This is a genomic window from Paenirhizobium selenitireducens ATCC BAA-1503 (genome assembly GCF_000518785.1).
Classification (GTDB): domain Bacteria; phylum Pseudomonadota; class Alphaproteobacteria; order Rhizobiales; family Rhizobiaceae; genus Allorhizobium; species Allorhizobium selenitireducens.
In genome coordinates this window covers 446237-558262 of the sequence record NZ_JAEG01000002.1, presented here as the reverse complement: position 1 = coordinate 558262, position 112026 = coordinate 446237, and the positions used below count along the sequence as shown (strand labels likewise).

Below are 112026 nucleotides of genomic sequence, written 5' to 3'. Positions count from 1 at the left end.
CATTCCGGCGAGCCGGCCGAGCGCATGGCATGGCCGAGCCCGTCGACCAGGACGGCGCCGACGCTGAGGTCGAAGAAGTCGATGAAGGCGGAGCCGACATTGATGGTCCACATGAACATCAGATACATGACGGCGAGGAAGATCGGGATGCCCAGCACCCGGTGCAGCACGACCCGGTCGATGCGGTCGGTCAGCGACTGCGAGGCTTCGCGCGGGCGCTCGACCGAAGCGGCGACCGCCCTGCCGGCAAAGGCATAGCGGCGGTCGGCGATCAGGATATCGAGATCCTCGCCGCATTCGTCTTCCAGCTCGGCCATGGCCGCGTCGATCTCCTCTGCCAGTTGTGCGGGAATGGCGGCAAGACGGCTGCGGTCGCCGTCGAAGATCTGCATCAACTGCCAGCGCCGGTCGGCGGAAGCCTCCGGCAATTGCGCGGCGAAGCGCTCGACGGCTCTCTCGATCGGGGCATCGTAGCGGCAGAAGCCTTCAGGCACGGCCTTCGCGGCGGCAACCTCGGCAATGGCGCGCTTCATGGTTTCAAGCCCGGTGCCCCTGGCGGCGATGACCGGAACCACCGGGCAGCCGAGCTGCGCGGCGAGCGCCTCGATGTCGATCTTGACGCCGTTCTGGTGGGCCACGTCCATCATGTTGAGGACGACCAGCATCGGCACGCGCATTTCGAGGAGCTGGGTCGTCAGGTAGAGATGGCGCTCGAGATTGGAGGCGTCGACGATATTGACCAGCACGTCGGCCGCGCCGGAGACGGCATAGTCAAGGGCAATGCGCTCGTCGAGCGAGGTTTCAAGCGAGCCGAGCGAATAGGTGCCGGGCAGATCGACCAGCGTCGCCGGCACGCCGTCGAGCAGCATGGTGCCGGTCTTCTTCTCGACCGTCACGCCCGGCCAGTTGCCGACCTTCTGGCGCGAACCGGTGAGCGCATTGAAGAGGGTGGTCTTGCCGCAATTGGGATTGCCGACGACCGCGACGGTGATCTGTTTCATCGAAGGTTTCCGCAGTTTGGGGGCGGGCGGCCCCAGGGAGCTAGGCCGGGAGGCTGTCAGCGAGCGGCTCGACGGTGACGATCCGTGCCTCTTCGCGGCGCAGGCAAAGGGCCGTGCCCCGGAGCGCCAGTTCGACGGGATCGCCGAGCGGCGCTCGCCGCGTGACGGTGACGACGGCGCCTGGCGTAAGACCCATCGACAGCAGGCGACGCCGGCCCGGATCGTTGCGGTCGCTATAGCCGGTGACGCGGGCCGTCGCGCCAACCGGAAGTTCGTTGAGCAGGGGCATGATCTTCACTCGTCCATCGGCTCGACGGTCATCTTCTGCGCCATGCCCATGCCGAGCCCGACCCGGCTTTCATGCACGGCGACGATCATCGGCCCGGTCATCTGGTTCTGCACGACGCGGATGGCGCATCCGACGGCAAGGCCGAGATCGCTCAGGCGCCGGTCGAGGTTTCGTCCGCCCCCGAGCCCGACGATCCTGACTCTCTCGCCGGTGCGCGCCATCGCCAGCGGATAGGAAAGGGTTACTGTCGTCATTGTGTTCTCCCAGGCATCTCGTCACCGCGGAGGTCTCCGCGCCAGATGACAATGCTAATGCGTATCATTCCCAACAAGCTAAGGCATGTCGCCGTGGTCGCTGTCGGATACGCGCCCGCACTCTTTCATACAGACCTATCGAAAGATGAGTTTGTTCTTCAACAAACAAATTGACGCAGGGCCGGGCGGGCAGCAGCCGGACTGCGAGCATGGCCTTTGCCGGCCATAAGGCCTAGCTTCCCAAGAGACGGCAAGATTCGCTAAGAACGATCTTGCGAAAGGCGCACGGGGAGGCTGGCAATGGACGAGACGACGACGAAAAGGCTGGCCGAGATAGCGGACGGGGTGATCCGCCCGCTCAACCAGACGGAACAGAAGTCGGTCGTCTCGTTGCTCAAGGATGCCGCCAAGCAGCAGCCGGCGCTTGCCGATCTGCTGGCAACCGAAGGGCCGCTCAAAGCCTTCGTCACCGCGGCGCTTTCCCTGTCGCCCTATCTGCGCGACATGGTCATGCTCGATCCGGCGACGCTGGCACTGGCGCTGGAAGAGCCGATCGAACCGCTGCTGGAAAGCCTCGTTGCGGATGCCCGCAATGCCTGGCGCGGCGAGGAGGACGGACCGGCGGCCACCGAAGCGCAGGTGATGACACGACTGAGGACCGCCAAGCGCAAGCTTTCCTTCATCACGGCGCTCGCCGATCTCGCCCGCATCTTCGACGCGCGCGACACCACCCGCTGGCTGTCGGCCATGGCCGACTCCTGCGTCGCCGCCGCCATCGACCATCTGCTGATTGCCGGCGAGGACGCCGGCAAGCTCAAGCTCGCCGACCGGCAGGCGCCGTCGCTGGGCAGCGGCCTGATTGTGCTCGGCATGGGCAAGCTCGGCGCCTGCGAGCTCAACTATTCTTCCGACATCGACCTCGTCGTCTTCTTCGAGACGGAAGCCGGCATCCTCGTTTCGCCCGAGGATGCGACCGAGACCTATGGACGTATGATGCGCCGTCTCGTGCGCATCCTGCAGGACCGCACCGGCGACGGCTATGTCTTCCGCACCGACCTGAGGCTCCGTCCCGATCCGGGCTCCACGCCGCTCGCCGTGCCGGTCGAGGCGGCGCTGCTCTACTACGAGGGCAGGGGGCAGAACTGGGAGCGCGCCGCCTATATCAAGGCGCGGCCGGTCGGCGGCGACCTGAAGGCCGGGCAGAACTTCCTGCGCGAACTGGTGCCCTTCGTCTTCCGCAAATATCTCGACTATGCGGCGATCGCCGACATCCATTCGATCAAGCGGCAGATCCACGTGCACAAGGGGCATGGCGCGATCGCGGTGAAGGGCCACAATGTCAAGCTCGGCCGCGGCGGCATCCGCGAGATCGAATTCTTCGCCCAGACCCAGCAGCTGATCGCCGGCGGGCGCATGCCGGAACTGCGGCTCAGGCCGACCGAAGCCGCGCTGCACGCCCTGACCGCCGCACGATGGATCGACGCTTCGACCCGCGACGAGCTGATCGAGGCCTACTGGTTCCTGCGCGATGTCGAGCACCGCATCCAGATGGTGCATGACGAGCAGACCCATCTCTTGCCCGAAACCGAGACCGAGCTTCGCCGCATCGCCTACATGGCGGGCTTCGGCGACACGACGGGCTTTTCCACCCGGCTGGAAAGCGTGCTGAAGACCGTCGAGCGCCGCTATGCGCGGCTGTTCGAGCAGGAGGAGGTCCTGTCTTCCGCCTCGGGCAATCTCGTCTTCACCGGCCAGAAGGACGACCCCGACACGCTGAAGACGCTGAAGGGGCTCGGCTTCGAGCGGCCGGAGGATATTTCCCGCGTCATCCGCACCTGGCACTATGGCCGGTACCGCGCCACGCAGTCGGTCGAGGCGCGCGAACGGCTGACGGAACTGACGCCGCAGCTTTTGAAGACTTTTGGCGAGAGCCGGCGGGCCGACGAGGCACTGCTGCGCTTCGACAGCTTCATCTCCGGCCTGCCGGCCGGCATCCAGCTGTTTTCCCTGTTGACCAGCAATCCGGCCCTGCTCGACCTGATCGTCAACATCATGTCGTCCGCGCCCCGTCTGGCCGAGATCATCGCCCGGCGGCCGCATGTGTTCGACGGCATGCTCGATCCGGGCCTGATGGTCGAACTGCCGACGCGCGATTATCTGGCCAAGCGGCTGGCCTCGTTCCTGCAGGGCAGCCGCCATTACGAGGAGATCCTCGACCGGTTGCGCATCTTTGCCGCCGAACAGCGTTTCCTCATCGGTATCCGGCTCTTGACCGGCACGATCGGCGGCGCGCAGGCCGGCCATGCCTTCGCCGACCTCGCGGGCCTGATTATCGCCGAGGCGCTGAAGGCCGTGGTGGCCGAGATGGAGCAGGTCCATGGGCGAATCGCCGGCGGCAAGGTGGCGCTGGCCGGCATGGGCAAGCTCGGCTCCTTCGAGCTGACCGCAGGCTCCGACGTCGACCTGATCCTGCTTTACGAGCACGATGACGAGGCAGGCGAATCCGACGGGGCAAAGCCGCTCGATCCGGTGCGCTACTATACGCGGCTCACCCAGCGGCTGATCGCGGCGCTCTCGGCGCCGACGGCGGAGGGCGTGCTCTACGAGGTCGACATGCGGCTTCGTCCTTCCGGCAACAAGGGGCCGGTGGCGACGCGGCTGCGCGCCTTCGAGAAATACCAGTTCGAGGAGGCCTGGACCTGGGAGCACATGGCGCTGACCCGTGCGCGTCTGATCGCCGGTGACAGCGAACTCATGGACGCGACCCGGGCGGTGATCTCGGCCGTGCTCGCCAAGCCGCGCGAGGAGGCGAAGACCGCCGCCGATGTCGCCGAAATGCGGGCGATGATCGACAAGGAGAAGCCGCCGAAGGACAACTGGGACCTGAAGCTCATTCCCGGAGGTCTGATCGACATCGAGTTCATCGCCCAGCACCTCGCTCTCATCGCCCGCGGGCGGGGCGTCGCGGCCGAGGTCGACGGGCTTTCGACGGCGGATGCGCTGAAGCGGCTCGGCGCGCAGTTGATGGATCCGAACGACCTCGACCTGTGTCTGGCCGCGCTGAAGCTCGACACCGAGCTGTCGCAGGTCATCCGCCTTTGCGTCGACGGCGGGTTCGACCCGGCAACCGTTCCGGCCGGCCTTGTCGACCTTGTCTGCCGCGCCGGCGACAGTCCGGATCTGAAGACTCTCGAGGCGGAGGTGAAGAGACTGTCGAAGGCGGTGAGGAAGGTGTTCCAGACCGTGGTGAAGGGATGAACGGTGCGGGCCGGCGTCGGGTGCGGTTTTTTTGGCGGGATTCTCTCTAATTTAACGCACCCTGAAGTAGAAAGGCGAAATGGAGTAGTCGGGAAGGGCTGCGGCGGTTGAAGAGACGCCGGACATCGGGACAATGATGCACAAGATCAGATGGATCCTGGAGACCCTGAGGGTCCCCAATGACAACCCCGAACTCACGCTTTCGCAGTTCGAAGCCTTCTCGAAACAGGTTCCGCTGCTCTATTTCATCCTGACGACCAACATGCTTTCGCTGGCCTGGACCCACCGGGACATCGCACCGGCCTATCTGGTGATCTACCTGCCGGCGGTTCTTTCCTTCGTCTTCATCCTGCGGGGTGTCGGCTGGCTGGTTGCGCGCCGCCGCAAGGTCGATGCCGCCCAAGCCTATCACCGGCTGCGGGCCACGAATCGGCTGGCCGCACCCATCGCCATCTTCTGCACGGCATGGTCGCTCGCGCTCTTGCCGTATGGCAATGGCTATGAACAGGCCCATGTGGCCTTCTTCATGGCGATCACCGTGATCGGCTGCATCTTCTGCCTGATGCATCTGCGCTCGGCGGCGATGGTCGTCACCGTCCTCGTCAACATTCCCTTCTTCATCGCCATGGTCCTGAGCGGCGAGCCGACCTTCGTCGCCACGGGCGTCAACGTCATTCTCGTCAGCATGGCGATGATCACCATCCTGCTCACCCACTATCGCGATTTCCGCCAGCTTGCCGAACAACGCCATGTGCTGCAGGCGCAGAACCGGACGATGCAGGTCCTGTCGGACGAGAACCTGCGTCTCGCCAATCTCGACAGCCTGACGTTGATCGCCAATCGCCGCAGCTTCTTCCACACCCTCGAACGCCGCCACGCGCAGGCGGAGGCCGAAGGGGGCATCCTGGCCGTCGGCGTCATCGACCTCGACGGCTTCAAGCCGATCAACGACATGTATGGCCATTCGGCCGGGGACCGGGTGCTGGTCGAGATCGCCGAGCGGCTCAAGCGCTTCGAGAGCGAGACGATCTCCGTCTACCGGCTGGGCGGCGACGAATTCGCGCTGATCCTGACAGCCTTCGACGAGGCGAACGCCATGGCGCTCGGCACCCGCATCTGCGACGCCATCGCCCAGCGCATCAACCTCGGCAGCGGTGTCGTCCAGGTGACCGCATCGCTCGGCATCGCCCTTTACCCCGACGTCGGCGAGAATGGCCACGATCTCTACGAGCGTGCCGATTATGCGCTCTACACGGCCAAGCGCCATCACCGCGCCGGCGTCGTGGTGTTCAACGCGGTGCAGGCGCGCGAGCTGTCGCGCCAGAAGATCGTCGAGGAAACGCTTCAGGTCGCCGACCTGGAAAAGGAGCTATCGCTCGTCTATCAGCCGATCATGGATGTCGCCTCGCGGCGTTGCGTCGGATTCGAGGCGCTGGCGCGCTGGAACTGCCCGACCATCGGGCAGGTGTCGCCGGCCGAATTCATCCCGATTGCCGAATACAACGGCCGCATCGGCCTGATCACCCGGCTGTTGCTGGAGCGTGCGCTGGCGGCCGCGGCCACCTGGCCGGACGATGTCTTCCTGTCGTTCAATCTCTCGCCGCACGACCTCGTCACGATAGAGGGCGTCATGCGCCTGATCGGCATCGTCGAGGACAGCGGTTTCGATGCCAGGCGCATCACCTTCGAGATCACCGAGACGGCGGTGATGAGCGATTTCGAACAGGCCAGCACGGCAATCCACCTGCTGCGCCAGCTCGGCTGCGGCATCGCGCTCGACGACTTCGGCACGGGTTATGCCAGCCTCAGCTACGTGCACCGCCTGCCGCTGTCGAAGATCAAGGTCGATGGCAGTTTCGTCAGCGATATCCATCGAAGGGGTACAAGCTTCAAGATCGTCAAGTCGGTGCTGGCGCTGTGCTCGGAAATGGGGCTGGAGGCGATCGTCGAGGGCGTCGAGACCGAGGAGGAACGGGTGATCCTCGAGGAACTGGGCGTGCGCTCCGTGCAGGGGTTCCACTTCGCCCGCCCGATGGCGGAGGAGGACACCCATGCCCTCTTCGACCAGGCGAAAAACCCGGACGCGATCAAACTCCGCAGCCATTCCTGAGCCGGGCAGATCAGGCCCGCTTGCGCAGGGTCTCGATGACCAGCACGTCGGGGATGCGGACCGAAACGACCGTGCCCTTGCCTTCGCGGGAGCGGATACTGAGGCTGCCGCCGTGCATGTTGACCAGCGAGCGGGAGATGGCGAGGCCAAGGCCCGAACCGCCATTGCTCTTGGCATACTGGCTCTGCACCTGCTCGAAGGGCTGGCCGATCTTGCCCAGTGCCGCCTTGGGAATGCCGATGCCGGTGTCGGCGATGGTGATGGTGACGTCGTCGCCGATCTTGCGGGCACGAAGCGCGATCCGCCCGCCCGATTCCGTGAACTTGACGGCATTCGACAGGATGTTGAGCAGGATCTGCTTCATCGAGCGGCGATCGGCCGTCATGGTCAGGCCGGACGAAACACGCTGTTCGATGTGAACATTCTTCTCTTCCGCCGGGATCGAGGTGAGGCGCAGGCTCTCTTCGATCAGCGCATCGAGATCGATCGTCTCGCAGCGGATCTTCATCTGACCGGCCTCGATCTTCGACATGTCGAGAATGTCGTTGATGACGTGCAGCAGATGCTTGCCGCTCTCGTGGATGTCGCGGGCATATTCCGAATATTTCGGCGAGCCGATCGGGCCGAACATGCCGGCGAGAAGGATTTCCGAGAAGCCGAGAATGGCGTTGAGTGGGGTTCTGAGCTCGTGGCTCATATTGGCGAGGAATTCCGACTTCGCCTTGTTGGCGGCCTCGGCGCGTTCCTTCTCGGCCTGGTAATTGGCATTGGCAACCGACAGTTCGGCCTTCTGCCGCTCCAGCTTGCGCTGCGAGGACGAAAGGTCTCCGATGGTCGCCATCAGCCGGCGCTCCTGGTCGCGCAGACGTTCCTGATGGCGTTTCAGAAGCGTGATGTCGGTGCCGACCGACACGAGACCGCCGTCGCGCGTGCGCCGCTCGTTGATCTGCAGCCAGCGCTCGTCGGCGAGCTGCACCTCGGTGGTGCGCGACGATCCGCTCTGGTCGGGATCGGCGACGCGGCGCTGGATGATCGGCCGCTGGGCTGCCGCCTGCACCACGGCGCGCTCGGTGCCGGGAACGAGGATGCTGTCCGGCAGGCCGTAGACGTGCTGGAAATGGCCGTTGCACATGACCAGCCGGTCGTTCTTGTCCCACAGGACGAAGGCTTCCGAGGTGCACTCGATGGCGTCGGCGAGGCGCTGGTCGGCTTCGGCGTAGCGCTGGGCGAGGCGGTGCTGTTCGGTGACGTCCATGGCGATGCCGATGACGTGCATGCAGCCGGTGTTGGAGCAGATCACCTGGGCGCGGGCCCGCATCCACACATAGTGGCCCTGGGCATGGCGCATGCGGAAGATCTGGTCGATCTGCTTGGACTTGCCGCGGCCAACCGCGCGGGCGAGCGCAAAGAGATTGCCGTCGTCGGGATGCATCAACCGCGCCGCGTCGGCAAAGGCCATCACGTCGCTCGACGGCGGCAGCCCCAGCATTTCGTACATCGAGCGCGACCAGAACAGCTTGCGGTTGGCGAGGTCGAAGTCCCACAGGCCGCAGCGGCCGCGCGACAGGGCCGCCTCGACCCGCATGTTGCTCTCAAGGAAGATGTCGTCGGCCTCACGGGCGCGCTTCACCTGCTGGAAATAGGCGTAGAGGATGACGCTGAGGATCAGCGAAATACCGGCGAACAGCGTGACGTTGAGCGCGACCTCGCTGCGCCAGAAGGCCATGCTCTGCTGCAGCGAATGGGCGGTCAGGACCAGAGCGCCATCGGTGCCGATCGGGGTCAGCACGGCGAAATGACGTTCGCCGCCGATATCCGTCTCGATGCCGCCGCCCTGGTCGGCGAAGCGGCGGATGGCGGCGACCTGCGGCAGCAGATTGGCAAGCGGCAGGCCGACATAGCCGGCACCGGCGGAAGACGAGGCAAAGATCCGGCCCGACGGTTCGACCATCAGCACGAAAGAGCCGTCGGAGAGACGCTCGGCCGGCAGCAGGGTGGAGAGCGCGGCCTCCGCTGCGGCACGGTCGGCGGCGATGAACAGCGCTTCGCGCCCGGCAAGGGCGGCATTGGCGGTGGTGGCGACGAGCACGGTGGTCTGGCGCACGCCGCTTTCCATGCGGGCATGCTCTCCCAGTATGCCGGCGACACGCGCGATGGCCACGACCGACAGGAAGGCGAGGATGAGGATGGGGATGGACCGACGCAACGCGGTCTCGATCCATCGGGACGGCCCGTTGTCGGGATTGTTCATGCCCGCGATGCGATCACGCAAGCGATTGAAAAATGCCACCAATCCTGAAAATTGGAGTCGCAACCGCTCATCGGCTGCGGTTGCCCGCCGCACGTTCGACATTGTCCCTGCCTCGATCCCTCGTGTGATCCGAAGCGCCGCTCGCCCGAATCTGACTCAATGAATCACCCGCGATTCGGCTTGTCCAGACGGGTCGGGTAAACAAAATCTTAAGCCCTTCATCGGAATCGGCTTTTTTTGTGCAACGGCGGCCAAAGGCTTGAATCTGATTGAAAACAGGGGGCTGTGTCGCCTATCGATGGGACGTTCACATCCATTCCGGCAGAGCCGAAAGGAACTTCTTCCATGCGTTCGAGATCGTCTCGCCGGTCGTCATTCTGGGCAGCGCCGGCGGCTGCCGCACTGGCCTCCCTCATGGCCACGGCTCCGGCCCGGGCTGTCGAGCCCACACCGCCCAAGCTCTATGACGAACTGACGGAGGAGCAAGCCACCGAGGCCGATCAGTTCGCACTCAACAATGCCATCGCCACGGTGTTTCACGAGGCCGGCCACATGCTGGTCTCGGAGTTTTCGCTGCCCGTGCTGGGCAAGGAGGAGGACGCGGTCGACGGGCTCGCCGTGCTGCTCCTGCTCGAAGCCGAGGACGAAGACTTCAACAGCGCCGTCGAGGACTGGGCCAATATCTGGTTCCTGTCCGCCGGTGCGAAAGAGGACGAAGAGGACGACACTGCGTTCTGGGACAGCCACGGGCTGGACGAGCAGCGCGCCTATGCGACCGTCTGCCTGATGGTCGGCAAGGACAAGAGCCGTTTCCAGGATTTCGCCGAATCCATCGACTATCCCGAATACCGGGCGGAGGAATGCCTCGGCGAATATCAGAGCCAGCTGCAAAGCTGGGAGAAGGTGTTGAAGCCGCACGAGGCAAGCAAGAGCGACAAGACGGCGTTCAATATCACCTATGCGCCGACCAAGGACCCGCAGCTCGCCTATCTCCGCGAGATGATCAAGACGGCGGGCGTGATGGAAATGGTCGCGGCCGCCTTCTCCGGCAGCTACAAGCTCAAGGACGGGATCAAGCTGACAGCGACCGAGTGCGGGGTCGCCAACGCCTTCTGGAGCGCCGACGATCGTGAGATGACGCTGTGCTACGAAGACCTGCTCAACAGCGCCGAGCTCGACGCGCAGTGGTATATCGACAACCCGGACGGCGAAGAGCAGCAGGTCGAGGACGAGGATGCCGTCGAGGAGGAGGATACGGACGAGGCCAGCCCGCCGCGGCAGCGCCAACCGATATCGCCGCAGGCCGGGGGGCCTCGTTCGGGCTGAGGCCCGTTGCGATCCGCAATTCCGCGCCTGGCGTTTCAACTTTCAGCCAAGGCGCTTGCCTCCCGAAGCCGGTGATCACCGCTTCCGGGAGGCAAGGCTTCAAGATCAGCCCTTCAGCATGCGCTCGACGATGTCGGCGACATCGGACGACAGCGGCGACGCCCGCTCGATGGTCATCAGCGCCTCGCGGGCCTGGTCGGCGCGCAGGGGTTCCAGCAGGCGCCAGGAGCGCAGCGCCGTCAGCAGGCGGGCGGCGAGCTGGGGATTGCGCTTGTCGATCGACAGGATCTCTTCCGCGAAGAAGTGATAGGCCTTGCCGTCCGGACGGTTGAAACCGGTCGGGTTGGCAAAGGCGAAGGTGCCGATCAGTGCCCGCACCCGGTTCGGGTTCGAAGCGGTGAAATGCGGGTTCTGCATCAGGCGCATGACGCGCTCCAGCGCGCCGTCTCCCGGAATGGTCGCCTGAATCGAGAACCACTTGTCGAGCACCAGCGCATTGGCGGCGAAACGGCTTTCGAAGGCGGCGAGCGCCGCATGGGTCTCGGTCGCATCCGGGAAGCGGTGCGCGAGCACGGTGAGGGCCTGCGACAGGTCCGTCATGTTGTCGGCCTTGGCAAAGGCCTCCGCCGCACCGGCCGGGCTGTTTTCGCTGAGCGCCAGGAAACCGAGAGCGGCATTGCGCAGCGCCCGGCGACCGGCACCGGCGGCATCCGGGCTGAACGGCGTCGAGGCGGCAAGCCCGTCATAGAGGCTGCGGAAAGTGGCGGCCCCTGCCTTGGCGATGGCGGTCAGGACCGCCTGGCGGCCCTGGTGGATCGCGTCGGGATCGTTGTTGGCGCCGAGTTCGCGGGCGATGTCGGATTCGCTCGGCAGGGCGAGGGCCTGGGCGCGGAAGGCCGGCTCGAGGCCGTCGTCGTCGGCGATTGCCAGAAGCGCATCGCAAAGCGCGGCGTCGCATTCGACCGGCTGGCCGGCGCCGGCTGCCTTGGCGGCGGCCGTCAGGTTCGGCAGCGCCAGGTCGGTGATGGCCTGCCAGCGCGCGAAGAGGTCGCTGTCGTGGCGGGCGATGTGGGCGAGGTCTTCCTTGGTCTGGGCGAAATGCAGGTTCACAGGGGCGGAGAATCCGCGGTTGAGCGAAATCACCGGCCGCGCGCCGATTCCGCTGAACACGAAGGTCTGGCTGCGCTCGGTCAGGTGCAGGACGTCGCCGGTCACCTCGCCGCCGCTCACCGTGGTCGGCTGAGCTTCCGCGCCGTTCTCGCCGATCAGCGTGAATTTGAGCGGAATGTGCATCGGCTCCTTGGCGGTCTGGCCGGGCGTTGCCGCGACCATCTGCTCAAGCGACAGGGTCAGCGTCTTGGCGCTCGCATCGTAGGACGACGACACCGTGATCTGCGGCGTGCCGGCTTGGTGATACCAGAGCGAGAACTGGGTGAGGTCGCGGCCATTGGCGTCCTCGAAGCACTTGACGAAGTCCTCGACGGTGGCGGCATCGCCGTCATGGCGCTCGAAATAGAGGTCCATGCCCTTCTTGAACCCCTCGCGGCCGAGAATGGTCGCGATCATGCGGGTGACCTCGGAACCCTTCTCGTAGACGGTGGTCGTGTAGAAGTTATTGATCTCGCGGTATTTGGTCGGGCGTACCGGATGGGCGAGCGGGCCGGTATCCTCGGGGAACTGCTCCGAGCGCAGATGGCGGACCTCGGCGATGCGCTTGACGGCGCGCGAGCGCTGGTCGGCGGAGAATTCATGGTCGCGATAGACGGTCAGGCCTTCCTTCAGGCACAGCTGGAACCAGTCGCGGCAGGTGATGCGGTTGCCGGTCCAGTTGTGGAAATATTCGTGGGCGATGATCGCCTCGATATTGGCATAGTCCTGGTCGGTGGCGGTCTCCGGATCGGCAAGCACATACTTGTCGTTGAAGACGTTGAGCCCCTTGTTCTCCATGGCGCCCATGTTGAAGTCGGAAACGGCGACGATCATGAAGATGTCGAGATCGTATTCGCGGCCGAACACCTCCTCGTCCCACTTCATCGAGCGCTTCAGCGCATCCATGGCATAGGCCGCGCGGGCCTCCTTGCCATGTTCGACATAGATCTTCAGCGCCACTTCGCGTTCCGACATGGTCACGAAGGTGTCCTCGACGACGGCGAGGTCGCCGGCGACCAGGGCAAACAGGTAGCTCGGCTTCGGATGTGGATCGAACCAGGCGGCAAAATGCTTGCCTTCGCCATAGCCGGCGCCACCGAGGAAGTTGCCGTTCGACAGCAGCAGCGGGTTGGCGGCCTTTTCGGCGATGATGTTGACCGTATAGACGGCGAGAACGTCCGGGCGGTCCGGGAAGAAGGTGATGCGGCGGAAGCCTTCTGCCTCGCACTGGGTGCAGTAGATGCCGTTCGACCGATAGAGGCCCATCAGCTGGGTATTGGCCTCCGGATTGATGATCGTCGTCACGGTGATCTCGAAGGGGACGCTTTCCGGCAGGTCGCGGATCGTCAGGCTGTCGGCTGTCTCGGTATAGCGCTCGGGCGCCATTTCGATCTGGTCGAACAGCAGGCTGGTCATCTTCAGTTCGTCGCCGTCAAGCACCAGCGGGGCACTCGGGTCGACGCCCTCGCGCCGGTGGAAGATGAGTCTGGCTTCAACCTTGGTTTCGGTCGGATCGAGTTCGAAGGTAAGGTCTACGCGTTCCAGGACGAAGTCGGTGGGGCGGTAGTCTGCCAGATTGATGATCCGGCCGGTGTCTGTTCGCATTGTCTATCCTGATCTCGTCCGTGAGCGCCTTGCTTGAACGCGATTCCCGAACATGCGCGTGCAAGGATGTGATTTCGCCGGAGAGACTGACACACATTTCTGAACGATTGTTAAAAAGCCAAGAAATAAAACTTCGCGCCACGTCCGACGGGCGTTGTTTACCGACGAATATTTGCGCTCTTGTTGCGATTGATTGCGCGCAAGCGTTCAACGTCGACGGTGCCAGCCAACGGCTTTCGGATTGGGTCAGGCTGCGGCGGCGGTATCAGCGGATGCCGAGCGCGGTGCGAATGGCGTCTTCGTCTTCGGTCTGCTGGATGATGACGCCATACCAGCCAAGCCCGTCATAGTCCTCGTAGCCGAGGGTCTTGGCAAAGGCGACGATCGAGCCGGAATTGTCGTAGTAGCTGCCGCGCATCGCCTGGCTGGGATTGTTCAGCGCGAAATGCGTGTAGCGGCGTGCCGGATTGCTGGAGGCGATGACCCGGAGCGCGCCGTCCAGCAGCAGGACTTCGGTTTTCTCCGCCACCTGTGGCGGCAGATTGGCTTCCTTCTCGACGATCGCCTGGCCCTGCGCCTGCCAGTCGAAATAGACGCCCAGCGTTCCGACCAGCCGGCCCTTGTTCCGGCCCTCTTCGCGAATGCCGGTGGCATAGACCAAGACGTCGCGATCCTCGTGCAGGGCGCTCGGCTTGACCTGGTCGACGACATAGGCGTCCCCGTCGGCGCAATGCCTAGCCGCCTCGAACCAGGGATCGCCGGCGAGGTTGCGATCCTTCAGCCCTCGCTGGAAGCGCGGATTGGCCGAGGCCACGACGCGGCCGGCCGCATCGGTCATGACGAGGTCGAGATAGACGGTATAGAAGCGGTTGATGACGCCGAGCCGCTCGGTGGCATAGGCAAAGCGTGCGGGGGAGGGGTCGCCGAGCGCCTGCCACAGCGCCGGATCGGTGGCCCACCAGCGCACGTCGGCGGTGCGTTCGAACAGGTTGCGGACGATGAACTGCACCAGCGTCTGGGCGAGGTCGGTGAGCCGCGCGCCCTCCATTTCGCTGACCAGCGCGTCCGCCATCGCCCGGCCGAGGCCGATGCGGCCGAGCACGTTCTCCTGGAACCGCGCGGCGATTTCGGCGGCACCCTGGGCGAGGCGCTGTACCTCGTGGGCGACGACGGCAAACCCCTTGCCGGTCTCGCCGGCTCTGGCCGCCTCGATCAGCGCATTGATGGCCAATAGCCGGATCTGCCGGACGATATGGGTATTGTCGGCGCTGAAACGCTCGAGATCGGCGCCGATCCCTTCGGTAACGACGCGCATGGACCGCGGCGTGGCCTGGTCGGCGGTGACGACACTCTGTTTCGCCGCAATATCGGACATCGCAAAGAACACCGGATAGTACTCGATCGCGCAGCTGCGGGCCGCCTGGCCTCGACGCGACCGAGAAGAATGCAAGATTTGGACTTTGACGTATTATTGGTGATATTGGTTAATGGTGCATAAAACAGGAAGTGCAAGAAGATGCTCTTCCAATTGTTCCGGACGCTTCTATTTAATTCATCTGCCTATATTATGAGCGATTGAAGAAGACTGTCGGGCCTGATCTTGCCCTTGTCCGGGCGCGCCGGAAGTGCCAGTCTTGGGACTGGGATTCTGTCAATCGCCAAGGCGGTGGCACCTTTCCTTGCCCTTCGCTTGCGGTGCCGCCGCTCCCCCCGCCTCCGCTGCCAGATACGAGTACCTCCGATGGCCATCGCCGCCTCCAGTCCGCTTCGCGGCATTCTCATGAAGATCGCTTCCGTTGCCGTCTTCGTCGGCATGCAGTCCTGCATCAAGCTGGCGGGGTCCGGCATGCCCTCCGGCCAGATCACCTTCTACCGCTCGGCCTTCGCCATCGTGCCGATCCTCGCCTATCTGGCCATTCGCGGCGATCTGCGCTCCGCCTTCCAGACCAACAATCCGTTCGGTCACCTCAAGAGGGCTTTGATCGGGGTGAGCTCGATGATGGTCGGCTTCTACGGGCTCGTGCTTCTGCCGCTGCCGGACGCGATCGCCATCGGCTATGCCATGCCGCTGCTCGCCGTGGTCTTTGCCGCCGTCTTCCTGCGCGAGACGGTGCGCGCCTATCGCTGGACGGCGGTCTTCGTCGGAATGCTCGGCGTGATGATCATTTCCTGGCCAAAGCTGACCCTGTTCAGCGAGCAGGGCTTCGGCTCGGCGGCCGCGACCGGCGCCGTCGCCGTCCTGCTTTCGGCCGGTCTCGGCGCTGCCGCCATGCTGCAGGTCCGCCAGCTCGTTAGGGAGGAGAAGACCGCGACGATCGTGCTGTTCTTCTCGCTGACCGCCTCGGTGCTTTCGGCCTTCACCTGGTTCTTCGGCTGGCAGGTGCTGAGCTGGCAGGCGCTGGGGCTGATGGCGCTTGCCGGTTTCTTCGGCGGGCTGGGGCAGATCCTGCTGACCGAGAGCTATCGCCACGCCGACGTCTCGACGGTCGCACCCTTCGAATACACCTCGATCATCCTCGGTTCGGTCATCGCCTATCTGCTGTTTGGCGAGGTGCCGACGGCGACCACGCTGGCCGGCGCGGCGATCGTCGTCGGCGCCGGGATTTTCATCATCTATCGCGAACACCAGCTCGGCCTCGAGCGCCGGGCGGCGCGCAAGGCCTCGACGCCGCAGGGCTGATCCCGGCGCAAAGATTGATCGTCATCATCCCCTTTTGCCATTCTTTTGTTGCGTCAGAGCGATAAAGGTTGAAACAGAGGGAAGGTTGGGGCACGGTGACAAGCCCGCCGATACCGTCACACAAGCGGAAACGGCTCGATCGACGTGAAATGCATGAACATGGACAGCGACAGACCCCATCCTGATCGGCGGCCCGACGGCTGCGATCCAGCCATTGCCGCCTCGAATCCGCATTCATCCGTCGCCATTCCGCCGTCGTGGGGAGGGTGATCCTTGGCCTTCTCGATTGACGAACTCCGCAACAGCCCGGCCTTCTGGGAAGCACTGCGCGTCTATTCGGTCGAACTGCAGAGCGAGTATGATGGCAATCCGCGGCTGGCGCGTCTCTTGTCGTCCCATCAGCGCTGGCTGCTCAGCCAGTGCGCCTTCGCGCTCAACCTCGAACATGACCCGGAAGTGCCGGGCTCCGGGCTGACGGCCTCGCGCCTGCGCGACATGATCACCTCCGGCAATGCGGCGAGCCGCAACACGGTGCTGAACTTCCTCGACCAGCTTCTGTCCTATCGTTTTGTCCGCATCGCCGGAGATCCCGGCCGCCGGCCGCGCCGCTTCGAGGCGACCGATGTCAGCTACAATGCGATGATGCGCTGGACGTTCGCCAACCTGACCGTGCTCGACCGGCTGGACGGCGGTGCGCGCGCGGCGACGATGATGACCAATCCCGATCTTTTCCGGCTGATCCAGCCGTATACGGCCCGCCGCTCGTTCGAGCATGACGGCTGGCGCGAGCCGCCGTTGCGCGTGGCGATGTTCCTGTGGACGGAAGCGGGCGGTCTGGTGATGGACGAACTGGTGCGGCGCATCGAGGCGACCGACCCGACGGCCGATCGCTACGACATCGGCCGCGTCGACGCCCGCGCGATGGCCGAGCATTTCATGATGTCGCGCACCCATCTGCAGCGCCTGCTGCGCCGCGCCGTCGAGGCCGGCGGACTGCAATGGCAGGACGAGGGCAAGAAGACCCACCTGTGGTTCATGGCCGATCTGCTGCGCGAATATTGCAGCTGGCAGGCGATCAAGTTCTCGATCATCGACCAGGCCTTCGAGCATGCCTGCGACCGCATATTGCCGACGCAAAGGCAGGCCGTCCCGGCCGTGGTTGCCATGGAGGGCTGACCGCCCGGGTGATCGGCGCTTGACCGGACTTAGAGCGGGATGTGGCCGACGAGGGCGCTTTCAACACGCGCGCCGCGCTTCGAGCGGCCCGAAGCAGCGCGGCTGTAGGCTTCCGACGCATCGATGGCGCTGCCGATCTGGGTGACGGCGGCCTTCAGGCTGCGGAGCGGGTGAAACATCGTGGTCATGGTCTATTCCTTTGCATTGTTCGCATGGCCCGATTCGGGGACGATGCTTGGGCGGGTCTCTCGGAAAAGGCGCCGCCGGCGAATCTTTTGTGCGTCGCCCAAATCAACGCGGCCAGTCGGCCTCACGCCTCGCGAAAATCGGCGAACAGGGCGATGGGCAGGCTGATCCGGCCGAACATGCGCGCTGTCAGCTGTTCATTGGTGGCGAAGCCGCTGCGGTGATAGGGCTTGCCGCTGCGCATCGGCTCGGCGGCCAGGCGGAGCGTCTCGAATTTGCAGTGCATGGGGCGGGCGCGAACGGTCATGGCCTTCAATCCTTGTCTTCCGACTCCCCCCGTCAGTGACAGTATATATCGCAGTGCAGCATAATTGAGGCAAGCGCGCGAACGCGACTCAGCCATGCGTACTGCGCATGACGCACATCATAGCGTTGTCACATATGCCGAAATTTTGGACAATCAGCCCTTAGCGAGGTGGGCGGCGAAGGCCTGCAGGTCGCGCCAGGCGAGCGCCTTGCTGGCCGGCGCGGTCAACAGTTCCTGCGGGTGCAGCGTGGCGATGGCCGGGACGGCATGGTTGCCGCAGGCGATGTCGCGCCATTGGCCGCGCAGCGCGTGGATCGTGCCGGTCTCGCCGAAGAAGAAGCGCGCGGTGAAATTGCCGAACAGCAGCACCGCCTTCGGTTCAGCCAGTTCCACCTGCCGTTCGATGAACGGACGGCAGATGGCGGCCTCCGGCACGGACGGCGCCCGGTCGCCCGGTGGCCGCCAGGGGATCACCGTGGTGATCAGGATCGCCTCGCGCTTGAGGCCGATGGCGCCCAGCATGCGGTCGAGCAAAAGCCCGGCACGGCCGGAAAAGGCGATGCCCTCGCGGTCGTCGTCGGCGCTCGGCATTGGCCCGATCACCATGATACGGCTCGAAGGATCGCCGGCGGCAAAGATGGTCGAGCGGGCGCTGGTCTTCAGATTGCAACCGCCGAAGGCCTCGACGGCGGTCTTGAGTTCGGCGAGTGAACGGGCGCTTTCGGCGGCAAAGCGCGCCTCGGTGATGGCGTGTTCGTCGGGAATGGCCGGCAGCGCCGACGGGGAGGCGGGACGGGGCGGCGGCGGCGCCTCGGGCCTCGTCCGCCCGGGAGAGGTCTGCACGGTCGTCGCCTGCGCCATGGCGATGGCGGCCGGGGCGCGAACCTCGCGCGCGGCGCGCTGCTCGGCAAACTCCGCGATCCGGTCGACCGGCTCGTCCTCCACCAGCCATTCAACACCGGCCTCTGCATGAAAATGCAGAAGGGCGGCCAGTTCGGCGGGCGTCATGTCGCGGGCGGAGATCATGGACCCGTTCTAGTGCAGGGAGGGGCGGAAGGAAACTGATTCCTGCGGGCGGCCGGAAACGTCGCGGCGGCTTCTCCTTCTCCCTGTCGGGGAGAAGGTGGCCCGAAGGGCCGGAGGAGGGGGCGAAGCCAGGGCGGTGCATGCGGTCGGGGCAGGGGGCGAAGATCCATTGGCGCGGCGCGGGGCCCCCATCGGCCATGCGCGAGCCTCCCCCTCACCCCGCCTCCGCTACGCTCGGCGGACCTCTCCCCGCTGGGGCGAGGAGGCCGGAAGCGTCGCGGCGGACGGCTCCCACGGGTGCGAGGGGGCAGCAAGGGCCGCGGCGTACTCCCTCTTCTCCCCGGCGGGGAGAAGGTGGCCCGCAGGGCCGGATGAGGGGGGGGCGAAGCCAGGGCAGATGGATGCGGCGGAGGCGATTTCGGCATCTTAGGCCGAAGGCGTAGGTGTCAGGAAATCGCTGGTGAGGGGAATGAGGCGACCGACCCCCTCTCTTGGAATTTCTAACACTTAGCTTTCAGCTAAGATGTTGAAATTCCATTCTCCCCCACCAAGGGGGAGAGAACCCCCTCTGGCCTGCCGGCCATCTCCCCCACAAGGGGGGAGAAGAATCGTGGCCAGGCTTTGGCTGCAGCCGCTGAGAATCGGCATTGGTCGCCGGGGAAGACTGGAGGCCGCCGAGCGCTCGGCGGTTTAAGCCCTCCCCCTTGTGGGGAGGGTTTGGGAGGGGTGGCGACGGCGCGCCCTCACGCCACCCATTGGGCGATGTCGTCGCGTTCGCCGATCAGCGCCAGGCCGTGGGCGATGGAGACGAGTTCGCCGCCGGTCTCGATGCGGCTTGCGTCGAAGCGGTCGGTGAAGATCTTTCGCACCGCCGGAACGAAGGAGGTGCCGCCGGTGAGGAAGACCTTGTCGATTGTGCCCGGCGCCGTGTTGGTGGTGGTCAGCACCTCGTCGAGAGCGCCTTCGATGCGGGCGAGGTCGTCGGCGATCCAGCTTTCGAATTCGGCGCGCTTGACCGTCTTCTCGCCGGCCCGTCCGAGCGGCGAGAAGCGGAATTCGGCTTCCTCGGTCGAGGACAGCGCCATCTTGGTGGCCGAGACCGCCTGGTAGAGCGGATAGCCCTCGTCATGCTCGACCAGATCGATGAACAGTTCCAGCTTGTCCGGCTCAAGGCTCTGGCGCACCAGCGATTTCAGGTCGGCATATTCGCGCGAGGACTTGAACACCGACAGCTGGTTCCAGCGCGAGAAGCTGGTGTAGTAATTGCTCGGCACGTCGAGCACCTTGTCAAAACTCTTGAACTGGCTGCCCTTGCCGATTTCCGGCGCGACCAGATGCTCGATGATGCGCGCGTCGAACTGGTCGCCGGCTATGCCGACACCGGAATGGCCGACCGGCACGGCGGAAAGCCGGCCGCCGCTCGTCTCGAAGCGGATCAGCGAATAGTCGGTCGTGCCGCCGCCGAAGTCGGCGACCAGCACGGTCGCGTCCTGCGTCAAATGCTGGGCGAAGTAGAAGGCAGCCGCCACCGGTTCGTAGACATAGTGGATCTCCGGAAAGCCGAAACGCGTCAGCGCCGCATTGTAGCGGGTAATGGCCAGCTCCGGATCGGGGTTTGCGCCGGCGAAATGCACCGGCCGGCCGGCGACGATGCGTTTCGCGCCCGACGGCCAGCCGTCGCCGGCATAGGCTTCCAGGCGCTTGAGGAAGACCTCCATCAGGTCCTCGAACTGGAAGCGCCGGGCATGGATCAGCGTGCCCTGGAACAGTGCCGAGGCGGCGAAGGTCTTGATCGACTGCAGGAAGCGGCAGTCGCCGGGATTGTCGATAAAGGCGCGGATCGCCGCCTGTCCGGCCTCGACCTTCAGCGCGCCCGCGCCGAGATTGCGGTCCTTCATGAAGGACAGCGCCGTGCGCATGCTGTCGCTCACCCCGGCCGGCGAGGTGAAGCTGACCGAATGCGTGGTCCGCTCGCTGTCGGCCCCCGCGCTATTGGCCCCTGCGCTATTGGAAAGCGCCATCACCGTGTTGGTCGTGCCGAAATCAAGCCCCAGCGCCTCAGCCATCGCCGCGCTCCTTCGTCGTCTTGTCGGTTGTTGAAGCCGGGCAGAGCCCGAAGGTGAATAAGGGCGCCAGGCGCCCGCAGTGGAGAGGGCGCCTATTGCCACGAAGGGGAGGGGGAAGGCAAGGGGCGAGCGGTGTTCGTTCCTCTTCTCCCCAGCGGGGAGAAGGTGGCGCGTAGCGCCGGATGAGGGGGAGAATCGGATATGAGTAAAATGGCTTCGCCCCCCTCATCGCCTCGCATGTGCTCGGCACTTCTCCCCGATGGGGAGAAGAGGGCATTCCAAGACCGGCGCCGCAAGCTTCAGCAATCGTATTGTGAAGGAAGGTCGGTAGGGGGTAGTCACCCGTCCGAGCCGGTATGTGCCGACCTATCGCCCCGAGCGCCGCGCGATGGCGATCAGCACGAGGCCGACGAGGGCGAGGCCGGCGCCATAGGCGATCCACGGGCTCTGGTCGATCATGAAGCTGGAGGCCGGATAGGGGAAAGTGCCGCTGCCCTGGCCGATCCAGACCATGCCCATCAGCACGGCAAGCGCGCCGAGAAGGGTGAGTATGCGTTGCATCGACATGGCGTCTGTTTCCCAAAAAAAGACAAACGACCGCGCGAGGCGCGGTCGCCGGATTTGTCAGGCAGTCAAGCCAGGGCCGTCAGTTCGCCGATGGGTGTTCGCGGCGCAGGAACCAGCGTGCGCCGATGAAGACGATCAGGCCGAAGACGGCGACGAGCAGGCCATTGATCGTCCACACGCTTTCATTGGGCATGAAGTCGGTGCCGGGCAGGCGCAGCACGCCGGTGCCGTGGGCGACCCAGGCAATGCCGACCAGCAGCGTCAACGCGCCGACGACGGTGAAAAGTTGGCGAATCTGCCCCAATAGTCTCTCCTCCCATGGAACAATTTGTCGCACCCACTATAGTCGAGTCTGAGCGGGACACCAGCGAAATCCATCCGCCTGTTCTGGGGAGGTTAATATAAGGAAGACCCCGCACGCACAGAGCGTTGCGGGGTCTTCGGTCGGTCGCTGGCCGTGTCAAGCCGTCAGATCGATCGGGCCGCTCCGCCGTCGACGCGCAGCATCGTGCCTGTGACATAGGAGGCGGGCGCCGAGCATAGGAAGGCGGCGGCGGCGCCGAATTCCTCCACCGTGCCGAGCCGGCCGGCCGGGATCGACTTCAGCGAGGCGGTGCGCACCTCGTCCACCGACTTTCCGGCCTTTTTGGCATTGGCGGCGTCGAGCTCGTCGATCCGGTCGGTGTGGATGCGGCCGGGCAGCAGCATGTTGGCGGTGACGCCATAGGAGGCGACCTCGGTCGCAAGCGTCTTGTTCCAGCCGACGAGCGCCGCCCGCAGCGTGTTGGACAGCGCCAGATTGGGGATCGGCTCGAACACGCCGGACGAGGCGACGGTGAGGATGCGGCCAAAACCCTGCGTCTGCATCAGCGGCAGCAGCGCATTGGTCAGCGTGATGACGCGCACCACCATCGACTGGAAGAAGTTGTAGAGCTTTTCCGCCGTCATCTCCTCCGCCGTGCCGGGCGTCGGGCCGCCGGTATTGTTGACGAGGATGTCGATGCCGCCGAGCTTGTGGTGGACGGCGGCGAGCATCGTGTCGACGAAGCCGCTGTCGGCCAGATCGGCCTCGACCCAGTCGGCCTTGCCCCGGCCCTCGGCATTGATGGCGTCGGCATTGGCCTTCAGCTTGTCGGCGCTGCGCCCGCACAGCAGCACATGCGCTCCCTCATCGGCCAGCGCCCGGGCAATGCCGAGGCCAAGGCCGCGCGACGAGGCGAGCACGAGGGCGCGCTTGCCTGAAATTCCGAGATCCATGTTTGTCTCCTTCCCTGGTTCCTGTGTCCGCCGCAAGCGGAGTTGGGCAAAGTTATAGGGGGACCTGCGGGTTTGGGAAGGGAAAAGCGCGGGGGACGGGGGGCAGGCTCGGGTACCTTGCTGTGCGGTCATCTTTGTCAGCCCCGCGCCGCGGGTCAAAGGCATCCGTGGTCCCGGCGCGCCTGTTCAATCCCGGAAGGTTGCGCGGTACTCGCGCGGGCTCTTGCCCATCAGGTCGCGGAAGGCGGTATTGAAGGCCGACAGCGAAGTGTAGCCGACGCCAAGCGCGATCTCGGTGACCGGAGCGTCGCCGCCGGCCAGCGCCTCGACGGCGCGGATGAGGCGGATGCGCCGAAGCGCCTCGCGCCAGGTCATCCCCATTTCGGCCGAGAAACGGCGGGCCAGCGCGCGCGGTGACTGGCCTGTGGCCTTGGCGATCTCGGTAAAGACGGGGGTGCCATCAGCCAGTTGTTCCGTCAGTGCCAGCGCCCGGGCAAGGCCGGGGCTTGCCGGTGTGGGCAGCACGCAAGGGCTCGGCGTTTCCGCAAGCTTCAGGATGACAGCCACCAGCGTTTCGAAGATCCTCTGCGCATAGGGCGACAGCGCGCCGCCTTCGGGGCCCCATTGGCGGCACTCGGCGATCAGTTCGCGGGCCAGCGGCGAGACATCGAATACCGACAGAACCTGCGGTGGAGGGGGCGCGAAACTGGGTGCGTAGAGCACCGATGCGGAGGTCAGCCGCGACAGGATCGAAATCGTGACCGGATGGCCGGCAGCGATCAATGCCGCGCGGGCCGGCGGCAGCGTCCAGCGCCGGCCATCCGCTTCCAGCCGGATCGTTCCTTCCATTGCATAGAGCAGATAGTGCCGGTCCATCCGGAATTCGGAGGGGCCTGCGGGCTCGAAACTCTGGTGAAAACAATAGGCGTCCGGTTTCATACGTTCAGTTTACCGTCTCGATCAGCCTCGCGTCAAAGCGACGGCTGACCGGGGCCGCCGTCATCAGGGGACGCAGGATCGAGGCGGTTTCGACAAATGCGGGCGAGGCGGCATAGGCCGCAAAGTCTTCACCGCTTTGCCATTCGTGCAGCACGCCAAGGCCCTGCCGGTCGGTCGGATCGAGGAATGGAACAAAGGCCAGGCAACCCTTCATGGCGCGGATGGCGGCGGCGTTCGCCATCAGGGCGTCGAGCGCCTTTTGGCGATCCTCTTCGACGACGCGGAACCGAACATGGGCGATCAGCATGGGCAGGCCTTTCTCTATCTGGCGTCGATGGGGAGAGGTGCCGGCGACATCTCGTCCCATGACCCATGATTGCCAGTCGCCGGCTTGGCGCGCCAACGCACAAAGGACAGCTATTTGCCTGCAACGGCCAGATCTGCATGCGAATTCAAAACGGCACCTTGCCCGGATTGAACAAGCCCTTCGGATCGATCGCCTGCTTGATCAAGCGGGCGAGCGCCTGCTTTTCCGGCGAGCCGAAGGTCTCGTAGGCATGGCGCTTTTCGGTTCCGACGCCGTGTTCGGCGGAAAAGGAGCCGCCGGCTTCGCGGATGCCGGTGTAGATCGCATTTTCCACGGCCAGAAGTTCCGCCTCCGGCAGCGGGCCGTGCTTGATCAGGGTGAGATGCAGGTTGCCGTCGGCGATATGGCCGTAGACATAGGCCTCAAAGGTCGGATCGATCGCCTTCAGCCGGGCGTCGAGGCCGGCGACATAGGTGTCGAGATAGGTCGGCGGCACGGAGATGTCGAAGGAGGGAGCGTCGGGGATCGCCGGGTAGTAGAAGCCCGAATCCTCGCGAATGTCCCAGAACCGGCGCGCCTGGTCGAGCGACTGGGCGATCACGCCGCCCTTGAGGCCGACCGGTTCCCAGAGCGTTTCAAGTCCCTCTTCCAGGGCCGCCGCCGCCGCCTCGACCGTTTCCGCCGAGACCTCGATCAGCAGGGCCGCGGCATCCTGTTCGAGCCAGGAGAGATCGAAACCCTTGAGCGCCGCGCCGTCGCGGATGTAGCGCGGCCACATCATTTCCGCGCCTTCGAGCGTCACGGAGGAGAGGCTGCGAAAATGACGGATGACGGAGAGCGCCGAGGCTGCATCGGCCACGCCGAGAAAGGCGGTGGCGCGGGCGGGCCGCTGCGGCTCCAGTTTCAGCACCACCTGGGTGACGAAGCCGAAGGCGCCTTCGCCGCCGATGAACAGATGCTTGAGGTCCGGCCCGGCCGAGACCTTGACCACGCGGGTGAGGTCGGAAAAGACGGCGCCGGACGGCAGCACCGCCTCGAGGCCGAGCACCTGGTGGCGCATCACCCCGTTGCGGAAGGCGAGAATGCCGCCGGCATTGGTCGAGACCATGCCGCCGATGGTGGCCGAGCCGCGCGAGCCGAGGTCGATACCGGTCGTCAGGCCATGGGCGGCGATCGCCTGCTGCAGGGTCTCGAGCGGCACCCCGGCCTCGACGGTCACCGTCATTTCCTCCGGATGGATGGCAACGATGCGGTTGAGCCGGGCGGACGACAGGATCACCTCGCCGGCATGGCTGACATTGCCGCCGACGAGCCCGGTCAGCCCGCCCTGCGGCACGATGGCGACGTCATGCGCGGCGCACCACGACACCAGCGCCGCCGCTGCCGCGGTCGAGCCGGGTTGCGCCATCACGCCGCCGGCGAAATTGTCGGCATGCTCGCCCGGGTGCCGGCCTTTGAGGTCCGCCGGACCCAGGATGACGAGGTCGGGATGCAGGCCGGAGAGCCGTTCCAGCAGTTGCGTCGCGGTGAACCGGGTGCCTGGTTCGTGGGCCATTCGTGCTTGTCCTGTCTGGTCGGGCGTCGCGCGGTTCGAGCCCTTTCGGGCGATGTTTAGTGCGCGGCGGTCTCTCCGACAATCACCCAGTAAGGGGCGGATCCAATTGGTCGCGGCAAATCGGCCCAGGGCGCTCCGCCCCGGACGAAAGATTGACGTTAACGTAAGCGTTAGATATTCTGATCGGGAATGTCGCCCAGCCTTTATTTCGAGCCACTGCGTGTCGCATTGCGGCTCGACAGGGCGCTTGTGTTTTGACAAGGAAGAAGCCGAAGACTGGGATCGGCCGAGCGGAGAGAGACGATGAGCGAGCAAATGGAACTGCCCGAACGCGAGAGCATGGAATTCGACGTGGTGATCGTCGGGGCCGGCCCTGCCGGTCTGTCGGCGGCGATCCGCCTGAAACAGGTCAATCCGGACCTCACCGTCGTCGTGCTCGAGAAGGGCTCGGAAGTCGGCGCGCACATCCTGTCGGGCGCCGTGGTCGATCCGATCGGTGTCGACAAGCTGCTGCCCGACTGGCGCGAGGATGCCGACCATCCGTTCAAGACCGAGGTCAAGGACGACCAGTTCCTGTTCCTCGGGCCTGCCGGCTCGATCCGCCTGCCCAACGCCTTCATGCCGCCGCTGATGAACAATCACGGCAATTACATCGTCTCGCTCGGCAATGTCTGTCGCTGGCTCGCCACCCATGCCGAGGCGCTGGGTGTCGAGATCTATCCGGGCTTTGCCGCGACCGAACTGCTCTATAACGACCAGGGTGCCGTGATCGGAGTCGCCACCGGCGACATGGGTATCGAGAAGAACGGCGAGCCAGGCCCGAACTACACCCGCGGCATGGAACTGCTCGGCAAATATGTGCTGATCGGCGAAGGCGTGCGCGGTTCGCTCGCCAAGCAACTGATCGCCAAATTCGACCTGTCCAAGGATCGCGAGCCGCAGAAGTTCGGCATCGGCCTGAAGGAACTGTGGCAGGTGAAGCCCGAGCACCACCGCCAAGGCCTGGTGCAGCACTCGTTCGGCTGGCCACTCGACATGAAGACCGGCGGCGGTTCCTTCCTCTATCACCTGGAAGACAATCTGGTCGCGGTCGGCTTCGTTGTTCACCTGAACTACAAGAACCCCTATCTCTTCCCGTTCGAGGAGTTCCAGCGCTTCAAGACCCACCCGCGGATCGCGCCGACCTTCGAGGGTGCCAAGCGCCTGTCCTATGGCGCGCGCGCCATCACCGAAGGCGGCTACCAGTCGGTGCCGAAGCTCTCCTTCCCGGGCGGCGCGCTGATCGGCTGTTCCGCCGGCTTCGTCAACGTGCCGCGCATCAAGGGCAGCCACAATGCCGTGCTGTCCGGCATGCTGGCGGCCGACAAGATCGCCGAAGCCATCGCGAGCGGCCGCGCCAATGACGAGCCGGTCGAGATCGAGAACGGATGGCGTTCGACCGATATCGGTACGGACCTGAAGCGCGTGCGCAACGTCAAGCCGCTGTGGTCGAAGCTCGGCACCGCACTCGGCGTGGGCCTGGGCGGCCTCGACATGTGGATCAACCAGATCTTCGGAACCTCACCCTTCACGCTGAAGCACGGCAAGACCGATGCGGCCTCGCTGGAGCCGGCGGCAAAACACAAGCCGATCGCCTATCCGAAGCCGGATGGCGTCTTGACCTTCGACCGCCTGTCGTCGGTGTTCCTGTCCAACACCAATCATGAAGAGGATCAGCCGGTCCATCTCCAGGTCAAGGATATGGACCTGCAGAAGCGCTCGGAACTCGGCGTCTTCGCCGGTCCCTCGACCCGCTACTGCCCGGCCGGCGTCTATGAATGGGTGGAGAAGGATGGTGAGCAGGTCTACGTGATCAACGCGCAGAACTGCGTCCACTGCAAGACCTGCGACATCAAGGACCCGAACCAGAATATCAACTGGGTCCCGCCGCAGGGTGCCGAAGGTCCGGTTTACCCGAACATGTAAGAGCGTCCGCCCCTGGCGGTCGTTCAGAAAACGAGGCGCCTCCTGTCTTCCGGGACAGGGGGCGTTTTTGCGTCGACGCTTTCGCGTGCGGCCCTTCTAGGCGCGCTTGTGCAGGCTGTCGCGGATGGCGTCGATCGCGGTCCGGATCGTCTTGACCGTGTCGACATCGAGGCCGACGGCGTCTCCGACGCAGCGCGCCACGGGGGCGGCTTCCTGCTGCAGGGCGCGGCCTTTTTCGCTCACATGAAGCAATACCTGCCGCTCGTCCTGCGGATTGCGGGTGCGGGTCAGCAGGCCGGCCGCCTCCAGCCGCTTCAAAAGCGGCGTCAGCGTGCTGGAATCGAGAAACAGCGTTTCTCCCAGCTCCTTGACCGTGCGGCCGTCGCGGTTCCACAGCGCTACCATCACCAGATATTGCGGATAGGTGAGGCCGATCGCATCCAGCAATGGGCGATAGAGCTGATTGAAGGCGTGCCCGGCGGAATAGATGGAAAAGCACAGCATTTCGTCGACGTCCGGGTGAGTGGGGATATCGGGGGCGGGCTTCTGGCGCATGATGGTCTCCTGATCTCCATCAATTTAATTTGTGTGCGATTTATTTGCAAGCTATTGACGCTCGCCTTTCATTTGCGTATTTAGATCGTGCACAAAGTAATCGCACACAAGTTAAATTGACAAAAGGAGATATGACGTGAGCTTTTTCACCACCGCCGACGGGACGCGCCTCTTCTACAAGGACTGGGGAACGGGCCAGCCGATCCTGTTCTCGCATGGCTGGCCGCTGTCTTCCGATGCCTGGGACCAGCAGATGCTGTTCTTCGGCCAGCAGGGCTTTCGCGTCATCGCCCATGACCGCCGCAGCCATGGCCGTTCCGACCAGACCTGGGACGGCAACAACATGGACCGGTATGCCGACGACCTGGCGGAGCTGATCGAGGCGCTGGACCTGAAGGATATCATCATGATCGGCCATTCGACCGGGGGCGGGGAGGTGGCACACTATCTCGGCCGCCATGGCACGGCCCGTGTCGCCAAGGTCGTGCTGGTCGGCGCCGTTCCGCCGCTGATGCTCAAGACCGAAGCCAACCCGGACGGCACGCCGCTCGAGGCCTTCGACGGCATTCGCGACGCGACTGCCAGCAACCGCTCGCAGTTCTATTTCGATCTGACCATGCCCTTTTACGGCTTCAACCGCGATGGCGCCGCGGTCAACGACGGCCTGCGGGAAAGCTTCCGGCAGATCGGCCTGCAGGGCGGCATCAAGGGGCAGTATGACTGCATCCGCGAGTTCTCCGAGGTCGACTATACGCAGGACCTGCGCCGCATCGATCGCCCGACCCTGATCGTCCATGGCGACGACGACCAGATCGTCCCGATCAGGGCCGCCGCCCACCGCGCCGCCGAGATCGTGCCGAATGCGACCCTCACGATCTACGAAGGCGGCTCGCATGGCCTCGCCCAGACCGAGGCGGACCGCTTCAACGCAGATGTCCTGGCCTTCATCCAGGCCTGATTTTTCCACCCGGCCAACCACCAGCCACCCAACCAAACTGAAAACCAAGAAGGAAATCATCATGTCCAAGTTTGCACTCGTCGGTGCCGTCGTCGGCGCACTCCTGTCCGGTACCGCAATGGCCGAGCCGGCCAAGCCAACCGTCGTGCTCGTCCACGGCGCCTTTGCCGACTCCTCCAGCTGGAACGGCGTCATCGAAATCCTGCAGAAGGACGGCTATCCGGTCGTCGCCGCCGCCAATCCGCTGCGCAGTGTGGCGGGTGACGCGGCCTATGTCTCCAGCATCGTCGGCAATATCGAAGGCCCGGTTGTTCTCGTCGGCCACTCCTATGGCGGCCAGGTGATCTCGGCCGCCGCCAAGGGCCGCGACAATGTCAAGTCGCTGGTCTTTGTCGCGGCCTTTGCCCCGCAGGTCGGGGAAGCGGCCGCCGACCTCGCCGGAAAATTCCCCGGCGGTACGCTCGGGACTGCCCTGGCCGCACCCGTAAAACTGCCGGATGGCGGCGTCGACCTCTATATCGACCAGGCGAAGTTCCACCAGCAGTTCGCCCATGACGTTCCCTCCGCTGATGCCGCGCTGATGGCGGCCGGCCAGCGGCCGATCACCGAAGCGGCCTTGACGGAGAAGTCGGTCGAGCCTGCCTGGAAGACGCTGCCGTCCTTCTTCGTCTATGGCGACGGCGACAAGAACATCCCGGCCGCGGCCCTCGGCTTCATGGCCGAACGCGCGGGTTCCAAGCGCACCGTCGTCGTCGAGGGCGCCTCCCACGTCGTCATGGTGTCCAAGCCGCGGGTGGTCGCCGAACTGATCGAGGAAGCTGCGCAGTAAGCGCTGCGACAGCACCGATCAACGACAGGCCGGCGCGTGGCGACGCGCCGGCCTGTTTGATAAGGTGCACAACGGGAATTGCGGTCCGTCGGGCTCAGCCGACGGCCACCCGGACGGCCGACGAGTGACTACCGGTCGGCCTTCCAGGCCACCACCATCAATGCGCCGACGATCGAAATGTGCTCCATCACCACATAGAACTCGATGGTCTTGAAGGGTTCTTCCATCGTCCAGAAATTATGCGCGATCGGGATGGTGAGAAGCGTGAAGACGCCCAGCGCGCCGGCGCCGAGCCAGGTCCAGCGGTTGAGGATGACGAGCGCCGAGCCGGCGAGCTGGACGATGATCGTGGCAATGGCAAACGCCACCGGCGGGTTGAGGCCGAAATGGGCCATCTCGCCGACCGCCGCCTGGAAATCGACGAGCTTTGCGATCCCGCTTGCCCAGAACATGTAGGTGAGCAGGATGCGCGCGACATAGCCGAACCATGCCGTCGAGGTGAGCGTAGTAACGAAACCGTTCATGAGAATATCCCCCAGATGAATGGGTCGCAGTTTCTCCATCGGCGCTCTCTTTGCAATTATCAAATCTCGCCCTTTTCTCTAAGCCTGGCTCACCTGGGCAGGTTTTCACCAGATGTTTTTCGAAGCGCGGCAGCGCGCTGGACAAGGGCGGCTCAGTTCTGCTTTCCTTCTCCGCGCCAGAGAAGCCGGAAGGACAAAGCTCGAATGCTCGAAAGCCAGAAACTTGAGTTCCGTGCCCAGACCATCGAACTCTTCTTCGACCTTGTCTTCGTCTTCGTCGTCACTCGGCTCACGCATCTGGTGGAGCATGTGCACGAACCTGTCGAATACCTTCATGCACTGGCCGTACTCATGCTCGTCTGGTGGATGTATGGCGGCTATATCTGGCTCACCAACCACGCGCACACACCAAAGACGATGCGCCTCGTGCTGGTCGCGGCGATGGCAGGCTTCATGGTCCTCGCGCTCTCGGCTCCCGTGGGGGACGCTGGCAATCCGTTGGTTTTCGGCTTCGCCTATCTTTTCGTGATCATCCTGCATTTCTGCGCTTTCATTGCGCGCGGCGGCAGACCGGCCGCCGGCGCCATGCTGCGGATCGTTCCCTTCAACATTGCCGCTGCCCTGCTGGTTATCGCGGCAGGTACGATCGAGGCTGAATGGCGCTGGGTTCTGCTGCTTGCGCCGGCCGGGCTCTATGCAGTTGTGGCGGTCATGAACACCGGGGAGGGCTTCGCGCTCGATCCGGTCCATTTCGTCGAGAGGCACGGCCTGCTGCTGATCATCGTTCTCGGCGAAACAATCATCGCGATCGGAACGGGGCTCGCCGATCACCCTCTGACCGGCGATACCATCCTGCGTCTGGTCCTTTCCATCGCGCTGATCGCTGCCCTCTGGTGGAGCTATTTCGATGCCGACGACCAGCGCGCCGAGCATCGCATGCTGGAGGCGGACAATCGCCGCCGCACGCGCATCGCCTTGTTTGCATACACCATGGGTCATCTCGCCATGGTCGCTGGCCTGATACTGGTCGCGGCCGGGCTGAAGGCGTCCATCGCCTATGGCACCGAAGGTGAATCCGGTCACGGCGCAGATTTCCTGCTTCTGCTCGGCACGGGCGGATACCTGCTTGCCGATGCCGCCTTCCGTCGGATCGTTGGTCTGCGTCCGGTGGCGCTGCGCGTGTTGGCCGGCCTGGCTTTGATCGGGCTTGCCCTCGTTTCGGTGCCGCTGCATGGCGCAAGTCTGATCGGACTGACGCTCGCCATACTTCTCTTGCTGCTGGCGCTGGAAGGGCGGTTCTCCGCGACGTCGTCGGGAATGCCGCCGGCGGTGGAGCCACCGGAACGTCACGGTTAACCCGATCTGCGGCGTTTTAACCGGGCATTAACCATAAATTCCTTACCCTGCGCCCCGATATCCGCACTTCTCTCTGGGGGCCAGACATGACGATTTCCCGCCGCAGCCTGCTGATCGGCCTGCCGCTTTTGCTTGCCGGTTGCCAGACCGGCCCGAGCCAGCAGTCGATGTACGACGCGCGCCCGGGTGAACCCCATCCGCTGAAGAAGGTGCCGATCGACAAGATCAAGCCGGAGCTGCGCCGACAGGAGGTCGCCTACGAGACCAGCCAGCCGGCCGGCACCATCGTCGTCGATACCCCGGCGCGCCGGCTCTACTACGTTCTGGGCGAGGGCCGGGCGATCCGCTACGGCGTGGGCGTCGGCCGCAACGGCTATGCGCTGGCCGGCGTCGCCTATATCGGCCGCAGGGCCGAATGGCCGAGCTGGACGCCGTCGCCCAACATGCTGCGCACCAATCCGGAAAAAAACATGAAATATGCCGGCGGCGTGCCGGGCGGCATCAACAATCCGCTCGGCGCCCGGGCGCTCTATCTCTATCGCGGCGGCAACGACACCATGTTCCGCATCCACGGCACCAACCAGCCTCAGTCGATCGGCCAGGCCATGTCGTCCGGCTGCATCCGCATGATGAACCACGACGTGATCGACCTCTACGAGCGCGCCAAGGTCGGCGGCCGGGTCGTCGTGCTGCAGGCCTGAGACCTCCAGCGGTTCGGACAGGTATCAATCAGCTGGACGTCCGCGCCGAGAGCAGACCGGTCGACAACAGCACGCCGGCTCCCGTCACCAGCGTTGCGACGATCGTCACGACGCCCAAGGGTTCGCCAAGCAGCAGCGCGCCGCCGATCGCGGCCGCAACCGGCGTGACCGCCGTATAGGCGGCGGCCTGCGTTCCGCCGAGGCTGCGCACCGCCGTGCCGTAGAGCACGGTGGCCAGGAGGCCGGAGAGCAGCCCCTGCGTCACGAACGGCACCGCGATCTCCGCGACCGGCACGCTCAGCAGATGCGTGCCGAGGAAGGGGATGAGCGCAAGGTTGATGATCGTCGACCATATGCAGATCAGCGCACCACCCTCGAAGGCCGATAGACCGGACTTGCGGAAGGCGTGGGTGTAGATCGCCCAGAGCGTGGCGCCCGCCGGCAGGATCACGTAACTGACCCAGGTCAGCCGTCCGGACGACAGGTTGTCGGCCAGCAGCAACACGCCTCCGCCAAGGATCGCCAGCATGCCGAACTTGCGCATGCGGTCCGGCCGCTCGCCGAGAAGCAGGATGCCGATCAGCGCTGCCGCGAGCGGCATGACCCCGGGCAGAAGCACGCCTGCGGCGGAGGCAGGCGTCGCCTTCATGCCGAAGCCGACGAGCTGGAAGAACGGCGCGCCGGAACCGAGCACCATCAGCACCAGCGTCCATTTCGGCGTGCCCCTGGGCCAGAGCCCGGTGCGCAGCCAGTAGGGCGACAGCAGCAGGGCGGGCACGCCGTAGCGCAGCAGGCTGAGGTCGAGCGGCGAGAGCGAGGTGCCGACGCTGTGGCGCGTCGAGATCAGCCAGGCCGCCCAGATCAGCACGACCGACAGGGCCGATGCGGCGCCGAGGCCGGTAGAAATTGGAGGTCGGGTGGCGGTGCTGGCGGCAGTCATGGGGCGCTCCTGAATAGACGGCGCCAGAATAGCCAAGGCGGCTTGGCGTGTCCTTGCCATTTACGCTTGCATGATTGTCAAGAGTGGCACAAAATTGCGCGTAGAAGTGATCAGGTGCATGGATATGCCAAAACTCGACAAATTCGATCTGGCGATACTTGCGGCGCTGCAGTCCGATGCGCGGGCGACCAATGTCGAGATCGCCGAAAGGGTGAACCTCTCGCCGTCGCCCTGCCTGAGGCGCATCCGCATGCTGGAGCAGTCGGGCATCATCCGCGGCTACCGCGCCGACATAGACCGCCGCGCGCTGGGCCTGGAACTGACGGTCTTCGTCGCCTTCAAGGTAGCGCATCACACCCGCGAACATGCCCAGGCCTTCCAGCAGGCGTTGCAGGATCTCCCGGAAGTGGTCGGCTGCTACATGATTTCCGGCCATTCCGACTTCATGGCCGAGGTCGTGGTCGAGAACCTCGCGGCCTATGAGGCGCTTCTGACCGACAAGCTGCTGGTCCTGCCGCATGTGACCGACATCCAGTCGAACTTCGCCATCCGCAGCGTCAAGACCGGCGGCCCGCTGAAGCTGCCGGCGGTCAAGGGCTGAGGCGGAGCAAACCCCGCCTCGCTGCGCTTGTCAGAAGCCTTCGAGCACGATCTTGCCCTTGGTGCGGCCCGATTCGATGAGCGCGTGCGCCTTCTTCAGGTTGACGGCATTGATGGTGCCGAGCGTTTCGGTCAGCGTGGTGCGGATCTGGCCGGTCTCCACCAGTTCGGCGACATGCGTGAGAAGCTTGTGCTGCTCGATCATGTCGGCCGTCTGGAAGACCGGGCGCGTGAACATCGATTCCCAGTGGATCGACACCGCCTTGCCCTTGAACGGCATGACGTCAAAACCGCCCTTGATGTCGTCGATGATGCCGAAGCGGCCCTGCGGCGCGATGATCGCCTGGAGGTCGGCCACATGCAGGTCGCTGCGGGTGACCGAGAAGACGAATGCCGGCGCGCCGATGTCGAGTGCCGCATATTGCGGTGCCAGCGCATTGCTGTGATCCAGCACGTGATGGGCGCCGAGATCCTTGACCCACTGGCTAGTCTCCGGCCGCGACGTGGTGGTGATGATGGTGAGGTTCGTCAGCGCCCGGGCGAGCTGGATCGCCATCGAACCGACGCCGCCGGCGCCGCCGGTGACGAGCAGGGCGTTGTTGGCGCCGGTCACCTTGTCGTGCACCTTCAGGCGGTGGAACAGCATTTCATAGGCGGTGATCGCGGTGAGCGGGACGGCGGCGGCCTCGGCGAAGCTGAGTGTCTTCGGCTTCAGGCCGACGATACGCTCGTCCACGAGGTGAAATTCGCTGTTGGTGCCCGGACGGTTGATCACGCCGGCATAGAAGACTTCGTCGCCCGGCTTGAACAGCGTGACGTTCTCGCCGACGGCCTTGACCACGCCCGAAGCGTCATAGCCGAGAATGCGGTGCTGGCCGGGCTCCGGCTGGGCGGCGGATCGAACCTTGGTGTCGACCGGATTGACCGAAACCGCCTTCACCTCGACCAGCAGGTCGTGGCCACGGGCGTCCGGAACGGGGATGTCGATATCGACCAGTGAGGTCTCGGCGGTGATGGGTTGGGGTGTCAGATAGCCGACTGCGCGCATGGAAGGTCTCCTTGAGGGGTTTGCACGCCCTTCAATTGATACGTATATTCGCTCGACGCAAGAATGCACATTTTATGTCTATAGCGACAGAAATTGTATGTAGTATCAAGAAGGATACTGTCCATGTCCCGGCCCCGCGCCAAGCTCACCAACAATTTTCCCGGCTGCCCGGTCGAGTCGACCTTGAGCCTGCTCGACGGCAAGTGGAAGGGCGTGATCCTCTATCATCTGCTGAACGACAGGACGCTGCGGTTCAACGAACTCAGGCGCCGGCTTTCGGCCGTCACCCAGCGTATGCTGACCAAACAGCTTCGCGAGCTGGAAGAGGCCGGCATCGTCTCGCGCAAGGTTTTTGCCGTCGTGCCGCCGCGCGTCGACTACGCGCTGACGCCGCTCGGTCTGAGCCTCGAGCCGGTGATCCTGGCGCTCGATGCCTGGGGTCAGGCGCATGTCGCTTGCAGGAACGGGGTAAAGACCGTGGCCTTGCCGGGCGATCAGGCGGATGATGCCGATACGGATGCGCGCTCAGCGGCCTGAGCTGCGCTTTTCGATCAGAACCGAGACCAGGAAGACCAAGAGGCCGAGGGCCGAGAGGGCGGCACCGACGAAACCGGTCGCCCCGTAGCCATAACCCCAGGTGATCACCAGGCCGCCGAGCCAGGCGCCGAGCGCATTGGCGATGTTGAAGGCCGAGTGGTTGGAGGCGGCGGCGAGCGTCTGCGCATCGGCCGCGACATCCATCAGGCGGGTCTGGACGGCAGGGCAGGCGGCAAAGCCGCAGCCGGTGAGGAAGACGCAGATGCACAGCATGACCGGATCATGCGCCGTCAGCGAAAACACGCTCATCAGCACCACATTGAAGGCGAGCATGCCGCCGATCGTGCCCTTCAGCGAATAGTCGGCCATGCGCGAACCGACGACATTGCCGACATTCATGCCGATGCCGAACAGCGCGAGAACGATCGCCACCATGCTGGCCGGAAGGCCGGCGGTATCGGTCGTGGTCTTGGCGATATAGCTGAAGATCGAGAACATGCCGCCAAAGCCGACGGCGGCGACGGCAAGCGTCAGCCAGACCTGCAGCCGGCCGAATGCGCCGAGTTCGCGGCGGATGCTGGCGCCTTCCGCCACCTTGTCCTTCGGCAGGTAAAGGGCGATCAGAACCACGGTGAGGGCGCCGATCGCGCCGACCATGAGGAAGGCCGCCCGCCAGCTCATCATCTGGCCGAGCAAGGTGGCGATCGGCGTGCCGATCAGCGTGGCGATGGTCAGGCCGAGCATGACGCGCCCGACGGCCCGCGCGCGCCTGTGCGGCGGCACCATCGAGGCGGCGACCAGTGCGGCGACGCCGAAATAGGCACCGTGCGGCAGGCCGGTGAGGAAGCGCAGCGCGGTGAAGGAGAGAAAGTCCGGGGCCAGCGCGCTGGTGACGTTGCCGATGGCAAAGACGCCCATCAGCAGCAGAAGCAGGGTGCGGCGCGACAGCTTTGCGGCAAGCACGGCGATGATCGGCGCGCCGATCACCACGCCGAGCGCATAGGCGCTGATCACCCGGCCGGCGTCGGGAACGCTCACGCCATAGGTCGCCGCCACCTCCGGCAGCAGGCCCATGATGACGAATTCCCCGGTGCCGATGCCAAAACCGCCGGCAGCGAGCGCGATCTCGATCAGGATCATCATCAGCGGGGTCAGCGCCGGCGTGGCGGCAGCCGTGTCGGCGCCGGTCCCGAGCTCGGGGTGAAGGGCAGTGCAGTCGGTCATGCGATCACCTTGGGTCGACCGCGTCGTCGCAGCCGAGGAAGGACAGGGGAGAAAGGGTCTTGTGGGAGGCATCCGGGCATGCCGGCTGCGGGAATCTCTGCGGAAGTGATTTGACGACTATCATGTTTTTGTGCGGCGCGGCAAAGGCTACGTGCCGGGCTGCTTGATTTTCGCCCGGTGGATCCCGATTTTCACGCTGGACGACGAAACCAATCAGGGTGCGCCGCGTTGACTTGCGCTTCCCGCACATGCGGAATTCCCGCCGACCGGCGGAGCGGAAAAGGATCCATGAAACTCAAAGCGGTTTTCAATCGGGACGGCGGTACGTTCAAGACCACCGACATGGAGGCCTATTGCGCCCGGGCGGAAGAGATATTCCGTGCCGCCGGTCATGACATCTCCTTCTCAGTCGTCGCGGGCCGCGACGTGGTGGAGCGTCTGGAGGCCGCTGCGCGTGAGGAGGGCATTGATGCGCTGATCGCCGGAGGCGGCGACGGGACGATCTCGGCTGCGGCCGGCATCGCCTGGAGGGCCGGCATACCGCTCGGCGTCGTTCCGGCGGGAACGATGAATCTCTTCGCCCGCTCGCTGAAGCTGCCGCTCGATATCAACGCGGTTCTCGAAACGCTGGCGCAGGGCAGGGTGCAGGCGGTCGACATCGCAACCGTCAACGGACGCCCCTTCGTGCACCAGTTTTCCGCCGGCCTGCACGCCCGCCTGGTCCGCATGCGCAATGCGATGAACTTCGCCTCGAGGCTCGGCAAGATGCGGGCGAGCACGCGCGCCGCCTTCGGCGTGATGCTCCGTCCGTCGCGCTTCGAGGTGATCTTCGACATCGACCATGACGGGCGAAACGAGCACCGGGTGGTGTCGGCGATCTCGGTGTCCAACAATCCGTTCGGTGAGAATCCGCTGTTCTTCGCCGACGACCTGACCACCGGCAAGCTCGGCGTCTATCTGGCGGATTCGCTGAAGCCGATCGGCGTGGCGAAGCTCGCCTTCGACATCCTGCGTGGCAGGCTGAAGGACAATGAGGCGGTCAGCGCCACCACTGCGGAAGTCGTTCGCCTGCACTTCCCCAAGCGCCGCCACGGCGCGCTGTGCGTCATCGACGGCGAACTCATCCGCATGCCGCGCAACGTCGAAATCCGCCTGCATCCGGGAGAGCTGAAGGTGCTGGTGCCCGGCCCGGTGCCGGTCGCAGCCTAGGCGCGGCCGGCGAGGGGCCGCTCAGGCGACCGGATAGATGACGCCCTTGCGCAGGATCATGTTGGCATAGAGAGCCGGTTCGCCCGTCTGGACGACGGCGTGGGCCGCCTTCACCCGTCCATAAAAGTCCTGGCCGACGAGCGGCACGACCCGACGCTCGGGCTCGTGGCGGGCGCAGCAGGCGATGAGTTGCTGGTGGATCGGGTCGAGCCGTTCGGCATCGGTTCCGACTGTCGAGCGAAAAATCGCCTCGGGGACGAAATCATCGATCGGCAGCAGGGTGAGGATGGCGTTGATCACCGCGACGATGCCGTGGCCGTCGAGGCGGATCAGCCGTCGCCCGTGTTCGAGCGCCGGATAGTTGCCGTCGACGATGGCGATCTCGTCTCCGTGCCCCATGGCGCGCAGCGTCGCCAGGAGCTCGGGGCTCAGGATCGGGTCAATTCCCTTCAGCATTTTCGATTTCCTTGAACAAGACGGTCTGGTCGATGAGGTAGCGGGCAAAGATCGGCAGGCTGGCGCCGCCGATAGCGCGCGCCTGGGCGCCCACCGCGCCCTCGATGATGTCGGGGAAGACGATGCCCTGCAGGTCGAGCTTGCCGATCTCCTCGATCGTGGCTGTGACCAGCCGGGCGCGGACCCATTCGGGAAAACCGCCGTCGATGATGGCGGCGGAAAAGTCGACGATCGCGCTGGCGGCGATGATCGCCTGGGCAAGCGCCGCGGCGCAGTCGCGGATCCAGATGTCCAGCGGTTCGCCGAAATCGATCCACTCCTTCGAATCGTACCAGAGCGGCTGCGGATCGATGCCGCGCTCGCGCAGCAGCCGTTCGAGCACGAAGATCGAGGCAATCTCCAGCAGCTGCCGGGTTTCGCCATGCTTGTTGCGCACCGGCAGCGGGCCGATCGCGCCGGCCGTCCCGGTGCGGCCGACAAAGACCGAGGAATTGAGCACGATGCCGCCGCCGATGAAGGAGCCGATATAGAAATAGACGAAGTCCGGATAACGCGGGCCCACGCCGAACACCAGTTCCGCGCCGCAGGCGCTGGTGGCGTCGTTTTGCAGATAGACGGGGTAGGGCAGGCGGGCGGCGACTTCAGCCTGCAGGTCGAAACCGCGCCAGGCTTCCATCGCGCCCTCCGGCGCGCCGACCTCGCGCGCCCAGTTCCACAGCTCGAACGGCGCGGCGATGCCGACACCGGCGATCGCATTGCGTTGCGACGGCGAAAGCTGCTGCTCCAGCTCTGCGATCTTGTCGAGCAGGAAGGCAAGGATATCCGCCGGATTGGGATAGGGATAGGTGAAGTGACGGTTGAGGCGGATCTTGCCGACGAAGTCCATCAGGACGAGGTCGGCACTGCGGCGGCCGATCTTCACGCCGAAGGAGAGCACGGCGTCCGGATTGAGATGCATCGGTACAGAAGGCTGGCCGACCCGGCCGCGCACCGGCTTGCCGCGGATCAGCAGGCCATCCTTTTCCAGGGCCCGCATGATGACCGAGACGGTTTGTGCCGAGAGCCCCGTCAGCCTGGCGATCTCGGCCTTGGAGACGCCGCTGTTGCGGCGGACATGCGACAGCACCAGCCGTTCGTTATAGGCGCGGACGCGCACCTGGTTGGCGCCGCCGGCAGCCGTGGTCGACGGCGATTGCTCGCTCGACGCGCTCGCGTTTTCCGACAGTGCCATGGCCGCTCCTCCCTTCGGTCGCTCCCGGCATTCTTATAATTCGTGGGGACCAGCATGTCATAGCGAATTAATAATTCAACTGGATTTATTTATTGACAATGCAAATCTGCTGATGTTCTAAATGGGGCGTGGAGAAAAGGCGGCCTCGATGAGGATCGCCGGCCCGGCGTGGGAGCGCTAGGGACCACGTTCACGGTCCGGAAGGTCCGGATCTGTCGTTTTCGGGAGGAATCACATGAAGAAGTCTCTTTTCGCCGCCTCGCTTGCTGCCCTTGCACTGGGCACCGTCTTTGCGGCTCCGGCCAGCGCCGCCGACGTTTCGGCCTGCCTGATCACCAAGACCGACACCAACCCCTTCTTCGTCAAGATGAAGGAAGGCGCGACCGCCAAGGCCGCTGAACTGGGCGTGACGCTCAAGTCCTATGCCGGCAAGATCGACGGCGATTCGGAAAGCCAGGTCGCCGCCATCGAAACCTGCATCGCCGATGGCGCCAAGGGTATCCTTTTGACCGCATCCGACACCAAGGGCATCGTCCCGGCCGTCCAGAAGGCCCGCGACGCCGGCCTGCTGGTCATCGCGCTCGACACGCCGCTGGAGCCGATCGACGCCGCCGACCAGACCTTTGCCACCGACAACCTGCTGGCCGGCGAACTGATCGGCAAGTGGGCGGCCGCAACGCTTGGCGACGCCGCCAAGGACGCCAAGATCGCCTTCCTCAACCTCACCCCGTCGCAGCCGTCTGTCGACGTCCTGCGCAACCAGGGCTTCATGAAGGGCTTCGGCATCGACGTCGCCGACATCAACAAGATCGGCGACGAGAGCGATCCGCGCATCGTCGGCCATGACGTCACCAACGGCAACGAGGAAGGCGGCCGCACCGCCATGGAAAACCTCCTGCAGAAGGATCCGACGATCAACGTCGTCCACACCATCAACGAACCGGCCGCTGCCGGCGCCTATGAAGCGCTGAAGGCCGTCGGTCGCGAGAAGGACGTGCTGATCGTTTCGGTCGACGGCGGTTGCCCGGGCGTCCAGAACGTCGCCGAAGGCGTGATCGGTGCGACCTCGCAGCAGTATCCGCTGCTGATGGCCTCCATGGGCATCGAGGCGATCAAGAAGTTCGCCGACACCGGCGAGAAGCCGGCCGCCACCGAAGGCAAGAACTTCTTCGACACCGGCGTCGCGCTGGTCACCGACAAGCCGGCCGCCGGCGTCGAGTCGATCGACACCAAGGCCGGCAAGGACAAGTGCTGGGGCTAATTAGACCCTGCCTTGACCGTGGTCGTGTCGGCAAAGCGGCGCGGGGGAACGTCAGGTCCCCCCGTAACGCGCGATCATGGTTCATGCGACCGGCCCACCGGGGTGGAGGGCCGGTCGCTCAAATCCAGCAGAAACACGCGCGGGACAGCCAGGGAGGACGAAGCGATGCAGTCTGCAAATCCGGTTTCGCAGCCGAGCCAGGAATTCGAGAAGGTATTGGCCGACAGCTCGACGCAGGTCGCCTCCTTCGACACCCATGACAAGACACCCTTGCAGAAGTTCCAGCACTTCCTGCATTCGAGCCCGGCGGCCGTACCGCTGATCGTGCTTGTTCTGTCGCTCGCCGTCTTCGGCGTAGTGCTCCAGGGGAAATTCTTCTCCGCTTTCACGCTTACCCTCATCCTGCAGCAGGTGGCGATCGTCGGCATTGTCGGCGCCGCCCAGACGCTGGTGATCCTGACTGCGGGCATCGACCTCTCGGTCGGTGCCATCATGGTCCTGTCGTCGGTGGTGATGGGCCAGTTCACCTTCCGCTACGGCCTGCCGCCGACCGTCGCCGTGCTCTGTGGCCTGGCCGTCGGTGCGGCCTGCGGCTGGATCAACGGTCAGCTGGTGGCCCGCATGAAGCTGCCGCCCTTCATCGTCACGCTCGGCATGTGGCAGATCGTGCTCGCTTCCAATTTCCTTTACTCTGCCAACGAGACGATCCGCAGCCAGGACATCGCTGCCAATGCGCCGATCCTGCAGTTCTTCGGCCAGAACCTGCGTATCGGCAGCGCGGTCTTCACCTATGGCGTCATCTTCATGGTGCTGCTCGTCGCGCTGCTTTGGTACGTGCTCAACCGCACCGCCTGGGGCCGCCACGTCTATGCCGTGGGCGACGACCCGGATGCGGCAGAACTTGCCGGCGTCAACGTCAAGCGCATGCTGGTCTCGGTCTATACGCTGTCGGGCCTGATCTGCGCACTCGCCGGCTGGGCCCTCATCGGCCGTATCGGCTCGGTCTCCCCGACAGCCGGCCAGTTCGCCAATATCGAGAGCATCACGGCCGTGGTGATCGGCGGCATCTCGCTTTTCGGCGGCCGCGGCTCTATCCTCGGCATGCTGTTCGGTGCGCTGATCGTCGGCGTCTTCTCGCTCGGCCTTCGCCTCATCGGCACCGATCCGCAGTGGACCTATCTCTTGATCGGCGTCCTCATCATCACCGCCGTGGCAATCGACCAGTGGATCAGAAAGGTAGCAGGCTGATGGCTCAGGAACCCATTCTCACCGCCCCTATTCTTACTGCCAGGGGCCTCGTCAAGCGCTATGGTCGCGTCACCGCCCTCGACAATGCCGACTTCGACCTCTACCCGGGCGAGATCCTCGCCGTCATCGGCGACAACGGGGCGGGAAAGTCCTCGATGATCAAGGCGATCTCCGGCGCGATTGCGCCGGACGAGGGCGAGATCCGGCTGGAAGGCCGGACGGTGCAGTTTCGCTCGCCGATCGAGGCGCGCAAGGCCGGCATCGAGACCGTCTACCAGAATCTCGCGCTGTCGCCGGCGCTGTCGATCGCCGACAACATGTTCCTCGGCCGCGAACTGCGCAAGCCGGGCATCATGGGCAGCGTCTTTCGCTCGCTCGACCGTCCGGCGATGGAAAAGTTCTCGCGCGACAAGCTCTCCGAACTCGGCCTGATGACCATCCAGAACATCAACCAGGCGGTGGAAACGCTGTCCGGCGGCCAGCGTCAAGGCGTGGCGGTGGCCCGTGCCGCCGCCTTCGGCTCCAAGGTGATCATCCTCGACGAGCCGACCGCGGCGCTTGGCGTCAAGGAAAGCCGCCGCGTGCTGGAACTGATCCAGGACGTGCGCTCGCGCGGCATCCCGATCGTGCTGATCAGCCACAACATGCCGCATGTCTTCGAGGTCGCCGACCGCATCCACATCCACCGGCTCGGCCGACGCCTCTGCGTCGTCAATCCGAAGGATTATACCATGTCGGACGCGGTGGCCTTCATGACCGGCGCCAAGGAAGCCCCGGGCGAGGCACTGGCCGCATGAGCCTGACGGCAGACGACATTGCCGCAACCATCATACGGCGCGCCGAAGGGGCGCGCCGTTTTCTCGTCGCGATCGCCGGTCCTCCGGGGGCCGGCAAGTCGACGCTCGCGGAACGGCTCGCCGAGATCCTCAATGCCCATGGAGAGCGCGCGGTCGTCCTGCCTATGGACGGCTTTCACATGGACAACGGCATCCTCGAACAACGCGGGCTTTTGCCGCGCAAGGGGGCGCCGGAAACCTTCGACGTGCGCGGCTTTGCCGACATCGTGCGCGCAGTGAGGGCAGGGGACCAGGAGGTTCTGGTGCCGGTCTTCGACCGCGACCGCGAGATCGCCATCGCCTCGGCCCGCAGCATCGCCCCGCAAGACCGCATCGTGCTGGTCGAGGGCAACTATCTGCTGCTCGATCAAGCGCCTTGGTCTGGCCTTGCGCCGCTCTTCGATTTCTCGGTCTTCGTCGCCCCATCGATCGACGAGCTGGAGCGCCGGCTGACGGCCCGCTGGCAGGGCTACAATCTCGATGCCGCCGGCATCGACTGGAAGCTCAATGGCAACGACCTGCCGAACGGGCGGCTGGTGATAGAGCACAGCCGGCCCGCCGATCTGGTCATCGCTTCGTTCTAAGGCGGTTTCCGCTCAGATCCGTGGCAGATAGGTCTGGTAGTCGAAGCTCGACACCGTGCGCAGATAGGTGATCGCTTCCTTGCGCTTGGTCTCGCCGTAGATCCGCTGGTATTCCGCACCGAAGACGTCGGCGATGAAGGCCGAGTTGCAGAACCGGTCGACGGCGGTCAGGAAATCGTGCGTCAGCATGTCGGGATTTTCCGGCGCGCTGTCCGGCGTGGTGACCGGACCCGGATCGAGGTCGCCGTCGAGGCCGAGCAGGATGCCGCCGAGGATGGCGGCCAGCAGCAGGTGCGGATGGGCGTCGGCGCCGGCGACGCGGTGCTCGACGCGGGCGGCCGGGCCGTCCTTGTCGGGAATGCGGATCGCCGTGCCGCGATTGCCAAAACCCCAGTCGACCTTGTCCGGCGCGAACGAGCCCGGCTGGAAGCGGCGATAGGAATTGGCGAAGGGGGCAAAGATCAGCTGGGCGTCCTGCATGGTCTTCAGCATGCCGGCGGTGATCGACTTCAGCTTGACCGGATCGCCGCCCTTGGCGTCGAGGATGTTGCGGCCGTCCTTGTCGATGATGCTGGCATGGACGTGCATGCCGGAACCCGCCTGGTCGGCATAGGGCTTGGCCATGCAGGTGGCCTTCAGCCCGTGGCGGCGCGCAGCAAAGTCGACGACGCGCTTGAGGTAGATACAGTCGTCGGCGGCCGCCATTGCATCCGGCTTGTGCAGCAGGTTGACCTCGAACTGCCCCGCGCCGAACTCGGCGGTCGTGGCATCCGCCGGCAGGCCCATCTCGTCGGCATAGCGGCGCACGGTGCCGAGGAAATCCTCCATCGCGGCGGTTGCCCGCATGTCGTAGAGCTGGAAGCCCTCGACCTCGCCGTTCATCACCAGCGCCTTCGGCGGCATCGGCTTGCCGGTTTCGCGGAAGTCCGGTTCCATCACGTAGAATTCGAGTTCGGTGGCGACGACCGGGGTCAGTCCGCGCTCCTCGAAACGCTTCATCACGTTGGCGAGGATGGCGCGCGGGCAGATGAAGTGCGGCTTGCCGTCGAGCGTGTGCATGGTGGCGAGCACCTGCTTGGAACCGGCGGGTCCCCAGGGAAGGGTCGTCAGCGAGTTCCTGTCGGCCGTGCAGATGCCGTCCGGGTCGCCCAGCGTCAGCGAGATCTTGGTGATGTCGTCATTGTCGTCGCCCCAGATGTCGAGCGACTGGGTGGAGGCGGGAAGCCGCACCGTGTTCTTCCAGACTTTGTCCTCGGCCTTTATTGGGATCATCTTGCCGCGCAGGTCGCCGTTCATGCCGACGAGGAGGACTTCGATACGCGCGGAGGGATCTGCAGCAGAAAAATCGGCAGCCTGGGACAATTCGGTCATGGAAAATGCTTCTCGCTGGCTATTTGAAAGCGATTTGGCCGCAGGTTGTTGAAAATCGACGCCCTTGCCAAACGCAAATTGGAAGGTCATGTTCGTAGCCGATAACGTTCCGCCTTTCAATCACGCAAGGGCAAGCAGGGCGCCGCGGCGGGCCTTACGGCCTGTGCGTGCACAGAGCTGCGGGTTTCTTGCGCAAGGATATATTGCCATGACCAAGACTGCCGCCGCGCCTTCCAATCTCGGAGCCATCGACGCCGCCCACCATCTCCACCCTTTCTCCGACATGAAGAAGCTGAATGCCGACGGCACGAAGATCATCAATCGTGCGGAGGGCATGCACATCTGGGATTCGACCGGCAAGCAGTATCTCGACGCCTTTGCAGGCCTCTGGTGCGTCAATGTCGGCTACGGGCGGGACAGCATCGCGGAGGCCGCCTATCAGCAGATGAAGGAACTGCCGTACTACAACACCTTCTTCGGCACGACCACGCCGCCGACCACGCTGCTCGCCCAGAAGATCGCCAGCCACACCGGCCCGAACCTCAACCACGTCTTCTTCTGCAATTCCGGCTCGGAAGCCTCCGATACCTGGTTCCGCATGGCGCGCGTCTACTGGAAGGCGCTCGGCCATGAGACCAAGACCATGGTTATCGCCCGCAAGAACGCCTATCACGGCTCGACCGTCGCCGGTGCTTCGCTCGGCGGCATGACCTGGATGCACGAGCAGGGCAACCTGCCGATCCCGGGCATTGTCCATATCGGCCAGCCGCACTGGTACGTCGAGGGCGGCGATCTGTCGCCCGCCGAGTTCGGCCTCAAGGTCGCCCGCGAACTCGAGGACAAGATCCTCGAACTCGGCGAGGAAAATGTCGCGGCCTTCGTCGCCGAGCCGATTCAGGGCGCCGGTGGCGTGATCGTGCCGCCGGATACCTACTGGCCGGAAATCGTCCGCATCACCAAGAAATACAACATCCTGCTGGTTGCCGACGAAGTCATCTGCGGCTTCGGCCGTCTCGGCACCTGGTTCGGCCACCAGCATTACGGCTTCGAGCCGGATCTGGCGCCGATCGCCAAGGGCCTGTCGTCCGGCTATCTGCCGATCGGCGGCGTGCTCGTCTCCGAGCGGGTCGCCAGGGTGATGATCGAGGAACTCGGCGACTTCTACCATGGCTACACCTATTCCGGTCATCCGGTGGCGGCTGCCGCAGCGCTGGAAAACATCCGCATCATCGAGGACGAAAAGCTGGTCGAGCGCGTGCGCGACGACATCGGCCCGTATTTTACCGAGGCCTGGCGCTCGCTTGCCGATCACGACCTGGTCGGCGAAGCCGTCAATGTCGGCCTGATGGGCGCGGTGCAGATCGCCGCGGACAAATCGACCCGCCGCCGCTTTGCCAAGCCGGACGAAGTCGGCACGCTGGTGCGCAACCAGTGCGTCAACAACGGCGTCATCCTGCGTGCCACCGGCGACCGCATGCTCGCGTCCCCGCCGCTGATCATCTCGCGCTCCGAGGTCGACCAGACCGTCGAGACCCTGCGCAAGGGCCTCGACTGGCTGAAGGACAATCACAAGGAATAGGCGGCCGGTCGCTCAGTCTGAGCCCGCGTCCTTGCCCCTCACCCTGACCCTCTCCCCGCAAGCGGGGCGAGGGGACGCAGGATGTGCCGAAGGTGCAAATCTCAACGTTTGTGACGGGCGAAGACCGTACAACACGTCCCTTCTCCCCGCGGGCGGGGAGAAGGTGCCGGCAGGCGGACGAGGGGCAGTGAAGACTGGTCCTGTGAAAGTCTATTGAGACCTCACGGCATCAACTGGCCGCCATTGACGTCGATCGTCTGGCCGGTGATGTAGCCCGACAGCATGTCGGAGGCGAGGAAGAGGTAGGCACCGACGCAGTCTTCCGGTGTCCCGGTGCGGCGCAGCGGCACGCTGGCCGCGACCTGGTCGAGCTGGCCGGCCAAGGCGTAGCGATCCTGGAACGGGGTTGCGATCACGCCGGGCGCCACCGCGTTGACGCGGATATTGTATTTGCCGAATTCGAGCGCCATGCCCTTGGTCACGGCCGCGACGAAGGCCTTGGACGAGCCGTAGATCCCCGATCCGGCCGTGCCGCCGCTGCGTGCCGCAACGGACGTCGTGTTGATGATGAAGCCGCCATCCTTCTTGAGGTGGGCGACGGCAGCACGGCTGGTCGCGACGACCGATCGCGCATTGACGTCCATGACCTTGTCATAGTGCGCGTCGGTCATCTCTTCGTAGAGGACGCGGGCGATCATGCTGCCGGCATTGTTGATGAGCCCGTCCAGCCGTCCGAAAGTCTGGGCGATGCTGTCGACGGCGGCCGCCATCTCCTCGGACTTCGCCGCATCGGCCTGAACGAGCGACACCTTGCCGCCGGCGCGCTCGATGTCGCCGGCAATCGCCTGGGCTGCCTCGACGCCGGAATGGTAGTGAAGGCCAACCGCCGCCCCTTGCGCGGCGAAGGCGCGGGCAAGTGCTGCTCCGATCCCGCTCGACGCGCCGGTGATCAGCACCGTCTTGCCGGAGAGATCGGGAATGGTCAGTGTATGGGACATGTCGTGCCTCCTTCGGACAGGGGGCACAATACACGCTCAATCGAACGGTTTTTCAAGCACCTGGCGGATCAAGCCGCCTGCCATTCGAAGGGCAGCGGCGCCTCGCGGAATGCGAAGCGGTCGAGATGGCTCGATACCACATTCTTCATCCGCTCCAGCACCTCGTCCGATACCGCCTCGATCTCCACGGTCAGCGCCTTGTCGTCGGCGCTCATGGTGGCGACCGCCTCGGAGAAGCGGACGATGCCGCTTTTCTCTCCCAGTTCGACGTCGAGCTTGTGGCTCCAGTGCTTGCAGAGCTGCTGCAGGTACTTCCAGCCGTTTTCGGTCGGCACGGCCGCGATTGTCTTGACCATGGTCAGAGCCTCTCGATCTTGCCGGCCGCCTCGTCGATCAGGCGGGCCACTTCGAGCTGGATTTCGCGGGTGACGCTCTCCTGCGACAGGCGGTCCTGGAGGGCGGCCTTCAGGTTCTGCATGGCACGGCGGACCGGTGCGGCATCCGTGCGTGCGCTGACCTTGGCAAGGGCGGCCAGCCGTTCCATGGCGGTCGCGACCTCGCCGGCTCTTCCGGCAAGATGGGCACGTCCGGCCTCGGTGATGGCCAGCAGCTTGCGCGGGCCTGCGCTCGCCTCTTCCTCGGCAAGGCCCATGTCGAGCAGCAGGGTCATGGTCGGGTAGACGACGCCCGGGCTCGGGGCATAGGCGCCGCCGGAGCGGTTCTCGATCTCGCGGATCAGGTCATAGCCGTGGCGCGGCTGTTCCTCGATCAGCTTGAGCAGGACAAGCCGCAGCTCGCCGCTCTCGAACATGCGACGGCGTTCGCCGCCATGGCCGCGGCCGCCCTCGGGACGTCCGCCTGGGAAACCGTGCCGCATGGCATGGCGGGTGGCGCCGTGTTCGTGATGGCCGAAATGAAAGTGTCTCATGATGTCGTTCCTTTGTGAATATGTTTGAACTGCATCTAAGATATATCGTAAAGCTATCGTTGCAAGTGGCCGGACTCATTTTTTCTCGCGCGATTCACGAATTGGAAACACCGGACGCCCTTGGATGGAGTGCAGCCCCGGCGTAACCTGGCATCGGGATAATCAGCAGGAGGAGGAGAGCGCAGCATGTCCGGCAAGCACCACGAGTACAGCGTGACCGTCACCTGGACCGGCAATCGCGGCAACGGCACGTCCGGCTATCGCGAATACAGCCGCGACCATGTGATCTCGGCCAATGGCAAGCCCGACATTCCGGGCTCGTCCGATCCCGCCTTCCGCGGCGACTCGGAGCGATGGAATCCGGAGGAATTGCTGGTCGGCGCACTCTCGGCCTGTCACAAGCTGTGGTACCTGCACTTTTGCGCCGTCTCGGGCGTCGTCGTCACGGCCTATGAGGACCACGCGGAGGGCACGATGGTGATGGACGAGGAGGGCAGCGGGCGCTTCACCGATGTCGTCCTGAAGCCGCGCGTGACGATTACCGAAAGGAGCGATCCGGCCATCGCCGAGGAACTGCACGGCGACGCGCACGAAAAATGCTTCATCGCCAATTCGGTGAATTTCCCGGTGCGCTGCGAGCCGGTGATCATAAAGGGCTGAAGGGAACGAACGGTCCCTCAGTCTGCCCGGGGATAGAGGAAAGCGTAGGCGAAGTGGTAGAGGTCGCCCTCGCGCCCGAAGATATAGGGCAGGGCGATCGTCTTCGTCTTGCCGACCTCAAGATTGCCGTGTGCGGCAAGCCACTCAGCGACATCGTCCGGCAGCGGCATGCTCTCCCGCCCGCGATTGCGCCAGACCACCAGCAGCGGATGCGTCGTGTCGAAGGCGAAGGGCTTTTCGAAAGCCTCGTAGCCCGGAATGGTCACCGGGATCTCCGGCGCGTTGAGGCGGATATTGCCGGCGATCTGCTGGTCGCTCGCGAGGATCAACGAGGGTCGGTTGGCGTCGGAGGCGAGAATCTCGGCGACGGCCGCCGCATAGGGCACGTTGATCTTCTCGTATTTGCCGATCATCCCGTGGATCGGGATGCGCACCAGCAGGACCAGGGGGATCAGCACCATCAGGCCGAGACCGATCGGCAGGAAGCGCGGCAGCTGGCGCTCCGAGGCAAGGCCGCCCGCCTCGATCTTCAGGCAGAGATAGAACGGCAGCACCAGATAGATCGGCGTCAGCCAGCGGTCCTTGATGTTGCTGGCGCCGAACAGGACCACGGCGACCAGCGCCACGCCCGAAATCAGCATGATCCGGCCGAGCAGCCGGCTCCACGGGCTGGAGGCCCGCAAGGCCCGCGCCATGTCGCGGCCGAAGACGATGGCGAACAGCACGAGGGTCAGCGCGGCAAATCCGGCAAAGGCAAGCGCCAGGGAGGACAGGCCGGTGACGATCTGCGACAGCCGGCTCGAAGTCTCCTCCGCCGTCAGCTTGCCGATGGTGCGGCCGGTGGCGGCGTCGAGATGATCGAGGAACCACAGCCCGTGCGGCAGGACGACGGCCAGCGCGATCGCCGCCGTCACGAGGATGCGCCAGTCGAACAGGCGGCGGCGGAATTCCGGCTCGGCGAGCATGGCCAGGAGGGCGGCGGCCGGCAAAAGGACGAAATTGTATTTGGCGATCATGCCAAGGCCGATGGCCAGTCCCGTCAGCGCATAGGTGACGATGCTCGGCGCGCGGATCGCCCGGACGAGGGAGAAGAGGAACAGGCAGGCGGTGAAGATCACCGCTACCGTGTGCGTCAGGTCGCGCTGCGCCTCGAAGCTGATCTGCGGCATGGTGAGAAGGCCGAGCGTTGCGATGATCGCCAGGTCGCGCGAGCGCAGCACCATGAAGGCGGTGAGGCCGAAGAACAGGTAGGATAGTAATAGGACGAGGTTTTTCAGGATGGACAGCGAAGCGAGCGTCGGGCCAAGCAGCTGTTCCGCGCCGTATTGCAGCCAGTTATAGAACGGCGGCTGGCTGTCGTAGCCGACCGAGAGCCACTGGGCGAGGAAGAGCTGCTGGCCCTCGTCCAATTCGAGCGAATGCGGCAGGACGAGCCGGACGATCACATTGGCGACGAAATAGACGCCGAGCAGCGCAAACAGCAGAGAGGGCCGCTGGCGCAGCGCGGCGACCATATCAGGCGTCCTTCTGGTAGGTCTTCCGGACGATGTAGTTCTTCGTCGTATCGTCCGAGCGCGCCAACATCTCGGCCAGGATGCCGGTGGTGATCATCTGGATCGAGGTGAGGAAAAGCATGACGCCGACGAGCAGCAGCGGGCGCGTGCCGATGTCTTCGCCGAGGCCGAACTTGACCCAGGCGAGATAGAGCAGGATCAGTGAGCTGATCGCGCCGATCAAAAGGCCGATCGTGCCGAAGAAATGCCCCGGACGCTGCTTGAAGCGCATGAAGAACAGCACCGAGAGCAGATCGAGGAAGACGCGGATGGTGCGCGAAATGCCGTACTTGGATTCACCGAACTGGCGGGCGTGGTGGGTGACGACGCACTCGCCGATGCGCGAGCTGGGCACCACCGAGGCGACCCAGGCCGGGATGAAGCGGTGCATGCCGCCGAGAATGCGGACCTGCTTGATGACCGACGAACGGTAGAGCTTCAGGCCGCAGCCATTGTCGTGGATCTTTACGCCGGTGGCCGCACCGATCAGGCGGTTGGCGCACCAGGACGGGATCTTGCGCAGCACCAGTGCATCCTGACGCGCCTTGCGCCAGCCGCAGAGCAGGTCGAGATCGCGGGCGTTGAGCTCGGCGACCATGGAGGGGATGTCATAGGGGTCGTTCTGCAGGTCGCCATCGAGCGTGGCGATCAGCCGGCCGCGCGCCGCGTCGAAGCCTGCCTGCAGGCCGGCGGCCTTGCCAAAATTGCGCTGGAACTCGACGATCTTGAGATCCAGGCCCTCGCGGCCGAGATAGGAGCGGGCAATGCTGAGCGTCTTGTCGGTCGAGCCGTCATCGATCAGGATCAGTTCCCAGCTCTTGTCGAAACCCTTCATCGCATCGCAGACACGATCGATCATCGGGCGGAGGCTTTCCTCCTCGTTCATCACCGGGATGACCAGCGACAGTTCAACGTCGTAGACGGCAGTATCGTCCTGGGTAGGTTGGGAAAGGCGCTCGAACGACACGGCTGGGATACTCCGAAAATGGCTGGCTTTTGCTGTGCCGGTTGTTATAGGAACTAAGCAAAGAGCGCAATTCGGAACTTCTCAGGCCCCCATGCAGACAGACGAGCAGAACCGCCGGCCGTCGGCCCTGGTGCGCCATCGACTGTCGCTGATCGCCGCCGCCGCGATCCTCGCCTATGCCGCCTTCGTTCATTATCTCTGGGGCTGGGGCTCGATCGTCGCCGAATGGCGCGCCATCGGCTACGGCACCGTGGCAGCCGTGATCGGCCTTCTCGTCTCCACCTATTTCGTCCGAGCCTGGCGGCTCTACGACTATTTCCCGCGCGAGACCTCGGGCCGGTTCGTCGAGCTCTTCCATCTCGCCCAGGTGCACAATCTGCTGAACATCATGCTGCCGTTCCGCAGCGGCGAGACCAGCTTTCCGCTGCTGATGCGCTCCGAGTTTTCCGTGCCGCTGCTGCACGGTACTTCGGCGCTGCTGGTCATGCGGCTCTTGGATCTGCACGCGCTGCTGGCCGCCGGCGGGCTGGGGCTCGTTCTGTCGGCCGAAGCGAAGACCGGCCCGGCGCTCGTCTGGCTTGCCTTCCTCGTCGCCCCCATCCCGGCCTTCCTGCTGAAGGGGCCGGTGCTCGCCGCCCTTCGCCCGCGCCTCAAGGGCAAGCTCGCCCGCATTCTCGACGGCATCATCGACGGCCTGCCAAGCGACCTCTTTTCGCTGCTGCGCGCCTGGATGGCGACGGTGGTCAACTGGGGTGTCAAGGTTCTGGTCTTCGCCTGGGCGCTCGGACTGATGGGCGTCGCGCCGCTTTCCGCCACCTTCGGCGGGGCGCTCGGCGGGGAGCTGTCCTCGGTCCTGCCCTTCCATGCCCCGGCCGGCGTCGGCACCTATTCGGCCGGCATCGTCGCCGGTGCCGTATCGCTCGGCGCGCCGACCGCCGGCGCCGCAATGGACACGCTGGCCCGCGCCAGCATCAACATGCACCTGATGATCATTCTCTCGGCGCTGACCGGAACCGTGCTGTCCCTGGCGCTCAACGAGCTGAGACGTCTCAGGGCCGGCCGCTGAGCGGCCCGCCCTGATCGTTCACGCCGTCCCGGATCCGCTCCGAGGATCGGGCTCCCGACTTTACTGGAAAGCCGTCTCGAAGAAGCTGCGCAGCTTGCGCGAATGCAGCTTCTCCTTCGGCATGGCGCCGAGCTTCTGCAAGGCGCGGATGCCGATCTGCAGGTGCTGGCTGACCTGGGTCTTGTAGAAGGCGGTCGCCATGCCCGGCAGCTTCAGCTCGCCATGCAGCGGCTTGTCGGAGACGCACAACAGCGTGCCGTAGGGCACGCGGAAGCGGAAGCCGTTGGCGGCGATGGTCGCCGATTCCATGTCGAGCGCGATCGCCCGTGACTGCGACAGGCGCTTCACCGGCCCGCGCTGGTCGCGCAGTTCCCAGTTGCGATTGTCGATGGTGGCGACCGTTCCGGTCCGCATGATGCGCTTGAGCTCGAAGCCCTCATAGCCGGTGATCTCTTCGACCGCATCCTCCAGAGCCAGCTGCACCTCGGCCAGCGCCGGGATCGGCACCCAGACCGGCAGGTCGTCGTCGAGAACATGGTCCTCGCGCACATAGGCATGCGCCAGCACGTAGTCGCCGAGACGCTGCGAATTGCGCAGGCCCGCGCAATGGCCGAGCATCAGCCAGGCATGCGGCCGCAGCACGGCCACATGGTCGGTGATCGTCTTGGCGTTCGAGGGGCCGACACCGATATTGATCATGGTGATGCCGGCATGGCCCTTGCCCTTGAGGTGATAGGCCGGCATCTGCGGCAACCGCCCGATCGCCACGCCTTCGCTCGGCTCGCTGTGGCCGGGAAGCGTGACGAGATTGCCCGGCTCGATGAAGGCGGTATATCCGCCGCCGCCGTCCGCCATCAGCTTGCGGGCATAGGCGCAGAACTCGTCGATGTAGAACTGGTAGTTGGTGAACAGCACGAAGTTCTGGAAATGCGCCGCGCTGGTCGCGGTATAGTGCGACAGCCGGGCCAGCGAATAGTCGATGCGCTGCGCCGTGAACGGCGCGAGCGGCTGCGGCTCGCCGGGCCGCGGATCGTATTCGCCATTGGCGATCTCGTCGTCGGTGACGGTGAGGTCCGGCGTGTCGAACAGGTCGCGCAGCGGCATGTCGGCCAGCCCGCTGGCGGCGGCCTCCACATGCGCGCCTTCGTCGAAGGCGAAATGCAGCGGGATCGGCGTGGCCGATTCCGACACCACGACCGGGACCTGGTGATTGCGGATCAGCAGCGCGAGCTGTTCTTCGAGGTAGTGGCGGAAGAGCTGCGGCCGCGTCACCGTCGTCGTGTAGAGGCCCGGCGCGGTCACATGGCCATAGGCGAGGCGGGTGTCGATCTGGCCGTAGCTCGTGGTCTCCAGCGTGACCTGGGGATAGAAGGCGCGGTAGCGCCCGGCGATCGGGGCGCCGTTGGCCAGCGCTGCAAACCCGTCGATCAGGAAGCCGGTATTGCGCTCATAAAGCGCGGTCAGCGCATCGACGGCAGCTGCGGCGTCCGTGAAAACCTGCGGCTCGAACGGATCGGGGCTGATGAAATTGATGGGGGAGTGAAAGTGGATTCGTTTGCTCATAAGTCATTATAGTGGAGACTTCTTGACAAGCAAACGACGTGGTTCGCGCTGAATTCACGGTTTGGTGCAGTCGGGAAGGCTGCCAGCGCACATCGCGGCAAATCCGGTCCGCGGACAAGCTCAGCTCATCGACTGGCGCTGGAGGCTGACGAACAGCACGAGGCCTGCACCGCTCTTCGCAATCTTGATCTCTTCCGAGCGGGCGACGCCGACCGCGACGAGCGGGCCGAGAAACAGGCCGGCGACAAGGGTGCAGCGAAGGCAGAGGGCGGCAATGTGGCTGGCGGAAGCGCGCATGGTGGTGTCCTCGGGGCCTGGGTTCAAAGAGCGGTGTTGCAGAATGCGCCGCCTGCGGGAATGCAGGCGGAGGAAACCGAGAAGGAGCGCCCGGCCGCGCCGTTGCCGGCGGTCACCAGTCCGGCGACGAGCATCGCGAAGATGGCCATGCCCAGAGAGAAGATCGTCATGCGCCGTGCCAGCTTTTCCATCACCGTATTCCCCGGTTCGTCGTTCTGATGCTGACGTTATGACGGCCCGGCCCTGAACCGGTGCTGAGGCGCCGGTTCATCTGGCATTCAGATCGATTAAGGGGAATTCACTTGAACATCCGCCGGTCGTATCTAAGTCTTGTGGGCATCCCGCACGCTTTCCCCCGACGAACCGGAGAGAATCCCATGACCAAGCCGATCGAACTCTATTACTGGCCGACCCCCAATGGCTGGAAGATCTCCATCATGCTCGAGGAACTCGGCGTTCCCTATGAGGTGAAGTACGTCAACATCGGCAAGGGCGAGCAGTTCGAGCCGGACTTCCTGAAGATCGCCCCGAACAACCGCATGCCGGCGATCATCGATCCGAACGGCCCGGGCGGCGAACCGATCTCGGTCTTCGAGTCGGGCGCCATCCTGCAATATCTTGGCCGCAAGTACGGCAAGCTCTATCCCACCGACGAGCGTGCCCGCGTCGAAGTCGACCAGTGGCTGTTCTGGCAGATGGGTGGTCTGGGGCCGATGGCCGGCCAGGCGCATCACTTCCGCCAGTATGCGCCGGAGAAGATCGAATACGGCATCAACCGCTACACCAACGAGGTGAACCGGCTCTACGGCGTGATGAACAGGCGGCTTGCCGATCGCGACTATCTGGCCGGCGACTACTCGATCGCCGACATCGCCTCGATCGGCTGGGTCGTGCCGCACAAGAACCAGGGTCAGGATCTCGACGACTTCCCGAACCTCAAAGCCTGGTTCGAGCGCGTCATGGCGCGCCCGGCGGTCGAGCGCGGCATTGCCGTCGGCCAGGAGAAGCGCCAGAACATCGCCCAGGACGACGACGCCAAGAAGGTGCTGTTCGGCCAGAAGGCGCGCTGAAGCAAAGGCCCAGAAAGAAAGAGAGGCCCGGCAGTCGTCTGCCGGGCCTCTCTCGTTCTTGACGCTTGCTGCGGTTCAGAGACGCGACCAGGTCTGGGTCTTGCAGAACACCGACATGACGCAGCCCTGCATCTTCAGCGAATTGCCGGATACCTTGCCGGAACCGGAATAGGTCTTGTCAGCGTCCGGATCGGTGATGGTGCCCTTGTAGGCGCCGGCGGCGCCGGCCATCTTGCCGATCTGCTTGCCGGCATGCTTGCCGGTCTTCAGCGTCACGCAAAAGCTGCCGCCGCACGGGGCGATCTGCGCGGTGGCGCCGCTTGCCGTCTTCCAGTTGCCTTCGATCGGTTCGGCAGCCTGAACCGAAGCGGCCGAAAATGCCAGGGCCGCAGCCGCGGCGACGATAATCATGCGCATTGTGTAACTCTCCTCCCGAAATGAGCCCGAATGCTGATGGACCGGCACTCCAATGCCGGCATGGCCGCGCCCGACGTGCGCGCTCCATGGGTCAGCAGAAGGAAAAATATCTTACGCGGACGTAAAGGTAAATAGCCGTTCCAGGCTTTTACAACCGCGCCGAAAACCCGGTTTTTCGGCCTTTCAAGCAGAGGCATCAAAAGCCAAGTGTTTTTCGTGGTTAGCGTTCGGTTTAAATCCGCTCCTGAAGTTTTCGTAAATTTTGAGCCGAAATCCTTGTGTTTCAGGCAGGGCGATGCTTAACGAAAAGCCAAGTTTACAAAGCATTTGTACTTTGTTTTCAGCAAATTAATCATGCATTTTAAGCGCCCGTTGAAAGGCTTCCGGCATAGTGAAGTCATCAAACGAGCAGGGAAAACCCGCCGCTCCGGAAGAACCTCAAAGACGCCGCGACAGACGGCCAGGGGTTCCAAAGGAAGGCCTCTCAAGGGCCAAAACAGGGACAGTTTAAACCGTTAGGCTAGACAGGGACAAAACCGATGGCACGCTTTGAAATGCACAATTCCGAAATGGCCACGATGGGTGGCGAGACTCGCGCCGATGTCTTCTGCGACATGGGGCTGATGTATGCAACCGGCCGCGGTTGTTCCATCGACCTCGTCTCGGCGCACAAGTGGCTGAACATCGCCGCCATCAAGGGCTGCGAACGCGCCGCGGAACTCCGCGCCGATCTGGCCCAGACGATGAGCAAGACCGAGCTTGCCGAAGCCCTGCGCTCGGCCCGCGAATGGATGACGATGCACTGATCGTCATGACCAGTTCCCCGGTATGATACCGGGTTCAACAGACAAGAAAAACCCTGAGAGAGGGGAGCGTGGCGGGGGACCTTTGGACGGGGCCTGTGCCAACACATGAGAACCGCGACCGGCAGGAACAAGGCCGGCGCGGTTCTTTTTATTTGGCGTATGCCTGCCCGATCAGAGCGACTTCAGCACTTTGGGCAGCACGTCCTCGAACAGGTCCATGTCGGCCGGCAGTCCGGTCGAAACGCGGATGCAGCGGTTGAGCGGCGCAACGCCCGGCATGCGGATGAAGACGCCGTGCTGCATCAGTCCGTCGACGATGGCACGGGCGCGGGTGCCGTCGCTGCCGCAGTCGATGGCGACGAAATTGGTGGCCGAGGCAAGCGGAGCAAGCCCGTTTGCCGTGGCGATTGCGGCGATGCGCTCGCGTGCGGCCACGATGCGCGCAACCACGTCCTTCAGATAGGCCTGGTCGGCAAGGGCGGCGAGCGCTGCCTCGGTCGAGAGGCGCGGCATGCCGAAATGATTGCGGATCTTGTCGAAGGCAAGAACCGTCGCCGGCGTGCCGAAGGCATAACCGACGCGCGCGCCGGCCAGGCCGTAGGCCTTGGAGAAGGTGCGCATGCGCAGCACATTCGGCAGGTCGATCAGCGCATCGGTCGGCGGCGCCGAGCCTTCGGGCGCGGTCTCGCAATAGGCTTCGTCGAGAATGAGCAGCGTGGTTTCGGGCAGCGCCCGGGCAAAGGAGACGATGCTGTCGGCATCCCACCAACTGCCCATCGGATTGTCCGGATTGGCGAAATAGACGAGCGGCGCGTTTTCCCGCTTCACCGCGGCGAGCAGGCCGTCGAGATCTTCGCGGTCGTCGACATAGCGCGTAGTCACGAGCCGGCCGCCAAAGCCGTTGACGTGAAAGTTGAAGGTCGGATAGCCGCCGAGCGAGGTGACGACCGGCATTCCGGGCTCGATGATCAGCCGGACGATCAGGCCGAGCAGGTCGTCGACGCCTTCGCCGACGACGATATTGGCCGGGGCCAGACCGAGATGGGCGGCCAGCGCCGTCTTCAGGGCAAAGTTTTCGGGATCGTTGTACTTCCAGATTTCGCCGGCCTTGTCGCGGATTGTCGCGAGCACGGAAGGGGCGGGGCCGAAGCCGCTTTCATTGGCCCCGATCCGGGCGATGACCGGCAGGCCGCGCTGCCGTTCGATGGCTTCCGGCCCGACGAAAGGCACGGTTGCGGGAAGGGCGCTGATCAAGGGGGTGAAGCGCGAAAAACCGGACATGCTGTCTTGAGAATCCTGGAAAGATTGAAATCCGGCACACAATAGGTCCAATTGCGCCCTGCGCAAGGGCAGGACTTGCCGGAACTGCCGTGTCCGCGGGCATATCTTTTTCCTGTGAAGGGGCGTGCCTAGCTGTGACCTTCAGGCCGGTGATGGAGTCTATAAGATTACGCATGGAAGTCAGAAGCCCCGGTCGTTGACCGGGGCGGAATGCCTATGGCTCGCGCTTCATATCCGGGTCGTCTTCAGGCGCAACGCATTGCCGATCACGCTGACGGACGACAAGGCCATCGCTGCCGCGGCAATGATTGGCGACAGCAGTATCCCGAAGGAGGGATAGAGCAGTCCGGCGGCTATCGGGACGCCCGCGGCATTGTAGATGAAGGCGAAGAACAGGTTCTGGCGAATGTTGGCCATCGTGGCGCGGCTGAGCTGTCGCGCCCGCACGATACCCATCAGGTCTCCCTTCAGCAGCGTGACGCCGGCACTTTCCATTGCGACGTCGGTGCCGGTACCCATGGCGATCCCGACGTCGGCGGCGGCGAGAGCCGGCGCATCGTTCACGCCATCCCCTGCCATGGCGACGATCCGTCCTTCCCCTCTCAGGCGCGACACGATCTTGCTCTTGTCTTCCGGAAGGACCTCCGCCTCGACTTCGGCGATCCCGAGGCGTCGGGCGACGGCATCCGCGGTCGTCCTGTTGTCGCCCGTCAGCATGACGATGCGAATGCCTTCATCCACCAGCGTTCTCAGCGCTTCCGGCGTCGTCTCCTTCACCGGGTCCGCGATCGCAAACAGGCTTTCGACCTTTCCATCGGCCACCATGAAGATCACGGTTGCTCCGTCGTTGCGCAGGCTTTCGGCCTTGGAGAGGAAGGCGGACAGGTCGATCGCGTGTTCCTCCATGATCCGATGGCTTCCCAAGACAACCCTTCGTCCCTCGAAAACGCCCGTAACGCCCTTTCCGACAGGGCTGTCAAAGTCCTGGACTTCCCCGAGCGACAAGCGCCTCTCGACCGCCGCATTGACGATTGCCAGCGCCAGCGGATGTTCGCTCGATCGTTCCAGGCTGGCAGCGGTTCTCAGCACGTCCGCTTCGGACAAGCCGGGGGCGGGAACGACTGCCGTGAGCCGAGGTTGGCCCTCGGTGAGCGTGCCCGTCTTGTCCAGCACCAGCGTGTCGACCTTCTCGAGCCTCTCCAGCGCTTCCGCGTTCTTGATGAGGACACCGACACTCGCGCCTTTTCCGACCCCGACCATGATCGACATGGGAGTGGCCAGTCCCAGCGCGCAAGGACACGCGATGATGAGAACTGCAACGGCGGCGACAAGGCCGTGGGCGAAGCGCGGTTCCGGACCGAGGAAAACCCAGAGAAGGAACGAGGCCAGGGCAATCAGGACGACGATCGGAACAAACCAGCCGGAAACCTGGTCTGCGAGACGCTGGATGGGTGCGCGGGACCTCTGTGCCTCGGCCACCATCTTGACGATCTGTGACAGCATGGTGTCTGCGCCGACGCGGCCGGCCTCCATGACGAAGCCGCCGGTCCGGTTCATGGTGCCGCCTATCAAGCTCGCTCCGGGCTCCTTGGTCACGGGCATGGATTCCCCCGTGATCATGGACTCGTCGACCGAGCTTCGCCCCTCTTTCAGCACCCCGTCGACCGGCACTTTCTCGCCGGGACGAACGCGCAGCATGTCGCCGACGCTGACGGCCTCAAGTTCTATGTCCTCGTCGGTGCCATCGGCCCGCACCCGTCTGGCGATCTTGGGCGCGAGATCGAGAAGCGCGCGAATGGCGCCGCCCGTTTGCTCCCGTGCACGCAGTTCCAGGACCTGGCCCAGGAGAACGAGAACCGTGATGACGGCGGCGGCCTCGAAGTAGACCGCAACCGCTCCCTCGGCCGAACGAAAGGTCTCGGGGAATATGCCGGGCATCAGTGTGGCAACGACGCTGAAGAGCCAGGCCACCCCCACGCCCATGGCGATAAGCGTGAACATGTTGAGATGGCGAGTGAGGATCGACCGCCAGCCGCGTTCGAAAAACGGCCAGCCCGCCCAGAGCACGACAGGTGTTGCGAGTGCGAGCTGGATCCAGTTGGAGGTCTGCGGCATCAGCACGCCGTGAAGGTTGGTCAGATGGCCGCCCATTTCCAGCGCCAGCACGGGAACGCTGAGGGTTAAACCGATCCAGAAGCGCCGGGACATATCGGCGTACTCGTCGCTGCCATGCTCAGCGGCAACGGGCATCTCAGGCTCGAGAGTCATGCCGCAGATGGGGCAGTTGCCTGGGCCGTTCTGCCGGATCTGCGGATGCATTGGGCAGGTGTAGATCGTCGTCTTTGCGATTTCTCCACCGGCCGGGGCCGGTGGTATCGACGTGTCCGGCGCATGGTCACCATGATGGTGATGCGCATGTTTGTGCTGGTCTTGGTGATGCGTGTGATGTTGGTCGGTCATGGAAACCTCCTCACCCTGCCTTGCCATAGTCGACGAAGGTCATCATGCCGGTCGCCATGTGATAGAGATGGTGGCAGTGCAGCGGCCAGCGTCCCGGATTGTCGGCGTCGAACTCGATCGCAACCTGTGCCATTGGCGGGAGCATCACGGTGTCCCGCATGGCGCCGTCGAGCGCCATTCCGTTGATCGCCACGACCTGGAAATGATGGCCATGGAGATGCATGGGGTGGGCCATCATCGACATGTTGTGCATCGAAATCCGGACCCGCTGGCCCTCGACCATGTCGAGCGGGCCGTCGGCAGTGATTCCCCATTTGTAGGTGGCCATGTCGCCGCCGAGCATCAGTTCGAACCGCTGGTCGGCAGTACGTGTCGGAAGGGGCGAGAGGCTCTGCAACCTCTGCTCCAGCGACAGGTCCAGAACCGGTCCCTTGTTGGCGCCCGATGTTTCGAGCTTCTCGACACGCGCCGCCGGCGTCGCCAGAACGATCCCCGTCCTCTCGCTCGCCCCCTCGCGAAGCGCAAGGATGGGAAAGGCTCCTTCCTCCGCCGGCAGGTTCAGTCGGATGTCGGCACGCTGACCCATCGATAAAGGAAACCGGCGCCCGCGGACTGGCACGACGTCCAGCCCATCGACAGCGATGAGTTCACCTTCGATCGGCCCGGTATCGATCGTGAACCCGGTCGCCGTCGCGCCATTGATGATGCGCAGCCTGACGCGTCCACCGCGCTCGACGCGGACAACCTCCGGATCGTCGAGCGTTCGGTCATTCGCGAGATAGGCGTCGTACTCGATATCGTTGAGATCCATGGCTGGCATGGCCATCATCGGCATGCCCGCAGCCGTTCCGCCGCCCATCTGGTGCCCACCATGCATGTTCATCATCGATGTCATGCCGCCATGGCCCGAGGGCATGGCGTGGCCACCCGCGCCGGACTGGAGCCCGGCCAGCAGTTCCTCTGGCGATTTGAAGGAGAAATCGTGCAGGAGAACCACGACCTCCTGTTCGTCGCGGGCCCGGTCCTCGGCCGTGCGGATGATCAGGGGCGCCGCGAGCAGGTTCTGCTCCTGCAAAGTGTGGGCATGCATCCAGTGGGTTCCGCCCCTGCCGACCGGAAAGTCATAGGCCCGCGTTTCGTTCGGCGGCAGCAGGGTCGACGGATTGCCGGGCACGCCGTCCATCTTCCAGGGGGGCGTCAGACCGTGCCAGTGGATCAGTGTTTCCTCGCCACTCTGGTTTTTCAGGAGAACGTCGAACCTTGTGTCGGCATCCAGAACCAGTCCGGCTCCGCCTGCTCGGTTGGTCAGTCCGAAGACGGAGGCCGGCTTGCCGTTCACCTCCAGCGTGCGCTTGCCGATGACCAGCTCGCTGGTGCTTGTGGTGGCTCTTGCCACTGCGCTCGCCAATGGTGAAAGGGCCGTCGCACCGACGGCGAGCGTCTTCAGAAAATCTCTTCTAAACATGATATCTCTCTCGATCCCGGTCGCTTCACGACCATGCTGTTGACAGGTGAAGTCCGCGCGATGCGCGCTTTCGTCAGCCAGCAGATCGGGGAGGGTGCCATCCCGGAGAGGGAGCTTGCCCGGATAACCGGTTGGATCGCCACAGGACAGCAATGGTCGGGGCAACAGTCTTCAGGATCGTCCCGGTACCATGGATCGGCGCCACGCAGAGAGCGCACGCGCTGCGACAACAGTCTCCGTGATCCGTATCCTGATGGCCCGAGTCTTGATGAGGATTGTGATGGTGCGCGTCCGCCAGTTCAGCAGATCTGGCGCACAGGTCCGTTGAGGCGTGCGATTGGACAGCGGCGAAGACCAGCACGATCGCCAGCGCGGTCGCCACCACTCTCAACCAGTTCTGAATCCCACGGGCCGAATTCATACACGTCTCTCATCACCGATGGCGCCAACTCTAGCGCCTACAAATCTGCCGGAATTGATCTCCGTCAGCCAGGTCATCAGAAAAACAGTGCACCTTCCCATCGGGGGAAGGTCAAGAGGCGTTCTGCAGGCGCTGCACATTTCGTGGGACGGTGGTGAGGAGAAGCAGGCCGTGGCGGGTACGTGCCTAGCTAGCGATAGGCGGGCGCCGGCTTCCGCACCTTCTCGCCCATGATGAAGTCGGCGCGCACGATGGAATGAAGCACGTGTTCGGGAATGGGGCAGATGAACTTCACCCCGACACGGCTGCCGTTGCGATAGACTTCGGCACAGCCGATCCGGTCGGCGAGCCCGATGACCTGGATGTAGTAGTGCGATGACAGCCCGATCGTCGTGGTGATCTCGAGCGCCGCCCCACCCTGGGAGATGTCCACAACTTCGCCGCTGCGCATGGTGATGCCGCTCAAGCCCGGGCTGACGGCCATGATGCGTGCCGGGCGGCGGACATAGAACCGCTCCCATTTGCGCTCGTACATTTCCGAACTTACCGCCGCCAGATGTGTTCCATCCTGCATGGCATTCCCCTTCTTGCGCCTTGCGGCGGTTTCTTGAAAGGGAGGCTGCAGCAAAAGCATTGTGGTGAGGTCAATCAAGACGCTAAGTTTTTATGAATCATCCGTTTTCCAAAGGTAAATTGCGTTTCAGGCCGCAGCGCCGGGTCCCTCGGTGCCCGTGACGGGGCCGCCTGGCTCATTGATCCCGATCATTGCTGAGGGTTCGGCGTCCAACTAGGGTGAGCGGCAGGAGATGGGGGATTTTCACAATGCGTCGGCCGTACAAGGGTTTGTTCCTTGCCGTTCTGGGCCTGCTCGCCAGCGCGGTTTGCGGACCGGCCGCGCTTGCGGCTTCGGGCGCCATCCGCAACGGCACGACGGGCGAAACCTTCGACGGCCTGCAGGATGCACTGTCGAGCGCCCGCGACGGCGACGCGATCGAGGTCGTCGGCGGGCCGTACACGGGCAATTTCCTGGTCGAACACAGGGTGACGCTCAGTGGGCGGGGGCAGGGGGCGGACCGGCCGGTTCTTGATGGCGGTGGCCGGGGTTCTGTGCTGACGATCCGCGCCGAAGGCGTGGTGGTCGAAGATCTCGAGATCCGTCATTCGGGGAAGGGCGACGATCCCTTCTTCTTCTGGGGCGGTGCCGGCGTGACCGTCGCGGCCGATGGCGCGAGGCTCAGCAACCTGCATCTCGCCGGCAATGACTGGGGCGTCGTGATGCTGGGCGGCCGCGGCTCCACGATCGAGGAATCGCAGATCGAGGACAATGCCCGCGACGGCATCGCTATATTCGGTGGCCGCAGGCACCGCATCGTCGGCAACTCGATTCTGCGCAACGAGACCGGCGTCTCCATCGACGTGCTGCATACCGAGCGCCGTTCGCCCTTCGCCAGCTTGGGCGATCCGGCTTCGGTCGCGCGCATTGCCGCCGACAATGCCAAGGCCCGGCGCAGCGAGGACATTGTCGTTGCGCGAAACGAGGTTCGCGGTAATGGCAGCTACTGCATCACCGCCACGTGGCACAGCCGTCGCCTGACCATCGAGGACAATGTCGTCCACGCGACCGGGATCGAGCGCAAGCATGATGTCGCGCAGATGGAACTGATGGAGAAGACGGTGGCAACCAGCCTCGGCCTCTCCGGTGTCGGCGTGATCGACCGCGAGGCGATCGGCAGCGGCATCTACATCCTGTGCAGCACCGAGGACAGCCTGATTGCCCGCAATCGCGTGTTCGACAACCTCGGCGCCGGCATCTTCATGAGCGGCTCGGACCGCAACGAGATCCGCGCCAATACGGTCTCAGCAAACGAGATCGGCATCTTTCTCGTCGGTTCCAACGCCAGCCGCATCAACCGCAACACGGTGGCGGACAACAAGGCGCACGGCATCCGCATCGGCGGCGGCAATCCGCTTGCCACGCCTTCGGCCGACAATCTGCTGACGCTGAACGACATGGCGGGGAACGGCGTCAACGCCTTCGACTCGTCCGGCCGCCGGCTGACGGTCGATGACCTGTCCGGCGTAATCGACAGCCTGCCCTATCCCGAGCCGGTCAAGCAGCAGTTGCGCGCCAACCGGTCGGTGCGCGAGGCGATGCTCGGCGCCATGCTGAAAGGCCTCGTTCCCGCCTCGAACCGATGGGACGACGGTGCCCTTGGCAATCGCTACGACGATTTCGACGAAACAGCGGAGGGCTTTGCCGACGCAAACGGCGACGGCATTTCCGAGGCCGGGCGCCCAATTGACGGCGGAACCGCGGTCGACCGCCATCCGCTCGATGCGCCGACGGTGGCGAGGCTTTCTGCCGCACCGTGACTGCGACCCAAAGGCGAGTGGCTCGCCTTGAACGGGCGGTCCGACAGGCCTACTATCAAAACAGAGGCGGAATTGCCTCGCAAAAAGGGAGAAAGTCATGAGCCGTTTCAATATTGGCCACAAGTCCTGGGTGATCGTCTGCGACGGTGCAAAGGCACTCTTCCTGCGCAACGATGGCGATGCCGGTCTCGTCAACCTCACGGTCGTCGACCACCAATCCCAGCCCGACGAGGCAAGCCGAGACATGGGCTCCGACCGGCCCGGCCGCGTGTATCAGTCGCAAGGCACGGCTCGCAGCGCCATGGAGGACACTGACTGGCACGAGCAGGCCGAGGGCGACTTCCTGAAGGATGTCGCCAGGAAGGTCGAGAAACTGGTGGAATCGCACGAGATCAAGGCGATGATCCTGATTGCCCCGCCGAAGGCTCTGGGTCTCCTGCGCGCCGAACTCACCTCCCTGCCGGAAGGCATTATCCGCGCCGAAATCGACAAGGACCTGGTGAAGCTGACCGTGTCCGAGATCGAGAAGCATCTGGCCGCGCTGAAATAGACAACCAGACAGACAAGAGGCCTCCGGCGCGAATGCCGGAGGCCTCTTGTCCGTCTTGCAGGCTTTGGAGGTCGGCGGGCCTCAGAGTTCGAAGGAAAGCCGCACGACGTGGTGCAGGAACTCCGCATCGATCAGCATGTTGAAGCCGACCGTGACCTTTTCCTCTTCGCGCCGGATCAGCGTGCAGCCGATCTCGTCGTGAATGCCGAGGATCTCCAGGAAGAAGTTGCTCGGGACGGGCACATGCGGACTGACCTCAAGTTCGGCGCCGTAGAGCGAAATCGAATGGATGAGGCAGCGCAGATTGTTCTTGGTGCTGAGATGACGGCCGACGAAGATGATCTTGCCGGGGCGATCGATGGTGAACTTCTCGTAGACCCTGTCCTGCGGAATGTTCTGTTTTGCGTCCGGTATGGCCTGCAGGGGCATTGCACCCTCCCCGATATTGTTTTTAGGGTCCCAATTTAGCGCAACTTCCCTGACGTTTCCTGAACGTTATCGATAAAAATCAAGTCTTGTGCGGCCGCCGGTCGCAGCGGCTGACCGATGGCTGCAACCCCCACGACGCCCGGTACGGCCGACTTGACAGGAGCCCTTTCGCTTTCCATATGTGATCCCGGTTCGAGGCGCCGGCCGCCCGCGGGTGATATGCCCTTGGTGAAGTCCTCCTGAAGCATGGAATGAAACCCTTTTTCGCGCATGCGCGATGGGGGCAATGCGGGCTCCCTTCGATCTTTTCGCATGCCATGAGAAAAGAGGTTTGCCATGTCCATGGCCACACTGACGATTGACGAACTGAAATCCCAGGCCCGGCGCCTGCGCGACGCCATGTCCGGCGGCGGCACGCCCGTCACCCATAGCGCGGCACTCGAACTGGTGGCGAAGAGCCACGGTGCGCGTGACTGGAACACCATCTCGGCGCTCGCCGCCCGCAGCGACAATGCCGAACCGGCCCCCGTTGCCGTCGGTGCGGTCGTTTCCGGCGAATATCTCGGCCAGCGCTTTCGCGGAAAGGTGCTTGCCCTGTCGCGGCTGTCGCAGAGCAGCTACTATGCCATCACGCTGCATTTCGACGATCCGGTCGATGTCGTCACCTTCGACAGCTTCTCGGCCTTCCGCCAGCGCGTCACCGCGACGATCGACGCAAAGGGCGTCTCGCCCCGTCATACCTCCAACGGTCGGCCACATCTGGTGCTCGACCTCTGACCCGATACCCGGCCCGGCCTGCACACCTCATGTGCCGGCCGGGCCGTTTGCTGCCGGAACGATGGCGCTGTCTTCGGCAGATCCGCGTCCTGCTTGACGGGCCCGTATCGGCGCGCTACCCCTTGGCCTTCCTTATCGCGCGGCCCGAAGCGGCGATCACGCGACCTTCCAGAACCGGCATCGGGAGCTTCACGTGACAGGCAGACTGGTCATCATCGGGGCAGGGCAGGCGGCCTTTGCACTGGCGGCAAAACTGCGCGGCCTGAAGGACGCGCGGCCGATCACCATTCTCGGCGCGGAGGATTGCTATCCCTACCAGCGGCCGCCGCTGTCGAAGAAATACCTGTTGGGCGAGATGAGCTTCGATCGTCTGCTGTTCCGCCCCGAGGCCTGGTATGGCGAAAACGATGTCGAGATTCGCCTGTCGACCCCCGTCGAGGACATAGATCGCGCCAAAAAGACGGTACGCCTGTTCGACGGCTCGACCATCGCCTATGAAACGCTGGCGATCGCCACCGGCGCGACGCCGAGGCGCCTGCCGGATGCGATCGGCGGCAATCTTCAGGGCGTCTACACGGTGCGCGACAGGGCCGATGCCGACCGCCTGGCCGTCGAGATGAAGCCGGGCCGGCGTTTGCTGATCGTCGGCGGCGGCTATATCGGCCTCGAGGCTGCGGCCGTCGCCCGCCATCTCGGGCTGGACGTCACCGTGATCGAGATGGCCGACCGCATTCTGGCCCGGGTCGCGGCGAAGGAAACCGCCGACGCCATGCGCGCCATCCACACCGGCCACGGCGTCGTCATCCGCGAAAAGACCGGGCTTGGTCGGCTGATCGGCGAAGACGGCCGGGTCGTCGCGGCCGAACTGTCGGACGGATCCCGCATCGACGTTGACATCGTGATCGCCGGCATCGGCGTCAATGCCAATGACGGGCTGGCCGCGCGCGCCGGCATCGAGACCGCCGGCGGCATCATCGTCGATGCCTTCGGCCTCACATCCGATCCGTCGGTCTATGCCATGGGCGACTGCGCCGTGTTCGACTGGAAGGGCCAGAAGATTCGCCTCGAATCGGTGCAGAACGCCGTCGACCAGGCGGAAGCCGCCGCCGCCGCCATGGCCGGCGGCATCGAGCCCTATCGGCCAAAACCGTGGTTCTGGTCCGACCAGTATGACGTCAAGCTGCAGATCGCCGGCTTCAACCTCGGCTATGACGACACGGTGGTGCGCCCCGGCGGGCGCGAGGGCAGCCTGTCGATCTGGTACTTCGCCAAGGGCGAATTCATCGCCGTCGATGCGATCAACGATGCCAAGGCCTATGTGACCGGAAAGAAGCTGCTGGAGATGGGCCGCACCCCCGACCGCGCGCTGATCGCCGACCCCGGCAGCGAGCTGAAGCTCTTGCTCGCTTAGGTTTCGCCGACAATCAGGCGGCCGCCGTATCCTTGGACGAAGAGGGCTGCGACTGGACCTTGAAGACCGAGACCTTGTTGTTCAACCGGTCGGCTTCCATGCGGATCGCATGGCTTGCGGCATTGCTCTCCTCGACCATCACGGCATTCTGCTGGGTGAACTGGTCCATCTGGTTGACGGCGCCGTTGACCTCCTCCAGGCCGTTGGCCTGTTCGACGGCCGAGCTGGCGATTTCGGAAATGAGCCGGGCGATCTCGCCGACCTGGCCCACCACCTTGCTCAAGGCCTCGCCCGTCTGGTTGACGAGGCTCGCGCCCAGGGCCACCTGCTCGTTCGAGCCGGAGATCAGCTGGCGGATTTCCCGGGCGGCGTCGGCGGCACGCTGGGCCAGCGCCCGCACCTCCTGCGCCACCACGGCAAATCCGCGTCCCGATTCGCCCGCCCGTGCCGCCTCGACGCCCGCATTGAGGGCGAGCAGATTGGTCTGGAAGGCGATTTCGTCGATGACGCTGATGATCTGCTCCATCTGGCGGGCCGAAGCCTCGATGCGCTCCATTGCGGTCACCGTCTGGCTCATGGTCCGGCCGCTTCGCTCCACATCGGCATGGGTGTTCCGGACCGTTTCCCTGGCCTTGCTGGCGCCGGCCGAGGTCGCCTGCACGGTCGCGGTGATCTCGTTGAGCGCGGCGGCCGTCTCTTCCAGGCTGGCCGCCTGCTGTTCGGTGCGATGGGCGAGCTGGTCGGCGGCGCTGCTGATGCCGTTCGATCCCTCGCGCAGGCTGCTGACGCCGCCGGAAATGTCGGCGATGGCGTCGTGCAGGCGTTTTAAGGCGCTATTGTAGTTCACGCGCAGCGATTCGTAGTCGGGCGGGAAGGGCGTGGCGATCGGTCGGGTCAGGTCGCCCTGCGCCAGTTGTTCGAGCGCGGCGGAAAGGTCCTCCACCACACGGCGCTGCTCGGCGGCCTGCGCCTGGCGTCGCGCTTCGTGCTGACGGCGCAGATCCTCCGCCTCCTGCCGCTGGACGATCGCCGCCCGCGCCATCTCCCCTTGCGTCCGGGCGGACCGCTCGAGCGCGGCCAGCGCCCGGCTGATCGCTCTGGCTCCGCCGGCGCCGCCTGTCTCGCCTTCGTCTTCCCCGTGGCGGGCGGCGAATTCGGCCTTGCGTAGGCCGACATAGAGGATGCCGACCACCCGGCCGTCGCTGAGAATGGGCTCGTAGATCGTATAATAGGCCTCGCCGAGGATCTCGGCCTCGCCACGGAAAGCCTTGCCCTGGCGCAGTACCGTCTCGATCACGGTCTCGGCGGTTAGCCGTGTGCCGACGGCACGGCTGCCGTCCGGCTTGGTGACGTTCGTCGCGATCCGCAGGTCCCCGAGAAATATGGTGGCCGTGCCGCCGGCCTTTTCGCGCACGGCATCGACGATGGCGATGTCGTCGTTGATGCGCGTGTCACCATAATAGAGCGCGCCGTCGCGCACCTGGGGATCGCCCCGCTGGCGAAGCTCGGTCTGCAGGATCTGCAGGTTGTTGTCGAGGCTGTGCTGGGCGAGCGCCAGCATCTCCATTTCGGTGGCTTGGGCGGCGGTTTCGATCAGGGTCGAGGCAATCCCGTCCAGTGACGCCGCGCCGCCGCCGGCAAACCGTCTGGCAGGCTGCACGAACGCCGCGGCGGCGAGCAGGATCACCACGGCCGCAGCCGCTTGCCCGGCCAGCACCGGCATTCCCAGCCGATAGGCAAGCGGCGGCACATATGCCCACAAGACAGCGCCGAGAAAGGATGCTCCCGCAAGCATCAGCGTCGGCGCGACCGTCGAAAGGCGCGTTGCGCCCCGGCCCTTCAAGATCCTCATGCCACTCCCCCGTGACAAACCGGCGCGACGAACCATCCCTCCCGGACAAAAGCGTCCGCCGCACGGATTTCAGTCATCATGATTAAGCGGAAAGCAGCGCACCGGCCTACCGATCCTTTCGTCGCGGTTTGAGGCCATTTGAAACGCTGCGGAGCCGATTTCGCGCGGTGGCGGCGGACGCTTCGGGAGGGGAGTGCGGGCTCACGACCGCGCAGAGGCAGTCGATGCGACCGGCAGGTCGAATCATTTCCGGGTTTGGGAATGGGATGGGACGCGCGGGCTTGGAATCGGACGTAACGTATGCGGCTCGCCGGAAATGCATAATGCCGCGCGAGGTATTGGCTCGGTTGCCGGCAGGCTTCTGACGGCAGTTCGCTCGTTGTGAAAACACGCCGGCCCCCAAAAATGGGGGCCGGCGTGTCTGGGAGGGGTTGGCGGGCCGCAGGTCTGTTGGCTGCGGACGGCAGGGGCGGGCCCTTGCGTTACCGGCCGGCGCTTGCGCGCTCCAGGATCGGTACGCACATTTCGAGGTCGTGCGACGCCAGGTGGGCGTAGCGCATGGTCATCGACAATGTCTGGTGGCCAAGCCACATCTGGACGCGGCGGATGTCGATCCCGCCCTGGACGAGGCGGGACGCACAGGTGTGGCGCAGGATATGCGGCACGACATCCTTGTCGTGGCCGAGACCGACGACTTCCTTGGCCTGGTGCCAGGCGGTGCGGAAACGCTGTTGGTCGATGTCGCTGAAGGGGCCCGGCTTGCGCCGGTCGGAGGCCGCGATTGCCAATGCCGCACGGCGGGTGAGCGGCACGGAACGACTGCGGCCGGATTTGGTCACCCAGAAGGTGGCCCTCGTGTCGGTAAGATCGCCCCATCGAAGGTCGAGCCCTTCGCTGAGGCGGGCCCCGGTATCCACCAGGAAGATGCAGAAGCGGGAGTAAAGGTCCGAATGGGACCGGATCTGGGAGAACAGGGCGCTTTCTTCGTCATGGTCGAGGAAGCGGATACGCCCGGCGTTCTCCTTCTGTCGCTTGAATTCGGGTAAGCTGTAAACGTCACCCATCTTGTTCGCCTTTCGCAGTAGTTTGCTTAAGGCCGCCATCTTTCGGTTGATGGTGGCATTGCTGTTACCGCGCTTGCGCAATTTACCAATCAAAGCGTCCAGCATCTCCTGGGAGAACGTGGAGAATTTGGGGAAATCCAAGAGGTCGTGCAACTCTCCGATGAAGTTGGTGACGTTGTATTTGTGGCTGCCGTTGAGCCACAGGATGTCGCCGTATTTTTCGAAAAGCGCCTGAAGCGATGTTTCCCGCACCTCGGCGAATTTGTTCGTCGAATTGTACTGGTAGTGAACCGAATAGACCGGCACTTGGCCGTTGCCGCCGAGTGTCTGGAGAGTATTCGCTTCCATAGGGTTCACGCACATGCCTCATTAGCGATCGGGTGCGCCTTCGGCACCCGTCAGACCTCAAGATAGTTATGATCTATAAAAAGTATAGAACGAAATTACGCGCAGCGGGGGAACATGCGGAATTCGGGATAAAGAGTATCATATCGGCAACAGCCGTCTAAGCCGTCACCAAAGCCATTATGCCTGCCGTGATACAAAGCGCTTCGCCGGAACGACCCGGCTTGCGGAGTGAGGTCCGGCCTTAAGGCCGGACCTCCTGTCGAGATCGATCCTGTTGGATCAGAACGAACGCTGCAGACGGACGAAGCCATCCCAGACGCCGTCGTCGGCTGCATCTTCGTCGAAGTACTGAACCGAAACCTTGGTGGTCAGGCCTTCCGCGATCTTGTAGTCGAGGGTCAGACCGGCCTTCCAGGCGTCGTTGCTTTCGTCGAACTCGTCGGCCGAAACGAGACCGTAGTTGAACCAGTACTGCGCGCCGGGGGTCAGGCTGAACTTGTCGTTCAGCTTGATGGCGTACTCGGCGGCGACGGTCCATTCGGAAACGTCGTAGTAAGCGTTTGCGCCGGTGGAGTAGATTGCTGCAAGGCCAACGGTTCCCGGGCCGACTTCAGCAAGCAGCTTGGCGCGAACGGCACCGTTTTCAGCTGCAAAGTCGTACGAGCCGAGCAGTTCGCCGGTGATCGCGCCGAAGGTGGCGGAAACCTGGGCTTCGACACCTACGCTGTCGTTGTCGCCGTGGACGTCATATTCGCCGCTGTAGTTGGTGCTCAGTTCGTCGATGAAGACACCCGCCGAGAATGCGTCGGAAGCGTATTCGTAACCTACCGAGTTGATGCGGTTCGAGCCGAGGTCGTCGGTCTCGCCGGACAGGTCGTTGTCCCAGTAGTTATACATGTAACCGACCTTGAAGCCGGCGGCAGTGATGTAGGCTTCGTCGATCTCGAGGGAGCCGCCGTCATAGTCTTCATCGGCCCAGGTGCGGATCGCGATGTAGGAGCCGATCGTGCCGATCTCGGAGTCGTTCTTGGCTTCGAAATTCAGCTTGGCGCGGGTACGGGCATTCCAGTCAAAGTCTTCGCCGTCAGCGTCGTCCTGAACATTCTGCCAGTCGAGCTGCGCACGAACGTAACCGCTGATCTTGAGGCAGGTTTCGGTGCCGGGGATGTAGAAGTAGCCGGTGCCGAAAGCGTCGCAAACGCGAACGTATTCCATCGGCTCGGGTTCAGCTGCAACGATAGCGTCAGCAGCCTGTGCGCCGGATACTACAGCGAGAGCTGCAGCGGAGCCGAGAAGAAGGCTCTTGATGTTCATTATTGACCTCCAGTCAATTATCACTGACGGTCACGGAAGGTTTTTGGAAAGAGTCAGTAAATTCAGATGGATGGTGGATTTTTGTTGGTGCGCCGGCGCGCGGCCGAAGACTGCGCATCATGCGACACCGCCGAACCGGCAGCGGATCGGCGAAACGGCCGGCCGGCGACGCAGGCGCAGAGGGTGATTCTTTGGAGAAGGTATCCGACAAGGGAAAGTGGCGGAGAGGAAGGGATTCGAACCCTCGATACGCTTTTGACGTATACTCCCTTAGCAGGGGAGCGCCTTCGACCACTCGGCCACCTCTCCGGTCCGGCCTGATTATTTGCTTGGTTGGCCGAATGCAAGGCCTTTTCACGGCACTTGACGTTTTCCACGGGCCGTTTCCTGCCTCACTCTATATATAGGGTGCTCCGAGCCCGTTGAAGCGGGTCGCCGACAAGCCGGCGAATCTCAGGTGATTCTGCAAAACGGCACGAATCTCGGATCGCGGAGCCAGGCGGAAGGGCGATTTCGCCGGGTGAGGCCACCGAGGCGGGCGAATCTGGCCGCCGCCGCTTTCCGGTAAAACATCCCACATCCCCTGCAAACAGGCCGAATGCTCCCGAGTCGGCTGTGCCGTTTCGGGATAAATGCGGCCCTGCAAGCGCCCGCTCCATGCGCTCCGTCCCTGCTAAGTGCCTTTTTCGAAAGGATTTTCTTAACAATAGGTAAATGAACGGCCCGGTTCCCGGCCCGGTTTGTGTCCTTTCAGCAACAGGGTTTTGGGAAGGGGGGTGGGATTCCATGCTTTCGATGGTTTGGTGATTGCATGACGCGCGGCGTTTTGTATTTTCAATCTCGGAAGCGAGGCGGTGGATCGTCCGTCTTCTGAAAACCGACGGGGATGGGGCAGGGAATGCTGTCCTTCAGCCAAAGAACCCAGACCCATACGAAACTTGACTGGAGGTCAATAATGAACATCAAGAGCCTTCTTCTCGGCTCCGCTGCAGCTCTCGCTGTAGTATCCGGCGCACAGGCTGCTGACGCTATCGTTGCAGCTGAACCCGAGCCGATGGAATACGTTCGCGTTTGCGACGCTTTCGGCACCGGCTACTTCTACATCCCCGGCACCGAAACCTGCCTCAAGATCGGCGGCGAAGTTCGTGCAACGCTTCAGTTCGGCGATGCATATGACGACAATGACAATGACGCTGCTGGCGCCGTGGACGCTGAAGATTGGGATACCGAAGTTCGCGCTCGCGTGACCTTCGAAGCCAAGAACGATTCGGAAATCGGCACCATCGGTTCCTACATCCGTCTCCAGGCTAACACGACCGAATTCGACCCGGATGCTGCTTCGGGCAACGGCGCGATCGTTGAACAGGCCTACATCACCGTCGGTGGTTTCAAGGTTGGTTACGCCCTGTCGTGGTGGGATGACGTTGGTATCGCTGGCGAAACCGATGCTTTCGCGAACGAAACCCTGTTCCACCTCGCAAGCTACACCTATTCGTCTGACGCCTTCTCGGCTGGCCTCGGCATCAACGACCTCTCCGACTACTACGCCGGCGAAGAAGTTGGCGTTCAGGCAATGGCTTCGGCTACCCTCGGCGTAGCCACCGTCACCGCTTACGGCGTTTACGACTTCGGCTCCGAAGAAGGCGCTCTCTCTGGTTACGTCTCGGCTGACGTTGGCCCGGGCACCTTCGAACTGTACGGCGCATATGCGACCGGCGCTTCGGTTTACGCTACTTTCTCTGAGTGGACCGTTGGTGCAGCTTATGCCTTCAAGGCAACCGACAAGCTCACCATCACCCCGTCGGTCAGCTACTGGGGCGATGTTGCCTTCGTAGACGGCGACGACGCATGGGGCGCTGGCCTGCTTGCTGAATACCAGCTCGCAGAAGGCCTGAAGGCTTCGGCTACCGTCGACTACTTCGACGCTGACGGCGCTGACGGCGAATGGAACGGCTTCGTTCGTCTGACCCGCTCGTTCTAATAGGATCTCCGGATCTTATAGGGAAAGCCCGGCTGCAAAGCCGGGCTTTTTCCGTTTTGGACCGTGACATTCGCAATGATCGCGGCCGACAGGTCCGACGGACCAGTCTCTCCTTTCCGAAACGATGATGTCAGGCAGGTTGGCGCGCTCGTTCAGCCGCGGAGGGGAGCGATGAACTCCAGAATGCGCTCTGCAATACCGTCGAGATGCAGCACGGGGGCGTGTCCCTGTCCCGTAGCCGTCATAGACGCCAGGGCTGGATGCCGCCCTCCCATCTCCGCCAGGGTCTCCGCCGACAGCAGGCGGGACGTCTCGCCGCGGATCGCCATCAATGGCACGCCGGCGAAGGCCTCGAAACTCGCCCACAGATCCGGGAGCGGTTGCTCGAGATCCGCAGCGCGGAACTGCTCGGCGATCGCGGAATCGAAATCCGCGACGATCTTGCCGTCGATCTCGCGGTAGATGGCATCCGCCATGTCGCGCCAGTCTTGCGCGGCAAGGGCAGGAAAGCCGGGTCCGTGGACCTGCTTGAGGAGGAGAGCCGCTTCGTCAAAGTCCTTCGGTTGCCGCTCCCGCCCGAGATAGGCCTGGATCTGCTTCAGACCCCCCACCTCGATCACCGGCCCGATGTCGTTGAGCACCACAGCGGCAAGGCGTTCGGGGTGGCTGACGGCCAGCAAATGCAGGATCAGCCCGCCGCGCGAGGTGCCGATGAAGGCGGCCCGGTCGATCGCCAGCGCATCGAGGACGGCGATGACGTCCAGCGCTTCGACCGCCAGCGTGTAGCGGCTCTTGTCAGGGTCCCGGTCCGACAGCCCCCGGCCGCGCGAATCGATGGTGACCACTTTCGATGGATTGGCGGACTGGGACAGGATCAGCGCAAGCTGGTGAAAGTCGCGCGAATTGCGCGTCAAGCCCGGCAGGCAGACGACCGGCTGGCCGGGCAGGTGTTCGCCGTAGATGCGGACGTGAAGCGCGAGACCGTCGGATGTCTCGATGGAGCGGTCGTTGAAACCCTGATGATAGTCCGCTGACATCCCTGCCTCCCGTTTGCGTGCCGGAGGGTAGGTGTAGCCTGTTTTTCGGCGCCGCCAAAGACGGAGCCGACCACATGGTCACCGCCCGTAACGCAGGTCGGCGACGATATCCGCCTTCTGGCCGAGCCGGCTCTTGTAGATCTGGTAGTTTTCCGTGACGCGCTGGACGTAGTTGCGGGTCTCGGGGAAGGGGATGCGCTCGATCCAGTCGACCACCTCGTCGATCGGCTTGCCGCGCGGGTCGCCATAGCGGGCGATCCATTCCGGCACGCGCTTCGGGCCGGCATTATAGGCGATGAAGGTGAGGATATAGGATCCGCCGAAGGCGTCGATCTGTTCGCCGAGATAGTGCGCCCCAAGCGTCGCATTATAGCCGGCATCGGTCGTCAGCTTCTCCTTGGAGAAGGCAAGGCCATGGCGCACGGCGACGGCCTTGGCCGTGCCGGGCATGAGCTGCAGCAGGCCGCGCGCGTCGGCCGGCGACACCGCGGCCGGGTTGAAGGCGCTTTCCTGGCGGGCGATCGCATAGGCCAGCGCCTTGCCCGAGCCGCCAATATTGGCATTGGCCGGGATCACGCCGATCGGGAAGGCAAGCGCCGGCACGTTGATGCCGCGGGAAAACGCGATCTTGCCGATCTGCAGCGACAGGTGGTGGTCGCCGGACTGTTCCGCCTTGGCCGTCAGAAGCGCCAGTTCGCCCGGACGGTCGAGCTGCTCGGCCAGCGCCCGATAGAGACTTGCGGCGCGCCAGCCGTGTCCGGCCGCCTCGAAGCGGGCAATGGCCTGCACGGCCTCGCGCGTGGCAAAGCTCTGGCGATCCTCAGCGGTCGGCGCGGGATAGGGCATGTCGAGCCCGTCGCGCTTGAGCCGGGCCGCGGAAAGCTGACCATAAAAGGTGCTGGCGAAGCGCGACGCGTTGGTGAAATATTCCGGCGCCTTGCCGTCACCGTTCGCTTCCGCGGCGCGACCCAGCCAGTACCAGGCGCGCGATGCCGATAGCGGCTTGTCGGACACCTGCAGGATTTTGCGGAAATGGCCGGCCGCCATGTCGGGATTCTTGAGCCCCCGCAATGCGTACCAGCCGGCATGGAATTCGGCATCCGCCACATCGACAGGGCTGGTGGCGAAATGCCGGGCGGCGACCTGGTAGGCGGCCTTGAACTTGCCCTGATCGGCGAGGCCCCGGGCGACGATGCGCTGTTCGTTCCACCATTCGCCGGTATTGACCAGTTTCACCGGATCGTTCGGCGCCTTGGCGATCAGCTTCGCCGCCTCTTCATACTTGTCCTGCCGGCGCAGGTGCTCGACGCGGGCGAAGACAAAAGCGGGATCTGACTGCCAGCGCGGATCGACAGCCGAAAGCAGGGCCGCCGATTTCGAAGACTTGGCCAGCACTGCTGCCCAGGCATTGTAGAGCGACTGTGCTTCGCCGAGTGAGGAGAAGCGTTTCGCCTGCGCCGCGCGTCCGCGATAGAGCAGGTAGTCCATGCGGGCTTTGTGATCGCCGGCCGAAAACAGGCTGGAGAACTCGCCGAGAATGCGGTCCTCCATGCCGGTGTCGAGCGCGTTTTCGCGCCACAGCTTGCGCAGCACCTTGGCAGCGCGGTCCCTGTCGCCGGTGGCGCTCAACGCGCGGGCGAGGATGATCGCGCCCTCGGCGGTTTCAGGCGCGGTCTGGCCGAAGGCGGCGATGACGTCCAAGGCCGGCGGATCTTCACGGTAGAGCGCCCGCTCGCTATTGGCGCGGAAAGCGGAAAGCCCCGGCCAGCCCTTGAGTTCGCGCTGGGCGCCGGCGATTTCCGACGACGGGATGTCGCGCATGCCCGACACCGCGATCGACCAGGTCAGCATGTGGCGGTCGAGACCGCCCGGCATGCGGTTGCGGATGGCCAGCGCCTCGGCGGCATTCTTGTTGGACAGCGCGTCGAGACCCGCCTTGAGCAAGGGGCTTGCGGGATTGACGCGGGCGGTGCGCGGTATGGCGCCGGTGACTTCCAGCGATGGCGGCGGGGCAATGGCGGCCGACGGCATCTGCGGCTTGGGTGAGGGCACGGGCACGACATCGGTCGCTCCGCGCGCCGCGGCGCCCAGCAGCGCCGCCAGCATCAACCCGAAAACGGATGCCCGGAGAATGGATGTCCTCATCTCGATTGCCCGCTGGAAAATGCGCATACCCTCCATTAGTCATTCGCGAGATTAACGAAACCTTACCGGGAAAGCAAAAATGCGTGTTTTGAAGGGACGGGAAACCGATAGAAAAGCCCGGATAGTCGGCTTGTCGCGCCCCTGTCGGCAAAGTAATGTGCGCGCGTTGTAGCCAAGGAATACGGCCGAAGCATGGATGCCGGCCCTGAGGAGTTTTGTTGCATGTTCCAGGGATCCATTCCCGCCCTCGTCACACCCTTCACCGAAACCGGTGCGGTCGACGAGAAAGCCTTTGCCGCCCATGTGGAGTGGCAGATCGCTGAGGGTTCGAGCGGCCTGGTGCCGGTCGGCACCACCGGTGAATCGCCGACGCTTTCCCATGCCGAGCACAAACGGGTGGTCGAGCTGTGCGTCGAGGTGGCGAACAAACGCGTTCCCGTGATCGCCGGCGCCGGATCCAACAATACCAAGGAAGCGATCGAGCTTGCCCAGCATGCCGAGAAGGTCGGTGCCGCCGCGCTGCTCGTCGTCACGCCCTATTATAACAAGCCGACGCAAAAGGGCCTTGTCGCCCACTTTGCGGCGATCGCCGAGGCCGTGGCACTGCCGATCTTCATCTACAATATCCCCGGCCGTTCCGTCGTCGACATGAGCCCCGAGACCATGGGTCTGCTCGCCAGGGCGCACAAGAATATCGTCGGCGTCAAGGATGCGACCGGCAAGCTCGAGCGCGTTTCGGACCAGCGCATCACCTGCGGCAACGACTTCATCCAGCTTTCCGGCGAGGATGCGACCGCTCTCGGCTTCAACGCCCATGGCGGCGTCGGCTGCATTTCGGTGACGGCCAATGTCGCGCCGAAGCTCTGTGCCGAGTTCCAGGCGGCGACCCTGGCCGGCGACTACAAGACGGCGCTCGGCTATCAGGACCGCCTGATGCCGCTGCACAAGGCGATCTTCATGGAACCGGGTCTTTGCGGCGCAAAATATGCCCTGAACCGTCTCGGCCGGATGAGCCGCACGGTGCGCCTGCCGCTTCTGCCGACGCTCGAAGCTTCGACAGAGGCAGCGATCGACTCGGCACTGAGGCATGCGGGGCTGGTGAATTGAGTATGGGAGGCCGGGGCGACCCGGCCTTTTTTGTTGGATAACAGGCAAGGGACAGGAGGAACGGCCGCCCCGTAACGCATCAAGGCGTTTGTCGGTGCTTCCTACCGCGATGGGTCCCTTGGCCACCAGGGGACATTTGCCCCGCACGCGATGGATGTCCGATTTGGGGCCGTGAGGGGACTGTCTGATGTTGGCGTGTCAAAGGCTAGAGCGGACATCGAAGGCTCTGGTGCCTTGTCCGAGTTCGGCCATTGCGGCATCGGGCGTCGGTGGTCACTGAAATGGCCTTCCCCAAACTGAGAGCGCACCTGCAAAAAACGCCGAGCGGAACAATCATGGCCTCCGGGATATGGACCGCATCGGCGACCTCTACTCGCCCCAGGAACGCTTGAACTACTTTGCAGCCGCCAGTTACGATCCAGACGATCAGGAACTCCTCCCACGGCCCTCCCGTCACTCTATCCGTCATGGAGTGAGCGACGGGGTGGCGTCTGAAGCCTGGCCTGAGAGACCTCAACCGAGCGATGGGTAGTCCGTGTAGCCTCGCTCGTCGCCCACGTAGTAGCTAGACGGGTCGGACGGTGCCAAGGCGGCGTTTTGACGGAAGCGTTCGGGCAGGTCCGGGTTGCTGATGAAGAGCGTTCCGAACGTCACCGCGTCCGCCAGATTGGTCGCTATCGCCCGCTCGCCACTTTCCCGGTCATATCCAACGTTCACGACAAACAAGCCAGAGAACCGCTTTCTCGCCTCGGGCGCCAGCAGCTTGAGGCCCTCAGGAAGCTGCGCCGGTTCCATGAAGTGAAGAATGCCCACCTTCCTCGCTTCGAGAGCCTCGACGGCGAACATATAGGTGCCCTCCAGGTCGCTATCGCCCATGTCGTTGTACGGGATCCGGGGCGAGAGCCTGACGGAAACACGGGAAGCCCCAAAGACCCGGATTGCAGCGTCGATTGCTTCGAGCAGAAAGCGGGCGCGGTTTTCGACAGGGCCGCCATAGGCGTCCGTTCTCTTGTTGGAACCGTCTTCGAGGAATTGAGCCGGCAGATAGCCGTTGGCGCCATGCACCTCAACGCCATCGAAACCAGCGGCCTTGGCCGCATGTGCGGCGGCCTCGTAGTCCATAATCGTACTCTGGATCTCGTCGAGGGTCAGAGCCCGGGGGGTGACGGACGGCTTTGGTCCCTCAAGCGTGAAGGCCTGGCTTTTGAAGGGCACTGCCGAAGGCGCGACAGGCAAGGCTCCGCCATGAAAGTCCGGATGAGACGCGCGGCCCGTATGCCACAACTGGGCGAAGATGAGGCCCCCGGCGTCATGCACGGCCCGGGTGACCTTTCGCCATCCCTCGATCTGCTTGGTGGTGTGGATTCCAGGCGTATTCATCCAGCCGATCGCTTGTTCGCTGATCTGCGTCCCCTCTGAGATGATCAGGCCAGCGGTGGCGCGTTGAGCGTAGTAGAGGGCGGTCAGATCGTTCGCCACGTGGTCTGGTGACCTCGCCCTTGTCATCGGGGCCATGAAGACGCGGTTCTTGAATTCGAACGTGTCGGTCTTCAGCGGGGTCAGCAATTTTAACTCAGTCATTTTGACGCTCCAGTTGATCTGGACGCCTAGGTATACGATGTAGACTTACTGTCAATCAGGCACCTTAAATCGCCTTGGTAGGCTTGAGGATACCTGGTCGCTGTCTCGCTTCGACTCAGTCAGCACGTTTTCCCAACTGAATACCGCTGAAACTGTCATCTGATCGTCGGGCGTCGAAGGCTTCGCGTGCTGCATTGACCTCTGGCAGCTTGTCCAGCGTCCATCGGTGGAGTTCGCCGAACGGCTTTTGCAGTGTGTGGCCCAGCTTGGTGATCTCATACTCCACAGCCACTGGGGATACGGACACGACGCGCCGAGTGATGAGACCGTTGCGCTCCAGTCTGCGTAGACACTGTGTTAGGGCCTTCTGGCTGACACCTTCCAACCGCTTACGTATCAGGTTGAACCGATGAGGACCGTCCGACAGAACCGCCAGTATCATCATCGACCATTTATCGGCGATCTGGTCGAAGAGTGTCCTGCTAGGGCAGTCCGATGAGAAGCAAATCGGATTCAATTCCATGACGGTGCGCACCTTTACAATCCATTCAACGTCGATACCCTTATGCGCACAGGTAGCCTGTGTATACTTGTATTTCCGAGGCGCCGCCCTCAACCCAAACTTCAGCCGGGTGCAGCTAGCCATCTGATTGAAATGCAAAGCGGTACGCCTGTCGCAAAACTCTCGCTTAAATGGGCGCTTGCTTCCCTTATCCTTGCGACGTCGCAGAATAGGTAGCTTTGCGGCGGCCGCGACGACCGCTTTTGGAACACGTCCGGCAGACCTAAAATGACCGGATGGAAGGCGCCAATCCGCCATTCTGATATAGCGACCCAACATGTCCCTCCTTGTACGGCGACAGTTCTATCCGCCCCCTCCGTGCTCCACCCGCCTTTATTTCCGGCCTGCGCTATATTACATATCGACGACAAGAGCCGGACGGATGCCCGCCGCCCGGCCAACAACAAGCATTCCGGGCGGATCGGATCATCACCATGGCCCCCAGAGGCAGCCAGCGCACCGTCAACAAGATTGTCGCGGAAAACCGCAAGGCCCGCTTCAACTACGAGATCATCGATACCTACGAGGCCGGTCTTGCCCTGACCGGCACGGAGGTCAAGGCGTTGCGCGAAGGCAAGGCGAACATCGCCGAGTCCTATGCCTCGGACGAGGGTGACGAGATCTGGCTGATCAATTCGCATCTGCCGGAATATCTGCAGGCCAACCGCTTCAATCACGAGCCGCGCCGTCGCCGCAAGCTTTTGCTCAACAAGCGCGAGATCAACCGTCTGCGCCAGGCGATCAATCGCGAGGGCATGACGCTGGTCCCGCTCAAGATCTATTTCAACGAGAAGGGCCGCGCCAAGCTCGAACTGGCGCTCGCCAAGGGCAAGAAGCTGCACGACAAGCGCGAGACGGAAAAGGAACGCGACTGGAACCGGCAGAAGTCCAGGCTGCTCAAGACGGGCGGCTGAGCATGTCGGAACTGCTGAAGGTCAGCGTCGGTCCGTTCGTCTTCACCGCGCGTTTCGAGATCGAGAAGGCGCCGGAAACCTGCCGGATCTTCAGGAGCTTCCTGCCGTTCCGCAATCAGACGATCCATTCGCGCTGGAGCGGGGAGGCGGTCTGGGTGCCGCTCGGCGATTTCCAATTCGGTGCCGGCTTCGAAAACCACACCTGCCACCCGTCGCGCGGCGATATCCTTCTCTATCCGGGCGGCTTTAGCGAAACCGAGCTTCTCTTTGCCTATGGCAGCTCGCATTTTGCCAGCAAGATGGGCGCACTTGCCGGGAATCACGTTCTTACGGTTGTGGACGGACGTGAAAATCTCGAGCCCATGGGCAAGATGGTGCTCTGGCAGGGCGCCCAGCCGATCAGTTTCGAAGCCCTTTGACGAACCGCGCCCTCAGGCGCGGCCGTCTGTTTCGCAGAAACGCAGCACTCAGTCTTGTAGGCTTCTGACCGTTCAGGCCGCGTAGTGCTGGCGGTAGTCCTGCGACTGCCGCGGCATGGCGATTTCCTTCGATACGGTGAAGCGCGAGACGAGGTTCGTCAAGTGGTGCGAGACCTCCAGCAGCGCGTGGGTCGAGGCATTGGTTTCCTCCACCATGGCGGCATTCTGCTGGGTCATCTGGTCCATGCTGTTGATCGCCGCATTGATTTCGCCGATGCCGGCCGACTGCTCCTGCGACGAGGTGGTGATCGCGGCGATATGGCCGTTGATCGCGTGCACCTGCTGGCCGATCGTGCTCAGCGCCTCTCCCGTCTTGTGAACGAGCGACACGCCACGCGCCACATCCTGCGAAGCCCGGTCGATCAGCGTCTTGATCTCCTTGGCCGCAGCGGCAGAGCGCTGGGCAAGCTCGCGGACCTCCTGGGCGACCACGGCAAAGCCGCGTCCGCTTTCACCGGCCCGCGCCGCCTCGACGCCGGCATTGAGGGCCAGCAGATTGGTCTGGAAGGAGATTTCGTCGATCACGCTGATGATGTGGGTGATCTTCTTCGACGATGTCTCGATGTCGCCCATGGCTTCGACTGCCTGATCGACCACCTTGCCGGAGCGGACTGCCTCGTCGGCGGAAGCGACAACCGCCTCGCGTGCCTCCTGGGTGCGCAGCGCCGTCTGCTTCGCGACCGTGGTAATCTGTTCGAGTGCGGCGGCCGTTTCTTCAAGGGCGGCTGCCTGCTGTTCCGTGCGCTTGGCCATCTCGTCGGTGGCCGAGGTCAGTTCGCGGGTGTTGGACGCCGTGCGCGAGGCCTCGGCATAGATGTCCGAAAAGGCTGCGGCCAGCGCGTTGACCGCCGAATTGAAATTGTTGCGCAGATTGTCGAACTTCGGCGCGAGGTCCTTGTCGATCGTCGCCGTCAGGTCGCCGGTGCACAGCCGGCCAAGGGCTGCGTCGAGGGCTTCGAGCGCGACTTCCTGCTCCTGCTCCAGCCGATGACGCTCTTCCTCCGCCCGCTGCCGCTCTTCGGCCAGCGCATCAAGGTAAACCGAGATCGAATAGTCCATGTCCAGCATGGCGGCTTTCATGATGGTGGTCAGGTTCTGCGCCAGACGCTTGGCCTTGCGTCCCTGCATGAAGCCCTGCATCTCGTCGGCGATCACCCCCTCCATGATCCCTTCGAGCACCAGCGCGTAGCCGCCGATGTACCAGCGCGGCTCCAGGCCGAGGCGCGCATGGGTGCGACCGATGGCGGAGACCGCTTCGACATAATGATTGTCCAGCTTGCCGGAACTGATCAGCGCCCAATGGGCCTCCTGCTTCTGCTTGGCATGGGCGATGTGGGCATCGCTGGCGAAGAAGCGCGCCGTTTCGGGATGCGACTTGGCGCGCGCGTAGAAATCGTCGAGCGCCGGGCCGATGGCCGTCTTGATCAGCGGCTGAAGGCTGCCGAGGCGCGTCCGCTCTTCGGCGTCGAGACCGAGGAAATGAAGGCGATCGTTGAGCTGGGAAACGGAGCGTTGAAGACCGGGCATTGCTATAACCTATAAAAATATGGGGGCAGAATTGTTGTGCAGATATTCCGCCCCCGAACGACTGTAAACCGTCGTGGAGATGACCATCGCGGACGCGATTAATGAAGAATGAAGTATTAGACGTAAATTGATGAAGAGAATGATAATAGTCAAATCTATGGCGATTTGACGTATTTGCCGGTCATGGCTATCAGCCGTGCGACAGGGATCCAGACCGGAGGGGCATTGCGTCGCGGCGCCGGATAAGCGCAAGCAATTTCAAGTGGTTGCGAGGATCTCCGGACGTTTTTGCCGCCCGTCATTCAGCCCCGGTCTGGCGCGGGACCTACTAAATTTTGGGTATCGGACGCCGTTTCGGGCGCTTTCGCGATCACTCGCCCATGTCGTTGGCGGGGGCGGGTTCGACCTGACGCACGGGGCGCTCGCTCGGGTCGCGGCCGATTTCCGCCTTGAGCGAGATGAGGTCGATGAAGTGGTCCGATTGACGGCGCAGGTCGTCGGCGATCATCGGCGGCTGGGTCGCCATGGTGGAGACGACGGATACTTTCCGACCCTTGCGCTGCAGCGCTTCGACCAGGGTGGTGAAGTCGCCATCGCCGGAGAAGATCACCAGGTGGTCGACGGTCTCCGACTGTTCCATGGCATCGATGGCAAGCTCGATGTCCATATTGCCCTTGACCTTGCGACGGCCCATGGAGTCGATGAACTCCTTCGCCGGCTTGGTGACGACCTTGTAGCCGTTATAGTCCAGCCAATCGATCAGCGGGCGGATAGAGGAGTATTCCTGGTCCTCGATCAGGGCGGTGTAGTAGTAGGCGCGCAGCAGGTAGCCGCGCTTCTGGAATGCTTTCAGCAATTTACGATAGTCAATGTCGAAGCCTAGGCTCTTTGAGGCTGCGTAGAGGTTCGCGCCGTCGATGAAGAGTGCTATTTTTTCCCGGGGATCAAACATCGTTCTAATATCCTTTGTTGGGAATAAGAGATAGTGATAAAAGACAATCAAAACGAAGCCTTGCCTTTTCACTCATGAATACTCCACTTAAATTATGAAATATTCATATAAGAAATATCTAGGGCAGGGAATCTCATATTCCAAGCACGCATAGGTTGAATTTATCGCCGTGCGCATGCATTTTTTGACCGGCACGCGTCGCCCGCCAGCCGCGTCGGTGACGAAAAACTTGAATTTGCCTTCCATTGATTGTATCGGGCTGCTAAATCCTTAAATTCCCGAGCGCAAAGGACAGGCAATGGCCCGTGTCACCGTTGAAGACTGCATCGACAAAGTAGATAACCGCTTCGAGCTCGTTCTGCTCGCCAGCCACCGTGCACGCCAGATTTCGCAGGGCGCGCCGATCACGGTCGATCGCGACAAGGACAAGAACCCGGTCGTGGCTCTGCGCGAGATTGCCGACGAGACGCTCTCGCCTGGCGACCTCAAGGAAGACCTGATCCATTCGCTTCAGAAGCATGTCGAGGTCGACGAGCCGGAACAGGATACCGGCGCGCTGATCGGTGGCGGCACTGTCGCAACCAAGAACGAGGACGAGGACGAACTGCCGGAAACCGTCAGCTTCGACCAGATGTCGGAAGAAGATCTTCTGGCCGGCATCGAAGGCCTTGTCCCGCCGGAAAAGAGCGACGATTACTAATCGTCAAGTAATCGGGCTTTAGAGTCTCGGAAATTCGGTTTCGTGCGCCAATCCCTGTCGATTGGCGCGCTTTTCGTTTATGGAGCACCTTGGCATGATGCGGCAATACGAGCTCGTTGAGCGGGTTCAGAAATACAAGCCCGATGCCAACGAAGCTCTGCTCAACAAAGCCTATGTCTATGCCATGCAGAAGCATGGCAAGCAGAAGCGCGCCAGCGGCGACCCCTATATCTCCCATCCGCTCGAAGTTGCCGCCATTCTCACCGAGATGCATCTCGACGAGTCGACCATCGCCGTCGCCCTGCTGCATGACACGATCGAAGATACCAACGCGACCCGCGCCGAGATCGACGAACTGTTCGGCGAGGATATCGGCCGCCTCGTCGAAGGCCTGACCAAGCTCAAGAAGCTCGATCTCGTCACCAAGAAGGCCAAGCAGGCGGAGAACCTGCGCAAGCTGCTGCTGGCGATCTCCGACGACGTGCGCGTGCTTCTGGTCAAGCTTGCCGACCGCCTGCACAACATGCGCACCCTCGAGCACATGCGCGACGACAAGCGCGCCCGCATCTCCGAGGAGACGATGGAAATCTATGCGCCGCTCGCCGGCCGCATGGGTATGCAGGACATGCGCGACGAGCTGGAAGACCTGTCCTTCCGCTACATCAATCCGGAAGCCTATGAGACGGTAACCCAACGGCTCGCCGAGCTGTCGCAGCGCAATGAAGGCCTGATCAAGAAGATCGAGGACGAGTTGCGCGAGCTGCTGGTCGCCAACGGCCTGATCAACACCTCGGTGAAGGGGCGCCAGAAGCAGCCGTATTCCGTGTTTCGCAAGATGCAGTCGAAGTCGCTGTCCTTCGAACAGCTCTCCGACGTCTATGGCTTCCGTATCATCGTTGACGACCTGCCGTCCTGCTATCGCGCGCTCGGAATCGTGCACACCCGCTGGCGCGTCGTGCCGGGCCGGTTCAAGGACTATATCTCGACGCCGAAGCAGAACGACTATCGCTCGATCCATACCACCATCGTCGGTCCGTCGCGCCAGCGCATCGAGCTGCAGATCCGCACGCGGCGCATGCACGAGATCGCCGAATACGGCATCGCCGCCCATGCCCTCTACAAGGACGGCGAGGGCGGTGGCGATGGCGAACTTTTGTCGCGCGAAAGCAATGCCTATTCCTGGTTGCGTCACACCATCGAGGCGCTGGCGGAAGGCGACAATCCGGAAGAATTCCTCGAGCATACCAAGCTCGAACTGTTCCAGGACCAGGTCTTCTGCTTCACGCCGAAGGGCAAGCTGATCGCGCTGCCGCGCGGTGCGACGCCGATCGACTTCGCCTATGCGGTGCACACCAATATCGGCGACACCACGGTCGGCGCCAAGATCAACGGTTCGATCATGCCGCTCGTCACCCGCCTGTCGAACGGCGACGAGGTGGAGATCATCCGCTCCGGCGTGCAGGTTCCGCCGGCCGCGTGGGAGCAGATCGTCGTCACCGGCAAGGCGCGCGCCGCCATCCGCCGCGCCACCCGCATGGCGATCCGCAAGCAGTATGCCGGTCTTGGCCATCGCATTCTGGAGCGCACCTTCGAGCGGGCCGGCAAGATCTTCTCGCGCGACACCCTGCGCCCGGTCCTCCACCGTCTCGGCCAGCGCGACGTCGAAGATGCGATCGCCGCCGTCGGCCGCGGCGAGCTGTCGTCGATCGACGTGCTACGCGCCGTCTATCCCGACTACCAGGACGAACGCGTCACCGTGAAGCCCTCGACCGACGAGGGCTGGTTCGCGATGAACAGCGCCAACGGCATGGTCTTCAAGATCCCCGGCAAGGCGCGTCCGGGCGAAGGCGAGGCGGCTGCGGCCGAGGACCGCCTGCCGATCCGGGGTCTCGGCGGCAATGCCGAGGTGCATTTCTCGCCAGCCGGCGCCGTCCCGGGCGACCGCATCGTCGGCATCATGGAGGATGGCAAGGGGATTACCATCTATCCCATCCAGGCATCCGCCCTGCAGAAGTTCGACGACGAGCCGGAACGCTGGATCGACGTGCGCTGGGACCTCGACGAGGCCAACAAGTCACGCTTCATGGCGCGCATCATGATCAACGCGATCAACGAGCCCGGCACGCTGGCGACCGTCGCGCAGACCATCGCCCGTCTCGACATCAACATCCGTACGCTGTCGATGGTGCGTGTCGCCACCGATTTCACCGAGATGGCGATCGACATCGAGGTCTGGGACCTGCGCCAGTTGAACCAGCTTCTCGTCGAGGTCAAGGAACTGGACTGCATCTCGACGGTCAAGCGCGTCTACGACTGACCGGCGACGGGCAGGGCGCGGCAGCTTGGCACAGTCGACTTCCGGGCGATTGATCGCAGGACGGCGATGATGCACTCTGGATCCGCACGGTGGCCCGAGCCCGGCGAAGGGGGGCTGCCGCGCGGAGCGTCTCGGGGGATCTGATCGCCATGGTGAAGCCACGGATTTGCGCACTCGTTCTCACGCTTGCGGGACTGCTGGCCGCCGGGCCTTTGCTGGCCGGCGAGAGCGAGCAGCGCGTGCTCTACGGACGCGCGCTCGAAGGCAGGGAACTCGGTTGGGCCTGCTATTCGCGGCACTATGATGCGGCCCATCTGCGATCCCATCCGGACCAGAACGTCAAGGACATGGTCATGCTGGCCTATCGCCCGGACTGGGAAGGTGCCGACGCGAGCATCCTCAATTTCGAAGCGCGTTTCCGCGATGGCGGCGCGCCGGCCGAGTTTTCCGGCGAATGCCGGACGGCCGGCGGCGGCGTTCTTGCCTGCGGCATCGAGTGCGACGGCGGGGAATTCACCCTGAGGGGCGCGGGCAGCGGCGCGATCCTCGTCGATATGCCGGGAGAGCCCGGCCTATGCGACGGGACGGATGGAACGGGTGGTCCGGGTTTCGGCCCCGATGACAAGCGTTTCAGGCTGGATCGGACTGACATCGGCGATTGCCGGGGGCTGATCTGGGACGACGAGATCCGGCCGCGCCTGCTGAAGGCCGCAAGCCGGTAGAGCCGCCCGGCGTTAACGTGGTTTCCGCAATCTTAAGTCTTCCTTAGGGCGCCATGCAAACGCTGCATGCCTGCGATCCTCTTTCAGATCTGGTGATTTGTGCGCCGCACAATTACATTCACCTCACATAAGAGAGAAAGAAAGAGGACAGAGAAAATGTTCAAGCCCCTTCGCAAGATTGCCAATGCCCTTCGCGTCCCCACTTCGGCCGAGCGTGAAATGGCTTACCTCAACGGCGCACGCGACATGGTCGACCTCGAATTCCGCCAGCGCGAAATCGAACGCGGCCTGTTCCGCAGCGGCTTCTAAGAAGCCGACGACGACTGATCGGAGGCGCGTGTGACATGATCGCGCGCCCAACTGCGGCCAAGGCCGCAGGGCAGGGCAATTCGCTCCCGCCGCCCTTGTCTGCAAGGGGCCTCATCCCCTACATGTGACCCATGTTGTTTCGCCGCCGCAAACCCGCTGGAATTGCCGACAAGCTGCGCAGCCTGCTGTGGCCGGCCAAGGGATTTTCGCGCCCGTTCCACTATTTTCGTATGCGGGTCATGCGGCTCAGCGCCTCGCCGCATGCCGTGGCGGCAGGTGTGGCCGTCGGTATCGCGTCGTCCTGGACGCCCTTCATCGGCCTGCATGTCATCGTCTCCGTGCTGCTTTCATACCTGGTCGCGGGCGATCTGATCGCCGCAGCGCTGGCAACCGCCTTCGGCAATCCGCTGACCTTTCCGTTCATCTGGGCCGCCACCTGGAAAATCGGAACCTGGATTCTCGGCGAAGGCGATCCGACGATCGGCCATCATCTCGACCTTCACCATCTCTTCAGCAATTTGGGCTGGGCCGACCTCTGGGGTCCGGTGATCGAGCCCATGCTGGTTGGAGCCGTCCCGCCCGCTCTGCTCAGCGGTCTGATCGTCTACGGCCTGACCTTCCATGTCGTCCGCGGCTTTCGCCAGCGGCGGCGCCTGCGCCTTGCCGAAGTGGCGAGGAACCGTCCGGCTCAAGCCGGCGCGGGCATCTGATCTCTTGAAAACCAGGTGAACCGGAAAAGCCCATGATCATCGGCATTGGCAGCGACCTCATCGACATACGCCGCATCGAGCAGTTGCTCGAGCGTTTCGGCGAGCGCTTCACCCAGCGCTGCTTCACCGACATCGAGCGCGCCCGCTCCGACGGTCGCAAGAACCGCGCCGAATCCTATGCCAAGCGCTTCGCCGCCAAGGAGGCGATGTCGAAGGCGCTCGGAACCGGCATGGCCCAGGGCGTGTTCTGGAAGGACATGGGCGTGGTCAATGCACCAAGCGGCAAGCCCACCATGCAACTGACCGGCGGAGCCGCGGAGGTCCTGCAGCGCATGATGCCGGCGGGCCATGAGCCGGTGGTGCACCTGACCATCACCGACGACTATCCGCTGGCCCAGGCCTTCGTCATCATCGAAGCGCGCCCGGCAGCCGGCTGATCGGCCGCGAGATTGGGCATTTTCCGCGCCTCTGCCGTTGCCGCAGCGGCGCGAACCGACTAGACAGGGCAGGATTTGCCAGAAAAAGGAAATGACGGCGTGGAAGCTGAAAAGAAGCACAGTGCCCTTTGGGAAAACATCAAGGTCGTCATCCAGGCATTGCTCCTGGCGATGGTCATCCGCACGGTCCTGTTCCAGCCCTTCACCATCCCGTCGGGCTCGATGATGCCGACGCTGCTGGTCGGCGACTACATTTTCGTCAACAAGTTCTCCTACGGCTACTCGAAGTATTCGCTGCCGTTTTCCCCGGACCTGTTCGAAGGCCGCATCTTCGGCAGTGAGCCGAAGCGCGGCGACATCGTCGTCTTCCGCTTCCCGCCGAACCCCAAGATCGACTACATCAAGCGCCTCGTCGGCCTGCCGGGCGACCGCATCCAGGTCATCGACGGCATCCTCAACATCAACGGCAAGCCGGTGCCGCGCGCCGAGGACGGCCGTTTCACCTCGGACTACAGCCTTGATCCGGGCACCGACGTGCCGGTCTTCCGCGAAACCATGGACAATGGCGTCAGCTACGACACGCTCGACCAGGCGCAGAACACGCGCGGCGACAGCACCCGCGAGTTCCTTGTCCCGGAAGGCCACTATTTCATGATGGGCGACAATCGCGACAACTCGCTCGACAGCCGTTTCGACGTCGGTTTCGTGCCGGAAGAAAACCTGATCGGCCGCGCCTCGGTGATCTTCTTCTCGCTCGGCAACGACACCTCGTTCCGCGAAGTGTGGAAGTGGCCGTCGAACATGCGTTGGGATCGCCTGTTCAAGGTGGTCGAATGAAAAGACTGAAGGGGCTCGGCGAGGAGGACCGGACGCGGATCGAAACCGCGATCGGCCACACCTTCGCCGAGAAGCAGAGGCTCGACCGCGCGCTCACCCATTCGAGCGCGACGCCGTCGACCAAGGGCGGCGACTACGAGCGGCTGGAGTTCCTCGGCGACCGGGTTCTCGGCCTGTGCGTCGCCGAACTGCTGTTCAAGACCTTCCGCAATGCCACCGAAGGCGAGCTTTCCGTGCGCTTCAACCAGCTGGTCAGCGCCGAGGCCTGCGCCGCGATCGCCGACGAGCTCGAACTGCACCGCTTCATCCGCACCGGGTCCGACGTCAAGAAGCTGACCGGCAAGGCCATGCTGAACGTCCGCGCCGACGTGGTGGAGAGCCTGATTGCGGCGATCTATCTCGACGCAGGGCTGGAGGCCGCGCGCGGTTTCGTCCTGCGCTTCTGGGAAGAGAAGGCGAGCCGTGCCGATGGCGCGCGCCGCGACGCCAAGACCGAGCTGCAGGAATGGGCGCATGCGAAATTCGCAACGACCCCCGCCTACCGGATTGCCGAACGCGCCGGACCGGATCATGATCCCCGTTTCACGGTGATCGTCGAAATACCCGGCATTGCCCCGGAAAGCGGAACGGATCGCTCCAAGCGCGCCGCGGAACAGGTGGCGGCCACGAAGATACTCGAACGCGAAGGCGTCTGGACGAAGTCCACGGACGCAGGCTGATTGGAAACCATGACCGATACCGAAAACCCCTCCGTCGAAGGTGCCGCAGCGGACGAACGCCCGACGCATTCCGGCTTCGTGGCCCTGATCGGCCCGACCAATGCCGGCAAGTCCACGCTGCTGAACCGCCTGGTCGGCGCCAAGGTCTCGATCGTCAGCCACAAGGTGCAGACGACCCGCTCGATCGTGCGCGGCATCGCCATCCATGACAACGCCCAGATCGTCTTCATGGATACGCCCGGCATCTTCAAGCCGCGCCGCAGGCTCGACCGCGCCATGGTGACGTCGGCCTGGGGCGGCGCCAAGGATGCGGACCTGATCCTGCTTCTGATCGACAGCGAACGCGGTCTGCGCGGCGATGCTGAAGCCATCCTCGAGGGTCTCAAGGACGTGCACCAGCCGAAGATCCTCGTGCTCAACAAGATCGACCGGGTTCGCCACGAGGATCTCCTGAAGCTCGCGGCCAAGGCCAACGAAACCATCGCCTTCGAGCAGACCTTTATGGTCTCGGCGACGACCGGCTCGGGTTGCACCGACCTGATGGACTTCCTGGCGAAGCGCCTGCCGGAAGGCCCGTGGTACTACCCGGAAGACCAGATCTCCGACCTGCCCATGCGCCAGCTCGCGGCGGAAATCACCCGCGAAAAGCTGTTCCTGCGCCTGCACCAGGAGCTTCCCTATTCCTCGCATGTTGAAACCGAGAAGTGGGAAGAGCGCAAGGACGGCTCGGTCCGGATCGAGCAGGTCATCTATGTCGAGCGCGACAGCCAGAAGAAGATCGTGCTCGGCAAGGGCGGCGATGCGATCAAGTCGATCTCGACGGCATCGCGCAAGGAAATCTCGGAAATCCTCGAACAGCCGGTCCACCTCTTCCTGTTCGTCAAGGTGCGCGAGAACTGGGGCGACGATCCGGAACGTTTCCGCGAGATGGGCCTCGAATTCCCGAAGAACTGAGTGCCATCTGCCTCAGAGGCGGCGGGCGACGAATTTCGAGATCGGCCCGCCGAGCAACAGCACCAGGAACAGCCGCGCCGTCTGCAGCGCCATGACGAAGGACAGGTCGACCGGCGTCGAGGCGGCGATGATGGCGACCGAATCGAGGCCGCCGGGGCTGGTCGCCAGATAGGCGGTCAGCGGGTCGATGCCGAACTGGTGGGTCAATAGGGCCGCCAGTCCGCCGCAGAAGGCGATCAGCACGACGATCGAGGCGAGGATCTGCGGCAGCGCATGCGCAGCATGGCGCAGGATCCGACGCGTGAAGCTCAGCCCGATCTTCCAGCCGAGCGTGGCATAGCCGATCGCCAGCAGCCAGGGCGGCAGGTCGATGGTGATCCATCCGGCCGCATGCAGCGCCGCCGTGGCGATCAAAGGCAGCAGCATGGTGCCGGCCGGGATCTTCAGCCGTGCGCCGAGGGCGCTCGCCGCAAAGGATACCGCCAGAGTCTTGGTGAGTTCCAGCCAGTCGACGGCGGGAAACCAGACGATCTCGTGCACGGCGCCACCCTTGGCCTCGAAGACGAAGGCGGCGACCAGCGAAGCGGCGGAGGCGACACAGACCACCCGCAGATACTGCATGAAGGCGACGAGGCGGATATCCCCGCCATGGGCTTCGGCCATCAGCATCATGGCCGAGGCGGCACCCGCCGAAGTGCCCCAGACCGCCGTCGTGCCGGGCAGCGTGCCGCTGCGCGCCATGAGATAGCCCATCAGGCTGCTGGCGCCGATGACGGCAAGAACAATGGCGAGGAAGATCGGCCAGTCGGCGGCGAAGGTGCTGACGATGCCGCCGTCCAGCGAGCGGGCGATGACGCAGCCGAGCAGCGAATGGGCGGCGATATAGGGAATGCGCGGCACCGACAGTCGCGCGCCGTTGGTCGCCACCAGGATGGCGGCCACCATCGGCCCGAGCAGCAGCGAGCCCGGCAGGTGGATGAGTTGCAGTCCGGCGGAAAGAAGCAGCGAGAGCGCGAGCAGGATCAGCCAGCGCGCCGGGGTGGAAAGCTGCGTCAGCAGGCCGGGGTCTGGGCTGTGGTCGGGAGAGCCGGAAGGCGATGGCTGCATTGCGGGAGGCCTGATACGGGGCGGGGGCGGAACGGCTGCCCGTTCGAACGGATCCGTCCCGACTATACCGATTCGTGTGACGACCGGGCGAAAACTTGGCGAATATCATGCCCGGCTGCGTTTCGCCGGCCGCAGGAGACCGAAGATATCTGTCCCGCGCACTGCAAATCGGCTAGAACAAGACCATGCAATGGACGGACGAAGCGATATTTCTCGGCGCGCGGCGCCATGGCGAGACGAGCGTCATCGCCGAGGTCATGACGCGTGCGCGCGGCCGGCATCTGGGCATGATCCGGGGCGGCCGCTCGCGCACCATGCAGCCGGTGCTGCAGCCGGGAAATCGCGTCGAAGTGACCTGGCGCGCCCGGCTCGACGAGCATCTGGGCGAGTTCCGCGTCGAGCCCGTGACGCTGCGTGCGGCGCGGCTGATGGAAAGCGCCACCGCCGTTTACGGCGTTCAGGCGCTGGCGGCTTTGCTCAGGCTCCTGCCGGAACGCGAGCCTCATCCGCATCTGTTCGACGCGCTGGATGTCATCCTGGACCATCTGGAGGAGCCGGCCGCGGCCGGAGAGCTGTTCATCCGCTTCGAACTCGAAGTGCTCAACGATCTCGGCTTCGGCCTCGACCTCGACCAGTGTGCGGCAACCGGCCGCCGGGACGACCTGGCCTTCGTGTCGCCGAAGACGGGCAGGGCAGTCTGTCGCGAGGCGGGATCGCCCTGGGCCGACAGGATGCTGGCGCTGCCGGGCTTTCTCAATCCCGGTGCCACCAAGGCCGCCAATGGGGAAAGCCTCGCCGAGGCGTTTCGCCTCACCGCCTTCTTCCTCAACAGGCACGTGTACGAGCCGCGCGGGCTTGAAGCCGGCGCGGCGCGTGAGGGTTTTTGTCAGGCGGCGTTGAAGACCCTGCGGGCGGCCCCTGCGGTCGAGCCATTGGCGGCTACCCTGAACAGCCCCTGATCGTCCTCCGACTTCTGCAGATGCTGATGTATGGCGCTCTGCAATTCGCCGAGATTGCGATAGGTGCCGCCATCCAGTTCGATGACCGGATACTTGACGGCGATGAACTTCAGCCTGTCGCCGTCGGGGATGGTGATCCCGACCGGAATGCCGGCATATTCGATAACTTGCTTTTCCATAACGGTTTCCCCGCCCGCGCGCTGCGCAGACTTAAAAATGGTGTGTCGATTGAAGGCTTCAGTGCTTGCGCAGCGTCACATTCGACAGGTGCGTTCAAGGCGATTGCACGTCGCCACGCCCAGCGGGGATTTGTGCCAAGGGCGGGCGGCATGATGGAAAACAACACGCATTTCGCTGACCTCCTTGTTGGCAAGGGCCTCGTCTGCGAGGCCCGGTTTCGTCCGGTTCGATCCGGCAGCATCAAAGTAGGTGTGCAGAAGGTCTGCGTCAACCTGCCTTGAGTGAAAATCAGAATAATATTCTGTGACGGTTTTAATATGTGTGCATTGCGGCAAAAATAATCCACCTTGCCGCAATCGTTAAAAAAACCTGCCGAAATCGAGGGGCTATGCCGCGGCAGGAACGGACCGATCGACCGGTCGCTCGGCGATCGGCCAGTGTACGACGGCGGCAAAAAGGCCGAGCGCCACGCCAAGCCACCACACGCTGTCATACGAACCGAGACGGTCATACAGGTAGCCGCCCATCCATACACCGAGGAACGAGCCGATCTGGTGCGACAGGAAGACGAGGCCGCCCAGAAGCCCGAGATGGCGCGTGCCGAACATGATCGCCACCAGCGCATTGGTCGGCGGCACGGTCGAGAGCCACAGCAACCCCATGACGGCGGCAAACAGCACGACCGAGGCCGGTGTCTGCGGCAGCAGCAGGAAAGCAGTGACGGCGATCGAGCGGCCGATATAGATGAAGGCGAGGAAATAGGGCTTGGAGTAACGCTGGCCGATCACGCCGGCGGCCAGCGAGCCGATGATGTTGAAGAAACCGATCAGCGCCATGGCGATGACGGCATAACGCGCCTCGATGCCGATGTCGCCGAGATAGGCGGGGAAATGCGCGGTGATGAAGGCGACCTGGAAACCGCAGACGAAGAATCCGGTGGTGAGCAGCAGATAGCTCTTGTGACCAAGCGCCTCCCTCAGGGCTTCGCCGACCGACTGCTTGAACTGGCTTTGCGACTGGCTGCCGGAGTTGGCGTTGCCGCGGAGCGGATAGGCGAGCAGCGGCACGATCAGCATCATGACCGACATCGCGACCAGGCTGTCCGACCAGCCGAGATTGCTGATCAGCGCCTGGCTCAGCGGCGCGAACAGGAACATGCCGGCCGAGCCGGCGGCCGTGCCGATGCCGAAGGCCATCGAGCGCTGCTCCGGGGTCACGTGCCGGGCAAAGGCCGAGAGGATGACGCTGAACGAGCCCGCGCCGATCGCCATGCCGACCAGAACGCCGCCGCCGATATGCAGCCAGATGGGTGCGTCCGCATGGGCCATCAGCAGCAGGCCGGTGGCATAGAGCAGACCGGAGGCGATCAGCACGCGGCTGGTGCCGTATTTGTCGGCAAGCGCGCCGAAGAAGGGTTGGCTGATGCCCCAGCAGAGGTTCTGCAGCGCCATGGCCAGGCCGAAGGTGGAGCGGTCCCAGCCCGTATCCGCCAGCATCGGCAACTGGAAGAAGCCCATGGCGGAGCGCGGACCGAAGGTCATCATGGCGATCAGCGATCCGCTGATGATGATCAGCCAGGGCATGGGGGTGCGGGCGGTCGTGACCATGTGAATCGTCTCCTTTGGCAGGCGCGACGATAGAGCGCAGGCAGGGAGACGAAAAGCGCCTTTTCGTGAAGCGTCTATAAGCGGATTTGATCGAAGGCAGGTTACACGGAAGAAAAACTGAAAGGCCGGGCAAGGCTCGGCCGTACGGTTTCAAGGTTCGCGTCTTAGCGGAACAGCGAGAGGATGTTCTCGGAGCTCGAATTGGCGATGGACAGCGACTGGATGCCGAGTTGCTGCTGGGTCTGCAGCGCCTTGAGGCGGGTCGATTCCTCGTTCATGTCGGCATCGACCAGACGGCCGACGCCGGTGTCGATGGTATCGCTGAGGTCGGCGACGTACTCGCTCTGCATTTCCAACCGGCTCTGGGTGGCGCCGAGCGTCGCTGCGGCATCGGTCATCATCAGCAGGTATTCGTCTGCTGCCATGATCATGCCCTCGACCTGTTCGTCGGTGGTCGAAGAGCTCAAGGCGATCTCGTTGCCGGCCGATCCCGCGGCGGATTCGATCAGAAAATAGTCGACCGGCGTCGTGCCGGCGCCGAGAGGCTGGTCGACCGTGACGCGCATGGTCAGCATGCCGTTGAAGTCGGCCTCATCGCGATCAGGACCGCCGAATCGACGTCGAACACGGTGGTCTGCACCGCGACCGTACCATCGGCCGCCCGGGTGAAGCCGGAGACCATTTCGGCATCCGGTGCCGCGCCGACCTCGTTGCGGTAGAGCCAGTTCTCGCCGCCGAAGCTCGATGATTCGACGACCGAACGGATCTGGCTCTTGAGTTCGGTGATCTCCTTGTCGATCTTGTCCTTGTCGACGCCCGGTTCGCGCGCCGCCACCAGCTTGGCCTTGATCTCGTCGACGATCTCGATGGCCGACTGCATGCCTGTATAGGCGGTGTCGACCTTGGCGGTGCCGAGCGCGATCGCGTCTTCCACGGCGCCAAGCGCCTTGTTGTCCGACCGCATCGTCGTGGCGATCGACCAATAGGCGGCATTGTCGGATGCGGTCTCGACGCGGTAGCCGCTCGAAACGCGCGACTGGGTGGTCCCGAGTTGCGAACTGATCGAACGGAGTGTGTCCAGCGCCGCGATCGCGGCCCCGTTGGTTTGGATACTGACCATGGATGAGACTCAATTGGAGCTAGTAGACAATACGCTTCCGGAGGCCGGCGCCGATCATGGCGATATGTCGCGCAACAAAATGCTAGTTTTTCATTGTAAAATAATAGTTAAAGTTAGTGTTAAATTGCATTTGGTCTTTGATGTGGAATGGATGTATGGAATTTATCCGCAGGACAATTCTGCAGAGATTTTGCATTGGAGAATATATCGGCGGATAAGTATATGTGTGCCGAAGATGGCATGGGTATTAGTCATGCCATTCTGGTTGGGCGGTCCGTGTCGTTTTTTATTGGAAGAGCGACAGGACAGTCTGCGAATTGGAATTGGCGATCGAAAGCGACTGGATACCGAGCTGCTGCTGGGTCTGCAGGGCCTTGAGACGGGTCGATTCCTCGTTCATGTCGGCATCGACGAGCCGGCCGACGCCGCTGTCGATGGTGTCGCTGAGGTCGGCGACGAATTCGCTCTGCATGGTAATGCGCGAACTCAGCGCGCCATAGGTCGCTGTCGTGTCGATCGTGTATTGCAGGACGGAATCGATCACCGTGATCATTTCTTCCAGTTCGGTATCGGTCGTGGATGACGACAGGGCCATCTCCGTGACCGCCGGATAGCCGGCGACCAGCGGGCTCGGCGACTTGAACAGAACCCACTCCGTCGTCAGGCCGGCATCCAGGGCAAAGTTGCGGCTGGTCAGGATGCCGAGATCGCCGACATGCGCGGACGTGAAGTCGAACAGGGCAAAAGTGTCGGACGGCTCGGCGGCCTGTGTCTCGTCGCGATAGTTCACCTTGATGGTTTCGATCGAGACGGTGCCGTCGGCCGCGCGCACGAAGGAACCGACCAGTTCCTTGTCGTTCGCGTTGGCTTCGTCCTGCGCCGTTTCGAGATAGAGCCAGTTCTGCCCGTTGAAGCTCGCGGAGGTGGCGATGCTCACGAGCTGGTTCTTCAACTCGTCGACTTCTGCGGCGATCTTGTCCTTGTCGATGCCTGGTTCGCGCGCGGCGACGAATTTCGCCTTGATCTCGTCGATCACGCCAATGGCGGCATCCATGCCGGTATAGGCCGTATCTACCTTGGCGGCGCTCATCGCGAGCGCGTCTTCGACGGCCGAGAGGGCCTTGTTGTCCGATCGCATGGTGGTGGCGATCGACCAGTAGGCCGCATTGTCCGACGCAGTCGCAACCCTGTAGCCGCTCGAGACGCGGGACTGGGTGGTGTCAAGCTGACCGCTGATCGATCGCAATGTGTCCAGTGCGGCAATGGCCGAGACATTCGTCATAATACTGGTCATGGACGGGCTCAAATTTTTGAAAAAATACAATTCGACTCAGAGACGAAGATTCCCTGCCGCCTGTTCATGACGGTTGTATTGTCGATCCCGGCACTATGGTTGGAGGTCGTAAAAAATGAATGAATCCCGAAGAAGAAATAACCCGCGATAAACTATAGATCCCGCAATCAGACTACACTCAGAAGATATTTGTTCTTCATCGCGGCTGGCGTCACTCTAACGTTTTTTGATCGCCCAGCTGTCCGGCTTCCGCTCGATTACCTGGACGATATCGCCGAGTGCCACCTTGCCTTCGCCACGCGGGACGGCGTTCCAGCCGAACAGCGGGCCGGGCACGCGGCGGTCGGCGGACATGCGAATGCGGCCCATGGCCGGCATCGGGTTGGCGCCGTCGCGCGACCCGGTCTGCTGGTCCTGTGTGGTCATGATGCAGCGCGGGCAGGGTTTGACCAGATCGAAGCGGATGCCGCCGATCTCGATCGCCGCCCAACGGTCCTCGGCCCAGGCCTCGTCGCATTCCACGACCACGTTCGGTCGGAAGCGCTCCATGCCGACTGATCCCTCCCCATGGGCGGCCATATCCGCGTTGATGGCCGAGAGCGATCCGGTCGTGGTGACGAGCACCTGATAGCCGTCGGCGAAGCTCATCGGGCTGTCGGGGCCTGCCCAATCCCTGGTGGCGGTGCGGCTGGCCCCGCCGTCGAAGAAGACCAGCTTCACCTCGCGGCCGAACCATTCCGACAGCCGGCTGTTGACGCTGTCTTCGGCGACCGCCGCGCTGACGATCGATTTCCAGATGGCGACATCCATGCGTCGCTCGGGATGCGGCGGCGCCACCATCATCTCGCGGCCGTCGGCAAGCGACAATTGCAGGTGCGTCGACTGCGGCAGGGCGGTCAGAGTTGCGAGCGCCGGCAGTTCCCGCTGGGTGATGAAATGTCCGGACGGGTCGGTCAGCATCATCCGCCGGTCGCCGGCAAGGCCAAGGGCGTCGATGCGCGCGGCGGGCAGGGCAATGCCGCGGCCGCTCTTCAAGGGATAGATGTTGAGTTCGGTGACGTGCATTTCTTGAGCCTCAGATCTCGTCGATTAACTGCGCCAGGACCGTCTTCAGCCGGTCGTGGCGCTCGCGGGCCATCAGGCGGCCCGCCTCGGTCTGGAAATTGTCGGACAGCTTGAACAACTTGGCGGCGAAATGGTCGATGGCGAAGGCCCGGTCGTCAAGGGCGCGATGCTTCGCCAGGGGATCGGCCGGATCGTAGAGTGCCGAACCCATGCGCCCGGCGGTGTAGAAGCAGCGCGCGGCTCCGACCATGCCGATCGCATCGAGCCGGTCCGCATCCTGCAGGATCTTCGCTTCAATCGTCTCGGGCGCCAGGGCGGCGGAGAAGCTGTGCGTGGCGATCGCATGGGCGACGGCCGCGATCTCGGCGCTGTCCCAGCCAAGACCGGCCAGGATGTCGCTGGCCTTTTCGGCCGCAAGCCGCGAGGCCTGGGACCGGAGCGGCGAGCTTTTCTCGACCGCGACGCAGTCGTGCAGCAGCACGGCGGCCGCCAGCACGCGGCTATTGCCGCCCTCCGCGGCGTGGATGCGCATGGCGTTGCGGAAGACGCGGTGGATATGGGCGAGGTCGTGCGAGCCGTCGTCGCCCGACACGGCGTGGGCGAGGAGATCGCGGGCGAGTGCCTCATGCGGGTCAAAGGCGGTTTCGCTAAAGCCGTTCGTCATGGCAGGTCCAGATTGGCAAAGGGAAGCGGTGACCATCTAGGGGACCGCGCCCGGCTATGGCAACCGTGATCAGCCGTTTTCCTCCACCACTGTGGCGTCCGGCTGCGCCCGCCGGTTGGTCAGGATCTTCTGGTAGAAGAGACCGATGCCGATCAGCACCACGCCGAGGCCGATGAAGGAAAGCGCCCTCAGAACGCCCTCGAGATGGCTCATGTCGATCAGGAAGGCCTTGCCGACGGAGATGAACACCAGGACGGCCGAGGCGAGCCTCAGGCTGCGTGCATCGAATTTCGTGCCGAGCGCCAGAAGGCCGACGCCGATGGCAAGCCAGGCGACCGAATAGGTGTAGGTCTCGGCCTGCTCGAAGCCTTTCCAGGAGGCGATGAACTCCCCGTGCCAGAATCGCCGCACCGAGAGCGTGACCCAGGCGAAGCCGAGCACGGCACCGCTGATCGCGAGTGCGGCCACGTAAGGGAGCGGGCGCTTGTCGCGGGCGTAGAAGGCGAGGCCCGCATAGGCGAGGCCGGGCAGCAGGTAGCCGATCAGCAGCAGGTTGACGAGCGGCCAGGACCCCGTGCTTTCGCCGGTGAAGAACGGGTTGAGCGCGAAGAGATGCAAGACCAGCACATTGGCCATCGACAGCACGCCGGCCACCATCGAGCCATAGCGGAAGACCGGGCTTGGCGACTTGAGGTCGAGCGTCATCAGGATGCCGGAGAGCCCGGTGATCAGCAGCGTGTAGATCGACTGTTCGCCGAGCGTCGGCACGCTGTCGTCGAGCACGCCGCCGTTCATCGCATGTCGGACGAGGATGGCGACCGCCAATAGCCCGAGAAGGCTGGCGAGCCCCTGCAACGCGTTGCGTACGCGAAAGCCCGGCCAGTTGCGCAATTCATAGGCCGAGAGGATCGCCAGGATCGCCGGAATGCCGTAGCCGGGGAGAAGGGCATTGAACAATGGCGTCGTGGAGAGATGTTCCGGCCCGACCAATGTCGGGTCGAACGCGATCCTCGCGAGTACGCAGACAAGGGCGGCAACCATGATCCAGGGCAGACCGCTCCACGGCCGCACGCGGTTGGCCATCAGGTAGGCGAAGCCGAGGATCGGCAGAAGGATGGTGGTGACGATACCATCGGTCAGCATGTGCAGGCTGAAGGCGAAGGCGGCGAACGAGCCGGCGATCAGCAGGTCGAGGCCACGGCGAAGCGTGGTGGCGAGCCCGGCGCGCGCGAAAAACTCGGTCGCGCCCAGCAGCACGAGGCCGAGCGCAAGACCATAGAGCCCGTGCGTCCAGTCCCGCGCATAGACGCCGTATTGCACGAAGCTGATCGAGGCGATCGTGACCGGAACGGCGGCCGCAAGGGCGGCCCAGAGCGTCGACAGCACGGCATCGGCCGCACCCCGGCGGCGAATGAAGGCAAGGCCGCACAGCAGGAAGACGGCGCCAAGGCCAAGCGAGATCGCCATCGACTGTCCGTCCAGGCCGGGGAGCGGTGTGTCGCCGCCAAGGCCGGTGTCGAATCCCTGGACGAGGTCCGTCGTTGCGACGGCGTTGAGCCCGAGGCAGAGAAGAGCGCTGGATGCGGCCACGACGGCCGGCCAGGCGGCGCCCCGACGGGCAGCTCCGGCGGCCGCCAGCGCGGCGATCAGGGCCGCCATGGCAAACAGCGGATTGAGATCCGCCGCCACGCCGACGGCGACGATGGCAAGTGCGGGAAAGAACACCGCAAGCGAAACCGACAGCCAGAGCCCGGCCGGCTTGCGGGTGAAGGCGCGGCCGAGGTTCGGCCAGTTCAGGTGGTCTGCGGCCCGATCCGTCTCGAAGGCTTCGGCCGGCCAGATCAGCAGCGCACTGGCGGTCAACGCAATCAGCGCCAGCGTTACCGGCGCCAGCTCGACCCCGTCGCTGAACAGGATGTAGACGATTGCCCACAGCCCGAGCCCGGCATTGGCCAGAACCGGCACCACGCGCCAGGTTTTCAGCCGCGCCGCGGCCGCGGTTGCGACGAGCGAGACGGTGAGGAAGGAAAACAGCGTCCACGGGTTCGGCGAGGTGCTGGACACCAGCGCGGGCGTGGCGAGCGATGCAGCAAGCCCCAGACCGGCGAGCGCCTGGCCGTGCAGCAGCGACAGGCCGAGCGTGGCAAAGGCGACGAGCGCCAGCAGCAGGAAGGCAAGGGTCGGGCCGATGAATTCGTAGATCCCGTGCGCGGCGTAGATTGCGCCGAACAGGGACAAGGTACCGGCCGCCGTGAGGATCCCGGGGATCATCGCATTGTCGTAGAGCGCCGCCGCCTGGGGCAGGGCCTTGCGACGGACGATTTCGCCTCCCGCCACGAGCAGCAGGCCGAAAAGGGCGGCCAGCGAAAGCCTGACGCCGGGGCCGAGCAGGCCGCTCTCGATCGAATAACGGACGAGGAAGAGGCCGCCGAGCGCCAGCGCAAGACCACCGGCCCAGACGGCCCAACGCGCGCCGAGATAGTTTTCCAGGCTTTCGCTCCGGGCGGCCGGGGCAAAGACAGGCCTGGATGGGATAGGCTGCTCGGCCGGCTCCTCTGCCGGGGCCTCGGCCACCGTCTGCCCCTCGGCGGTGGCGTCCGCCATCGCTGTAATCGGCACGTCCGGCGACCGGGCCGGCGCCTCGGCGAGGGCGATCTGCTCGCCCGCTTCGATCTCTGTCGGTTCGGCCACCGGTGCGGTTGCGCCGGACGATGTCAGGCGCGCGACCTGCTCCGACAGCGTTCCGATATGCTTCTCCATCGCGTCGATGCGCTTGAAGGCGCTACGGTTGTTGACGAACAGGATGATGATCAGAATGAGCGCTAAAAGTTCAAGCATGGGACCTCTCGGCAGCTTGCCGTGCATCGCACGACACTACCTGTTTTCACCAATCCGGAAAGAGAGCATGGTCACCAAACAGGCAGAACCAGCCGGCAGCGCGATTTATCGCCCTTGCAAACCGTCATAAAACTTTCTAAATCAACGTCACCGGCTCTGGCCGGTTTTCTTTGATCCTATTTTTGCTCAATTTGAGCATAAGTGGGTTGCCAACTGGAGAGAGGGTTCGGCATGGCACATATCTCAGGGACCGGCAATCTTGCCCAGATGCGCCAATCGCAGACGGCGGCGGAACGTTTCGGCGTTCTGGAACGGCCAGATCTGTCCTTCACCCCGGCGGTGGCAAAGGAAACCGAGCATTTCTACGAGCGGGTCAAGGCCTTCATCCCGGCGATCGAATGGCCGGTCTTCGCGCCCTATATCCACACCATCAATCGCATCAAGAAGGAACGCGGCGCGGTCATCCTCGCGCACAATTACCAGACGCCGGAAATCTTCCACTGCGTCGCCGACATCAAGGGCGATTCGTTGCAGCTCGCCCGCGACGCCACGCGGGTCGATGCCGAGATCATCGTCCAGTGCGGCGTGCACTTCATGGCCGAGACTTCGAAACTGCTCAATCCGCAAAAGACCGTGCTGATCCCCGACGGCCGGGCCGGCTGCTCGCTGTCGGAATCGATTACCGGTGCCGATGTGCGGGCGCTCAAGGCGCGCTATCCGGGCGTGCCGGTCGTTACCTATGTCAACACCTCGGCCGACGTGAAGGCCGAGACCGACATCTGCTGCACCTCGTCGAATGCAGTTGCCGTGGTCGACAGCTTCGAGTCGGACACGGTGCTCTGCATTCCCGACGAATATCTGGCGATGAACGTCGCCAAGCAGACAAGCAAGAAGATCCTCACCTGGCAGGGCCATTGCGAAGTGCATGAGCGCTTCACTGCGGAAGAGCTGATGGAATACAAGGCGGCCGATCCCTCGATCGAGATCGTCGCCCATCCGGAATGCCATCCGAGCGTTCTGGCTGTCTCCGACTATGCCGGCTCGACCTCGGGCATGATCGACTATGTCAAGACGAAGCGCCCGGGCCGTGTGCTGCTGGTGACCGAATGCTCCATGGCCTCCAACATCCAGGCGGAAGTGCCCGACGTCGACTTCGTCAAGCCGTGTAATCTCTGTCCGCACATGAAGCGCATCACGCTGCCGAAGATCCTCGACAGCCTGCTCTTCATGACGGAGGAGGTCGTGGTCGATCCGGCGATCGCCGGTCGGGCGCGCCTCGCGGTCGAGCGCATGATCAATCTGAAGAATTGACGAGGACCGGCGTCTCGCCGGCGGAGATTGCCTGAATGCCCACGAATCTTGAATCCATGCGCCCGCAATCCTGGCAGGGCGTCGACGACATCGTCATCATCGGCGGCGGCCTGGCGGGGCTGTTCTGCGCCCTGAAGCTCGCGCCGCGTCCGGTGACCGTGCTTGCTGCAGCCCCGATCGGCCAGGGGGCCTCTTCCGCCTGGGCGCAGGGCGGCATCGCCGCGGCGATGAGCCCGGGCGACACCTTTGAAAAGCACCTTGCCGATACGCTGGCGGCCGGTGCCGGGATCGTCGATGAACGCATCGCCCGCCTGATGATCTCAGAAGGCCCGGACCGCATCCGCGACCTCCTCGCCTATGGCGTTCCGTTCGACCGCGATCTCGAAGGCCACCTGCTGCTGTCGCGCGAGGCCGCCCATTCCGAGCGCCGCATCGTCCGCGTCAAGGGTGACCAGGCGGGCCGGGCCATCATGGAGGCGCTGATCGCCACCGTGCGCAAGACGCCGTCGATCCGCGTGATGGAAGGCTATGTCGTTGAGGAACTGGTGGCCGAGGGGCGCTTCGTTTCCGGCGTCATCGCCCGTCCGGATGCCGGCCAGTCGAAGACCCGCGTCGCCTTTCCGGCCCGCGCCGTGGTGCTCTGCTCGGGCGGCATCGGCCATCTCTACCAGGTGACCACCAATCCGGCCGAGGCGCGCGGCGCCGGCGTCGGCATGGCCGCCAAGGCGGGTGCGATGATCGCCGATCCGGAATTCGTCCAGTTCCACCCGACCGCCATCGACATCGGCCAGGACCCGGCGCCGCTCGCCACCGAGGCGCTGCGCGGCGATGGTGCGATCCTGATCAACCGCGCCGGGCATCGCTTCATGACGGACCTGCATGCCGATGCCGAGCTTGCGCCGCGTGACATCGTGGCGCGCGGCGTCTTTGCCGAGGTGAAGGCCGGCCGCGGCGCCTTCCTCGATTGCACCAAGGCGGTCGGCGCGCATTTCCCCGATCTCTTCCCGACCGTCTACGCCTCGTGCAAAGCAGCGGGCATCGACCCGGTGACCCAGCCCATCCCGGTCGTGCCCGCCGTGCATTACCACATGGGCGGCGTGCTGGTGGACGCCGATGGCAAGACCACGGTCGACGGGCTTTGGGCGGCCGGCGAGGTGACCTCGACCGGCGTGCACGGCGCCAACCGCCTGGCCTCCAATTCGCTGCTGGAGGCGGTCGTGTTTGCCGCCCGGATCGCCGAGAGCATCAAGGGCATGCTGCCGGAATCCTCGCTCTATGAATGGCCGAAGGATGCCGGCGAGAACGACGAGCTGGTGACGCTGGAAGACAGCGCCGAACTGAAGGCGCTGCGCCGCGAGATGTCGGCCCATGCCGGCGTGATCCGCGAGGCCGAGGGCCTGAAGGACCTGATTCGCCAGATCGTTCGTCTCGAAGGCATCAACAGGCGGGTGCGTTTCTCCAATATGGCGATCGCCGCCAAACTGATCGCGACGGCTGCGCTCAAGCGCGAGGAGAGCCGCGGCGGGCACTACCGTTCCGATTTCCCGGAACCGGTAGAGGCCCTGCGCCACCGCACCTTCATGACCCTCAAGGATGCCGAACGCATCGCCGCCGAAATCGCCGGCTGAGCCAAGACAGAGGTAGTATCCGATGACCGAGCCCCTTCGCCCCGTATTGCTTCCGCTGATGGTCGAGGATCAGGTGCGGGCGGCGCTGATCGAGGATCTCGGCCGCGCCGGCGACATCACCACCTACGCCACCATCGGACCGGAAAAGACGGCGCTGGCCGCGCTCAACAGCCGCGAGGACGGCGTGATTGCCGGCATCGAACTGGCGCGCGCCGCCTTCCGGCTCGTCGATCCCTCGGTCGTCTTCCAGGCGAAGGTCGCGGACGGCGACCGGGTGAAGCCCGGCGATGCGCTCATCCGCGTCGAAGGTCCGGCGCGCTCCATCCTCTCGGCCGAGCGGGTCGCTTTGAATTTCCTGATGCATCTTTCGGGCGTCGCGACCTATACGGCCCGTTTCGCCGCCGAGATCGCCCACACCCATGCCCGCGTCACCTGCACGCGCAAAACCCTGCCGGGTCTGCGGGCGGTGGAGAAATACGCCGTTCGCCTCGGCGGCGGATCCAACCACCGCTTCGGCCTGGACGATGCCATTCTGATCAAGGACAACCATATCGCCGTGGCCGGCGGTGTCGCCGCCGCCATCGAGGCTGCCCGCGCCTATGCCGGGCATCTGGTGAAGGTCGAGGTGGAGGTCGATACTCTCGGCCAGATGCGCGAGGCGCTGGGCGCACGGCCGGATGCGATCCTGCTTGACAATATGGGGCCGGACCTTTTGCGCGAGGCGGTCGAGATCAACCGGCTGCATCAGGGGCTCTCGGGTGCCGAATATTCGTCGGCCGTCGGCCGCGTGATGCTGGAAGCGTCCGGCAACGTGAACATCCAGACGATCCGCGCGATTGCCGAATCGGGTGTCGATTACATCTCCACTTCCAAGGTCACCATGGCCGCGCCGACCCTCGACATCGGCCTCGATGTGGAAATCGGCTGACAAAAATCAGTTCTTTTGTCTCGGTGGATAGACCTTGATTGCGGTGTCTTTCGTCACGCCGCGAACGAGAAACTCCATGAGTTCAAGCAATTGACGTATGTTAGAAACGACGCAAACTACTTATTGTAGATTATTATTGGTTTTTGACCCTTTACCGCGAATCCCATAGCCCAGAGTCATCCCGTCGGAAGAGTATAGCGTACTGCGGATACAGGCACTTTCAGCCGATACTTACGGGGATTTGTATGACCAGTATTTCTTCGTCGCCGAGCGGCGGTTCTCTGTACTCCACATCGCTTTCGGGTCTCGATACCAATGGTGACGGCATCATCAGTGCCGAAGAACTGGCCGCCGCGGAAAAGTCCTCCGGCTCGCCGCGCACCCAGGATCCGACGGTCGAAAATCAAAACGCCGCAAGCGGTGTCGCCTCCCAGGTGGCTGGCGGCGTAATGGCCATGCTGCTCGCCAATGCAGGCGGCGAAGCCGACGCGCAGGCGGATGACCGTCCGTCCGCCGCCGACCTGTTCGCCAAGATCGATACCGACGGCGACGGCAAGGTCACCGAAGCCGAATTCGTCGCCGCCCGTCCCGAGGACATGAGCGAGGAGGACGCCACGTCGCTCTTTGCCGAACTCGACGGCGAGGGCACCGGATCCCTGACGCAATCCCAGTTCGTCGATGCTATGGAGGAACTGCGTCCGGAAGGCCCGCCGCCTCCGCCGGCCGATGACGCTTCAGACGAGGACGACGATACCGTCAGCCTGTTCGACGTGCTGGAGGAGATGAAGCAGGTGATCGCAGCCTACACGGCCTATGCCGGCAGCAGCGAAGGCGACGACGGAGAGACCTCGGCAACCAAGCTGTCGCTCTGACGCGGCGTTCGGCCGTCCTAGGTGATCGCGCTCAGGCGTCTTCCCGTTCGGCCGCGGCGTCGGCGGCTGTGAGCCCCGGCAAGCGGGCATTGTAGGTCACCTGCGGGAACGGGATGGAGATCCCGTTCTCGTCGAAGGCCTGCTTGACGGATTTGATCATCTGGCGCGAGGTCGGCCAGATGTCCCCTGTACTCGTCCAGTACCGAGCGTCAGCACTACGGCGCTTTCGGCAGGACACCTCAGAGGCAAGCGCGGGCGACCGGATTGGAGCCGCGCGCGCCGTCCGCTTCAGCGTCCGCCGAGCTTGAGGCCGGGCGCCGGGCGCTCCTCGAGAATTTGGCGGCGGAAGCGGAAAAGGGCGGCGGGCCGGCCGCCGGTCGCGAGCATTTCGCCGGTCGGTTCCACCAGTTCGGCGCCCTCGACCAGACGGCGGAAATTCTGCTTGTGCAGGTGCCGGCCGGAGATGGCCTCGACCGTTGCCTGCAGTTCGGTCAGCGTGAACTCCGATGCCATCAGTTCGAACACCACCGGACGATACTTGATCTTGCCGCGCAGCCGCGCGAGCGCGGTCGCGGCGATCCGCCGGTGATCGAAGCGCATGGCTATGCCGATCGGCTCCGACACGCGCCGGGCCGCGACCCGGCCGTCGAGCACGGCCTCCTCCACCAGTCCGGCCTCGTAGAGCAACTCGTAGCGCTCGAGAACCCGCTCCTCGTCGAAGGGAAAATCGTCTAGCCCGAAGGCGAGCTTCAGCCGCGAGCGGCGCGACGGCCGCATCTCCGCCTTGTCCTCGCTCGGGTCCTCTTCCGCCCATTGCGCAAGCGCCGGCAGGATCACCCGGTCGATCACCACGGGCCGGCCGTGTCGCCAGTCCTCCCAGGGCAGGTAGCTGTACCAGTCGCGCCAGTGTACGCCCGCGGCGTTGAGGCTCGCCTCGCGGGCGGGATCCATGCGGGTCAGCGCCAGATAGCCGACCGAGACGACATGCGGCCCGACATCGCCGGCCATCTTGTACCGGCCCCGGTCGCCGAATGTGTAGAGCTGTTCGATATAGCCCATGTGCAGTTCGGTCTGAGCCGTGACCGTGGTGCGCAGCGACATTTCCATCGTCCGGTGGCGGACGGGGTCGAACGGGCCGAAGGGCAGGCTTTCCAAAGTGCTGGTCGGATCGCTCACCACCAGAATGCGCGGAGTGCCGCTGGTCACCGCGACGATCGCCGCATTGAGGCCGATCTCGACGGAGGTGGTGCGGTCCGTCATGAATGTTCCGCCAGGACCGGAACGGTCAGAACGAAGGGCGCATTGCCGTCGGCATCCGCGCCGCGTCCGATCGCCTTGACCGCCGCCGTCAGCCGTCCGCCGCGCGAAAGCAGGCTGTCGCCGATCTCGATCAGGCGGGAATTCGGGGTGGCATAGGGCGAGGCGGCCCGCAGCCGAAGCGCCAGCACCTCGTCGTCATCGTCCGGTGCGACAGCGAGGCTGGCGATCAACGCTGCGGCGGGCGAACGCGATACGCCCATCCAGCAATGGATGAGCAGCGGCGCGCTCTGGTCCCAGGCGCGGGCGAACGCGATGATCTCGAGCACATGGCGCTCCTGCGGCGCGATCAGATCGCCGGTGCCGGCAAAGGTGATGTCGTTGACGCCGAGCTTCAGGTGCCGCTCCGCCGAGATCACCGCCGGGCGATGAAAATCCTGCCTCTCGGCCATCAGCGTGATCATCTCGCGCGCCTTGTGGCGAACGGCAAGTTCGGCGATGCGTGACAGCGGCGAGACGACGATCAGGCTCATGACGCCGCCTTCGAGTGGACCGTGCGCGCCGCCTCGATCGCCTCGAAGCGCTCGAGGAACAGCGCCTGCGCCTGGTAAGCCGGCAGCGGCGCGATCAGCAGGCTGTCGCGGGCGATCCCGCGCGGCTGGCCGAAGAACTTGCGGGCCTCCGGCTCGGCAAAGCCGGCAAGCTCGGTCGCTTCGAAATAGGCGGAAATGGTGTCGGCCTTCTTGATCTGGTCCTTCAGCGCGCGGGTCGGATGCGCCGGCAGGCCGAAGCGCAAATGGATCGCCGCTTCCAGCCGTTTCTCCACCAGCTTGTAGCCGCCTCCCACCACGGCCTTGAACGGCGAGATCATGTCGCCGATCACGTATTCCGGGCCGTCGTGCAAAAGCGCCATCTGCATTTCGTCGGCAGTCGCCTTCGGGTTGATGCGGCGAAAGATGTCTTCGACCATCAGGCTGTGCTGGGCGACCGAGAAGGCATGGTCGCCCGAGGTCTGGCCGTTCCACCGGGCGACGCGCGCCAGCCCATGGGCGATGTCGGAAATCTCCACGTCGAGCGGCGAGGGATCGAGCAGGTCGAGCCGCCGCCCGGACAGCATGCGCTGCCAGGCGCGCCCCGAAAGTGCGGCTGCCTCGGCCATGGTTCAGCCCTCCTCGGCCGCGCTGGTGGGAAAGGAAAGCCCGGACCAGGCCGGAAGCGACAGCGCGACGGTGGTCTCGCCCGCAAGGATCGGCGTCGCGGCGGCGATGGCCTCGCCGGCGCGGTCGATCCGCACGATGGCCAAGCCGCGATTGCCAGCGACCGTGCCGAGCGTGCCGATCGGTTTACCGCCGGCGGTAAGCTCCGTGCCGGTGGCTGGCAGGACGGCATCCGCCGTCACCAAGACCACCCGGCGCCGCGCCGTGCCGCGATGCTGCATGCGCGACACCACCTCCTGGCCGACATAACAGCCCTTCTTGAACGAGACGCCGCCGATCAGATCGAACAGCACGTCATGGGGAAAAGCGTCCTGAAGGGCGAAATCGGAACCGGATTCGGCGACGCCGGCAAGCACGCGCAAGGCGTCGTAACCCTGCGAGGCTTCCGCCTGTCCGCCGCCCGGCTTGCGCGTGACCCGGACACCGGCAACGGCGAATCGGTGATCGACGAGACCGGCTTCGTCCACATCCTCGCCCCAGGCGACGGTCACGCCGGTCGGCTCAAGCGGCACGATCTCCACAGCGGCACGGAGCTTGTACATCGACAGCCGCTTGATCAGCGCTTCGCGCTGGCCGACGGCGGTGTCCAGCACGAAGCCGTCGCCGTCGCGCCAGACGAGAAAGTCGAACAGGATCTTGCCCTGCGGCGTCAGAAGCGCGCCGGGCCAGGCCTCGCCCGGGGGCAGCGCCGCGATGTCTGTGGTCACCAGATTGTGCAGGAAATGCTCGGCATCGGCACCGGATAGCTGGATCAGTGCGCGGTCGGGCAGGGAGGCTGCGGGCATCGTCGTTCCCTTCCGGTTGGTCGATGCCCGAGAGTTAGAACATCGCATCGCAAAAGGGAATCGATTCCAGCCATCCGCCGGCAAATGATCCACGGCGAAAGTTGTGCCGAAGTGCACGCCGCTTGGGAGAAACTCAGTCGCCGGCGGTGAAGAACTTCCACTTGCCGTCCGGCGTGATGCCGAGCCGGAAGAAATTGTAGTTGCCGAGTTCTTCCATCTCGGCAAAGTCGCCCGCAGTGACGATGCGCAGCAGTTCGACCTTTTCCGGCGGGGTCAGCATGGCCAGCGGCTTCTCGGCGAAATAGGGCCAGACATAGGTCTCGTTCGGTGTGCCGACATCGACGCGCACGAAGCCGGTCGACAGGATATCGATCAGGATGGCGAGGATTTCGGCGCCCTCGTCGTCGCCGGACAATTGCTTGAGCGCGGCGACCGGATCGGCATCCTCGCTGGTCTCCATGAGGATCTGGGTCTGGTTGGGACCCGGATTCATCAGCGTGCGCAGCCGCTCGATGTCGCCCGAAGCGGCCGCTTCGATCATCTGTTCGCGCAGGCGGCGCACCGGCTCGGGGGCCCTGGTGATGTCGTGGATGACTTCCGGCGGAGGCTCGTCTGCGTCAGCATTGTCGGGAGGCTGTTGCGTCTCTGGCTTCTTGATCAGCGGATCGGGATCGGGAATGCCGGTCAGGCCGGGATCGGGAAGCTCGTCGACCTTCTCGTCTTCCGCGGGCGTTTGCGGCGTAGTCGGGTCCTGCTGGGGTGCTGGGATCGGCGGAATGTCGGAAAGGGCCAGGGCCGGCCGCATGGGCGCTG

At 64.0% G+C, this 112026-nt stretch carries 105 protein-coding genes, 1 tRNA gene and 1 pseudogene (1 of these 107 running past the window's edge); 45 read left to right on the top strand and 62 right to left on the bottom strand.

Going from position 1 to position 112026, the window contains the following annotated elements; all coding sequences use genetic code 11:
* The 3 genes in view from feoB to L867_RS0107215 are tightly spaced (at most 40 nt apart) and all read right to left on the bottom strand, a layout consistent with a single transcriptional unit that may run on beyond the window.
* Positions 1-1001, bottom strand: the 5' end (the start) of a protein-coding gene (feoB, locus tag L867_RS0107225) for a Fe(2+) transporter permease subunit FeoB (protein WP_028736248.1). It extends 1327 nt beyond the left edge of the window; only the first 1001 of its 2328 coding nucleotides appear in the window; the start codon lies at positions 999-1001; its stop codon lies beyond the left edge, outside the window.
* Between the two features lie 40 nt (positions 1002-1041).
* On the bottom strand, positions 1042-1290 hold the full coding sequence (locus L867_RS0107220) for a FeoA family protein (RefSeq protein ID WP_028736247.1): 249 nt from the start codon (positions 1288-1290) through the stop codon (positions 1042-1044).
* 5 nt (positions 1291-1295) lie between these two features.
* A complete protein-coding gene (locus L867_RS0107215) occupies positions 1296-1544 on the bottom strand; it encodes a FeoA family protein (RefSeq protein WP_028736246.1) in 249 nt (82 codons plus the stop codon).
* 294 nt (positions 1545-1838) lie between these two features.
* On the opposite strand from L867_RS0107215, the gene L867_RS0107210 reads away from it, so the two are divergent.
* A complete protein-coding gene (locus tag L867_RS0107210) occupies positions 1839-4802 on the top strand; it encodes a bifunctional [glutamine synthetase] adenylyltransferase/[glutamine synthetase]-adenylyl-L-tyrosine phosphorylase (protein WP_181141543.1) in 2964 nt (987 codons plus the stop codon).
* A 133-nt stretch (positions 4803-4935) separates the two neighbouring features.
* Positions 4936-6912, top strand: a complete 1977-nt coding sequence (locus L867_RS0107205; RefSeq protein ID WP_051438864.1) for a putative bifunctional diguanylate cyclase/phosphodiesterase — start codon at positions 4936-4938, stop codon at positions 6910-6912.
* Between the two features lie 10 nt (positions 6913-6922).
* Here the strand turns inward: L867_RS0107205 and L867_RS0107200 are convergent, their stop codons facing one another.
* A complete protein-coding gene (locus tag L867_RS0107200; RefSeq protein WP_028736243.1) occupies positions 6923-9265 on the bottom strand; it encodes a PAS domain-containing sensor histidine kinase in 2343 nt (780 codons plus the stop codon).
* Between the two features lie 243 nt (positions 9266-9508).
* Here L867_RS0107200 and L867_RS24785 point away from each other — a divergent pair, with 243 nt between their 5' ends.
* Positions 9509-10489: a DUF4344 domain-containing metallopeptidase gene (locus L867_RS24785; protein ID WP_051438863.1), complete on the top strand. Its 981-nt coding sequence runs from the start codon at positions 9509-9511 to the stop codon at positions 10487-10489.
* A 105-nt stretch (positions 10490-10594) separates the two neighbouring features.
* On the opposite strand, the gene pepN is transcribed toward L867_RS24785, so the two are convergent.
* Together pepN and L867_RS28125 are read right to left on the bottom strand one after the other, a co-directional pair.
* Positions 10595-13243 carry an aminopeptidase N gene (gene pepN / locus L867_RS0107190; RefSeq protein ID WP_028736242.1) on the bottom strand — a complete coding sequence of 883 codons (2649 nt, stop codon included), beginning with the start codon at positions 13241-13243 and terminating at the stop codon, positions 10595-10597.
* Positions 13244-13508: 265 nt separating this feature from the next.
* The gene (locus tag L867_RS28125) at positions 13509-14618 is read right to left on the bottom strand and encodes a methyl-accepting chemotaxis protein (RefSeq protein ID WP_028736241.1); all 1110 of its coding nucleotides are present in this window, start codon (positions 14616-14618) and stop codon (positions 13509-13511) included.
* 366 nt (positions 14619-14984) lie between these two features.
* Here L867_RS28125 and L867_RS0107180 point away from each other — a divergent pair, with 366 nt between their 5' ends.
* Entirely contained in the window at positions 14985-15923 is a 939-nt protein-coding gene (locus L867_RS0107180; RefSeq protein ID WP_028736240.1) for a DMT family transporter, read from the top strand.
* A 273-nt stretch (positions 15924-16196) separates the two neighbouring features.
* Positions 16197-17099, top strand: coding sequence for a hypothetical protein (locus tag L867_RS0107170; protein ID WP_028736239.1), 903 nt, complete (start codon positions 16197-16199; stop codon positions 17097-17099).
* A gap of 29 nt (positions 17100-17128) precedes the next feature.
* Here the strand turns inward: L867_RS0107170 and L867_RS27315 are convergent, their stop codons facing one another.
* From L867_RS27315 to L867_RS0107120, 10 genes are all read right to left on the bottom strand, one after another.
* The gene (locus L867_RS27315; RefSeq protein ID WP_156951556.1) at positions 17129-17287 is read right to left on the bottom strand and encodes a hypothetical protein; all 159 of its coding nucleotides are present in this window, start codon (positions 17285-17287) and stop codon (positions 17129-17131) included.
* A gap of 122 nt (positions 17288-17409) precedes the next feature.
* The gene (locus tag L867_RS0107160) at positions 17410-17592 is read right to left on the bottom strand and encodes a hypothetical protein (protein ID WP_028736238.1); all 183 of its coding nucleotides are present in this window, start codon (positions 17590-17592) and stop codon (positions 17410-17412) included.
* A gap of 153 nt (positions 17593-17745) precedes the next feature.
* Positions 17746-18618, bottom strand: a complete 873-nt coding sequence (locus L867_RS0107155) for a uracil-DNA glycosylase (protein ID WP_028736237.1) — start codon at positions 18616-18618, stop codon at positions 17746-17748.
* A gap of 743 nt (positions 18619-19361) precedes the next feature.
* A complete protein-coding gene (locus L867_RS0107150) occupies positions 19362-20684 on the bottom strand; it encodes an Hsp70 family protein (protein WP_028736236.1) in 1323 nt (440 codons plus the stop codon).
* Positions 20685-21050: 366 nt separating this feature from the next.
* Entirely contained in the window at positions 21051-21245 is a 195-nt protein-coding gene (locus L867_RS0107145; RefSeq protein WP_028736235.1) for a hypothetical protein, read from the bottom strand.
* Positions 21246-21330: 85 nt separating this feature from the next.
* A complete protein-coding gene (locus L867_RS0107140) occupies positions 21331-21555 on the bottom strand; it encodes a hypothetical protein (RefSeq protein ID WP_028736234.1) in 225 nt (74 codons plus the stop codon).
* A gap of 164 nt (positions 21556-21719) precedes the next feature.
* Positions 21720-22508, bottom strand: coding sequence for an SDR family oxidoreductase (locus L867_RS0107135; protein ID WP_028736233.1), 789 nt, complete (start codon positions 22506-22508; stop codon positions 21720-21722).
* Between the two features lie 186 nt (positions 22509-22694).
* Entirely contained in the window at positions 22695-23384 is a 690-nt protein-coding gene (locus L867_RS0107130) for a helix-turn-helix domain-containing protein (protein ID WP_210163631.1), read from the bottom strand.
* A 67-nt stretch (positions 23385-23451) separates the two neighbouring features.
* On the bottom strand, positions 23452-23850 hold the full coding sequence (locus tag L867_RS24780; RefSeq protein ID WP_156951555.1) for a putative quinol monooxygenase: 399 nt from the start codon (positions 23848-23850) through the stop codon (positions 23452-23454).
* A 49-nt stretch (positions 23851-23899) separates the two neighbouring features.
* Positions 23900-25309 carry an FAD-binding oxidoreductase gene (locus L867_RS0107120; RefSeq protein WP_051438861.1) on the bottom strand — a complete coding sequence of 470 codons (1410 nt, stop codon included), beginning with the start codon at positions 25307-25309 and terminating at the stop codon, positions 23900-23902.
* A gap of 303 nt (positions 25310-25612) precedes the next feature.
* Between L867_RS0107120 and L867_RS0107115 the strand changes: the two genes are divergently transcribed.
* Positions 25613-27274 carry an electron transfer flavoprotein-ubiquinone oxidoreductase gene (locus tag L867_RS0107115; protein ID WP_028736230.1) on the top strand — a complete coding sequence of 554 codons (1662 nt, stop codon included), beginning with the start codon at positions 25613-25615 and terminating at the stop codon, positions 27272-27274.
* Between the two features lie 96 nt (positions 27275-27370).
* Here the strand turns inward: L867_RS0107115 and L867_RS0107110 are convergent, their stop codons facing one another.
* On the bottom strand, positions 27371-27829 hold the full coding sequence (locus L867_RS0107110; RefSeq protein WP_028736229.1) for a MarR family winged helix-turn-helix transcriptional regulator: 459 nt from the start codon (positions 27827-27829) through the stop codon (positions 27371-27373).
* 136 nt (positions 27830-27965) lie between these two features.
* Here L867_RS0107110 and L867_RS0107105 point away from each other — a divergent pair, with 136 nt between their 5' ends.
* Both L867_RS0107105 and L867_RS0107100 read left to right on the top strand, forming a co-directional pair.
* A complete protein-coding gene (locus L867_RS0107105) occupies positions 27966-28787 on the top strand; it encodes an alpha/beta fold hydrolase (protein ID WP_028736228.1) in 822 nt (273 codons plus the stop codon).
* Between the two features lie 61 nt (positions 28788-28848).
* Complete coding sequence (locus tag L867_RS0107100; RefSeq protein ID WP_028736227.1) at positions 28849-29616, top strand: alpha/beta fold hydrolase; 768 nt, start codon at positions 28849-28851, stop codon at positions 29614-29616.
* Between the two features lie 128 nt (positions 29617-29744).
* Here the strand turns inward: L867_RS0107100 and L867_RS0107095 are convergent, their stop codons facing one another.
* Positions 29745-30140 carry a DoxX family protein gene (locus L867_RS0107095; protein WP_028736226.1) on the bottom strand — a complete coding sequence of 132 codons (396 nt, stop codon included), beginning with the start codon at positions 30138-30140 and terminating at the stop codon, positions 29745-29747.
* Between the two features lie 15 nt (positions 30141-30155).
* Here L867_RS0107095 and L867_RS24775 point away from each other — a divergent pair, with 15 nt between their 5' ends.
* Both L867_RS24775 and L867_RS0107085 read left to right on the top strand, forming a co-directional pair.
* Positions 30156-31496 (top strand): low temperature requirement protein A, encoded by a 1341-nt coding sequence (locus L867_RS24775; RefSeq protein ID WP_084638479.1) that lies wholly within the window; start codon positions 30156-30158, stop codon positions 31494-31496.
* An 86-nt stretch (positions 31497-31582) separates the two neighbouring features.
* Complete coding sequence (locus L867_RS0107085) at positions 31583-32197, top strand: L,D-transpeptidase (RefSeq protein WP_028736225.1); 615 nt, start codon at positions 31583-31585, stop codon at positions 32195-32197.
* A 28-nt stretch (positions 32198-32225) separates the two neighbouring features.
* On the opposite strand, the gene L867_RS0107080 is transcribed toward L867_RS0107085, so the two are convergent.
* The gene (locus L867_RS0107080) at positions 32226-33137 is read right to left on the bottom strand and encodes a DMT family transporter (protein WP_028736224.1); all 912 of its coding nucleotides are present in this window, start codon (positions 33135-33137) and stop codon (positions 32226-32228) included.
* 124 nt (positions 33138-33261) lie between these two features.
* On the opposite strand from L867_RS0107080, the gene L867_RS0107075 reads away from it, so the two are divergent.
* The gene (locus tag L867_RS0107075) at positions 33262-33738 is read left to right on the top strand and encodes an Lrp/AsnC family transcriptional regulator (protein WP_028736223.1); all 477 of its coding nucleotides are present in this window, start codon (positions 33262-33264) and stop codon (positions 33736-33738) included.
* 30 nt (positions 33739-33768) lie between these two features.
* Here L867_RS0107075 and L867_RS0107070 read toward each other — a convergent pair whose 3' ends face one another.
* Positions 33769-34785, bottom strand: a complete 1017-nt coding sequence (locus L867_RS0107070) for a zinc-binding alcohol dehydrogenase family protein (protein ID WP_028736222.1) — start codon at positions 34783-34785, stop codon at positions 33769-33771.
* 123 nt (positions 34786-34908) lie between these two features.
* On the opposite strand from L867_RS0107070, the gene L867_RS0107065 reads away from it, so the two are divergent.
* Positions 34909-35322: a winged helix-turn-helix transcriptional regulator gene (locus tag L867_RS0107065; protein WP_028736221.1), complete on the top strand. Its 414-nt coding sequence runs from the start codon at positions 34909-34911 to the stop codon at positions 35320-35322.
* Here L867_RS0107065 and L867_RS0107060 read toward each other — a convergent pair.
* Positions 35311-36546: an MFS transporter gene (locus L867_RS0107060; RefSeq protein ID WP_028736220.1), complete on the bottom strand. Its 1236-nt coding sequence runs from the start codon at positions 36544-36546 to the stop codon at positions 35311-35313. The genes L867_RS0107065 and L867_RS0107060 overlap by 12 nt on opposite strands.
* 288 nt (positions 36547-36834) lie before the next feature.
* Here L867_RS0107060 and L867_RS0107055 point away from each other — a divergent pair, with 288 nt between their 5' ends.
* The gene (locus L867_RS0107055; RefSeq protein ID WP_028736219.1) at positions 36835-37755 is read left to right on the top strand and encodes a diacylglycerol/lipid kinase family protein; all 921 of its coding nucleotides are present in this window, start codon (positions 36835-36837) and stop codon (positions 37753-37755) included.
* A gap of 21 nt (positions 37756-37776) precedes the next feature.
* Here L867_RS0107055 and L867_RS0107050 read toward each other — a convergent pair whose 3' ends face one another.
* A complete protein-coding gene (locus L867_RS0107050; protein WP_028736218.1) occupies positions 37777-38211 on the bottom strand; it encodes an RbsD/FucU family protein in 435 nt (144 codons plus the stop codon).
* Positions 38195-39442 carry an ROK family transcriptional regulator gene (locus L867_RS0107045; RefSeq protein WP_028736217.1) on the bottom strand — a complete coding sequence of 416 codons (1248 nt, stop codon included), beginning with the start codon at positions 39440-39442 and terminating at the stop codon, positions 38195-38197. Before L867_RS0107045 ends, L867_RS0107050 begins: the two co-directional genes overlap by 17 nt.
* Before the next feature lie 235 nt (positions 39443-39677).
* Here L867_RS0107045 and L867_RS0107040 point away from each other — a divergent pair, with 235 nt between their 5' ends.
* From L867_RS0107040 to L867_RS0107025, 4 genes are all read left to right on the top strand, one after another.
* Complete coding sequence (locus tag L867_RS0107040; protein ID WP_028736216.1) at positions 39678-40703, top strand: sugar ABC transporter substrate-binding protein; 1026 nt, start codon at positions 39678-39680, stop codon at positions 40701-40703.
* Positions 40704-40868: 165 nt separating this feature from the next.
* Positions 40869-41951, top strand: coding sequence for an ABC transporter permease (locus tag L867_RS0107035; RefSeq protein ID WP_028736215.1), 1083 nt, complete (start codon positions 40869-40871; stop codon positions 41949-41951).
* Positions 41951-42748 (top strand): ATP-binding cassette domain-containing protein, encoded by a 798-nt coding sequence (locus tag L867_RS0107030; protein WP_028736214.1) that lies wholly within the window; start codon positions 41951-41953, stop codon positions 42746-42748. Before L867_RS0107035 ends, L867_RS0107030 begins: the two co-directional genes overlap by 1 nt.
* The gene (locus tag L867_RS0107025; protein WP_028736213.1) at positions 42745-43371 is read left to right on the top strand and encodes a nucleoside triphosphate hydrolase; all 627 of its coding nucleotides are present in this window, start codon (positions 42745-42747) and stop codon (positions 43369-43371) included. Before L867_RS0107030 ends, L867_RS0107025 begins: the two co-directional genes overlap by 4 nt.
* 12 nt (positions 43372-43383) lie before the next feature.
* On the opposite strand, the gene L867_RS0107020 is transcribed toward L867_RS0107025, so the two are convergent.
* On the bottom strand, positions 43384-44742 hold the full coding sequence (locus L867_RS0107020) for a glutamine synthetase family protein (protein WP_028736212.1): 1359 nt from the start codon (positions 44740-44742) through the stop codon (positions 43384-43386).
* Positions 44743-44950: 208 nt separating this feature from the next.
* On the opposite strand from L867_RS0107020, the gene L867_RS0107015 reads away from it, so the two are divergent.
* Entirely contained in the window at positions 44951-46321 is a 1371-nt protein-coding gene (locus tag L867_RS0107015; protein ID WP_028736211.1) for an aspartate aminotransferase family protein, read from the top strand.
* Between the two features lie 221 nt (positions 46322-46542).
* Here L867_RS0107015 and L867_RS0107010 read toward each other — a convergent pair whose 3' ends face one another.
* From L867_RS0107010 to L867_RS24770, 3 genes are all read right to left on the bottom strand, one after another.
* Positions 46543-47319, bottom strand: coding sequence for an SDR family NAD(P)-dependent oxidoreductase (locus L867_RS0107010; protein ID WP_028736210.1), 777 nt, complete (start codon positions 47317-47319; stop codon positions 46543-46545).
* A 68-nt stretch (positions 47320-47387) separates the two neighbouring features.
* Complete coding sequence (locus L867_RS0107005; RefSeq protein WP_028736209.1) at positions 47388-47675, bottom strand: DUF2218 domain-containing protein; 288 nt, start codon at positions 47673-47675, stop codon at positions 47388-47390.
* Between the two features lie 2 nt (positions 47676-47677).
* On the bottom strand, positions 47678-48247 hold the full coding sequence (locus L867_RS24770) for a PadR family transcriptional regulator (RefSeq protein WP_051438859.1): 570 nt from the start codon (positions 48245-48247) through the stop codon (positions 47678-47680).
* Positions 48248-48433: 186 nt separating this feature from the next.
* Here L867_RS24770 and L867_RS0106995 point away from each other — a divergent pair, with 186 nt between their 5' ends.
* Positions 48434-48907 carry an OsmC family protein gene (locus L867_RS0106995; protein ID WP_028736208.1) on the top strand — a complete coding sequence of 158 codons (474 nt, stop codon included), beginning with the start codon at positions 48434-48436 and terminating at the stop codon, positions 48905-48907.
* Positions 48908-48924: 17 nt separating this feature from the next.
* On the opposite strand, the gene L867_RS0106990 is transcribed toward L867_RS0106995, so the two are convergent.
* Positions 48925-50421: an ArnT family glycosyltransferase gene (locus tag L867_RS0106990; protein ID WP_028736207.1), complete on the bottom strand. Its 1497-nt coding sequence runs from the start codon at positions 50419-50421 to the stop codon at positions 48925-48927.
* A 1-nt stretch (position 50422) separates the two neighbouring features.
* Complete coding sequence (locus tag L867_RS0106985) at positions 50423-51427, bottom strand: glycosyltransferase family 2 protein (RefSeq protein ID WP_037172712.1); 1005 nt, start codon at positions 51425-51427, stop codon at positions 50423-50425.
* Between the two features lie 91 nt (positions 51428-51518).
* Here L867_RS0106985 and L867_RS0106980 point away from each other — a divergent pair, with 91 nt between their 5' ends.
* Positions 51519-52493, top strand: coding sequence for a lysylphosphatidylglycerol synthase domain-containing protein (locus tag L867_RS0106980; RefSeq protein WP_028736205.1), 975 nt, complete (start codon positions 51519-51521; stop codon positions 52491-52493).
* Between the two features lie 60 nt (positions 52494-52553).
* Here the strand turns inward: L867_RS0106980 and L867_RS0106975 are convergent, their stop codons facing one another.
* From L867_RS0106975 to L867_RS27310, 3 genes are all read right to left on the bottom strand, one after another.
* Positions 52554-54056: an AMP nucleosidase gene (locus tag L867_RS0106975; protein ID WP_028736204.1), complete on the bottom strand. Its 1503-nt coding sequence runs from the start codon at positions 54054-54056 to the stop codon at positions 52554-52556.
* Positions 54057-54176: 120 nt separating this feature from the next.
* On the bottom strand, positions 54177-54353 hold the full coding sequence (locus L867_RS27680; RefSeq protein WP_169734067.1) for a hypothetical protein: 177 nt from the start codon (positions 54351-54353) through the stop codon (positions 54177-54179).
* Between the two features lie 23 nt (positions 54354-54376).
* Positions 54377-54544: a hypothetical protein gene (locus L867_RS27310; RefSeq protein ID WP_156951554.1), complete on the bottom strand. Its 168-nt coding sequence runs from the start codon at positions 54542-54544 to the stop codon at positions 54377-54379.
* Between the two features lie 186 nt (positions 54545-54730).
* Here L867_RS27310 and L867_RS0106960 point away from each other — a divergent pair, with 186 nt between their 5' ends.
* The gene (locus L867_RS0106960) at positions 54731-55423 is read left to right on the top strand and encodes a glutathione S-transferase family protein (RefSeq protein ID WP_028736203.1); all 693 of its coding nucleotides are present in this window, start codon (positions 54731-54733) and stop codon (positions 55421-55423) included.
* A 75-nt stretch (positions 55424-55498) separates the two neighbouring features.
* Here L867_RS0106960 and L867_RS0106955 read toward each other — a convergent pair whose 3' ends face one another.
* Positions 55499-55840, bottom strand: a complete 342-nt coding sequence (locus L867_RS0106955) for a DUF2147 domain-containing protein (RefSeq protein ID WP_028736202.1) — start codon at positions 55838-55840, stop codon at positions 55499-55501.
* Between the two features lie 539 nt (positions 55841-56379).
* Between L867_RS0106955 and L867_RS0106950 the strand changes: the two genes are divergently transcribed.
* Complete coding sequence (locus L867_RS0106950) at positions 56380-56646, top strand: sel1 repeat family protein (RefSeq protein ID WP_028736201.1); 267 nt, start codon at positions 56380-56382, stop codon at positions 56644-56646.
* A 171-nt stretch (positions 56647-56817) separates the two neighbouring features.
* Here L867_RS0106950 and L867_RS0106945 read toward each other — a convergent pair whose 3' ends face one another.
* From L867_RS0106945 to L867_RS0106925, 4 genes are all read right to left on the bottom strand, one after another.
* Positions 56818-57927 carry a pyridoxal phosphate-dependent aminotransferase gene (locus L867_RS0106945; RefSeq protein WP_028736200.1) on the bottom strand — a complete coding sequence of 370 codons (1110 nt, stop codon included), beginning with the start codon at positions 57925-57927 and terminating at the stop codon, positions 56818-56820.
* A 228-nt stretch (positions 57928-58155) separates the two neighbouring features.
* Positions 58156-60387, bottom strand: coding sequence for a copper-transporting P-type ATPase (locus L867_RS0106940; protein WP_028736199.1), 2232 nt, complete (start codon positions 60385-60387; stop codon positions 58156-58158).
* A 10-nt stretch (positions 60388-60397) separates the two neighbouring features.
* Positions 60398-61852 carry a multicopper oxidase family protein gene (locus tag L867_RS0106935; protein ID WP_028736198.1) on the bottom strand — a complete coding sequence of 485 codons (1455 nt, stop codon included), beginning with the start codon at positions 61850-61852 and terminating at the stop codon, positions 60398-60400.
* Between the two features lie 611 nt (positions 61853-62463).
* On the bottom strand, positions 62464-62847 hold the full coding sequence (locus L867_RS0106925) for a PilZ domain-containing protein (RefSeq protein WP_028736197.1): 384 nt from the start codon (positions 62845-62847) through the stop codon (positions 62464-62466).
* A gap of 248 nt (positions 62848-63095) precedes the next feature.
* Between L867_RS0106925 and L867_RS0106920 the strand changes: the two genes are divergently transcribed.
* Complete coding sequence (locus tag L867_RS0106920) at positions 63096-64646, top strand: right-handed parallel beta-helix repeat-containing protein (protein ID WP_028736196.1); 1551 nt, start codon at positions 63096-63098, stop codon at positions 64644-64646.
* Positions 64647-64743: 97 nt separating this feature from the next.
* On the top strand, positions 64744-65196 hold the full coding sequence (locus tag L867_RS0106915) for a baeRF12 domain-containing protein (RefSeq protein WP_028736195.1): 453 nt from the start codon (positions 64744-64746) through the stop codon (positions 65194-65196).
* A gap of 81 nt (positions 65197-65277) precedes the next feature.
* Here L867_RS0106915 and L867_RS0106910 read toward each other — a convergent pair whose 3' ends face one another.
* Positions 65278-65625 (bottom strand): hypothetical protein, encoded by a 348-nt coding sequence (locus L867_RS0106910; protein WP_028736194.1) that lies wholly within the window; start codon positions 65623-65625, stop codon positions 65278-65280.
* 336 nt (positions 65626-65961) lie between these two features.
* Here L867_RS0106910 and L867_RS0106900 point away from each other — a divergent pair, with 336 nt between their 5' ends.
* The gene (locus L867_RS0106900) at positions 65962-66402 is read left to right on the top strand and encodes a glyoxalase superfamily protein (protein ID WP_028736192.1); all 441 of its coding nucleotides are present in this window, start codon (positions 65962-65964) and stop codon (positions 66400-66402) included.
* Positions 66403-66595: 193 nt separating this feature from the next.
* Complete coding sequence (locus L867_RS0106895) at positions 66596-67813, top strand: NAD(P)/FAD-dependent oxidoreductase (RefSeq protein WP_028736191.1); 1218 nt, start codon at positions 66596-66598, stop codon at positions 67811-67813.
* 13 nt (positions 67814-67826) lie between these two features.
* On the opposite strand, the gene L867_RS26365 is transcribed toward L867_RS0106895, so the two are convergent.
* The 4 genes from L867_RS26365 to L867_RS0106875 form a co-directional block, all read right to left on the bottom strand.
* Positions 67827-69665, bottom strand: a complete 1839-nt coding sequence (locus tag L867_RS26365) for a methyl-accepting chemotaxis protein (RefSeq protein ID WP_051438858.1) — start codon at positions 69663-69665, stop codon at positions 67827-67829.
* Positions 69666-70147: 482 nt separating this feature from the next.
* Entirely contained in the window at positions 70148-71077 is a 930-nt protein-coding gene (locus L867_RS0106885; protein ID WP_028736190.1) for a tyrosine-type recombinase/integrase, read from the bottom strand.
* A 279-nt stretch (positions 71078-71356) separates the two neighbouring features.
* Positions 71357-72391, bottom strand: a complete 1035-nt coding sequence (locus L867_RS0106880; RefSeq protein WP_028736189.1) for a porin — start codon at positions 72389-72391, stop codon at positions 71357-71359.
* A 218-nt stretch (positions 72392-72609) separates the two neighbouring features.
* Positions 72610-72700: transfer RNA gene (locus L867_RS0106875), tRNA-Ser, on the bottom strand.
* Positions 72701-73346: 646 nt separating this feature from the next.
* On the opposite strand from L867_RS0106875, the gene L867_RS0106870 reads away from it, so the two are divergent.
* On the top strand, positions 73347-74372 hold the full coding sequence (locus tag L867_RS0106870; RefSeq protein ID WP_028736188.1) for a porin: 1026 nt from the start codon (positions 73347-73349) through the stop codon (positions 74370-74372).
* Positions 74373-74524: 152 nt separating this feature from the next.
* Here L867_RS0106870 and L867_RS0106865 read toward each other — a convergent pair whose 3' ends face one another.
* A complete protein-coding gene (locus tag L867_RS0106865) occupies positions 74525-75409 on the bottom strand; it encodes an alpha/beta fold hydrolase (protein ID WP_028736187.1) in 885 nt (294 codons plus the stop codon).
* A 78-nt stretch (positions 75410-75487) separates the two neighbouring features.
* On the bottom strand, positions 75488-77554 hold the full coding sequence (locus tag L867_RS0106860) for a lytic transglycosylase domain-containing protein (protein WP_028736186.1): 2067 nt from the start codon (positions 77552-77554) through the stop codon (positions 75488-75490).
* Between the two features lie 222 nt (positions 77555-77776).
* Between L867_RS0106860 and dapA the strand changes: the two genes are divergently transcribed.
* A complete protein-coding gene (gene dapA, locus L867_RS0106855) occupies positions 77777-78661 on the top strand; it encodes a 4-hydroxy-tetrahydrodipicolinate synthase (RefSeq protein WP_028736185.1) in 885 nt (294 codons plus the stop codon).
* Positions 78662-79174: 513 nt separating this feature from the next.
* Here dapA and L867_RS0106850 read toward each other — a convergent pair.
* Together L867_RS0106850 and L867_RS24760 are read right to left on the bottom strand one after the other, a co-directional pair.
* Positions 79175-80242 carry an alkene reductase gene (locus tag L867_RS0106850; protein WP_028736184.1) on the bottom strand — a complete coding sequence of 356 codons (1068 nt, stop codon included), beginning with the start codon at positions 80240-80242 and terminating at the stop codon, positions 79175-79177.
* A 115-nt stretch (positions 80243-80357) separates the two neighbouring features.
* Entirely contained in the window at positions 80358-80765 is a 408-nt protein-coding gene (locus L867_RS24760; RefSeq protein ID WP_037172827.1) for a winged helix-turn-helix transcriptional regulator, read from the bottom strand.
* A gap of 473 nt (positions 80766-81238) precedes the next feature.
* On the opposite strand from L867_RS24760, the gene smpB reads away from it, so the two are divergent.
* Together smpB and L867_RS0106835 are read left to right on the top strand one after the other, a co-directional pair.
* Positions 81239-81718 (top strand): SsrA-binding protein SmpB, encoded by a 480-nt coding sequence (gene smpB / locus L867_RS0106840; protein WP_028736183.1) that lies wholly within the window; start codon positions 81239-81241, stop codon positions 81716-81718.
* A 2-nt stretch (positions 81719-81720) separates the two neighbouring features.
* Positions 81721-82137, top strand: a complete 417-nt coding sequence (locus L867_RS0106835; protein WP_028736182.1) for a DUF3830 family protein — start codon at positions 81721-81723, stop codon at positions 82135-82137.
* A 72-nt stretch (positions 82138-82209) separates the two neighbouring features.
* Here L867_RS0106835 and L867_RS24755 read toward each other — a convergent pair whose 3' ends face one another.
* Complete coding sequence (locus L867_RS24755) at positions 82210-83724, bottom strand: globin-coupled sensor protein (RefSeq protein ID WP_051438857.1); 1515 nt, start codon at positions 83722-83724, stop codon at positions 82210-82212.
* A 370-nt stretch (positions 83725-84094) separates the two neighbouring features.
* Entirely contained in the window at positions 84095-84676 is a 582-nt protein-coding gene (locus L867_RS0106825) for a LabA-like NYN domain-containing protein (RefSeq protein WP_028736181.1), read from the bottom strand.
* A 298-nt stretch (positions 84677-84974) separates the two neighbouring features.
* Here L867_RS0106825 and rpoZ point away from each other — a divergent pair, with 298 nt between their 5' ends.
* The 9 genes from rpoZ to era all read left to right on the top strand — a co-directional run bounded on the left by rpoZ (position 84975) and on the right by era (position 92381).
* Positions 84975-85376 (top strand): DNA-directed RNA polymerase subunit omega, encoded by a 402-nt coding sequence (gene rpoZ, locus L867_RS0106820; protein ID WP_028736180.1) that lies wholly within the window; start codon positions 84975-84977, stop codon positions 85374-85376.
* Positions 85377-85470: 94 nt separating this feature from the next.
* Positions 85471-87693 (top strand): RelA/SpoT family protein, encoded by a 2223-nt coding sequence (locus L867_RS0106815; protein ID WP_028736179.1) that lies wholly within the window; start codon positions 85471-85473, stop codon positions 87691-87693.
* Positions 87694-87842: 149 nt separating this feature from the next.
* Positions 87843-88415 carry a hypothetical protein gene (locus L867_RS0106810; RefSeq protein ID WP_028736178.1) on the top strand — a complete coding sequence of 191 codons (573 nt, stop codon included), beginning with the start codon at positions 87843-87845 and terminating at the stop codon, positions 88413-88415.
* A 156-nt stretch (positions 88416-88571) separates the two neighbouring features.
* Complete coding sequence (locus L867_RS26740; protein ID WP_084638477.1) at positions 88572-88724, top strand: DUF3563 family protein; 153 nt, start codon at positions 88572-88574, stop codon at positions 88722-88724.
* Positions 88725-88855: 131 nt separating this feature from the next.
* Positions 88856-89434 carry a DUF2062 domain-containing protein gene (locus L867_RS0106800; protein ID WP_028736177.1) on the top strand — a complete coding sequence of 193 codons (579 nt, stop codon included), beginning with the start codon at positions 88856-88858 and terminating at the stop codon, positions 89432-89434.
* Positions 89435-89466: 32 nt separating this feature from the next.
* The gene (acpS, locus tag L867_RS0106795; protein WP_028736176.1) at positions 89467-89871 is read left to right on the top strand and encodes a holo-ACP synthase; all 405 of its coding nucleotides are present in this window, start codon (positions 89467-89469) and stop codon (positions 89869-89871) included.
* A gap of 99 nt (positions 89872-89970) precedes the next feature.
* Positions 89971-90708 (top strand): signal peptidase I, encoded by a 738-nt coding sequence (gene lepB / locus L867_RS0106790; RefSeq protein ID WP_037172709.1) that lies wholly within the window; start codon positions 89971-89973, stop codon positions 90706-90708.
* Positions 90705-91427: a ribonuclease III gene (rnc, locus tag L867_RS0106785; RefSeq protein WP_028736174.1), complete on the top strand. Its 723-nt coding sequence runs from the start codon at positions 90705-90707 to the stop codon at positions 91425-91427. The genes lepB and rnc overlap by 4 nt, the downstream gene beginning before the upstream one ends.
* A gap of 9 nt (positions 91428-91436) precedes the next feature.
* Entirely contained in the window at positions 91437-92381 is a 945-nt protein-coding gene (gene era, locus L867_RS0106780) for a GTPase Era (RefSeq protein WP_028736173.1), read from the top strand.
* Positions 92382-92393: 12 nt separating this feature from the next.
* On the opposite strand, the gene L867_RS0106775 is transcribed toward era, so the two are convergent.
* Positions 92394-93488: an AbrB family transcriptional regulator gene (locus tag L867_RS0106775; RefSeq protein WP_084638476.1), complete on the bottom strand. Its 1095-nt coding sequence runs from the start codon at positions 93486-93488 to the stop codon at positions 92394-92396.
* A gap of 185 nt (positions 93489-93673) precedes the next feature.
* Here L867_RS0106775 and recO point away from each other — a divergent pair, with 185 nt between their 5' ends.
* Positions 93674-94447 carry a DNA repair protein RecO gene (gene recO / locus L867_RS0106770; RefSeq protein ID WP_028736171.1) on the top strand — a complete coding sequence of 258 codons (774 nt, stop codon included), beginning with the start codon at positions 93674-93676 and terminating at the stop codon, positions 94445-94447.
* Here the strand turns inward: recO and L867_RS0106765 are convergent.
* On the bottom strand, positions 94375-94626 hold the full coding sequence (locus L867_RS0106765; protein ID WP_028736170.1) for a hypothetical protein: 252 nt from the start codon (positions 94624-94626) through the stop codon (positions 94375-94377). The two genes, recO and L867_RS0106765, sit on opposite strands and share 73 nt — an antisense overlap.
* Here L867_RS0106765 and L867_RS27305 point away from each other — a divergent pair.
* Positions 94615-94908, top strand: a complete 294-nt coding sequence (locus L867_RS27305) for a hypothetical protein (RefSeq protein ID WP_146086592.1) — start codon at positions 94615-94617, stop codon at positions 94906-94908. The two genes, L867_RS0106765 and L867_RS27305, sit on opposite strands and share 12 nt — an antisense overlap.
* Positions 94909-95013: 105 nt before the next feature.
* Here L867_RS27305 and L867_RS0106755 read toward each other — a convergent pair whose 3' ends face one another.
* The 6 genes and pseudogenes from L867_RS0106755 to L867_RS24745 all read right to left on the bottom strand — a co-directional run bounded on the left by L867_RS0106755 (position 95014) and on the right by L867_RS24745 (position 103215).
* Positions 95014-96234 carry an MFS transporter gene (locus L867_RS0106755; RefSeq protein ID WP_028736169.1) on the bottom strand — a complete coding sequence of 407 codons (1221 nt, stop codon included), beginning with the start codon at positions 96232-96234 and terminating at the stop codon, positions 95014-95016.
* A gap of 164 nt (positions 96235-96398) precedes the next feature.
* Positions 96399-97354 (bottom strand): annotated as a pseudogene (locus tag L867_RS27920) (flagellin N-terminal helical domain-containing protein).
* Between the two features lie 286 nt (positions 97355-97640).
* Entirely contained in the window at positions 97641-98648 is a 1008-nt protein-coding gene (locus L867_RS0106745; RefSeq protein WP_028736168.1) for a flagellin N-terminal helical domain-containing protein, read from the bottom strand.
* 216 nt (positions 98649-98864) lie between these two features.
* Positions 98865-99713, bottom strand: a complete 849-nt coding sequence (locus L867_RS0106740; protein WP_028736167.1) for an MOSC domain-containing protein — start codon at positions 99711-99713, stop codon at positions 98865-98867.
* A 10-nt stretch (positions 99714-99723) separates the two neighbouring features.
* The gene (locus tag L867_RS0106735; RefSeq protein WP_028736166.1) at positions 99724-100377 is read right to left on the bottom strand and encodes an HD domain-containing protein; all 654 of its coding nucleotides are present in this window, start codon (positions 100375-100377) and stop codon (positions 99724-99726) included.
* Between the two features lie 69 nt (positions 100378-100446).
* Complete coding sequence (locus L867_RS24745) at positions 100447-103215, bottom strand: DUF2339 domain-containing protein (protein WP_037172699.1); 2769 nt, start codon at positions 103213-103215, stop codon at positions 100447-100449.
* A 231-nt stretch (positions 103216-103446) separates the two neighbouring features.
* On the opposite strand from L867_RS24745, the gene nadA reads away from it, so the two are divergent.
* The 4 genes from nadA to L867_RS26360 all read left to right on the top strand — a co-directional run bounded on the left by nadA (position 103447) and on the right by L867_RS26360 (position 107954).
* Positions 103447-104526, top strand: a complete 1080-nt coding sequence (gene nadA, locus L867_RS24740; RefSeq protein WP_037172698.1) for a quinolinate synthase NadA — start codon at positions 103447-103449, stop codon at positions 104524-104526.
* Between the two features lie 35 nt (positions 104527-104561).
* Positions 104562-106154 carry an L-aspartate oxidase gene (locus L867_RS0106720; RefSeq protein ID WP_028736165.1) on the top strand — a complete coding sequence of 531 codons (1593 nt, stop codon included), beginning with the start codon at positions 104562-104564 and terminating at the stop codon, positions 106152-106154.
* A 22-nt stretch (positions 106155-106176) separates the two neighbouring features.
* Entirely contained in the window at positions 106177-107082 is a 906-nt protein-coding gene (nadC, locus tag L867_RS0106715; RefSeq protein WP_028736164.1) for a carboxylating nicotinate-nucleotide diphosphorylase, read from the top strand.
* 245 nt (positions 107083-107327) lie between these two features.
* On the top strand, positions 107328-107954 hold the full coding sequence (locus L867_RS26360; RefSeq protein ID WP_028736163.1) for an EF-hand domain-containing protein: 627 nt from the start codon (positions 107328-107330) through the stop codon (positions 107952-107954).
* Positions 107955-107985: 31 nt separating this feature from the next.
* On the opposite strand, the gene L867_RS28120 is transcribed toward L867_RS26360, so the two are convergent.
* The 6 genes from L867_RS28120 to L867_RS0106680 all read right to left on the bottom strand — a co-directional run bounded on the left by L867_RS28120 (position 107986) and on the right by L867_RS0106680 (position 112018).
* Entirely contained in the window at positions 107986-108114 is a 129-nt protein-coding gene (locus L867_RS28120) for a hypothetical protein (protein ID WP_269748257.1), read from the bottom strand.
* Between the two features lie 128 nt (positions 108115-108242).
* Complete coding sequence (locus tag L867_RS0106700; protein ID WP_028736162.1) at positions 108243-109214, bottom strand: NUDIX hydrolase; 972 nt, start codon at positions 109212-109214, stop codon at positions 108243-108245.
* Positions 109211-109744, bottom strand: coding sequence for a tyrosine phosphatase family protein (locus L867_RS0106695; RefSeq protein WP_028736161.1), 534 nt, complete (start codon positions 109742-109744; stop codon positions 109211-109213). Before L867_RS0106695 ends, L867_RS0106700 begins: the two co-directional genes overlap by 4 nt.
* Positions 109741-110370 (bottom strand): HD domain-containing protein, encoded by a 630-nt coding sequence (locus tag L867_RS0106690; RefSeq protein ID WP_028736160.1) that lies wholly within the window; start codon positions 110368-110370, stop codon positions 109741-109743. Before L867_RS0106690 ends, L867_RS0106695 begins: the two co-directional genes overlap by 4 nt.
* Positions 110371-110373: 3 nt before the next feature.
* The gene (gene ygfZ / locus L867_RS0106685) at positions 110374-111213 is read right to left on the bottom strand and encodes a CAF17-like 4Fe-4S cluster assembly/insertion protein YgfZ (protein WP_028736159.1); all 840 of its coding nucleotides are present in this window, start codon (positions 111211-111213) and stop codon (positions 110374-110376) included.
* Between the two features lie 133 nt (positions 111214-111346).
* Positions 111347-112018: a hypothetical protein gene (locus L867_RS0106680; RefSeq protein ID WP_232363900.1), complete on the bottom strand. Its 672-nt coding sequence runs from the start codon at positions 112016-112018 to the stop codon at positions 111347-111349.
* Positions 112019-112026: the final 8 nt, after the last annotated feature.

What these genes read in the sequence shown, in the direction of transcription:
- L867_RS0107135 (WP_028736233.1), bottom strand. Translation starts at nt 22,508, where the DNA reads ATGGATCTCGGAATTTCAGGCAAGCGCGCCCTCGTGCTCGCCTCGTCG.
- L867_RS0106850 (WP_028736184.1), bottom strand. Translation starts at nt 80,242, where the DNA reads ATGACTGAGTTAAAATTGCTGACCCCGCTGAAGACCGACACGTTCGAA.
- L867_RS26360 (WP_028736163.1), top strand. Translation starts at nt 107,328, where the DNA reads ATGACCAGTATTTCTTCGTCGCCGAGCGGCGGTTCTCTGTACTCCACA.
- L867_RS0107145 (WP_028736235.1), bottom strand. Translation starts at nt 21,245, where the DNA reads ATGCAACGCATACTCACCCTTCTCGGCGCGCTTGCCGTGCTGATGGGC.
- L867_RS0106695 (WP_028736161.1), bottom strand. Translation starts at nt 109,744, where the DNA reads ATGAGCCTGATCGTCGTCTCGCCGCTGTCACGCATCGCCGAACTTGCC.
- L867_RS24775 (WP_084638479.1), top strand. Translation starts at nt 30,156, where the DNA reads ATGAATGGGTCGCAGTTTCTCCATCGGCGCTCTCTTTGCAATTATCAA.
- L867_RS0106880 (WP_028736189.1), bottom strand. Translation starts at nt 72,391, where the DNA reads ATGAACATCAAGAGCCTTCTTCTCGGCTCCGCTGCAGCTCTCGCTGTA.
- L867_RS0107085 (WP_028736225.1), top strand. Translation starts at nt 31,583, where the DNA reads ATGACGATTTCCCGCCGCAGCCTGCTGATCGGCCTGCCGCTTTTGCTT.
- L867_RS0106810 (WP_028736178.1), top strand. Translation starts at nt 87,843, where the DNA reads ATGGTGAAGCCACGGATTTGCGCACTCGTTCTCACGCTTGCGGGACTG.
- L867_RS0107075 (WP_028736223.1), top strand. Translation starts at nt 33,262, where the DNA reads ATGCCAAAACTCGACAAATTCGATCTGGCGATACTTGCGGCGCTGCAG.
- ygfZ (WP_028736159.1), bottom strand. Translation starts at nt 111,213, where the DNA reads ATGCCCGCAGCCTCCCTGCCCGACCGCGCACTGATCCAGCTATCCGGT.
- L867_RS0107045 (WP_028736217.1), bottom strand. Translation starts at nt 39,442, where the DNA reads ATGGCACTGTCGGAAAACGCGAGCGCGTCGAGCGAGCAATCGCCGTCG.
- L867_RS0107055 (WP_028736219.1), top strand. Translation starts at nt 36,835, where the DNA reads ATGAAACTCAAAGCGGTTTTCAATCGGGACGGCGGTACGTTCAAGACC.
- L867_RS26365 (WP_051438858.1), bottom strand. Translation starts at nt 69,665, where the DNA reads ATGAGGATCTTGAAGGGCCGGGGCGCAACGCGCCTTTCGACGGTCGCG.
- rpoZ (WP_028736180.1), top strand. Translation starts at nt 84,975, where the DNA reads ATGGCCCGTGTCACCGTTGAAGACTGCATCGACAAAGTAGATAACCGC.
- L867_RS28125 (WP_028736241.1), bottom strand. Translation starts at nt 14,618, where the DNA reads ATGTCCGATATTGCGGCGAAACAGAGTGTCGTCACCGCCGACCAGGCC.
- L867_RS0107030 (WP_028736214.1), top strand. Translation starts at nt 41,951, where the DNA reads ATGGCTCAGGAACCCATTCTCACCGCCCCTATTCTTACTGCCAGGGGC.
- L867_RS0106745 (WP_028736168.1), bottom strand. Translation starts at nt 98,648, where the DNA reads ATGACCAGTATTATGACGAATGTCTCGGCCATTGCCGCACTGGACACA.
- L867_RS0106740 (WP_028736167.1), bottom strand. Translation starts at nt 99,713, where the DNA reads ATGCACGTCACCGAACTCAACATCTATCCCTTGAAGAGCGGCCGCGGC.
- L867_RS0106925 (WP_028736197.1), bottom strand. Translation starts at nt 62,847, where the DNA reads ATGCAGGATGGAACACATCTGGCGGCGGTAAGTTCGGAAATGTACGAG.
- rnc (WP_028736174.1), top strand. Translation starts at nt 90,705, where the DNA reads ATGAAAAGACTGAAGGGGCTCGGCGAGGAGGACCGGACGCGGATCGAA.
- nadC (WP_028736164.1), top strand. Translation starts at nt 106,177, where the DNA reads ATGACCGAGCCCCTTCGCCCCGTATTGCTTCCGCTGATGGTCGAGGAT.
- L867_RS0106860 (WP_028736186.1), bottom strand. Translation starts at nt 77,554, where the DNA reads ATGAGGACATCCATTCTCCGGGCATCCGTTTTCGGGTTGATGCTGGCG.
- L867_RS0107040 (WP_028736216.1), top strand. Translation starts at nt 39,678, where the DNA reads ATGAAGAAGTCTCTTTTCGCCGCCTCGCTTGCTGCCCTTGCACTGGGC.
- L867_RS0106915 (WP_028736195.1), top strand. Translation starts at nt 64,744, where the DNA reads ATGAGCCGTTTCAATATTGGCCACAAGTCCTGGGTGATCGTCTGCGAC.
- L867_RS0107205 (WP_051438864.1), top strand. Translation starts at nt 4,936, where the DNA reads ATGATGCACAAGATCAGATGGATCCTGGAGACCCTGAGGGTCCCCAAT.
- L867_RS0106775 (WP_084638476.1), bottom strand. Translation starts at nt 93,488, where the DNA reads ATGCAGCCATCGCCTTCCGGCTCTCCCGACCACAGCCCAGACCCCGGC.
- recO (WP_028736171.1), top strand. Translation starts at nt 93,674, where the DNA reads ATGCAATGGACGGACGAAGCGATATTTCTCGGCGCGCGGCGCCATGGC.
- L867_RS27310 (WP_156951554.1), bottom strand. Translation starts at nt 54,544, where the DNA reads ATGGAAAAGCTGGCACGGCGCATGACGATCTTCTCTCTGGGCATGGCC.
- L867_RS0107220 (WP_028736247.1), bottom strand. Translation starts at nt 1,290, where the DNA reads ATGCCCCTGCTCAACGAACTTCCGGTTGGCGCGACGGCCCGCGTCACC.
- acpS (WP_028736176.1), top strand. Translation starts at nt 89,467, where the DNA reads ATGATCATCGGCATTGGCAGCGACCTCATCGACATACGCCGCATCGAG.
- L867_RS0107130 (WP_210163631.1), bottom strand. Translation starts at nt 23,384, where the DNA reads ATGGACCGGCACTATCTGCTCTATGCAATGGAAGGAACGATCCGGCTG.
- L867_RS0107120 (WP_051438861.1), bottom strand. Translation starts at nt 25,309, where the DNA reads ATGGCCCACGAACCAGGCACCCGGTTCACCGCGACGCAACTGCTGGAA.
- L867_RS0107155 (WP_028736237.1), bottom strand. Translation starts at nt 18,618, where the DNA reads ATGATCTCCGCCCGCGACATGACGCCCGCCGAACTGGCCGCCCTTCTG.
- L867_RS0106935 (WP_028736198.1), bottom strand. Translation starts at nt 61,852, where the DNA reads ATGTTTAGAAGAGATTTTCTGAAGACGCTCGCCGTCGGTGCGACGGCC.
- L867_RS0106800 (WP_028736177.1), top strand. Translation starts at nt 88,856, where the DNA reads ATGTTGTTTCGCCGCCGCAAACCCGCTGGAATTGCCGACAAGCTGCGC.
- pepN (WP_028736242.1), bottom strand. Translation starts at nt 13,243, where the DNA reads ATGCGAACAGACACCGGCCGGATCATCAATCTGGCAGACTACCGCCCC.
- L867_RS24760 (WP_037172827.1), bottom strand. Translation starts at nt 80,765, where the DNA reads ATGGAATTGAATCCGATTTGCTTCTCATCGGACTGCCCTAGCAGGACA.
- L867_RS0107095 (WP_028736226.1), bottom strand. Translation starts at nt 30,140, where the DNA reads ATGAACGGTTTCGTTACTACGCTCACCTCGACGGCATGGTTCGGCTAT.
- L867_RS0107015 (WP_028736211.1), top strand. Translation starts at nt 44,951, where the DNA reads ATGACCAAGACTGCCGCCGCGCCTTCCAATCTCGGAGCCATCGACGCC.
- L867_RS0106950 (WP_028736201.1), top strand. Translation starts at nt 56,380, where the DNA reads ATGGCACGCTTTGAAATGCACAATTCCGAAATGGCCACGATGGGTGGC.
- L867_RS0106945 (WP_028736200.1), bottom strand. Translation starts at nt 57,927, where the DNA reads ATGTCCGGTTTTTCGCGCTTCACCCCCTTGATCAGCGCCCTTCCCGCA.
- L867_RS0107150 (WP_028736236.1), bottom strand. Translation starts at nt 20,684, where the DNA reads ATGGCTGAGGCGCTGGGGCTTGATTTCGGCACGACCAACACGGTGATG.
- L867_RS0106980 (WP_028736205.1), top strand. Translation starts at nt 51,519, where the DNA reads ATGCAGACAGACGAGCAGAACCGCCGGCCGTCGGCCCTGGTGCGCCAT.
- L867_RS0106755 (WP_028736169.1), bottom strand. Translation starts at nt 96,234, where the DNA reads ATGGTCACGACCGCCCGCACCCCCATGCCCTGGCTGATCATCATCAGC.
- L867_RS0106720 (WP_028736165.1), top strand. Translation starts at nt 104,562, where the DNA reads ATGCCCACGAATCTTGAATCCATGCGCCCGCAATCCTGGCAGGGCGTC.
- L867_RS0107160 (WP_028736238.1), bottom strand. Translation starts at nt 17,592, where the DNA reads ATGACCGTTCGCGCCCGCCCCATGCACTGCAAATTCGAGACGCTCCGC.
- L867_RS0106825 (WP_028736181.1), bottom strand. Translation starts at nt 84,676, where the DNA reads ATGTTTGATCCCCGGGAAAAAATAGCACTCTTCATCGACGGCGCGAAC.
- L867_RS0106690 (WP_028736160.1), bottom strand. Translation starts at nt 110,370, where the DNA reads ATGGCCGAGGCAGCCGCACTTTCGGGGCGCGCCTGGCAGCGCATGCTG.
- L867_RS26740 (WP_084638477.1), top strand. Translation starts at nt 88,572, where the DNA reads ATGTTCAAGCCCCTTCGCAAGATTGCCAATGCCCTTCGCGTCCCCACT.
- L867_RS0106910 (WP_028736194.1), bottom strand. Translation starts at nt 65,625, where the DNA reads ATGCCCCTGCAGGCCATACCGGACGCAAAACAGAACATTCCGCAGGAC.
- L867_RS0106865 (WP_028736187.1), bottom strand. Translation starts at nt 75,409, where the DNA reads ATGTCAGCGGACTATCATCAGGGTTTCAACGACCGCTCCATCGAGACA.
- L867_RS0107070 (WP_028736222.1), bottom strand. Translation starts at nt 34,785, where the DNA reads ATGCGCGCAGTCGGCTATCTGACACCCCAACCCATCACCGCCGAGACC.
- L867_RS28120 (WP_269748257.1), bottom strand. Translation starts at nt 108,114, where the DNA reads ATGATCAAATCCGTCAAGCAGGCCTTCGACGAGAACGGGATCTCCATC.
- L867_RS0107035 (WP_028736215.1), top strand. Translation starts at nt 40,869, where the DNA reads ATGCAGTCTGCAAATCCGGTTTCGCAGCCGAGCCAGGAATTCGAGAAG.
- L867_RS24755 (WP_051438857.1), bottom strand. Translation starts at nt 83,724, where the DNA reads ATGCCCGGTCTTCAACGCTCCGTTTCCCAGCTCAACGATCGCCTTCAT.
- L867_RS0107180 (WP_028736240.1), top strand. Translation starts at nt 14,985, where the DNA reads ATGGCCATCGCCGCCTCCAGTCCGCTTCGCGGCATTCTCATGAAGATC.
- smpB (WP_028736183.1), top strand. Translation starts at nt 81,239, where the DNA reads ATGGCCCCCAGAGGCAGCCAGCGCACCGTCAACAAGATTGTCGCGGAA.
- L867_RS0106835 (WP_028736182.1), top strand. Translation starts at nt 81,721, where the DNA reads ATGTCGGAACTGCTGAAGGTCAGCGTCGGTCCGTTCGTCTTCACCGCG.
- L867_RS24745 (WP_037172699.1), bottom strand. Translation starts at nt 103,215, where the DNA reads ATGCTTGAACTTTTAGCGCTCATTCTGATCATCATCCTGTTCGTCAAC.
- L867_RS0106700 (WP_028736162.1), bottom strand. Translation starts at nt 109,214, where the DNA reads ATGACGGACCGCACCACCTCCGTCGAGATCGGCCTCAATGCGGCGATC.
- L867_RS0107025 (WP_028736213.1), top strand. Translation starts at nt 42,745, where the DNA reads ATGAGCCTGACGGCAGACGACATTGCCGCAACCATCATACGGCGCGCC.
- L867_RS0106765 (WP_028736170.1), bottom strand. Translation starts at nt 94,626, where the DNA reads ATGGAAAAGCAAGTTATCGAATATGCCGGCATTCCGGTCGGGATCACC.
- L867_RS0106680 (WP_232363900.1), bottom strand. Translation starts at nt 112,018, where the DNA reads ATGCGGCCGGCCCTGGCCCTTTCCGACATTCCGCCGATCCCAGCACCC.
- L867_RS0106995 (WP_028736208.1), top strand. Translation starts at nt 48,434, where the DNA reads ATGTCCGGCAAGCACCACGAGTACAGCGTGACCGTCACCTGGACCGGC.
- L867_RS0106990 (WP_028736207.1), bottom strand. Translation starts at nt 50,421, where the DNA reads ATGGTCGCCGCGCTGCGCCAGCGGCCCTCTCTGCTGTTTGCGCTGCTC.
- L867_RS0106975 (WP_028736204.1), bottom strand. Translation starts at nt 54,056, where the DNA reads ATGAGCAAACGAATCCACTTTCACTCCCCCATCAATTTCATCAGCCCC.
- L867_RS0107065 (WP_028736221.1), top strand. Translation starts at nt 34,909, where the DNA reads ATGTCCCGGCCCCGCGCCAAGCTCACCAACAATTTTCCCGGCTGCCCG.
- L867_RS0107110 (WP_028736229.1), bottom strand. Translation starts at nt 27,829, where the DNA reads ATGCGCCAGAAGCCCGCCCCCGATATCCCCACTCACCCGGACGTCGAC.
- L867_RS0106735 (WP_028736166.1), bottom strand. Translation starts at nt 100,377, where the DNA reads ATGACGAACGGCTTTAGCGAAACCGCCTTTGACCCGCATGAGGCACTC.
- era (WP_028736173.1), top strand. Translation starts at nt 91,437, where the DNA reads ATGACCGATACCGAAAACCCCTCCGTCGAAGGTGCCGCAGCGGACGAA.
- L867_RS0107010 (WP_028736210.1), bottom strand. Translation starts at nt 47,319, where the DNA reads ATGTCCCATACACTGACCATTCCCGATCTCTCCGGCAAGACGGTGCTG.
- L867_RS0107020 (WP_028736212.1), bottom strand. Translation starts at nt 44,742, where the DNA reads ATGACCGAATTGTCCCAGGCTGCCGATTTTTCTGCTGCAGATCCCTCC.
- L867_RS0107200 (WP_028736243.1), bottom strand. Translation starts at nt 9,265, where the DNA reads ATGTCGAACGTGCGGCGGGCAACCGCAGCCGATGAGCGGTTGCGACTC.
- dapA (WP_028736185.1), top strand. Translation starts at nt 77,777, where the DNA reads ATGTTCCAGGGATCCATTCCCGCCCTCGTCACACCCTTCACCGAAACC.
- L867_RS0107100 (WP_028736227.1), top strand. Translation starts at nt 28,849, where the DNA reads ATGTCCAAGTTTGCACTCGTCGGTGCCGTCGTCGGCGCACTCCTGTCC.
- L867_RS0106870 (WP_028736188.1), top strand. Translation starts at nt 73,347, where the DNA reads ATGAACATCAAGAGCCTTCTTCTCGGCTCCGCTGCAGCTCTCGCTGTA.
- L867_RS0106900 (WP_028736192.1), top strand. Translation starts at nt 65,962, where the DNA reads ATGTCCATGGCCACACTGACGATTGACGAACTGAAATCCCAGGCCCGG.
- L867_RS24785 (WP_051438863.1), top strand. Translation starts at nt 9,509, where the DNA reads ATGCGTTCGAGATCGTCTCGCCGGTCGTCATTCTGGGCAGCGCCGGCG.
- L867_RS0106955 (WP_028736202.1), bottom strand. Translation starts at nt 55,840, where the DNA reads ATGCGCATGATTATCGTCGCCGCGGCTGCGGCCCTGGCATTTTCGGCC.
- L867_RS0106815 (WP_028736179.1), top strand. Translation starts at nt 85,471, where the DNA reads ATGATGCGGCAATACGAGCTCGTTGAGCGGGTTCAGAAATACAAGCCC.
- L867_RS24770 (WP_051438859.1), bottom strand. Translation starts at nt 48,247, where the DNA reads ATGAGACACTTTCATTTCGGCCATCACGAACACGGCGCCACCCGCCAT.
- L867_RS0106885 (WP_028736190.1), bottom strand. Translation starts at nt 71,077, where the DNA reads ATGGAAGCGAATACTCTCCAGACACTCGGCGGCAACGGCCAAGTGCCG.
- L867_RS0107115 (WP_028736230.1), top strand. Translation starts at nt 25,613, where the DNA reads ATGAGCGAGCAAATGGAACTGCCCGAACGCGAGAGCATGGAATTCGAC.
- L867_RS0106940 (WP_028736199.1), bottom strand. Translation starts at nt 60,387, where the DNA reads ATGACCGACCAACATCACACGCATCACCAAGACCAGCACAAACATGCG.
- L867_RS27680 (WP_169734067.1), bottom strand. Translation starts at nt 54,353, where the DNA reads ATGCGCGCTTCCGCCAGCCACATTGCCGCCCTCTGCCTTCGCTGCACC.
- L867_RS0107215 (WP_028736246.1), bottom strand. Translation starts at nt 1,544, where the DNA reads ATGACGACAGTAACCCTTTCCTATCCGCTGGCGATGGCGCGCACCGGC.
- L867_RS0106920 (WP_028736196.1), top strand. Translation starts at nt 63,096, where the DNA reads ATGCGTCGGCCGTACAAGGGTTTGTTCCTTGCCGTTCTGGGCCTGCTC.
- L867_RS0107060 (WP_028736220.1), bottom strand. Translation starts at nt 36,546, where the DNA reads ATGACCGACTGCACTGCCCTTCACCCCGAGCTCGGGACCGGCGCCGAC.
- L867_RS0107080 (WP_028736224.1), bottom strand. Translation starts at nt 33,137, where the DNA reads ATGACTGCCGCCAGCACCGCCACCCGACCTCCAATTTCTACCGGCCTC.
- L867_RS0107050 (WP_028736218.1), bottom strand. Translation starts at nt 38,211, where the DNA reads ATGCTGAAGGGAATTGACCCGATCCTGAGCCCCGAGCTCCTGGCGACG.
- L867_RS0107005 (WP_028736209.1), bottom strand. Translation starts at nt 47,675, where the DNA reads ATGGTCAAGACAATCGCGGCCGTGCCGACCGAAAACGGCTGGAAGTAC.
- L867_RS0106960 (WP_028736203.1), top strand. Translation starts at nt 54,731, where the DNA reads ATGACCAAGCCGATCGAACTCTATTACTGGCCGACCCCCAATGGCTGG.
- L867_RS27315 (WP_156951556.1), bottom strand. Translation starts at nt 17,287, where the DNA reads ATGACCACGATGTTTCACCCGCTCCGCAGCCTGAAGGCCGCCGTCACC.
- nadA (WP_037172698.1), top strand. Translation starts at nt 103,447, where the DNA reads ATGGCACATATCTCAGGGACCGGCAATCTTGCCCAGATGCGCCAATCG.